The sequence below is a fragment of the Hahella chejuensis KCTC 2396 genome (assembly GCF_000012985.1).
GTDB lineage: Bacteria > Pseudomonadota > Gammaproteobacteria > Pseudomonadales > Oleiphilaceae > Hahella > Hahella chejuensis.
Window position 1 is genome coordinate 5315393 of record NC_007645.1, and the last position, 115343, is coordinate 5430735.

Here is a 115343-nt window from a genome sequence, read left to right on the forward strand (position 1 = left end):
AAGGTTGGCATGATGGCGAGGGTCAGCGGCACTTTGATCACAATGCGCGAACCACGGCCCAACTCCGACTCAATATGGATGGTGCCGTTCAATTGAGTGATCTTGGTTTTGACCACATCCATCCCAACGCCGCGCCCGGACACATCGGATATTTCCGTTTTAGTGGAGAACCCCGGCGCGAATATCAGGTTATAAGCTTCGTTGTCGGTGAGACGCTCGGCGGCGTCCACATCGTAAATGCCTTTCTCCACCGCTTTCTGGCGCAGCACCACCGGGTCCATACCGGCGCCGTCGTCTTCGATGGAAAGCAGAATATGATCGCCTTCCTGCTCCGCCGCCAGCACCACACGCCCTACCCGCGGTTTGCCTTTTTGCTCGCGCGCTTCGGGAGATTCGATACCGTGGTCCACTGCGTTACGCACCAAGTGGACCAGAGGGTCGGACAGAGCTTCGACCAGGTTTTTATCCAGATCGGTGTCTTCCCCACGCAACACCAGATTGACTTCTTTGCGCAGGTTGCGCGCCAAGTCCCTCACTACGCGGGGGAAGCGGCCAAATACTTTCTTGATGGGCTGCATCCGCGTCTGCATGACGGCGGACTGCAAGTCGCTGGTGACCACGTCCAGATTGGACACGGCTTTACTCATGTTCTCGTCGGCGAACTCTTCGCCTAAACGTTTGAGACGGTTACGCACCAGCACCAGTTCGCCGACCATGTTCATAATGTCGTCGAGACGCTTGGTGTCCACACGCACCGTGGTTTCCGTCGCGATACTGGCCTGGGCGTCTTTTCCAGCGGCGGCGCTCGCCGCAGGCTGCCGCCGCTCTTCGTCCGGCTCGGCGCGGGCTGGCGCGGGCTTGACGGCTTTCGGCGGTTCTTTCTTGACCGGCTCCTTCTTGACGGGCTCTTTTTGCACAGCCGCCTTTTCCGCCGGTTTTGCCGCGGCCGGCTTGGCGCCTGCGGTAGGACTTGGCCCCTTGCCGGAGCCGTGCAATTCGTCCAGCAGTTTTTCGAATTCGTCGTCGGTAATCAGTTCAGAGTCGCTTGCGGCGGCGGCCTCTTTCTTCTCTACCTTTTTCTCTACTTTCTTTTCAGGCTCGGCTTTCGCCGCTGGCTTGCCTTTCTTCTCCGCGGCAGGGGCTTTCTTCTGCTCAGCCCCATCAGAGACGGCGCCGTCAAACTTGCCTTTGCCATGCAGCTCATCCAGCAAGGCTTCAAATTCATCATCGGTGATTTCATCGCTGTCGCCGGCGGACACGGCGCCAGCGACGTCTTCCTGCGGAACGGGAGCGGGTTCCGGGGCGGCCTTGGCGGATTTACTTTCCTTGACGCCGCTGAATTTGCCGGGACCATGCAGTTGATCCAGCAGTTTTTCGAATTCGTCTTCCGTGATTTCGTCGCCTTCGTCTTTCGATTCGCTCGCCTCCGCTTTCTCTCCGCCTTCTTCATCATCCAGGGCGTTAAGCAGATTCTCGAATTCGTCGTCGGTGATATCGCCTTCCGAGGACGCTACAGGGGCTTCAGCTTCCTCAGCGGCTTCTTCGCGCTCTTCAATGGGTTCTTCGGCGGGCTCTTCAGCCTCTTCCGCCACAGAGGCGGATTCGCCGCTGGCCAGCCGCTCCAGGGCGGCCATGAGTTCGGGAGCGGCGGGGGTCAACTCTTCCCGCATCTTCACTTGGGAAAACATTTCGTTGACCGCGTCCAGCGCCTGCAACACGACATCCATCAATTCGGAGTCGACGCTGAGCTGACCGTTACGCAACAGGTCGAAGACGTTTTCCGCCACGTGACAGCATTCCACCAAGGCGTCCAACTGAAGGAAACCGGCGCCGCCTTTGACGGTGTGAAACCCACGGAAAATGGCGTTCAGCAGATCGCGGTCGTCCGGGTTCTGCTCCAGTTCCACCAACTGCTCTGAGAGCTGTTCAAGAATTTCTCCCGCTTCGACTAGAAAGTCCTGCAGGATTTCTTCGTCCGCTTCAAACCCCATTCATGTGCTCCTCAGAAACCAAGGCTGGAAAGAAGGTCGTCCACGTCGTCCTGGCTGGCGACGACATCTGAGCGTCCTTCGGTCTGGATCTGCGGGCCGTGCCCTTTTGTAATCGATTCTTCTTCGGCTCTCAGCTCGTGCTGAATGCCTGTTATGCGGTCAACCTTGCCCGCCATGGCGACCAGTTTGACCAGATTCACCTCCACTTCCCTGACCAGACCGGTGACCTTGTTGATGACCTGTCCGGTAAGATCCTGAAAGTCCTGAGCCAATAGTATTTCCGACAGATTGGTGTACACCTTGTCGCTGTTAGCAGCCAGATCCACCAGAAACTTATCGATGCGCTTGTACAGCTCGCGGAATTCCGAAGGGTCCATTTCCCGCCGCCGCAACCGCGCCCAGGCTTCCTTGAGTTCATGGGCCTCCTGCTTCATTTCCACCGCCACAGGCATACTCGCTTCCACCATATCCATGGTTTTATTGGCGGCTTTGTTGGTCATATCGACCACATAGGAAAGACGATCGGAGGCGTCGGCGATCTTCGACATTTCCTCCTGCTGATTCATCTTCACGTTGCCCATGTCGATATTGAAATTGCGTATGGCTTCGTGCAACGAACGGGTCAACTTGCCCACTTCGTAGTACAGCGTGCGGTCCCGAGTGTCATTAAGGTCGGAAATTACCCGCAACGCTTCGCCAAAGTCCCCCTTGCTGACGTGTTCCATCAAGCTCGCCGCCTGCTCGCTCAAGCGCGCCTCGATGTCCTCTTGGGAGGAGGATGGTGGCTGCTGTTCATTGGTCATAGTAATTCCTGCGGTTTTATTAGGAGTCGATCCGCTCGAAGATTTTTTCTATCTTTTCCTTCAACACGGCCGCAGTAAACGGCTTCACCACATACCCGTTAACACCCGCCTGCGCCGCTGCGACAATCTGATCCCGTTTGGCTTCCGCCGTCACCATGAGCACCGGCAGGTTTTTCAGACTCTCATCGGCGCGAACAGCCTGGAGTAATTCGATTCCCGTCATTCCAGGCATATTCCAGTCCGTGACCAGAAAATCAAACTTCCCGGTTTTTAACATCGGCAGCGCGGTGGACCCGTCATCCGCTTCATCGGTATTGGTGAAGCCCAAATCCCGAAGCAGGTTTTTAATAATCCGCCTCATTGTTGAAAAGTCATCTACAACGAGGATTTTCATGTTCTTGTCCAATGTAACCTCCACAATGGCGACGCTGGAAACCCTTTGATTTCATTACTCTACTGAGTAAGTCTAGCTGGTCGCGCCGTACTATCCAGTTTTTTGATACAAGTTGTTTTAGAAAACATGACCGCAGGATGCTGATTTCGAAAAAACATTAACCTGCACCGGCAATGGCTTGATTTAGCTGTTTTTCCAGTCTGAGAGACGGGATCGCAGTCGCAAGGTCGCCTGAGAATGAATCTGACTGACCCGGGACTCGCTGACTGAGAGCACCTGGCCTATTTCCTTGAGGTTGAGTTCTTCGTCATAGTAGAGAGACAGCACCAGCTTCTCCCGTTCCGGCAAACCGTCTATCGCGGCGCTCAATTTTTCCAGAAAGGCGTTTTGTTCGATATCGCTGAGGGGGTTATCGGCGGTTAACGTTTCATCGTCAGAGCCGCCCTCCCCGTGAAAGCCCAACTCTTCCAGACTGAACAGCTTCCCCGAACTGGCGTCGCGCAGGCTGGCGTGGTATTGCTCCAGAGGTACGCCCAGCTCCGCCGCCACTTCCGCATCCGACGCGTCGCGACCGGTGCGGGCTTCAATAGTGTGTATCGCTTCCGCGATATTGCGGGCGTTGCGGTGCACAGAGCGCGGCACCCAATCGCCTTTACGGATTTCGTCCACCATGGCGCCGCGAATGCGGATGCCCGCATAGGTTTCAAATTTGGCGCCTTTGCCGGCGTCGTATTTCTGCGCGGCCTCCAGCAATCCGATCATGCCCGCCTGAATCAGATCCTCCACCTGCACGCTGGCGGGCAGACGGGCGATCAGGTGATGCGCGATGCGCTTGACCAGAGGCGCGTATTGCCTGACCAGAGTGTCGGCGCGCTCCGCCCGCGTCTCGCTATACATCATATAAGTATTCGCCAATGACATGAATTTGCGCGCAAGGCCTGCAATAAACCGGATGATTTCAACAAAAACGTTCTCATGGGTGTTTGAGGATATGTCCGGCGCAGCAACCATCACGCCTCATCGCAAGCGCCCGGGATATAGCCTCCGGGCGAGCCCTCACATTCAGTCCGGCGCATGTCTAACTGTGCACCAGACGCTCCACAAAGAATTCCAAATTACCTCTCGGCGCCGTCGGCAACGGCCAGTTATCCACTTTCTGCGCCAGTTGGCGGAACGCCAGGGACGCTTTGGCGCGTGGATAGGCTTCGTATACAGGACGCTGCCGTTGCACCGCTTTGCGTACGGCTTCGTCAAATGGAATGCTTCCTACATATTGTAGCGCAACTTCCAAAAAGCGTTCGGAGACCTTGGATAATTTGCCGAACAAATGCCGCCCTTCCTGCTCGGAGCGAACCATGTTGGCGAGCACCCTGAACCGGTACATATCGTGGTTCTTATTGAGCAGCTTGATGACCGCATAAGCGTCGGTAATCGAGGTGGGTTCGTCGCACACCACCACCAGGGCTTCCTGCGCCGCGCGCACGAATGAGAGCACTTGTTCGGAGATGCCCGCCGCCGTGTCGATCACCAGCACGTCCAGGTCGTCGCTGATGTCGCTGAAGGCGTTGATCAAGCCCGCATGTTCCAGAGGAGACAGATGAGTCAGATGCTGGGTGCCGGAGGACGCCGGAACGATTTTTATGCCCCCCGGCCCTTCGATCATCACTTCCCGCAGGGTGCAATCCCCCGCCAGCACATCCCCGATATTGCGCGAGGCGGTGACGCCGAGCAACACATCAATATTGGCCAGTCCGAGGTCCGCATCCAGCAATACCACGCGACGTCCCAAATCCGCTAACGCGAGAGACAGATTTATGGAAACATTGCTCTTGCCGACACCCCCCTTTCCTCCGGTGACTGCAATAACTTGAACCGGATGTACTTTGCTCATACCGGTAGAGATCTCCTGTTATCAGACGGCGCGGCATTGACCCCGCACTCAATAGTTTAGACCACCAGTTCCGCAGCGAAGCGAGTGGTATTATTAGTTTGTTCGGTCTCCCGCCGGGTCCGCCGCCACAGTGCGTCCGCGCGCGCCACCAGGGCATGCGCTTTCGCCGGATGAATGTCATCGGGTATTTTCTGTCCGTCGGTGACATAGGCGACCGGAAGCCGGTTCAGGATGGCCATGCTCAACACTTCACCCAGACTGAACGCTTCATCCAGTTTGGTCATGATACAGCCGGAAAGCTCCAACATCTTATAGTAATGGTAGGTGGATTTCATGACCTGCGGTTGGTTAACTGCCGACAATACAAGATAATTTCTGATGCGGTGACGGGTCACTTTCAAGTCTTTCTGTTGACGCTCCCAATTGGGGTCCTGAGGCGTCAACCCGGCGGTGTCGACCAGCACTAAACGCTTGTTGGCGAGCCGGTCGAGCAGATCGTCCAGGCTGTTCTCTTCATCCACCACATACACGGGCACGTTCAGCAGACGCCCAAAGGACTGCAATTGCTGCTGGCTGGCCACCCGAAAGCGATCCGTGGTGATCAGCGCCAGTTTTTCGGCGCCGTAGTGAACCACGAAACGCGCCGCCAGTTTGGCGAGGGTGGTGGTTTTTCCGGAGCCGGTCGGCCCCAGCAATGCGCATACCCCGCGCTGGTGAATCAATTCTTCATTTTCCGCCTTCAAACCATGCGCAAGCCGCGCCATCAGGTTGCGCCATTGTTCCTGCGCGCCTTTGCGAGGGTCCGTCTTGGCGGTGAGCGCGCTTTGCAGCTCGCGGAAGACGCCCATTTCCTGCAGGCGTTCGATCAGCTCGCGATGAGCGGGGTTTTCTTCCGGCCGCGCAGCGACCACAGGCTGACGCATGATGCTTTTGAGCTGCATGATCTCTTCGCGCATTTCCGCCAGCATACGAGAGGTTTCCTGTTCTCCGGCGCCGATTTGCCGGGAAGCCGTCGTCGCCTGCTCCACAGCGGCAAAAGCCGGCGTGGGGTCAGCCTTTGGCCTGGCGTTGTCTTTCAGCGTTTCCAGCCGCTCCCGCACCCGCAACATTTCATCCTCCAGGCGACGATGGCGGTCCGCCGTCTCCCTGGCCACCGCAGAGGGCGTGGGGCGTGCGCCTTCCTGTTCAGGCATGCTGCTGCGCTGATCGTCCTCGTTGTAATCCAGCGCGCAGATCACCTCCACGCCATCCCCGGTTTTGCTGGTGGACAGAATGACGGCGTCCGCGCCAAGATCTTCACGAATGTCCTTTAAAGCCTGTTGCATTGACGCTGCAAAAAAACGTTTCACTTTCATAATGTTAGTCTCCCGGCTCCACGAGCCCGCACGGGATTACCCACTGATTGTCGCCACGATGGTGATTTGTTTGTTGTCCGGCACTTCCTGATAAGCCAGGACATGCATGCGCTCCACGCTGAGTCTGATGAACCGCGCCAGAACCGGACGCAGGCTGTTGGACACCAGCAAGACCGCCGCTTTACCGAGCATTTCCTGACGCTGCGCCGCTTCCGCCAGTGAGCGTTGCAGTTTCTCCATCATGCTCGGTTCCAAAATCAGACCGATGTCGTCCATGCCGCCGGCCTGTTGCGCTTGTTGCATGGATTTAAGCAGTAATTGTTCCAACCCTGGGTCCAGCGTGATAACAGGCAGCTCAGGCTCCGCCCCGACTATGTTCTGGACGATCAGGCGACGCAGAGAAGCCCTTACCGCCGCTGTCAAAATACCGGCGTCCTGGGTCTTAGGCGTATAGTTGACGATGGCCTCCGCAATGCTGCGCATGTCCCGCACTGGCACATCTTCCTGCAACAGATTCTGCAGCACTTTCAACAGCGTGCTGAGAGAAACGGTGTTGGGAACCAGCTCTTCCGCCAGCTTCGCCGCCTTCTTACCCAGTTGCTCCAGCCACTGCTGTACTTCTTCATGGCCGATCAGTTCATAAGCGTGACGGCTGAGCACCTGATTCAAGTGCGTAGCCACTACGGTGCTGGAATCCACCACGGTGTAACCCAGCGTCTGCGCCTGCTCTTTTTGGGATGGATCAATCCATACCGCCTCCAGGCCGAAGGCGGGATCTTTGGTCTGAATGCCATCCAACTTACCGAAGACCTGGCCAGGATTGATGGCCATTTCCCGATCTGGATGGATTTCCGCTTCAGCGATGGTCACGCCCATCAGGGTGATGCGATAGAAATTCGGCATTAAATCCAGATTGTCGCGGATATGTACAGAAGGCATCAGAAAGCCCAATTCCTGAGACAGCTTTTTACGTACGCCTTTGATGCGGGCCAGCAGCTGTCCGCCTTGTGACTTGTCCACCAGCGGAATCAACCGGTAACCCACTTCCAGGCCGACGATATCGACGCTGGCCACATCGTCCCAGCCCAACTCTTTGGTTTCCGGTCCACGCACCGCCGGCGCGCTTTCACCCGGCGCCAGCGCTGGTCCGCCGCCGGGCTGAGTCGGCGCGCCGGGACGTCTGGGGCCAGGCGTCACGCCTTCGTCCACCACTTCCGACTGCTGCCGGCGCTTCCACATGAAATACGCGATGGCTCCAAACACCGCCGCCAGCCCCAGAAACGCCATGTGCGGCATGCCCGGAATCACCCCCATGATGAACAGAACCACGGCGACAATGGCCAGCGCCCGAGGGGAGCCAAACATCTGGTTGATAACCTGGCTGGACATATCCTGTTGAGTGCTGACGCGCGTCACCATGATGGCCGCCGCGGTGCTGAGCAGCAGCGAAGGAATCTGCGCCACCAAGCCGTCGCCGATTGTCAGCAGCGCATACTTTTGAACGGCGTCATTGAACTCCAGATCGTGCTGTATGATGCCGATGGAGAGACCGCCAATCAGGTTGATGGCCAGGATCAACAGTCCCGCAATCGCATCGCCCCGCACGAATTTGCTGGCGCCGTCCATGGAGCCGTAGAAGTCAGCCTCTTGCGACACTTCCGCCCGGCGCGCCTTGGCTTCTTCCTGATTGATAATACCGGCGTTCAGGTCCGCATCGATGGCCATTTGCTTACCGGGCATGGCGTCCAGAGTGAAGCGTGCGCTCACTTCAGACACCCGTCCCGCGCCTTTGGTGACCACCACAAAGTTGATGATCATGAGAATGGCGAACACCACCAGGCCGACGGCGTAGTTGCCGCCGATCAGCACTTCACCGAACGACTGGATAACCTTACCCGCCGCGTCGCCGCCTTCGTGTCCTTCCAATAGCACCACGCGGGTGGAAGCGACGTTCAGGGCCAGACGCAACAACGTGGCCACCAGCAGCACAGTCGGGAAAATGGCGAATTCCATGGGGCGCATGGCGTACACGCACACCAGTAGAATCACCAGGGACAACGCGATATTGAAGGTAAAAGAAACGTCGAGCAGGAACGGCGGCACCGGCAACGTCATCATGCCCAGCAACACCATCAGAAGCACCGGGATGCCCAGGTTGCCGTGGGTCAGGGCCTTCAGGTTGTTGATCGCGGCAGCTCGTTCCATAACACTCCAAACGACAAAAGGTTGACGGAAAAAACCGTTTCCCCAGAGTGTTTGCAGGAACTGTGCCGGTACGCAAAAAAGTGAATAGAGGACAGAGACTAGCTCAACTTACTGATCCCTGCGCAGATGAGAGGGTATCGTGAAGTCCGGCGTCCCTTGCGGCTTCTTGCCGTAGCCGCCGCGATAGCGACGCAATTGAAAGACATACGCCAGCACCTGCGCCACCGCCAGATACAGGCCTGAGGGAATCTCTTCGCCGACTTCCGTGTGATGATAGATGGAGCGGGTCAATGGCGGCGCCGACACCAGCTCTATCTTGTGTGCATTGGCGATTTCTCGGATTTTCATCGCCATGTGATCTGCGCCCTTGGCCAGCACAATCGGCGCCGCCATTTTCTTGGCGTCGTATTTCAGCGCTACAGAGTAGTGAGTCGGGTTGGTGATGACCACATCCGCCTTGGGCACGTCCTGCAGCATGCGGCGACGGCTCATCTCGTACTGCACCTCCCGCACCCGTCGCTTCACTTCCGGCTTGCCTTCCGTGTCCTTGTATTCGTCTTTGATCTCTTGCATGGTCATGCGCAGGTTCTTCTGGTTGTCGTAGATTTGAAAAGGTACGTCCACCAGCGCGATCAGAATCATGGAACTGGCCAGGAACAGGAAACTCCAGGCCAACAGCGAGCAGGCATGGGCCATGCTCACCATCGTATCCTCACTCCCCATCGCCAACAGATCCGGAATGGAATAATTGAGAATAATCAGCGCCACCCCGCCCACCACCAGCGTCTTGGCGACGCCCTTGAACAGCTCCATCAGCGACTTCAACGAGAACATCCGCTTTAAGCCTTCCAGCGGATTGATGCGACTGAACTTCGGCGCCGCCGCTTTGGCGCTCATCATCCAGCCGCCCAACGCGATAGGCCCCAACAAAGACGCCACCAGCAGCACCAGCATGAAAGGCACGAGAGAGATAGCCATATCCAACGCCGCCATGCCGAGATGAATCATCGGCTGATGGGCGTCAAACACTTCTTCCCGGGTTAACGTAAAGCTGGCGCGAAAGACGCCTTCCAGCGCTTTGCCGATAGTCGTTCCAAACACCAGAAGACCTACCGCGCCCGCCAGCAATACCGCCGTGGTGTTGAGTTCACGGGAACGGGGAATCTGCCCTTCCTCCCGCGCCTTTTCGATCTTTCGGGGGGTGGGTTCCTCGGTTTTTTCCTGGCTGGTGTCGTTTTCGGCCATCGCCTGTTACGCTCGTCTTAACTTCGGTTTACGCATCCAACACACATCTGGCGCCGCATCCATGGCGTACGTTCTCCCCTCCGGTTTATGGCGGAGGGGGTTGCAGCATGACCTGCATGAAATCAAAGGTGTTCTCACTCAATACCGTGAACTGCGGCAATATGCCGCCAATACTGATCCAGAACACCACCAGTCCGAACAACACGGTCATCGGAAAGCCGATGGAGAAAATATTCATCTGCGGCGCCGCGCGAGTCATTACGCCAAAAGAAATATTCACAATCAGCAGCGCCGTCACCGCGGGCAAGGCGATCATCAGCGCGCTGGCGAACATCCAACTGATGCGTGAAGCCAGATACCACCAGGACCAGACATCAACTTCTTGCGCTGAAATCGGTAGAAAGCGGAAGCTTTCCACTACCGCCTCGAACATCACCAGATGGCCGCCCATGGACAGAAACAGCAAGGTCACCAACATCAGATAGAACTGGCTCAACGCGGTCACAGTGATGCCGTTGGTAGGGTCCACCATGGAGGCGAAGCCCAGCCCCATATTCATCGCCACGATTTGCCCGGTCACCACGAATAACTGAAACAGCAGCAGGACGGCGAACCCCATGGCCAAACCGATCAGCACTTGCTGAATAATGATCGCCACCGAGTTGACGGATAGCGGGTCCACTTCCGGAACCGGCGGCAACGAGGGAACGATCAGAATCGTCATCAACAGCGACAGCGCCAACCGCACGCGCGCGGGCACAATCTGGGTTCCAAGAATCGGCGTGGTCATCATAAAGCTGGAGATGCGAAACAAAGGCCACAGGTGCATGCCCACCCAGGCGCCGATCTGTTCCTCTGTCCACTCGAACACCGCCCGGCTCCCTATCCGATGACGTCAGGAATGCTGGTGATGAGCATATCGGTGTACTCCATCAACTGGGTCAGCATCCAGGGCCCGGCGATGATGATTACGATCAGCGTCACCAGCAAACGGGGCAAGAAGCTCAGGGTCTGTTCGTTGATCTGCGTCGCAGCCTGAAAAATACTGACAATCAGGCCCACCACCAGGCTCGGCGCCACGATCAGCGTCACCAGGGTGACGATCAACCACAGGGCTTCTCGAAAAATATCCAGCACCACTTCAGGCGTCATAAGCGTTCTCCTCGGTTGACCGCGCTAAACCCCAAAACTGGCGGCCAGGGTGCCCATGATCAGGGCCCAGCCATCCACCAGCACGAACAGCATGATTTTGAACGGCAGCGAAATAATGATCGGGGATAGCATCATCATCCCCATGGCCATCAGAACGCTGGCCACCACCATGTCGATAATCAGGAATGGAATAAATATCAGAAAGCCGATCTGAAAAGCGGTTTTCAGCTCGCTGGTGACGAACGCCGGCATCAAGATCGTAAACGGTACTTCTTCCGGGTTGGCGTATTTGTTCTCATCCCCCGCCAGACGAATAAACAATCCCAGATCGCTTTCGCGGGTCTGGCGCAGCATGAATTCGCGGAAGGGTTCGCTGGCTTTGGCCACCGCTTCCTGCGCCGTCAGTTGTTCAGCGAGGTAAGGCTGCAGCGCAACCTCGTTGGCCTGCTTGAATGTGGGTCCCATGATGAAGAAGGTCAGGAACAGCGCGATGCCCACCAGAATCTGATTGGACGGCGCCTGCTGTAAGCCGAGCGCCTGACGCAGAATGGAAAACACGATGATGATGCGGGTGAAAGACGTCATCATCATCAGGAAAGCGGGGATAAAGGTCAGCGCCGTCATCAGCGCGAGAATTTGCAGGGTGACGGAGTATTCCTGCGTGCCGTCTGGATTGGTCACCAGTTTGACCGCCGGCAGGATGGCGTCCTGAGCCGACCAGGCGACTCCAGGAAGCATCAAAAACAAGATCAGGTAAGTTAACCGCAGGACCCTATTGCGCGCCATTCGCTTCGCCTTTTGCTTCGTTTTCAGTACGACGCAAAAGGCTCTGCAACTTCCGTGCAAACTCGCCGCTATGCGGCGACAGTTCTAGCGGCTCGTCCAATGTGAGCAGGTTGGTGATTTGATGTTGAGTAATGCCGACGATTATTTGACGATCGCCGATCTGTAATAAAGCAATGCGCTCCCGCGTTCCCACAGGCAGCACCGCCAGCATTTTCAGATGTTGCTGTTGCTGCGGCGCCAAGCCAGTAAAGCGACGCATCATCCAGGCGGCTCCGCCGATCAGCGCCAGCACCAGCACCAAGGCGCCGCCGACTTGCAGCAATTGCCCCGCCTCCACGCCGGCCACAGGCTTCTTGGCGGCGGCTTCTTCCGCCGCCCGCGCCAGGCCCGGCGCCCAGAGCCACAGGCTCGTGGTCATGGCGACGCATAGCGCAGTTAAGTTAAGTCCGGTACGTTTCAACCCTACCCCCGCAGCTTCTTGATGCGTTCGGAAGGACTGATGACGTCCGTCAAACGAATGCCGAACTTTTCGTTGACCATCACCACCTCGCCATGGGCGATCAACGTGCCGTTAACCAACACGTCCAAAGGCTCCCCAGCCAGACGGTCCAACTCAATGACCGACCCCTGGTTGAGCTGCAGCAGGTTGCGAATGGCGATCTGGGTGTTGCCGACCTCCATGGAAATGGTGACCGGGATATCCAGAATCACGTCCAGATCAGGCGCCCCTGGCGCGCTGGTCGGCATCGTCTCGTCAAAAGTTTCGAAAGACGCGGCGCGGATGTCGTCATCAGCGCCTTTTCCCTTGGCCTCCGCACTCTCCGCCTCCGCCATAGCAGCGGCCCATTCATCCTCTCTACCGCCATCAGCGTCGGTCGCTTCCTGTTCACCCAGCGCAGCAGCCCATTCGTCCGCCAGCGCCTCATCGTCAGACTTCGTATCGTCTAGATCGTTTTCTTTATTGTCGTCGTCTTCAGCCATTGCGCCTCCTTCGTCGGCGTCGCCGCCGACCGCTTAATCTTATCTACAATCTTGAGCGCCAGATTACCGTTGCACTGCCCTACCTTGGCGATGAAAATCGGCACGCCGTTCGCTGTCACCGTAATGGTTTCCGGCAGTTCAACCGGAATCACGTCTCCGGGCTTCAGTCTCGACAGAGAGCGCAAAGAAATCTTTTGTCTGACCACGGCGGCGTTAAGCGGCACCCTGGCTTCCAGAATGTCCTGCTGTAAAGCGCTGATCCAACGTTCGTCCACATCGTCAACGTCGCTCTGCACGCCGGCGTCGAGCACTTCGCGGATGGGTTCGATCATGGAGTACGGCATGGCCACATGCATGTCTCCGCCACCGCCGTCCAGTTCAATGTGGAAGGTGCTCACCACCACCACTTCACTGGGGCTGACAATGTTCGCCATGGCCGGATTAACTTCTGAGTTGACGTACTCGAAGTCCACCTTCATCACCGCATTCCAGGCTTCCTTCATGTCATGGAACACCTGCTCCAGCACCATCTGCACGATGCGGATTTCCGTCGGCGTGAATTCCCGTCCCTCGATCTTGGCGTGACGGCCGTCGCCGCCGAAAAAGTTGTCCACCAGTTTGAACACCAGTTTGGCGTCCAGGATAAACAGGCCGGTCCCACGCAGGGGGCGAATCTTCACCAGATTAAGGCTGGTGGGCACGTAAAGCGTGTGAATATATTCCCCAAACTTCAGAATCTGCACGCCGCCGGAGGCGACGTCGGCATTGCGGCGCAAGAGGTTGAAAAGGCTGATACGGGTATAGCGGGCGAAGCGTTCGTTGATCATCTCCAGAGTCGGCATGCGCCCACGGACGATACGGTCCTGGCTGGTCAGGTCGTAACTGCGCACCCCCGCCGCATCGACATCCTCCTCGGTGTCGACGTCGCCATCGTCCACGCCATGTAAGAGCGCATCAATTTCGTCTTGGGATAATAGATCTTGCACAGCCCTACACCTTGACCCAGGGTCTAACAGGAAATGTTATGCGTCTAGTTCTATCACCTGAGACGGGCCTATAACAAGCCCCGCCTGCAGCGATGACAGCGTTTCAGCGCGGCGATTCGATACACTGCGCCCACGGTTACTGCAACACGAAATTGGTAAACAGCACCTGCTCAATTTCTCCATCCACGCCCTGCTCCTTCAGAGCAGTGTTGATTGCTTCCAGCGACTCAGACAGCAGCGCCAGCCGACCTTCATCCGTCTGCACGTTTTCAAAATCTTTGCCGCTATACAAATTTATCAATCGGTTACGGATGACGGGCATATGCAGATCTACCCCGTCCAGCACGCCCTGATTCCGAGTCAGCAAACTGATGCTCGCTTGCAAAAAACGCTGCTTGCCTTTGTAATCGAAAGTGACCACCAGTGGCGGCCGCATATCGTAATAGATAGCTTCCGCTTTCACCGGCGCAGCCTGCTCGCCGCCTTCCGCCGACGTATCCGAGCCGTCATCCGGGGAAGACTTTAGCAACATCATGGTCACTCCCACACTGGCTCCCACAGCAATCAGCAAAACCAGCGAGACAATAATAATCATCTTTTTGCTTAAGCCGCCAGACTTACCAGACTCCTCTCCGCCTTCTCCACTGTTATCTTTCGCCATATCTCTGCTTCCACTATCGACAGATAATCCGATTACTGTGGAGGTCACCGCCTCCTTGTCGATAAGTGTAGTTCATTCCTTTGATTTTTCAGTGAAAAATCATCAGACGTAATAATCCACCATGCGATCCGTGGCCAGCGCTTGCTCAACGCCCAGCGCCGCGGCGCCCTCTTCGTCCCCTTCTCCAGCAACCAGGCCGCCATCGGCGCCGCCGGATTCCTGACCACTACCGGCGCCCGTCTGTTGCTGCTGACTGGAGACATCGAACTGGGATAATTGCAAACCTTGCTCCGCCAGCAGTTCCCGCAATCGATGCGCCGTTCCTTCCGCCATATCGCGGACGATGGCGTGAGGGCTTTGAATCTGAACATGGGCCTGATCTTTCTGCACATGAATTTTCATTTCGATGGGGCCCAGCTCCGGCGGATTCAGATGCACGCTGGCGGATTGAATCTTCTGTCCCACGAACCAGACCACCTTCTGCGCCATGCCCTCGCCCCAGTCATCTCCCTGCACCGGTTGCTGCAGCGTGGTGACGTAAGGCGGCGCAGCGGCGTCAACCTTGAATTCCGCTCGGATGTTGGCGGCGACTCCTTGCAAGGCGCCGGGTTTGGCCGCGCTCTGCGACTCCGCCAGCTTCAGCAGCGCTGCGTCCAGGGCTTCCCCATCGGCGCCGGCTTCCCGCCCTCCGCTATTGCCGTTTGCGGCAAGCGCCTGGGTCAACTTGATCTGCTCACCGCCCTTTTTATCCCCCACCACCGTCTCCGCATCGCCCTCAACCTCCTCAACGGCGTCATGCACCGCCCGCGCCAGCGGCGTCAACGCGTTTTGCCCGGTTGGATCTGCGCCCTCTTCTTTATCCACTGACAATTCAGCCAGGGCCATCCCCTCGATTGAGATTTCGTCGCCTTCCGTGATGGTTTGCTCCCCCGACGGCAAATTCACTCCGCTCTGCGACGCGGTCTGATCCATGTCCGCCAGCGCTGCTTGCGCAACCGTCGCCGCGTCCTCTGACGCTTCAGCGTCAACAGGCGCTTTTCTCTCATCGCCTTTTTCTGCTTTGACGTCTTTCTTGTCCACTTTGTCGGTCTTATCCGCAACTTCCCGATCCAGCACCTCAGAGAAGCGATCTTCCTTATCATTCATAGCGTTAGCCTCACCCCTCTGATTGCCTGACGGCTTTGGAGACGATTTCGGCGCGACTTTGGGTACATCAATAAATGCCACTGAGCTGTCCATTTACTGTCCTCAAATCCAAGTTACAACTTATCTGCGGATGCAACGGGCTTCACGGCCTCCGCGCGGCAAATCGCTGTCGCGAAAGCGGCAAAACCATCGTTTTATGGGATAAATGCACAGATCAGGCCAGGTTACGCCTGAACGGGGTCAAAGCCTGAGAGGGAGGTAAAGAGGAAAAAAATAAAGGCAGGATTTTTCAGCGAATACAACCGGCTCATACTGCCGGCAGGGATGATGCAGCGCCCGCTACACCTGTTCCCGTAATAAGGACTGCACCACTTCAAATTCCTGCTCGATGGAGTCAAACACTTCCCGCGCTTTCTCCATCTGCTTGAACTTGCCAATCAATTCGCCCTGCCGACAAAGTTCGGACAACGCAGGCAACCCCAGATTGGTGGCGCTGCCTTTGACGCTGTGGCAGCCGCGACTGAATGCGTCCGGGTCATTGCTATCCAGCGTCGCGCGAATGGCGCGCATACGTTCGACCGTATCTCCGATAAAGGTCTCCACCAATATCTGAAAGTCGTCTTCCATTACTTCCCGCAATTCCGCCAGTGCGCCCATATCAAGGTGAGACAGATCGTTCGAACTCATATTCAAGCTTGCCACTCATAATCCACTTCAACGATATTACCCTGCCCGAAGTACTCCACGCGGCTGCACATGGAGAGCAGCAGGGCCGTGCCACGACCACTATAACAGGTCGGACCCGGTAATTTACCGTCGAGCTTCTGATAATCAAAGCCTTTTCCGCTGTCTTCCACTCGAATCGTCAGCACGCCACCGGCGACCGCGCCTTTGTGGCGAACGTCCACCTTCACAAAATGCCCGTCCAGTCGCCGGATGCGCTCTTCGCGCAGACGATAATATTCCGCAAATCCATCCGGACTGCCTTTGAGCTTGGAGTGCAGGCCCAGCACGCCATGCTCCAGGGCATTGGTGTAGAGTTCGCTGAGAATGGTGAACATCTCGCCGTTACGCGTGCGCAGTCCGGGCACTTCCATGGCGATCTGCAACAACAGGGGCACCGGATCAAACACCGCCAGGGAGTCGCTGCACAGCTCATACGCCATGCGCCAGTGCTGCGGGCCTTTGAGACCGGTGTTGGTGAGATAGTTGTTCTCTATCCCCAGCTCCTTCACCGGCATCATGGTCAGCTCCACCAGCGTCAGGTCATCGCTGGGACCGCCCTCGCCCATGAAGTCGACCACGGAGCGGCGGATTTTTTCAAACAGGTTGAGCTCCCGCAGATTGGCGTTGAAGACCTGTTGCAAGCGCTGCTCGCCAAACATTTCGCCTTTGGCGTTGGTCGCTTCGACAATGCCGTCCGACCACAAATACACCCGGTCGCCGTGTTTCATTTCAAAGCGATAGGTGCGCGCGTCGAAGGCTTCGCCTTTGAGGATGCCAAGAGGCAGGCGGTTGGAGGCGACCTTAATCAACTGATCGCCCTGCACCAGATAGCAATCCGGCAATCCGCCGATCCAGATCTCGATTTCTTCCTGCTCGAAGTTCAATTCCGCCATACAGGCGCAGCAGAAAAAGCCCACTGGCAGAATTTTACGCAGCTTCTGATTCACTTCCCGGAGAATATCTCCCAGCGCATAACCTTTGCTGGTCATGCCATAAAAAATCTCCGCCAGGGGCATGGCGCCGATCGCTGCGGGCAGGCCATGGCCAGTGAAATCCCCCAGCAGCACATGCATGCCGCCGGACGGTTTCTGACAGGCCAACAACACGTCGCCGTTAAAAACCGCCAGAGGCGAAAGCAGATGCTTGATATTGTTGGCGCCGAGGCAGCCCACATGGGCCACGTTGTCGAACACCGTTTTGGCGACCTGCTGCTCACGCACCATATGGTCATTGTGCTCGGCGATCTGGTCCCGTTGCCGCAACAGGGTCTTATGCATTATCCGCATGCGGTTGAAAGCGTTGATCTTGGCTTGCAGGATAATGCGGTTGTAGGGTTTGGAAAGAAAGTCGTCGCCGCCCGCCTCAAGGCATTTGGCGAGAGATTCCGCGTCGCTGAGAGAGGTGAGAAAAATAATGGGAATCAAGTCTTCGCCGGCCAGCAACTTGATTTTACGCGCCGCCTCGAAGCCGTCCATGCGAGGCATCAGGGCGTCCAGAAGGACAATGTCCGGCCGGAACTCGGAGAATTTCTCGATGGCGTCGACGCCATCCACCGCTGTCGCCGTATCATGCCCCTGCTTTTTGACGATATTCTGCAGGATCATACGATCGGACTGGTTGTCGTCGGCGATGAGAATTTTTAACGTTTTCTGGGACCCAAGAACGGACGAGGCCATTTCTGAGTCCAGGGATTGTTTCATAGCAATACCCGATAGGCGCATAAATGGCGGAAAGTCCGTTTCAGACGCCCGAAGTCTGCGGGCGCTTTATTGAATAACAAACAATTGTTCAAAATTGGAAATCGTCAATATCTTCCTGACATCATTATTGCAATTGGTGATGCAGATTTTAGCGTTGTCGCCGCCTGCATAATCCCGCAATAACAACAACATCCCCAAGGCGGAGCTGTCCAGATACGTCGTCTCCGTCATATCGATCTTATACTGCTCGAACGGTCCCTCAGGGTTTTCGTACGCATCCCTGAATTCCTGGTGGGAACTGAAATCAAATCGCCCTTTAATGCGAATGGTCAGTTCGGCATTATCGTCAGAGCGGCTTGTCGTTATAGACATATTGCCTCCTTCTGTTGGCGCTCCCCTAATCAAACCATCTGGATCGGTTAGATCCATTATGTGTTCTTTTTATTTGAAATTCAGGATATTACGAATAGTATGCAGTGAATTTCAATACTCATATTCTTACTAATTCATCAATAGCTGATTTTTACTAAATTTCCAGTTTTCATTCTCCTGGCTGCTGTTTATTCGCAACCAAAAACTGACTTTCAGGCACATTTTCCGCCTGTTCCAGCTAACTCGCTAAAACCAAAAAGCTTTTTCTACAGTGTCTTAATGTCTGTTGTGATAGGCGCGTCGACCGACAGCATCATCCAAGTTGCGCTGTTGCTTCTTGTCCTCGTAATAGGCTTCCTCTTTTTTGCAACGATCAATAAAGTCCTGCATGTTATTTTTTTTCTGGTACGCCGCCCGCCACACGTCCGTCTGTTGCGACAACTGCTGTTTCAACAGCAATAACTGCTGTTGCTGCTGCTCGATGGCCGAGCCCAGCCTGCTGATGAAGACATGATAGGTTTGAATATGACGCACTGAACGTACGCCGTTTTGAGTACCCCTTAATTCATCCTGATAATCACGGTGATAGGCGACCAGCTGCTCCAGCTTGCCTTCCGCCTGTTCCACTCTGCGCCGGATTTCGCCCATTTTCTTGCGCTCGTCTTCCTCGTCCCGCTCCGCCAGATCAAGCACTAACGACAACCTTTGCGACTTCTTTTTCTCCGCCACGTTAAAGCACCTGAACTAAAGTGGAGTCACCCCTGGGGTTTCGCCGGGGCTCTGGGCGCGGCGCCTTGCGCCGGAGCCGGGGTGAACAATTGATTCAACCCTTGTGCGCTATCATTCAGCGTAGCGCGTTCCCGCAGACTTTGCTGTAAAAATTTGCGCATGTGGGGAAATCTTTCAATCGCGTAATCGGTTTCCTTGTCGGAACCGGGCGCGTAAGCGCCGACGCTGATCAAGTCCCGCGTCTGCTGGTAGCGGGCGTACAACTGCTTGAAACGCTGCGCCCTCTGCAAATAGTCCGGCGTGGTAACTTGCGGCATGACCCGGCTGATGGAGGCCTCGACATCAATGGCGGGATAATGCCCTTCCTCCGCCAGGCGTCTGTTAAGGACAATATGGCCGTCGAGGATCGCCCTTGCGGCGTCGGCGATGGGGTCCTGCTGATCGTCCCCTTCCGTCAGCACAGTATAGAACGCCGTAATGGAGCCGCCGCCGGGTTTGCCGTTGCCCGCCCTCTCCACCAGTTGCGGCAGTTTGGCGAATACCGAAGGGGGATAGCCTTTGGTCGCCGGCGGTTCGCCCACCGCCAGGGCGATTTCCCGTTGCGCCTGGGCGTAGCGCGTCAGGCTGTCCATCAACAACAGTACGTTTTTGCCCAAATCACGAAAGTACTCGGCGATGCGCGTGGTCAGGACCGCTGCGCGCAAGCGCATCAACGGTGAGTCGTCGGCGGGAGACGCCACCACCACAGCGCGGCGCAAACCTTCTTCGCCGAGAATGTCCTCAATGAATTCTTTCACCTCGCGACCGCGCTCCCCTACCAGACCGACCACAATGATGTCCGCGGTGGTGAAGCGGGTCATCATGCCGAGCAGCATACTCTTGCCCACGCCGCTGCCGGCGAACAATCCCAGACGCTGGCCGATGCCCACCGTTAACAATGAGTTGATGGCGCGAATGCCGACATCGAGTTTTTCCCGAATGGGCGCGCGGTGCAAAGGATTGATCGGCGCGCCGAACAGTTCAACGTGATGCTCCGCCTGCAATGGACCGCGACCGTCTAATGGCTCGCCGGCGCCATCCAATACGCGTCCCAGCAGACAGGCGCCCACGCCAATGCGTCCTACTCCGGACATCGGCTTCACTTTGGCGCCGGGTTGCAGGCCTTCCACCGCCGCCAGCGGCATCAGGTAAACTCTCTCATCGGAGAAGCCGACTACTTCCGCCTCGACCATACGGCCGCCGCGGACTTCGATCAGGCAACGCTCTCCCAGAGTCATGGGACACCCAACCGCCTCCAGGGTGAGCCCCACAACGCGCGTCAGACGACCATTCAGCTCAGGACGCGCCTGAGCCGGCACAAAGCGCTCGTAATTGCGTAGCCGCTCAACCAGACTCATCATCGCCCTCCGGCGTTTCCTGAGTCTCAGACGGCGCTTGTTTCAGCTTATCCGCCCCACTCGCCTCGATGTCGGGTTGCTCAGCAGGCGTTTCGGAAACGGAATACGCCGCCTCCGCGTTTTTCTCCAACAAGTCCCGGTGCAGATCGCTCATTTCTCCCATTTGATCGGTGAAATCTTTGGTTTCCTGCAAAGAGACATCATCACTGTGACGGGACAGCATTTGCTGTACGGTGGTCTGGAATCGTTTCTCAACAGTGAAGTCCAGCAACGTATGACGGGTCTCGACGCGACACCCGCCCTCCATCAGGGCGGCGTCCGCCTGATACCGGCTTCCTCTTTCTGGAGGTAAGTGTTCTTTGGCGAACGCCAGGTCCTGTGGATTCAGATAGATTGTGACCAATTCTTCTGTATTGGGCAGCGCCGCCAGGGCTTCCTGCAGCACTCGCAGAATTTGCGAGCGATCCACTTTCAATTCGCGGAACACCACCGCCCGTGAAATCGCCAGCACAAGATTGAGCAGCGCCTCCTCCACTTCGTCCTGGTGTTTGCGGATCGGCGTTTCCAGCTCGGCCGCCAGCTCTTCGAAGTGCGTCAGGGCTTTGTCGATGGCCGCGCTTTTGGTCTTCACCGCCTCGCTTTCGCCGCTCTTACGCCCCTGCTCCAGGCCTTGCTGCTCGCCTTTGCGTTTGCCTTCGGCATGTCCTTGTTCAAAGCCTTTCTGAAAGCCTTCTTCCTTGCCTTGTTCAAGCCCCTCCTGATAAGCGCTCTCGCGGATGCTCTCCAGCTCCGCCGCCGTAGGCGGTTTGATCTTGGGAGTTTTCTGCTGCTCCCCCATAACCGGCAGCTCCCAGCGCTCGTAGGCCGTCAGTTTTTCCTTGGGGATGGTTTCGGGTTGATCTTTCATCGGCTGGCTCTGTTAGTGTGGCGTTGCACAGGCGGCGCGCTTACAGCATTTCTTCGCCGCCGCCGCCCAGCATGATTTCGCCGGCTTCGGCCATGCGCCGCGCGATGGTGAGTATTTCCTTCTGCGCCGCTTCCACTTCACTGACGCGTACGGGACCGCGCGCCTCCAGATCGTCGCGCAACAGCTCCGCCGCACGCTTCGACATATTGCGGAAGATCTTTTCCTGCAAATCCTCTTCTGCGCCTTTCAAAGCCAGAATCAGGTTGTCGGACGACACTTCCCGCAACAGGGATTGAATGCCTCGGTCGTCCACATCCTTGAGGTTGTCGAACACGAACATGAGGTCTTCGATCTGACTGCCCAGGTCGGCGTCCACATCCTTGATGGATTCCATCAACGGCGCTTCCAGGCTGGAGTCCATAAAGTTCATGATATCCGCCGCGCGTTTGACGCCGCCGATCCTGCTGGTTTGCGCAGAGGTGCCGCCGGAGAACTGTTTCTCCAGAATGTTGTTGAGTTCCTGCAACGCCTGGGGCTGAATGGTCTCCAGCGCCGCTACGCGCATGATGATGTCCAGACGCACTTTTTCATCGAAATTGGATAGCACTTCCGCGGACTGGTCAGGGTCAAGATAGGAGATGACGATAGCTTGGATCTGGGGGTGTTCGTAGCGAATGATGTCTGATACCGCCCGCGCTTCCATCCATTTCAGCGTATCCAGTCCCGTCGTGTTGCCGCCCAGAAGAATACGGTCGATCAGGCTGGCTGCCTTGTCCTCACCCAGTGCCTGGGTGAGCATAGTGCGAATATAGTCGTCGGCGCCGATGCCCAGACCGGTCTGACCGCCGACGGCTTCAAGAAATTCAGTAGTGACGTGCTCCACAACATCCTGGGTCACGTTCTGCAATTGCGCCATTTGCGCGCCCACACGCTGCACTTCCTTGGGCCCCATGTGTTTTAGAATCTGGGCGGCGTCCGCTTCGCCGAGAGACATGAGCAAAATCGCCGCCGACTCCACGCGGGAGACTTTGCGTACCGGTTTTTTCTCACCTTTCTCGTCACTCATCAGCCATTACCCATTGGCGAACAACCTGGGCCACTCGGCCCGGATCTTCAGCAATCAGTCCTTTGAGCGCGTTAATCTTTTTCTCATATCCCTCAGAGGAGCCGGGCAGTAAAAAATCGCCCGCTGCGTTTAAGCCTACACTTTCTCCCTCACCTACGCCAGAGCCAAGACTTTCCAGTTCAGCCAACCCGTCTTCATCGCCGGCCAACGCCAGATTCTTGGCGTCAGCGCCTCCGCTGGACAGGTTCTTGAAGGTCGGTCGAATGACCCCGAACACCAGAATCAATACGATCAGGAAGGCCACGCCCCATTTGATCAGCTCCCGTATCCAGGGCTGCTCCCACAGCGGCGCTTCATAGTCGCTAATCTCCACTTCCTCCGCCATGAAAGGCGTGTTGATGACATTGACGCTGTCGCCACGGGCGGCGGAATAGCCTACGGCGTCCCGCACCAAAACCGTCAAACGCTGCAACTCCGCCTCCGGCCAGGCCTCGGTAGTGACCGCCCCGTCCGCGCCGACCCGGCGCAAGTCGTCCACGACCACCGCCACGGTGAGGCGCTGAACTTTACCCTGATGCTGTTTAGTGTAGCTGACGGTGCGGTCCACCTCGTAGTTACGCACGGTTTGTTTGCGGATATCCGTAGCCTGACTATTGGCGGTTGCATTGGCTGCGGCGCCGGCGACGCCCGCCTGTTCAGGCACGGCGGCCACACCCGGAGGCTGATTGGACAGAGCTCCGGGAACCCCCTGATTGCTGCCGGCGATACGCTGCTCGCCAATCTCCTGCTCGCTGCGTACCGCCTGAGGGTCAGGATTGAAGGTTTCCTGCGCCTGCTCCACGGCAGTGAAATCCACGTCCGCAGACACTTCCGCGCGAAACCGCCCCGGTCCCAGGATTGGCTCCAGAATACTGTTCACCCGACCGGTCAATACTTCCTCCATGCGGCGGGCGTACTGGAACTCGCGGGAGGTTCTTAAGTCGTCTTCGGTCAAATTGTTCTGTGACAACAGGTTGCCCCGCTGATCCACCACGGTGACGTCGCGGTGATCCATCTCCGGCACGCTGCCGGCCACCAGATTAACGATGGCTTCCACCTGATCCTGATGCAGACTGCGCGAGCCGGTCAGCTCCACCAGTACGGAAGCGGACGGTCTGCGTTTGTCGCGCACGAACACACTTTGCTTGGGAATCGCCAAGTGCACCCGCGCGTTTTTCACGTTGCGCAGGCTGGAGATAGTACGCGCCAACTCACCTTCCAGGCCGCGGCGGTAGCGGGTGGATTCCATGAACTGGCTGGAGCCGAGCCCCTGATCTTTATCCAGCAGCTCGTAGCCTATGGTTCTGTCCTGGGTCACGCCTGCGGCGGCCAGACGCATTCTGGCGGCGCTGACATCTTCCGCCGCCACCAGCAAGGCGCCGGACTTGGGCTCTACTTTAAAGTGAATATTGTTCTGACTGAGAATGTCCGATACTTCCGTACTGTCGTACACGCTCATGTCCGGGTACAGCGGCTGGTAGGCGGGTTCATTCGCCCACAAAATGATGGCCGCCCCCATAGCGATACTGGCGGCGACGCCCACCATTAAAACCAATTGGCGCAACAGTGATAAACGGTTGAACCCCAGCATCATGTCGCTGCGGTTTTCCACCAGATCCACGTCATTATTCTGTCCCCCCTGGGCGTCGACCTGTGCGGGAACGCTAGCCATTGTCCACCTCGATGCTTGTTTACTGCTTTATTAGAATGACTGAGCCGATCAGATAGGCATCTTCATGATGTCTTCGTAGGCCTGGACCACCTTGTTGCGCACCTGGGTCAGCGCCTGAAACGCCACCGACGATTTCTGCGAGGCGATCATTACCTTGGTCAGATCCGCCTGCGGGTCGCCCTGCTCATAGGCGGTTCTGAGTTCCGACGAGGTTTTCTGCAGGTCGTTGACGTTGTCCACCGCTTGTTTGAGCATCTGGCTGAACTCGGGAACTTCTTCAGGCTTGCGGGTGGGCTTCAACTGCTCAGCGGACAGTTCCTGCTCGACGCGCGCCGACTGCCGCATCTGCGCGCGCAGGTTGCGAATATCCGCCAGCACATTGTTGATATCGACCCGATTTGTCATAACCGCCTCCACATTCCCAAGCTATCGAAACGCCTTGTCAAAATGTCGTCGAAAGCCGTTTCGTTTACACTAGTTCTGCAGAAAACATACCAGTTTCAGCGCATTCGCCATGGTGATCAGGGCCTCAGCAGGCCCGCGCCATTTGTTCGTCGATGTCGATGCCGAACTCACGCATACGGGCGATTTTGTAGCGCAGCGTACGCGGTGAAATGCCCAGCTTCTCCGCTACTTTGTTGCGGCGTCCGCCCTCGCTTTTCAGGGTGTCGAGAATGATCTGAAATTCACGCATGCGCATTTCCTGGCCAAGCCCGCTGACATCGTCCATCTCTTCCATTTCATCCATCGGCTCCGACATTGTCATCCCCGACGCCATTGGCGCCGTCAGGCTGTCCAGGCTGACGCCTTCCAGACACACATCCGCGGCGGTGATCTGACCGTTTTGCTGCAGAATCAAAGCGCGTTGAATGGCGTTATCCAGTTCACGCACGTTGCCTGGCCAGTCATGGTTGTAGAGCGCCTGACGCGCACTGTCGTCGAAACGCACGAAAGACAGTTTCATTTTCTGCGCATGATTCGCCAGCAAGTGTTCCGCCAAAGGCACGATATCGGCGCGTCGCTCACGCAGCGGCCGCCAGTGGATCGGGAACACGGACAAGCGATAGTAGAGGTCTTCCCGGAAACGGCCTTCCTGCACATAGGTTTTCAGGTCCCGGTTGGTGGTCGCCAGTACGCGCACGTCAAGGCGAATGCTCTTGCGTCCGCCAATGCGCTCCACTTCCCGCTCCTGTAATACCCGCAGCAGTTTCGCTTGCAAACCCAGGTCCATTTCGGAAATTTCGTCCAGCAGAATGGTGCCGCCGTCCGCCTGTTCAAATTTGCCCGGCATGCTGGCGTAAGCGCCGGTAAACGCGCCTTTCTCATGTCCGAATAAAATCGCTTCCAGCATGTTTTCTGGAATGGCCGCGCAGTTGATCGCCACGAAAGGCGCGTTTTTGCGAGCGGATTTCCGATGGATATAACGCGCCAGCACCTCTTTCCCGGTGCCGCTCTCTCCAGAGATGAGCACTGTAGAGTCCGTCATCGCCACACGTTGCGCCAACTGGAATATGCGCTTGCTGGCGCCATCCACCGCCACCGGCTCGTCAGCGTTGGAATCGCCGCCGGCGCCTCCCATGTATTTTTCAATCGTGTCCAGCAGCGTCTGCGGCTCAAAGGGTTTGACCAGATAGTCCGCAGCGCCGCTTTGCATGGCCGCCACCGCCTGGCTGATCTGCCCGTACGCCGTCATCAGCACCACCGGGACGCCGGGATATTGACGCCGCACTTCCAGCATCAACTCAAAGCCGTTCATGCCCGGCATGTTGACGTCGCTGATGATCATATCCACGGCGCGCTGCTCGAGAACGCTCAAGGCTTCTCTGGCGGAATCGACGCCGATATAGTCATACCCGTTCATTTCCAGCGTAGTGGTAAGCGCATCCAGTAACTCCAGATCGTCTTCCACTATCAGCAGGGTCGGTTTATTCATGGCATGTCTCCTTCAAAGCTTCGTGAGTCAGGCGGAATGGCGCGCCGGCAAGGTCAGAATGGCCCGGGCGCCCAGACCCGGACCGCCGGATGTAATGAAAAAGCGACCGTGATGCGCCTGCGCCACGCCCTGCGCCACCGCCAGCCCAAGGCCTGTGCCGTGGGATTTGGTGGTATAGAACGCCTCCAGCAGACGGGGACCGTCTTCAGGTTCGAAACCTACGCCGTTATCGCGCACCTCAAGACAGATAAAACCCTGTCCCGGAGCGCTCAGGATTACTTCCACTTGAGGCTGATCCGCGCCTTTAACCGCTTCCAGAGCGTTATTGAAGAGGTTCAATACCGCGCCGACTAAAGCGTCTTTATTGCACAGGATTTCCCGTTCGCCGCAGTCGATGCTCCATTGCACAGGAACCTGTTTGCGCTGGGCTTCGGGTTCCGCAGCAGCCTGAATTTCGGTGAACAGCTCCGCACAGGCGATGCGTTGCGCCAAGGGCGCGTCGCCTTTGGCGAATATCAACATGTCGCGTACTTGCTGTTCCAAATGAGTGAGACGGGACATCAGTTTCTGCGCGCATTTCACACGCAGCGAACCATCCAGCTCAGGTTGGGACAGGTGGCCCGCATACAGCATAGCGGCGGACAGCGGCGTGCGAATCTGATGCGCCAAAGACGCCACCATTCTGCCCATGGAAGACAGACGCTCACTACGGGATAAGCGGGATTGCAGCTCACGGGTTTCGGTCAGGTCCGATAACACAATCAACTGGCCTGGCGCGTTTTCCAGCGAACAGGTTTGAATACTCAGGCGACGACCGTCTTTCAATGACACCTCGTGCCCATCATCCGCCTTGGGCGCAAAACAGCGCTGGATAATCTCCACCCAACGCTCCCCATGCAGCGGCTCGCCAAGCAGGTCCACCGCAGCCGGATTGCACTCCTGTACAGAACCGCGCGCGTCCAGTACAACGATACCTACCGGCAACGCCTGCAACAGCGTTTTCAACCGGTTGGCGATACGCGCTTTGTCTTCGTGCTCTCTTTGTCGATTCAGGCTGACGGAGTCCAGCTCATTGGCCAGACGATTCACCCGTCCACTGAGATCCTGATAGGTTTGAGAAATCTGATCAGCGATCGCGCCGAACATACTCATCGCCCGGTCCAAACCTGGATCTGCGGACGCCGCATGCGCCGCGTCGTCAAACCCGGCATGCTTGGGGGCCAGATGGTGGATCACCGCTACCGGCTGCTCTTGATCCGCCGCCGACAAAATTTTCGGTACGCTCATATTGCCTCTCCGATCACTTGTCCGTATCGCTGGAACATTGACGAAAAACCTGTCTGAAACGTAATTAATCATTTTCTGTGCCAGCCCTGACTAACGCCCCAGTTTCATAGAGTTAGGCAAAACGGACTAAGCGCCACGCCGAAAAATTGACGAGACAATGACTCCCGCGCCAAGGTTTGGCGTGAGTCATCAAGCCCGTATGCAGGCGGGTTTCCGGGTGCAAATAAAGGCGGAGAGTTAATCGAGTAGGAGGGGGAGTTACCTCCCCCGTCCTCTCACACCACCGGGCATACGGTTCCGTACCACGGCGGTTCATGATTGGCGCTGAAGCCGGTTCATCGTATCCAGCAAGCTTACCAGAGACAGGCGGTCGAACATCCTCTTGGGAAGCGCCGCGTTCATATGGGACGCGCCACTATTCCACCAAGGTCCCCGACCATTGCTTGCGCTACTCCAAGCCCTCTGCTCGGACAGTCCTAGTCGCATTAGATTACGGGCTCGGGTGTAAGTCCGTTTCCACTGTCGCCAGAGCAACAGGCGCAACCGCCGTCGCACCCACCCATCGAGTCCTTCCACTGGGCGCTTCGAGGTCGTCAGGCGATAGTAGTTCGCCCAGCCCCGGAGTGCCGGATTCAGTCGCGCAATGGTGGTCTGCAGCGGTCGCCCTCGTGATTGTCTGAGCAACTGACGCAGTTTGGCCTGGTAGCGCTTCAGGCTCTTCGGCGCGATCCTCAGCCGTACCTGCTTGCGCCAGCTCACGCTGTAACCCAGATAGCTCCGGCGCCATGGTCGATCCACAGCACTTTTCTCCGCGTTCACTTTCAGGCGAAGGTGCATTTTCAGGTAATGGGTAATGCTAGTCATGACCCGGTGACCGGCCCGCTCGCTTCGGACGTAGATATTGCAGTCGTCCGCGTAGCGGCAGAACCGGTGGCCCCGGCGCTCCAGCTCCCGGTCCAGTTCGGTCAGGAGCACATTAGAGAGCAGAGGTGACAGGGGGCCGCCTTGCGGCGCGCCTTCCCGCCTTGGGCTGACCAGCCCACCGTCCAGCATACCGGCTTGCAGGTATCGGCGGATCAGGGTGAGCATCCGTCGGTCGGCGATGCGGCGGGCCAGCAGGCCCATCAGCACATCGTGGTTGACCCGGTCAAAGAACTGCTCCAGATCCAGATCGACCACCCAGCGGTGACCGTCGTTGATGTGCCGTTGCATCGCCCTAACCGCCTGATGGGCGCTTCGCCCGGGGCGGAACCCGTAACTGTGGTCCGAGAAGATCGGCTCCAGCATCGGGCTCAGCACTTGGTGCAGGGCTTGTTGGATCAGGCGATCCTGTACCGTTGGGATGCCCAGTATCCGTTCTCCGCCTTGCGGTTTGGGGATACTGACCCGGCGTACTGGTTGAGGATGGTAGTCTCCGGCCAACAGCCGCTCTCGCAGCGTTGGCCAATGCTGTTGCAGGTGGCCTTTCAGGGCCGCCACCGGCATCTGATCGACACCGGCGGCGCCCTTGTTGGACATCACCCGCTGATACGCATGCATCAGGTTCGGGCGCTCAAGCACCTGTTCCATCAGCGTATTCGGCTCCGCGTTCGTCCACGAGTGAGCCCCCGTGTCTGCCTCAACACGGGCTTCAGTCTCTGCCGGATACCGTCCGACGTCTCCCTGAATACCCTGACCCATCCGGATCGCTTCTGTCTTCATAAGCACATCACGAGAACTCACCGCCTACTGGCGGTCAACCATGTTCAGTCCTTCAGTACGCGGTAACGCACCTACTATGACCTCGGCTGAGTTCTGGCGCTCCATCCCCACCCCTCACGAGGTGAGTAGCACAACGGCAGAGAACCAGACTTCCCAGGGTAAGACGCGTGACCTTCACACTTATGCCCGCCGCATCTACGTCCACACCTTCCGTGCAAGTACGGGCTTTGACGGTATTTGCCGCCTTACCCAGTGTGGCCGCCTCGTATGCGATTCCTGTTCGTCAGGCCAGTGCTTTGCCTACGGCTTCCTTCAGATTCCACCTCACGATGGACACCCTTGCCGTTCGGCTAGTGGTTCCCCTTGCCGGGCCCACAGGGGACTTGCACCCCCAAGTCATCCGGCCAGCACCACCTGAACCGGAACAGCGCCCGTCAAGGCACTACGCGCCATGCCTGGCGCACAAACGACAGAGCCCGGACAACGCCGGGCTCAACAGAAAAAAATCAGAGGTTATTCAGGGGCTAGCCTGCATTATTCATCTGCATTCAAATTGTATTTACGCACTTTCTCCACCAAGGTGGTGCGACGAATATGCAAACGTTCGGCCGCGCGCGCGACCACGCCCCCGGAATCATCCAAAGCCTGCTTGATCAGGCTCTTCTCCAGGTTGGCGAGATACTCTTTCAAGTCCAGTCCATTAACGGGCAACACCGCCGGAGAATTAAGCCCAACCAGACCAGGCTCCCCAGTGTAGCCTTCCTCCAGATCTTCCATGCCCTGCTCTATATCTTCCACATGACGGAATTTCAGCGGCAGTTCCTGCACGCCGATTACACCGTAAGGATGCATGATGGCCAAACGCTCGACCAGGTTCGCCAGCTCTCTAACATTGCCAGGCCATTCATGTCGACACAGGCTTAGAATCGCCGCCGAGTTAAAGCGGATAGAGCCGCGTTTTTCTTTCTCCATGCGCGAGATCAGCTCATTGATCAACAACGGCACGTCTTCCGCCCTTTCTCGCAATGGCGGCATTTCTATCGGAAAAACATTGAGGCGGTAGTACAGATCCTCCCGGAAGTCGCCCCGTTCGATCATACCCTCAAGATGTTTATGGGTAGCGGCGATGATGCGGACATCGGCCTCCAGCGTTTTACTGCTGCCGACCCGTTCATAGGTGCGTTCTTGCAGCACTCTTAAAATCTTGACCTGCATATGCAACGGCATATCGCCGATTTCATCCAGAAACAAAGTGCCGCCCTGGGCCAGCTCAAAACGGCCGACCCGTGATGTAATGGCGCCGGTGAAAGCCCCTTTTTCATGACCGAACAGTTCGCTTTCCAGAAGCTCTGCAGGGATGGCTCCACAGTTGACGGGCACAAAAGGCTGATTGCGGCGATGGGAGTTGTAATGCAGATTACGCGCGACCACCTCTTTACCGGTGCCGGATTCGCCGGTGATCAGCACGCTGACTTCTTTATCCGCCACCTGGGACATTAATTCACGCACTTTTTGCACGCTGCGGCTGGTGCCGACCAGACTGCGGAATAACAGAATTTCACGCTGCTTGCCGCGACCGCTCTTGGCCGCGTACTGCTCACGATAGACTTGCGCGCGATACAGACTATCCATGAACTTGTTGTAGTGAGGCAGCTCTTCAAGCTGGACAATGACCTTACGGCGCAGGTCTTCGTCGATTTCAGACAGATCACGCTCCCCCAGCATCAACACGGGCAACCCTGGGTCCCACTCCTCCAGCCTGGCCAGAAAGTCTTCCACATTCGTTACACTGGCGTCCATCAACGCCACAGCCATATCCGCAGCGCTCAATGAGGCGTCCTTACACGCTTTTACCCAGTTGTCCGCATCCGTGGCCAGAGCAGGCTCGCCCAGAAACGCCAGTATCACTTCTATGGCCTGTCTGCGTGCGTCGTCATCGCAGACCAAGAGGACAGTGCTGTCTTTGCTTGTCATGTAACCTCAGTACTACATTTGTTGAAATGTCCTGAGCCTCCATCTCGGTCACCCGGTTCCATATTGCGAGGAGTAACCTTTTCTTTCCCAAGAATTAAAGTACGCTTTCCGGGAGTGGTCAAATAAATGACGCAAATAGTCGAGTTTCGTTATCTGAATAAAAAACGTTCAAAAAATTGTCGCCATCGCGATTGAAAATAGACAGCCGCTAAAGAGGATGGTTAAAACTTAGAGGTGTTTAGATAGGATTGCGCCGCTTTCAAGCTACGACGAACGCTGGTAAGTTCCTGAACGGATTCGGAGCGGTTGGACCCGGCGTGTTGAACTGCCTCTGCATAAACACGGCGTAATCGCGTCAGCGTGGCGATAAGTTGAGGTTTGTCGTCCTCGCTGGTCTGCGTTACGGTCGACTGCACCACGTCGCGTAGCGCGGGTTCAAGCGCTATAAGCTCATCCCATTTGCGTTGTGACGCCAACTGCTCGACTTGTTCCGCTAACTTTTCCAACTCGGACATTTAAGCTTCGACCCATGCTGGATGGAGATACGTCATCTCGGGCTAGTGTAGCATTGCGGCAAGAGATTTTCCGGCGCGCTTGTTATTTTTATTCGCTGCGCCGGAAACTCGGAGAAGCAGGATCAGCTCAAGAACTTGATCATGACGCCCGCCGCTACCGCCGATCCAATAACGCCGGCCACATTCGGCCCCATCGCATGCATCAGCAGGAAGTTTTGCGGGTTCGCCTCCAGGCCAACCTTATTGGACACCCGCGCCGCCATCGGCACGGCGGAAACCCCAGCGGAACCGATCAACGGGTTGACCTTTGAGCCCGGAAGCTTGTTCATCAGTTTCGCCATCAGTACGCCGGATGCGGTGCCTACGCAGAACGCCACCATACCCAGCACCAGAATGCCAAGGGTCTGCACGTCCAGGAACTTGTCCGCAGAAAGCTTACTTCCCACAGAAAGCCCCAGAATGATCGTGACGATGTTGATCAGGGCGTTTTGCGCCGTATCACTCAAACGGTCCACCACGCCACACTCACGCATCAGATTGCCGAAGCAGAACATACCCAGCAGCGGCGCTGCGTCAGGCAGGAACATAGCAACCATGACCAGCAGGATAATCGGGAACACGATTTTCTCTGCTTTGGACACATGACGGAGCTGCTCCATCTTGATTTTGCGCTCTTCCTCATTGGTCAGCGCCTTCATGATAGGCGGCTGAATCAATGGCACCAACGCCATATAGGAGTACGCCGCAACAGCGATTGCTCCCAATAGATGGGGGGCCAGCAAGGTGGAGACATAAATCGACGTCGGGCCATCCGCTCCCCCGATGATGCCGATTGCAGCCGCTTCCTTGATAGAGAATGGAATCAGGCCGCTGGCGTCCAGAGCCGCCGCACCGAGGACGGTTCCAAAGATACCGAACTGCGCCGCCGCGCCAAGCATCAGCGTTCTCGGATTAGCCAGTAAAGGACCAAAGTCAGTCATCGCGCCAACGCCCATAAAAATGAGCAAAGGAGCAACGCCGCTCATGATGGCGACATCAAAGAACAGATACAGCATGCCGTTGCTGAAACCCATATCCTGAGCCGCAAACCCAACCGCCTGATGCATAGCCGCATTAGAGCTCTTGTAAGCCACTATAAACTCATGCCGGATTTCAGGCGTTATAGCTTGCGTGACGTCATAAGGAATATTCAGCGCAGCCGCCAGATTGACCAACTGTTCTGGAGAACCGAGATGTATCGCGTTCTCAACCGCAGACATAGCCAGTCCGGCTTCTGGAATATTCGCCAACAAACCGCCGAAACCAATCGGCAGGAGAAGCAAAGGCTCAAAGCCTTTGCGAATCGCCAGGAATAACAAACCGAGGCAGATGGCCATCATGACCGCCTGCCCCCATTCCAGGTTATACAGGCCGCTGCCGTATACCAGTTGGGACAATCCGTTCATACAACGCTACCTCTTAAGCCAGCTTCAACAGAGACTGGCCGACGGAGACTGCATCGCCCACTTTGACATCGATGCTGGCGACATGTCCGGCTTTCGGCGCACGGATTTCCGTCTCCATCTTCATCGCTTCCAAGTACAGCAGCACGTCGCCTTCCTGAACGGTTTGTCCCGCTTGAACGACAAGACGCAGAATCGTTCCACCCAGAGGCGCAGGAACTGGCGCGCCACCACCGGCTGGCGCAGGCGCGGCAGCTGGAGCGGGCGCCGCAGGAGCAGGAGCTGCACCGACAGGGGCCACCTGAGTGATATCGCCACCCTCGGAAACTTGCGCTACGTAGGTTTGCCCGTTAACGACGATCGTGTAAACCTCAGGGCCGCCTGCCGGCGCTGCCGTCTTCGCTGGCTGCGCCGCGGGCTTGACGTCATCGGCGCTGGGAACCGGCTCAAACGCTGCGGGGTTGCCGCGATTCTCCAGGAATTTCAATCCGACCTGCGGGAACAACGCATAAGTCAGGACATCGTCAACCGGTTCCGCCGCCAGCTTGACGCCTTTTTCAGATGCAAGCTTTTTCAGCTCATCCGTCAGCTTATCCATTTCCGGTTCTAACACGTCAGCGGGGCGACAAGTGATAGGTTGAGCGCCTTCCAGCACCTTGGCTTGCAACTCTGCGTTGAAAGGCGCAGGCGCTGCGCCATACTCGCCTTTCAAGACGCCAGCCGTTTCTTTGGATATCGACTTGTAGCGCTCGCCAGTCAGCACGTTCAGTACTGCCTGAGTGCCAACGATTTGCGAAGTGGGCGTCACCAAAGGAATGAAACCAAGATCTTCACGCACGCGCGGAATCTCATCCAGCACTGCATCGAACTTGTCGATGGCGCCCTGCTCACGCAGCTGGTTTTCCATATTCGTCAACATGCCGCCAGGCACCTGCGCCACCAGGATACGAGAATCCACGCCTCTCAGGCTGCCTTCAAACTTGGCGTATTTCTTACGTACTTCGCGGAAGTAACCGGCAATTTCTTCCAGAAGGTGAATATTCAGTCCTGTATCGCGGTCTGTCTCTTCCAGAATAGCGACTAACGCCTCCGTGGGAGAATGGCCATAGGTCATGCTCATGGAGGAAATCGCAGTATCTACGTTATCGATGCCGGCTTCAGCCGCTTTAAGCGCCGTAGCCGTAGACATGCCGGTAGTGGCGTGACACTGCATGTGAATGGGGACGGAACATTCCTTCTTCAGACGGCTGACTAACTCAAACGCCACGTAGGGCTTCAACAGGCCCGCCATGTCTTTGATGGCGATAGAGTTCGCGCCCATGCTTTCAATTTTCTTGGCCAGGTCCACCCACATATCAATGGTATGTACGGGACTGACGGTATAGGACAAAGTACCCTGCGCGTGTTTGCCGACTTTCAGCACGGCTTTGATCGCGGTTTCAAGGTTGCGGGGGTCGTTCATCGCGTCGAAGACGCGGAATACGTCAACGCCATTGGCCGCTGCACGATCTACAAATCGCTCGACGACGTCGTCAGCGTAATGTCTGTAGCCCAGCAGGTTTTGTCCGCGCAACAGCATTTGCTGTGGCGTATTCGGCATCGCTTTTTTCAATTCGCGAATGCGTTCCCATGGATCTTCCCCCAGATAGCGGATACAGGAGTCGAAAGTGGCGCCGCCCCAGGACTCAATTGACCAGTAGCCAACTTTATCAAGCTTCTCAGCGATGGGGAGCATGTCGTCTAAACGCATGCGCGTGGCCAGCAGCGACTGATGCGCATCACGCAATATTACATCCGTAATACCTAGTGGTTTTTTCGTTGTTGTCATGGGTTATTAGCCTTTCGTTTACTCTCGCGAATGTCCTTGCGTTCACTTCTTATGGCGTGAACGGTGTTTAGCGATTGCGGCTGCGATAACAGCCATCGTGTCATTATTGTTATTCGGAGGCGGCATAGGATTGCCAGCGGTGGGAGGGGGGACTACCTGAATTTCCGGCGCAATGCGATTGACGACTTTCGACATCAGATTGGTTGCGCCGACCAGTATAGCCAGGAATACGAATACGAATCCCATTCCCGCTACCATCAGGGCGACCGCCTGCTGAAAAAGCTCATTCATATGATCGATACCTGTCTTTGATATACCAGCATGAAGCCTCAAACAAAGGCGCGCTTCATGTGCTTAAAGAACAAACGCAGGGCCGCTTCTCGGCGGCAAATCTTGCGTAAGATACCGATAAAACCAGGGGTTCGCAACCGTAAAACTTCGGTTTTCCCCTATTGACGAAAAATCCTAAAAAAACTGAGAACTCAACACCATAGAGAGGGGAAAGACGATGGGCCGGTGAAGAAAAACGGCATTGAAAGAAGGAACAAGAACTATGTGAGAAAACGAAAAAACTGATCCGTAGATATCAAACTTTAGAGCTATTTTTAGCTTCTTAACATCTACTGTTTTTAGATACTGCAAAAACAGTTAGGAGATGGCGCGCTCGGGAGGATTCGAACCTCCGACCGCCTGGTTCGTAGCCAGGTACTCTATCCAGCTGAGCTACGAGCGCGCAACAAATTTGGCAACTTCTAAGATTTAAATGGCGCGCTCGGGAGGATTCGAACCTCCGACCGCCTGGTTCGTAGCCAGGTACTCTATCCAGCTGAGCTACGAGCGCGCATCAAAACTTAAAGTGGCGGAGAGAGAGGGATTCGAACCCTCGATGAGGTTTCCCCCATACGCCCTTAGCAGGGGCGCGCCTTCAGCCTCTCGGCCATCTCTCCGCAAAAGCGGGGCGTATAGTACCACAAAATTTCAAGAATGATAGTCCTTATTCAAAAAAAGTTTGTGGTACCGTCAATTAATCGTCCTGATGGTCCGACTCGCCAGCCTGAGCAGACTTCTCACGCTGGATACGCTGATAAATTTCTTCGCGGTGTACAGCTACTTCCTTCGGCGCATTGACGCCGATACGCACCTGATTACCTTTCACCCCCAGAACGGTAACGGTTACATCATCACCAACCATCAGAGTTTCGCCTACACGGCGGGTTAAGATTAGCATCTTATTCTCCTTAAAGAACGACCTATTCCAAAAAATGACCTAATTGTCGATTACTTGTAGATGTACTGCGCTCTACAAGCCCTTCGTCAACCTACTGCACTTTTTTATTATTATCGAGAATCCGATTTTTAAAAGGACGGTTAATGCCCGTCGTTAAGAAATTGCGGATTCCGGTTGATCTTTTTCTATATTTACGTGCGACCTGCATCACACAGGTCGCCTATTTTAGTTATTTCCAGGCAAAAGCCAATGTTTTATCCAAAATTACGCCGGTTTTTCGCTCAATTCGAAAGCGCCGTGCAGGCTTCTCACCGCCAATTCCAGATATTTTTCATCGATTACGACAGAAATTTTGATTTCCGAAGTGGAGATCATTTGGATGTTGATGCCTTCTTTGGAGAGCGCCTCAAACATCGTAGTGGCGACGCCTGCGTGAGAGCGCATGCCAACGCCGACGATGGAGACTTTGGCGATCTTGCTGTCCCCCTTCACCTCTCTGGCTTCAAGCTCCTTACAGAGCTTCTCAAGGATTGCCTTGGCCTTGTTAAAGTCATTGCGGTGAACAGTGAAAGTGAAGTCGGTGTGATTATCCTCACCCACGTTCTGCACGATCATATCCACCTCAATGTTAGCGTCGCTGATCGGCTTAAGGATCTTGGACGCCACGCCAGGGATATCCGGCACGCCGGATACGGTCAGTTTGGCTTCATCGCGGTTGAAAGCTATGCCCGATACTATGGGTTGCTCCATATTCTCATCATCCTCTGTTGTTATCAGCGTGCCCGGGCCGTCTTCAAACGAGGACAGGACACGTAAGGGAACGTTATATTTGCCGGCGAATTCCACCGAGCGTATTTGCAAAACTTTGGAGCCCAGGCTCGCCATTTCCAGCATTTCCTCGAAGGTAATGCTGTCGAGTCTGCGCGCACTGTCCACGACGCGTGGGTCAGTGGTGTAAACGCCATCCACGTCGGTATAGATCTGGCACTCATCCGCCTTCAACGCCGCCGCCAGAGCAACGCCAGTGGTGTCTGAACCACCGCGACCGAGCGTGGTGATATTGCCGCTTTCATCTTCTCCCTGAAAACCAGCGACGACAACCACACGTCCGGCATCCAGATCTGCGCGAATATTGTTTTCGTCAATTTCAAGAATGCGGGCCTTAGTGTGGGCGTTATCCGTAAGGATGCGAACCTGTCCGCCAGTGTAAGAGCGGGCTTCGCAGCCGCGCTTGTGCAGCGCCATACAGAGCAGCGCTATGGTCACTTGTTCGCCGGTGGAGACCAGAACGTCCAACTCTCTTGGAGTCGGCTCATCCATTATGTCCTTGGCTAACCCGATCAACCGGTTGGTTTCGCCGGACATCGCCGACACCACCACCACCAGATCATGACCTTCATCTCTAAATTTTTTTACTTTGTCCGCGACCTTCTCGATACGCTCCACGCTACCGACAGAAGTGCCTCCGAACTTTTGAACCAGTAGGGCCATAATGTTTCTATCTTTCCGTCTTAGTAATTACATTTTTTCGTCACACACTTCCCTTTGTTCGGGGCGCGCTCACAGCGCGCCCGCTTGTTCTCCCTGTCTCTGTCTTTCGGATGCGCGGGGTTAACCCAGCTGTCCTTCCACCCACGCATTGACAGAGGCCAGCGCCGCATCAAGCTTGCCCAGCTCCACGCCGCCGCCCTGAGCCATATCCGGACGTCCGCCACCTTTGCCACCCAGCTGTTCTGCGACCATCTTCACCAGATCTCCGGCTTTTACTTTCGCCGATTCCGCTTTCGTGACGCCAGCCACTATAGACGCTTTACCATCTTCAACAGACGCCAGCAGCACCACAGCCTGGCCCAGCTTGTTTTTCAGCTGGTCGACGGTATCCATCAGCGCTTTGCGATCAACGCCATCCAACTTGGCGGCAAGCACTTTGAGACCTTTTACGTCTACCGCAGAAGCCGCCAGATCGCTGCCCGCCGAACTGGCCAGCTTGGCTTTGACCTGGTCCACTTCCTTCTCTAACTGACGGGAACGTTCGATCAGAGCGCGAACTTTATCCGCCGCCGTTTCGCGATTACCCTTCACTAGTACGGCGATATCCCTCAGCAAGGCGTCACTGGACTGCACCCAATTCTCCGCAGGCTGCCCCGTCAACGCTTCAATACGGCGCACGCCAGCCGCTGTGCCCGCTTCGCTGGCGATCACAAACATGCCGATATCGCCGGTGCGCTCAACATGAGTGCCGCCGCACAGTTCGATGGAGAAATCACTTTCGCCCATCGCCAGAACACGCACGGTATCGCCATACTTTTCACCGAACAGCGCCATGGCGCCACGCTCCCGCGCAGCGTCCATTCCCATAACCTCCGTAGAAACCGACGTATTGGCGCGAATCTGCGCATTTACGATGGATTCCACCTGACGAATCTGCTCCTGCGTCATCGGCTCAAAGTGCGCAAAGTCAAAACGCAAACGCTCTGGATCTACCAAAGAGCCTTTCTGGGCGACATGATCTCCCAATACTTTACGTAAAGCGGCGTGTAACAAGTGCGTAGCAGAGTGATTAAGCGCCGTGGCTTTACGCTTGTGACGATCCACTTCCGCCGTCACAGTTTGACCCACTTTGATCTCGCCTTCAGACACAGCGCCGATATGCACAATCGCCGCGCCTTCTTTTTTGGTGTCTTTAACGACAAAAACGCCAGTATCCGTTTTCAGTACGCCGGTATCGCCAACCTGGCCGCCTGACTCTGCGTAAAACGGCGTCTTGTCCAGCACGACAAGGCCTTGCTGACCAACAGTCAGAGCGTCAGCCTTGTCTGATCCGGCGAACAAAGCCAGCGCCTTGTAGCTGCCAGCAAGTTCGGTATAGCCCGTGAATTCAGAGGACACATCTATGTTCAGGCCGGCGTTGTAGTCCACTCCAAAAGATCCTGCTTCGCGCGCGCGCTTACGTTGGGCCTCCATTTCTACTTCGTAGCCATCCATATCCATCGCCAGGCTTCTTTCTCTTGCGATGTCGTTGGTCAGCTCCACCGGAAATCCATAGGTATCGTAGAGAGTAAAAATCGTTTTCCCTGGAATGGTCATTCCCTTGAGCTGCTCCAGTTCGTGTTCCAACAACTTCAAGCCTTTATCCAGCGTCTTGGCGAATTGCTCCTCTTCCAACAACAGCGTTTTTTCGATCTTGTTCTGGGAAGCTTTCAGCTCTGGATAAGCGTCTCCCATCAACTCCACCAGCTTACCAACCAATTTATGCAAGAAAGGCTCAGTCGCGCCCACTTTGTTGCCGTAGCGGGCGGCGCGACGAATAATACGGCGCAATACGGAGCCGCGTCCGATATTTTCAGGCAGCACGCCATCAGCAATCAGGAACGAGCTGGAACGAATATGGTCAGCGATAACCCGCAGCGCAGGTTCTTCTATAGAGGCGCCGCCAAGCACCTTGGAAGCTTCAGCCAACAACTCTTGGAAAAGATCAATCTCATAATTGGAGTGCACGCCTTGCATCAAGGCTGAGATGCGCTCCAGGCCCATCCCGGTATCCACAGACGGCTTGGGAAGCGGATGCATCTCACCATCAGCGGTGCGATTGAACTGCATGAAAACCACATTCCAGATTTCAATGAAGCGGTCGCCATCTTCATCCGGGCTGCCAGGAGGCCCGCCCGCAATGTGTGGTCCGTGGTCGTAGAAAATTTCGGTACAAGGGCCACAAGGGCCGGTATCGCCCATCTGCCAGAAGTTGTCCGACGCATAGGGCGCGCCCTTGTTATCGCCGATACGAATAATACGCTCTTCAGGCACGCCTATTTCATTGGCCCAGATATCGAAGGATTCATCATCAGAGGCGTAAACCGTGACAGTCAATTTGCTCTTGTCGATATTGAGCCAGTCCGATGAAGTCAAGAATTCCCAAGCGTAATTGATCGCTTCACGCTTAAAGTAATCGCCAAAGCTGAAGTTACCCAGCATTTCGAAGAACGTGTGGTGACGAGCGGTATACCCGACATTCTCCAGATCGTTGTGCTTGCCGCCTGCGCGCACGCACTTTTGCGAAGTGGTCGCCCGGTCATAATTACGCTTGTCCTTACCCAGAAACACGTCTTTAAACTGATTCATACCCGCATTGGTGAACAGTAACGTAGGATCATCCGCCGGAACCAGCGAACTACTGGCGACAACTTCGTGCCCGTTACGCTGAAAATACTTTAAAAAGGCGCTGCGTATTTCTGAACTCTTCATACCTGTTCCGTTCTGGGTGATTTCGATAGTGAGACCCGCGCGATGACTGAATTGCGCGCAAAAGGCTGAGCTGCGTACTCTACCATAGAACCTGCGGGGTAAAAAACGGCCCTGTAGATTATGGAATGCGCAATTTTACATATAGGGATGAATAGCGAGGAGGCTTAAAACGCAAACGGCGCAGCTTGGTTAAACTGCGCCGAAGTAAAAGGCGAATTTCGCTTAGGCGGACATACGCTCCAGCAACTCTTTCGCGAAGTCCACGTATTGTGCCTGATAGGCGGGAGCTTCGTCCTGACGGGTTTGCAGCATCTGGCTCAGGAACTCATGCACCAGTCGAGCCGGATCAGCAAACATAGACGCTTTATTCAGAGAATCCGCCAACATATCGCGATGCTTCGCCAAAGACTGGAAGGCGTCGCCAGCGCCCTCTGTGCGACGGTAAGCGGCGTCTACACGCTCATACTGCAGGCTGCGCATATTAATGGCGTAGTTAGCGATTTCACTACTATCGACATTCATCTCCATCGCCGCCGAAAAAGCCGCATCCATATCGCCGCCAAAGAAGGAAGCTGCAATCCCCTCTACCTGTTGCAACATATCCGCCAGCGCATTTAGCTCGTCCTCGTCCAACTCGCCTTCAACGGAGAACTCAAAAGAGCCGACTCTGAAGCTGTTACTGGAGAACTGCATGGCCTCGCCATTATCGCCACGACGATAGCTCAGCGCTGATTGCGAGCCAGAGGCTTCCGCCATACGAATACGCACGTTATCGCCATCTTGAGTCTGCACGTTTATGCCCACATTCGCGGCATAAAGAGATGAACGACTGACGGACAACGCTTCTGCAATGCCGCCGAGACGTGATGGTGCATCGCCGCCATTCTGGGGCGCGTCAGAATCTGAGTTTGAGCCCTGGGAACCGTTGTATCCATCTGGAACGTAGATGACATCTGGCTCTCCATACCCTTCAGGCACATAGATAACATCAGGCTCGCCGTATCCTGGCGGCACATAGACCACATCAGGTTCCTGAGGTTGAGGCTGAGGGTCAGTAGGATTGTCAGAGGGCAGGTAACGTTCACGCAGCCCCGCCAAGCCATCCTGAATCAGTTGATATCCCGCGTCGATATCTTCTTGCAGCTCATCCGTAATCAAGCCGCGGGCATCCAATTCCTCCAGCGCTTCCGCGTATCCGCGGTCAACGCCTTCAGCGGCTTGAGCAAACAGGCTTTCCAGGTCTTCCGGCGAGGCGCCGTTACGGGCGGCGTTTTCAATTCTCTTTTCTACAAAGCCCAGAACTTTGTTAGCAACATCTTGGGGAGTGGGAACCTGTGGCTGATACGCATCATTGGCGGGTTTCACTCCAAAGCTGGCGAGACGCCCCGACATTCTGGCTTCAAAAACTCGAACGGAAAAATCCCGACCGCCGCCACTTTGGCTGTAAGAAACTTCTGTGCTGGAATAGCTGAAATCATACGCGACGATATTGCCGCCCGCGCCCTTGCCATGACGCATCTTTTCAGATGCTTCAGAACCAGAGCCATGATTGGAACCAGAAAGCAGGTTATTTATCGCCGGCATTGCAAAGTGCATGTAAACGCCCTCCCCCAAACCTATTTACGCCCTCCCGTAGAGCCATTTTCGACGAGGGCAATATAGTTAGCGTCAGATACCGCGTTTTCTTTAGCGACTTTGCATTATTAAAAGTTAACTTTTAGGAATTTTTGATTATGCTTGCGGGTAACCATTTGATTATCCGACGGCTATGACAGCAGCAGCCCCCCAAACCACGAATAAATACAGATTCGCCTCAGCATTACGGCCATTCTCCCTGATCATCGCTATCGCTTGCTGTAGCATCGCTTTCGCCCCTACGGTCCCTGACGCGGACTTTTCAGCACTACTCGCCACACTGACGTTTATTGCTACGTTATTGGCGCAATGCGGAGTCAACCTTATCAATGACTGGAGCGACCAAAGCCAGCCCGAATTGCGCCTGAGCCCCGATCAAATTCACGCCATTCGTCGCAACTTCGCCCTGGGGATGGCGTGCTTCGCCATCGCAGCAATACTGGGAAGCGTCATTATGTCAATAAGAGGACCGGTCATCGCCTTATTGGCCATGGCCGGCTTTGCAGGATGTCTGGCGTATACCATTGAGCCCTTTAACCTGAAACGCCGCGGCCTGGGGTTAATCTTGGTGTTCGTATTGATGGGACCGCTTCTAATTACCGGCGCGGGATTCAGCGCCACAGGAAATTGGTCGCAAACGCTGCTTTTGGACTCAATCGCCTTCGGCCCCCTCATCTCCCTGGTATTAATGGCGAATGAAATCCGGGACATAGAAAAAGATCTGCGTCATGGCGACCGCACGCTTTCATCTATATTAGGACTGCCCCGAGCCAAAGCAGCGTTTCTGGCTCTCCTGGGGCTAACCGCCTTTGGATATATCGCCTTGATTGCATTGGACCGACTGAGTTCTCCTGTGTGGATGTCAGGCTCATGCATTTTCGCCCTATTCCTCGCGCGCCAGCTCCTGCAAATGCACAGCATTACGTCCCGCCACAACCTTCCGCAATTGGCGGGCAGGCTGACCGGGGTCACGGCGCTGTGCCACGTACTTTCCATTTGATCGCGCCGGGACAGAAAATATCACCTGTGATATAGTCCCGCCGCAGTTTTCAGTCGCTTTGAGAGTCCTCACTTTTATGCTATCGAACCGCTTTCCGGAAGACCCCGCGCAACTTCAGCCCGCACCTTTATGGCGTCGCCTCGCAGCGATGTTTTATGACTCCATTTTGCTGATTGCGGTATGGATGGTGACCACGATGATTTATATGCTTCTTCGCGGGATGGTGATTGGATCGGAAGCGATGCAGATAGAGGCGGACGCAGGTAAAAATATCGGCGACCCGCTGCTTTCCAGCAGCTTGTTTCTAGCTACGTTCTTCTTTTTCGCCTACTTCTGGCGACGCATAGGACAGACCCTGGGCATGCAGGTCTGGCGTATCCGCATTCAAAACCCGGACGGCTTCAAAGTGAACTGGAGTCAGTGCCTGCTCCGTTTCTTTGGCGCCGCGGTCTCCGCCGTTTGCCTGGGACTGGGATACCTCTGGGTGCTTTGGGACAAAGAAAAGCTGAGCTGGCATGATCGCTTTTCCTTGAGCAGGGTTGTTTATGTTCCGGCGCCCCCCTCCGAAAAGAAAAAAAAGAAGTAGCATTTCCTACTTCGCCGCTTTTTCCGCCTATTCAGCCTTTTCAACAATCCCCCATTTGTCCGATTACACCGTCGAAACGCCAATTTAACGAAAATATTCGGGCGCTCGACGGCGCTTCAAAATCTCCGTTAAAAACAAAAACATAAAAAAATCAATGGACTCCGAAAGCAAAGTGATTTAAAAATTTAACGACAGATCTATAGGTAATTTCCGCAACCAGAGCTTGGTTGACATTAAAATTCTTTTCGGATGGAATACGGAGGAACCGCTAGTTCAAAAAGCGTGATTTGTGATAATAACAACAGACAGAACAACAAGACTCAGTTCTAAAAACAAGAAAGTATCCTGTGCACGAGCAAGCACTATGGATCAAATAGAAGTTAAAGCGGTCTGGCTCATATGATGGTTACAGAACATTCCCAACACATTTGCGTACGCTTCTGCAGCTCGCTACTTATTGGGATCTGTATGTCCTACCTCGATGATTTCCTCGCCACTCGCCTATCCCTCAGCGAAGTTCTAGATGAGTAGCTTCTAAGAGACTACCCTGGCATGAAAGGCTCAAATGCCACATTCTATTCTCACAACAAGCAAAGAATAGGTGGTCGCCGGAGCTAACTACTATTATTAAGTCGATTTGTCGGCATCGCCCACTCTCAACCGGAGGTTTACATGGCTGAAAAAGCCCCCCTGGTAGTCACAGACGTACATAAGAAGTTTAATGACCTGGAAGTCTTGAAAGGGGTTTCGCTTAGGGCCGTAAAAGGTGACGTAATCTCAATGATAGGTTCGTCAGGTTCAGGCAAAAGTACTTTTTTAAGATGCATCAATCTGCTTGAAATCCCCACCTCAGGTGAAATAGAAGTTCACGGCGAACAAATCACCTTCGCCACCAGTCGAAACGGAGAACGCAAGCCTGCCGACATCAAGCAGGTGGAGCGCATGCGCTCCCGACTATCCATGGTGTTTCAAAGTTTCAACCTCTGGTCGCACATGACCGTTCTGGAAAACATTATTGAAGCGCCCGTTCATGTGCTCGGCGTCCCTAAAAAAGAAGCGTTGGAAAGCGCAGAGCGCTACCTTCAGAAAGTCGGTATCTGGGAGCGTCGTAACTACTATCCCGCACAAATGTCCGGCGGACAGCAACAACGCGCAGCCATCGCCAGAGCGCTGGCTATGGAGCCTGACGTCATGCTGTTTGACGAACCCACCTCCGCGCTTGACCCAGAGTTGGTCGGCGAGGTGCTGAAAGTCATGCGCTCGCTTGCGGAAGAAGGCCGCACCATGATCGTGGTGACCCACGAAATGGCCTTCGCCCGCGACGTTTCCAGCCAGGTGGTGTTTCTTCACCAAGGCAAAATCGAAGAGCAGGGCTCTCCTGATAAAGTATTCAACAACCCGGATTCCGAGCGGGTTCGACAGTTTTTGGCTCCGAAGTATTAATCCTATACAGGGCCAATTAAACCGTGCGCGACGTCCTTCGGTTCATCGCTGCACTTTCGCAGAAAATGGGGTTTAGAAAACGGTGGCCAAGCCATCAGTCTGATAATAAATGTTGAGGAAATTTCATGAAAAAGTTACTCATTACCTTGGTGTCCGTACTGGCTTTTTCGTCAGCCCAAGCTAAAGACTGGAAAGAAATCCGCATCGGCGTTGACGCAACCTATCCTCCCTTCGCCTCCAAAAACGCCGCAGGCGAACTGGAAGGCTTCGATATCGAAATCGGAAACGCGCTGTGCGCGGAGATGAAAGCGAAATGTGAATGGGTAGTGCAAGACTGGGACGGCATCATCCCTGCGCTGCTGGCCCGCAAGTACGACGCAATCCTGTCATCCATGTCCATCACTGAAGAGCGTCGCGAAAAAGTTCTCTTCTCCGACAAGTACTACAACACGCCATCCGGCTGGGTAGCCAAGAAAGGCGCAGGCATTGATCCTTCCGACATGAATCAGCTGAAAGGCAAATCCGTTGGCGTTCAGCGCGGCACCATTCAGGACACCTATGTCAGTGAAGAGCTGAAAGACATCGTCAACATCAAGCGTTACGCTGGTCAGGATGAAGCCTACCTGGACATGAAAGCTGGCCGTCTGGACCTGCTGTTCGTTGACGCACTGGCCGCCGACGGTGGTTTCCTGAAGAAAGAAGCCGGTCAGGACTTCGAATTCGCCGGCCCCATGATCACTGAACCCGTCCGCATCTTCGGCGAAGGCGCAGGCATCGCTGTTCGTAAGCGTGACACCGACCTGGCCAACAAATTCAACGCCGCCATCAAGAAAATCCGCGGCAACGGCGTGTACAAGAAAATCAACGACAAGTACTTCGAAATCGACGTTTACGGCAAGTAAGCATCTGAAGGGAGGTTTCGGCCTCCCCTTACCATCAATCGATCAGGCGATTTTATGTTAGATCTGAAAGGTTACGGCCCCACTATCCTCAAAGGATCACTGGTTACCATCGAAGTAGCCATACTTTCTCTATTGCTCGCCTTGCTGTTGGGATTGTTGGGCGCAACCGCAAAACTATCCAGAAACCCGATTTCCAAAGCAGTAGGCACCGCGTACACCACCGTGATCAGGGGCGTGCCCGATCTGGTTCTGATGCTGCTGATTTTTTACGGCGGCCAGATTCTGATGAACAGCCTTTCGGACTGGCTATACGACCAGTTTGAAATCGACACCTATATCAATATCAACGCCTTTGTCGCAGGCGTACTGACCATTGGCTTTATTTTCGGCGCTTATATGTCAGAAACTTTTCGCGGCGCTTTCCTCGCCGTCGAGCGCGGCCAAATTGAAGCCGGCCTGGCGTACGGCATGAATCGCTGGCAGATTTTCAAACGCATTATGTTTCCACAGATGATGCGTCACGCCCTTCCCGGACTGGGCAACAACTGGCTGGTCATGCTGAAAACCACCGCACTGGTCTCCGTCATTGGCATGGAGGATATGGTGCGCGCCGCCCACCAGGCCTCTGCTGCGCTACAGGCCCCATTCATGTTCTTTATTCCGGTGCTTTTGATATTCCTGGCGCTGACTTCCATTTCCGAGTTTTTATTCAAAAAGCTGGAAACTCACTATCATGTTGATTCCAGGAGAACTTCCCAGTGATCGAGACGCTTACCACCTGGCTCAACCAGAATAAAATTTTCAATGTCGGCACTCTGGAGTACTACTGGGACGGCTTGACGGTCACCGTTCAAATGGTTTTCCTGTCACTGCTGATCGGCTTGGTTATCGCCATTCCACTGGGCATATTACGCACCAGCAAGAACCCCTGGATAAACAAGCCAATCTGGCTCTATACCTATATGTTTCGCGGCACGCCACTATTGATCCAGCTTTACTTGATCTATTACGGCTTGCCCGCGGTGCCCGGAGTAAAGGACTCTTTCATCTGGCCCCTACTGGCTAACGCGTTTTACCCGGCTATGCTCGCCTTCATTCTGAATACCGCAGCCTACACTACCGAAATTATTCGCGGAGCCATTCAACAAACGCCCCAAGGGGAAATTGAAGCCGCTAAAGCTTACGGAATGTCCTGGTGGTTAAGCATGCGACGCATCATTCTACCCAACGCCTTCCGCCGGGCCCTGCCAGCGTATAGCAACGAAGTTATCTTCATGTTGCACGCCAGCGCCATCGCCAGCGTGGTGACGATTATCGACCTGACCGGCGCAGCCCGTTACATCTATTCCAAGTACTATGCGCCTTTTGAGGCCTTCACCTTTGTCGCCCTGATCTACTTGTGCCTGACCTTCACCATCATTTATATCTTCAAGCGTCTGGAACACAATCTCATGGCCCACTTGAGACCCGTAGGAAGCTGATTTGTCTATGAGCGCCTTATTCGCCCCTCACAAGGACTTCTTATCCGCCACGCTGGCTGACATCCCTGAGGGGCGGGAAGCTGCGCAAGAGAGGGAAGTCGTTGAAAATAACGGTGTGGTATTCCGCTTCACCGGTCATGGCGCACTGATGTGCGCGCCTTCATCTCCAGTCACCCCCAGGCTGATTATCTCCGCAGGCGTACATGGCAATGAGACAGCCCCAATAGAAATCGTGAACGAAATCGTTTCCGAGCTCTTGGAAGGGCTTCATCCTGTCCGTAGAGAGTGCCTTTTTCTTCTCGGAAACCCTCCTGCCATGAAAGCGCAGGAGCGCTTTATTGATATAAACCTCAATCGTCTTTTCAAAGAAAGCGCCACCGCAGGTCCAGGGTATGAACCTAACCGGGCGGCGGAGCTTATCGCACAAGCACAGGACTTTGTGCCGCCTGGAGAGACGTGCTGGCACTATGACCTGCACACAGCGATTCGAGGCTCGCAGATTGAAAAGTTCGCGGTCTATCCCTTTCTGCCAGCTCGGCAGTGTCCCACTTTACAACTTAAGCTGTTAGCAGCCAGTGGAGTGGAAGCTGTATTGCTGCAAAACAAACCCGCCGCGACATTTTCAGGCTGGAGCGCAGCAGAATACGCCGCAGAAAGTTTCACGGTGGAGCTGGGCAAAGTGTATCCATTTGGCGAAAACGATCTGGCGGGACTCGCCAACCTGAAAAGTCAGCTTCTGGCACTGATTGCAGGCGATGACGCCGCCATCAAATCCTATAGCGGAAAACTGCCTGAGCAGTTTCAAGTCGTTGAGGAAATCATTAATACAGGCAAAAACTTTCAGCTGAACATTGCAGAGGACACGCCAAACTTTACTGAGTTGGATGTGGGCTACTCTGTATGGAGGGATGATGAAGCGGAGTATGTCGTTTCGGACAGCCCCGTGCGCATCGTCTTCCCTAACTCCAAGGTAGGGCCAGGTCAACGCGCAGGGCTGTTGGTCAGGCCACTGCCTGGAATATTACTGAGCTGATTCAGCGGGTTGATCCCGCTTGCCTACAGGCTTATTACGCACCGGCAGCGTGAAATAAAAAGTGCTGCCGCCACTTTCTCCCGGTCTGAAACCAATCTCGCCGCCATGGGAATGAATAATGGACTGACATAACGTCAGACCTATTCCCATCCCCGACTTTTTCGTGGTGAAGAACGGACTGAACAAATTGTTCTGATGCTCTTCCGCAACGCCGGGTCCTTCGTCCGTCACTTCGAATAAAATGCCTTTACCGTTGGCCTGAGCCACCTTGAACTTAACGGAGCCGCGCATATTCGCGTGCCCCATCGCCTCCATGCCATTGCGCAACAGATTCAAAGCCACCTGCTGCACCTGTACCGGCTCGATATAAAGCTCTGGCAACAAAGGCTCGATATTCGCGCGCAACTCAATGCCGTGCTCCTTGGCTTCAATTTCCGCCAACTCCAGAATGTCTTTGGCGAGGGTATTAGCGGATAAAATCTCCTTACCCTGTAACGGCTTCTTAACGAAGTCGCGAATATGCTGAATCACCTGACTGGCGCGCAAACACTGGCTTTCTATCTTCTTAAGCGTTTCATCCATCAGCGCCTTATCCAGTTGCTCCGCCTTAGCGATGCGGTTGGCGACGCGGATGTAATTGACGATGGCGGTAAGAGGCTGATTCACCTCATGCGCGATCCCCGCCGCCATCTCCCCCATCATGCTCAAGCGGGAGATATGCGCGAGTTGGGAACGCTGCGCTTCCGCGCTTTGCCTGGCCGCTTCCAACTCTTCAGCCTGCCTGATCTCTTCCGTCGTGTCATGAAATACAACGACGGCATGGGTCGCGTGATCGTCTCTCGCCGTTGGCGTGACCGTAAAGGTGACCGGATAGACAGAGCCGTCCGGACGGGTGAACAAGGCGTTACCAATGCGCAGCGCCTCATTCTTGCTTAACACACGCTGCAGGCGCTCGGTCATACGATCCAAGTCGAAGGCATTCTCCCCTTCGGGATTTTCGGCCTGATTGAAATGCAATTGCACAAAGGAGCGCCCGAGAAGGCTGCCTTCGTCGCATGCGTTCATGCGTCCCGCCGCAGAGTTGGCGAAAATGATTTCGCCACGGCGACTTAATCCATATATCCCCTCGCTCATGGCGGACAGGATGCTCGCCTTATCTATCTGCAGCTCACGGTTACGGGCTTCCAGTTGCTGTTCCAAGCGATGAATCTTCAGGTGGGTCTCCACCCTGGCGATCACTTCTTTAACCTGGAACGGTTTGGAAATATAGTCCACGCCGCCGGCGTCGAAGCCCATCACTTTGGAGTCCGTATCATCCAGCGCGGAAAGGAAAATAATAGAAGAAGACGCAGTGGCCGGGTCCTGCTTCAAGGTGCGGCACACCTCAAAGCCGTCCATACCGGGCATCATCACGTCAAGAAGAATCAAGTCAGGGTGGGATTTACGAACGATACTAAGCGCTTTTTCGCCGCTATCCGCCACTAACAGCTTATAGCCGCGACCATCCAACGTTTCGTAAAGGATTTTCAGGTTAGCCGGATTATCATCCACCAGCAGAATCTGGTCCTGTCTGGATAGCTTGGATACTGCTTTGTTATCTACCGTCGCCATGCTCCACCGAGAAAAATGCCGGAACTTGCGACTATAGACAGCCGTATCATCCCGTTTAATACGCGATAACCCTTACAGACTTGGGGGCGACTCTCACCCTCTGGAAAGCTGCGGCGAGCGCCGCAGAAATTAGCTTCTTGCGGCCAGCACCATCTGCACCAACTGCGCCAGCGAATGCGTCCCCATCTTCTGCATGACGCGGGAGCGATGGATCTCCACAGTTCTCTGGCTGATGTTCAATTCAATGGCGATCACTTTATTGGCGTTACCCTCAATCATCATTTCCATGATTTCCAGCTCACGCGGCGTCAAAGACTCTATTTTTTGACGCAGTTTCTCTTTGTGCCGCAGTGCTTCCTTCTGTTCGGCGTCCATCGCCAAAGCGCCTTTCACCTTCTCCAGCAGATCTTCTTCCCGGTAGGGTTTCTGCACAAAGTCCACAGCGCCAAGCTTCATCGCTTCAACCGCCATAGCCACATCGCCATGTCCGGTTACGAAGATAACAGGCAGCGCACACCCCATTTCAAGTAGCTTCTTGTGCAGCTCCATGCCCGTCATTCCAGGCATACGGATATCCAGAACCAGACAGCCATTCAGATCGGCGACTTCCTCTTCCAGGAAGCTTTGGGCGCTGGAGTATCCCTTGGTACTGTAACCTTCCGCCCGCAACAGGAGCAGCAGAGAGTCGCGAACAGCTTCGTCGTCCTCGACTACATAGACTATCTGGTTCATTACATTCATCTTGGCTATTTACCTATTTTTCTTGCAGGTTCTTTTTGCTCATCATTTTAGGTTCCGACGCCAGCAACAACGCCGGATCGAGCCTGGTCTGAAACCAGTTTATACGCCAGTCCAGATGCGGCCCTGTGGCGCGGCCGGTAGAACCGACTTTAGCGATTTCCTGTCCCTGTTCCACTTTGTCCCCCACCTTCACCAGAATCTTATCCAGATGAATAAAGGTGGAAGACACGCCATATCCGTGATCAATTACCAGGGTTCCCCCTGAAAAAAACATATCAGGGTGCGTCAGCGTCACTTCTCCTGAGGCCGGCGCAACCACGGGAGCGCCTCTCGGCGCTGCGATATCCAGACCGTAGTGCGGACGCCGCGGCTCCCCATTGAAATAACGCTGGCTGCCATACACTCCAGTAATCGGCCCTTTTGCGGGAGAAATAAACCCCTGTAAAAAATAGTTTAGTCGGGAATCACGTCCCCGCGCACGGGCAACTTGAGCGTTTTCCTCTCGAATTCGCTTAAGATCGTTCGGGTCGGGCTCCATCATCTTCTTGGGAATGCCCTCGATATACTGGATGTCGTAGTCTCTGGCGGAAATAGTGATGGGCTGAGACCACTCTTGTCCATCCGCCAAACGGACTTTCAGGGTATGCGACAAACCATCGTCGCGCTCGAAACCGAAGACAAAATGCCCATCCTTCGTCAGCTCAAGCTTATGGTCGTCATACCAGACCTGAGCGTCAGCGGCAGTTTGCCCGATCACAAGACCGCCTTGAGTTAAGTCGCCCTTGAGTTCAATAGGAGACGCCGCCCACACACGAGCGCAGAGAGTAAGAGAAAGAAGAAGCATCCAGTGCGGAAGGCTTCGCAGAAGTCTGATTAACATCATTTTTAACGATTAGACCGCGCGCAAAACAAATGGCGAACCACTTTGTGGTATTCTCATTATCATAGCCGTTAGTGGAAGCGGGTAAAACCGTTTATCCGCCCGATAGCTGACAAATGTAAGCGGAGGCAGGCGTTTCTAACCTGATTTTAATGATGGCCCAACTCCAACCGCCCCAAAGTTATCCTACTCGCTATTGGCATCAGCTGGATGATGGCCGTATTCAGTGCGATATCTGCCCTCGCGCCTGCAAACTGCATGAAGGACAGCAAGGCTTATGCTTTGTGAGAGCGCGAGAGCATGACGCGATTGTTTTGACCAGCTACGGTCGATCCAGTGGATTTTGCATTGATCCAATAGAGAAGAAGCCCTTGAACCACTTCCTGCCAGGCACGCCAGTACTGTCTTTTGGCACTGCCGGCTGCAATCTCGCCTGCAAATTCTGCCAAAACTGGGATATGAGCAAATCCAGAGAAATGGATACTCTCGCCGCCACCGCCATGCCGCAACAGCTGGCTGAGGCCGCCCGACATTACGGCTGCCGCAGTATCGCTTTCACTTATAACGACCCCGTGATTTTTCACGAATACGCAATTGATGTGGCCCAAGCCTGTCATGAGGTCGGCGTAAAGTCAGTCGCTGTGACGGCCGGCTTTATGTGCCCGGAGCCCCGCCAGGAGTTTTATCGCTACATGGACGCCGCCAACGTTGATCTGAAAGCCTTTACGGAACGCTTCTACCATAAGATTTGCGGCGCGCACTTGGCGGAGGTGCTGGACACCCTGGTCTACCTGAAGCAAGAGACATCGGTTTGGTTCGAAATCACCACACTATTGATTCCAGGTGAAAATGACTCCTCCCAAGAGTTGGAAGACATGTCTAAATGGGTGGTTGAACACCTTGGCCCAGACGTTCCTATGCATTTCTCCGCCTTTCACCCAGACTGGAAAATGAGGGATACCCCCCACACGCCGCCGGAAACACTCACCCGCGCCAGGAACATCGCCATGAAGAACGGCGTACGCTACGCATACACCGGCAACGTTCACGACAGCCAAGGCGGCAGCACATGGTGCGCCAGCTGTGGAGAGTTGCTGATAGAGCGAGACTGGTATCGCCTCGGCAGATGGGGCTTGAATGAACACGGAGAGTGCCGCCATTGCGGAGCCGCCTTACCGGGCGTATTTGAGTCGCGTCCAGGCAACTGGGGCCCTCGTCGCCAACCCGTAAGGATTAGCTAAAACGCATGCAGTTACGCCAACATCCAGATCTACAGATTGAGCCCATTACAATAGCCAACGGTGCGCTCACCCTCATCCACCCGCTACTGGCGGACGCTGACGCCGCATTTGTTCTAGAAGACTTAACCCAGCATTTGGATTGGCGTCAGGACAGCCTGCGCATACAAGGTCGTACTATTCCTATCCCGCGCCTGCAAGCATGGTATGGCGAACCGCACTGTCATTATGCTTACTCCGGCCTGCGCCTTAACCCCACTCCATTCTCCCCGTTGTTACAACAGTTGCGTCATATCGCCTCTGAACACGCCGCAGCCAAGTTCAACTGCGCTCTGTGTAACCTGTATCGAAACGGACAGGACAGCGTTTCATGGCACGCTGATGATGAGCCAGAACTGGGGCCCGCCCCCATTATTGCTTCTTTTTCTTTTGGCGCGACGCGCACGTTTCAGATTAAGCCCAAACGGGGAGGCCAAACCCTGGCGATAGAGCTGTTGCATAACTCGCTGCTGATCATGTCTGGAGACATGCAGCGCCACTGGCGCCACCAACTACCTAAAACGAAGGCGCCCGTGGGTCCGCGAGTAAACCTGACTTATCGATATATTCCCGCCGCCTGATTGCTCTCCACTCAGTCTTGATATCTATCGCCGCACACCAGTAAACGGTTGCGCATCCTCAATGATGAATTAGAATCTGCGGCGTGGTTATCCGTTAAACCGGTTTCGAGAAAAACATGTCTATTAACGACAAGCTGCGTAGGCAGCTTTACATCATTATTTTTCACGCTGACACCCCTGCCGGCAAAGCCTTTGACATAGCGCTGATCGGCGGCATTCTCATAAGCGTTATCACCGTTATGCTGGACAGCGTCAGTGATTTCCGGCTGAAGTATGGCGACTGGTTCGTGGCTATTGAGTGGTTCTTCACAATATTGTTCACAATTGAGTATCTGTTGCGAATTTACTGTGTGGACAAGCCCGTTCGCTATATTTTCAGTTTTTACGGCATTGTCGACCTGCTCTCCATCATCCCAACCTATCTGAGTTTGTTCGTGGGCGGCGCGCACTATCTTCTGGTTATCAGGGTGCTCCGAGTTCTGAGGGTATTTCGTATCTTAAGGCTGGCGAAGTATGTCTCTCAGGCCAATCTGCTATTGCACGCAATTCGCCAAAGCCGGCAAAAAGTGACGGTGTTTCTGTTTTCCATCCTGGTGCTGGTCACTTTGTTTGGCTGCATGATGTATCTAATAGAGGGGCCCGCTAATGGTTACACCAGTATTCCACGCAGCATCTACTGGGCAATCGTCACACTCACAACAGTGGGATATGGGGACATCGCCCCGAAGACTGATTTTGGCCAAGGCATGGCGGCGATGGTCATGGTGATGGGCTACGCCATCATCGCTGTGCCAACCGGTATTTTTACCGCCGAACTTTCCAATGTCCTGCGCAACAACTACCTAAGCCTGGCCTGTCGTTCCTGCGAGAAAGATTTACACGAAGCGGAAGCCCGTTTCTGCAGCCATTGCGGCGCAAGGCTCCCTTTGGGGACAGTAGTTAAACCAGTTAAAGCCCATAGTTAGGCATGCGGCTAGAGGCGCCGCACGCCTTATCTAACGAGAAGAGACGTTCTAGTGACGTCTCTCCGCCATTTTCAACTGCTTCAGTTTTTGCTGAACCATGCCAAACAGCGTATTACGACTATAAGTTCCTTTTTCGTTTGGCTGTCCGACTCGCAAGCCCGTCAAAATCTCCAGCGCTTCTCCCACATTCCTGACGGAATAGATAAAGAATTTCTTCTCCTTGCAGGCATCCAGCACACGCTTGTTCAGCATCAGGTTGTGTTCGTTGGAAGCGGGAATTATCACGCCCTGCTCTCCACTTAAGCCTTTGATGCAACAGGTTTCAAAAAAGCCTTCAATCTTTTCGTTGACTCCGCCGACCGGCTGAGAGTCGCCAAACTGGTTCATTGAGCCGGTAATCGCAATATTCTGTTTGATAGGCGCATCGGAAATAGAAGAAATGATTGCGCAAAACTCCGCCATGGAAGCGCTGTCGCCATCGACTTCACTATACGACTGCTCAAAGGCGATACTGGCGGAAATCCTGATTGGGCCATTTTTGCCGAAAATTGAAGCCAGATAGGCGGACAGAATCATCATGCCCTTGGAGTGAATAGCGCCAGCTAATTTAACGTCACGCTCGATATCGATCACTTCGCCATCGCCATAATGCGTGGTTGCAGTCACCCGGCTCGGCACGCCAAACTCATGATCGCCCGTACTTAGCACAGACAACGCATTGATTTGTCCCACTTTCTCTCCGATAGTGGATATCAGCGTGGTGCCGTCGCGGATGCTGTCGAACACCTGATCACGAATTCGACTCGAGCGATATTCAGCGCTACGCAAAGCCTTGTCTACATGCTCTGAATGGATCATTTTAGCCTTGGCTTCATTGGCCCAATAGTTACTCTCGCGCAAGAGATTGGCGATATCCGCCGCGTGCAAAGACAGTCTGTTCTGATCTTCAGCGACGCGAGCGCTATGCTCAAGAATTCTCATCACTGCATAGCGATCACAAGGCATCAGTCCCTTTTCGCGCACCAGGCTGGTAATAAAGCGAGCGTAGTGCATTTGCGTTTCAGGGGTGCGCGAAATCTCGCTTTCAAAGTCCGCTGTGACCTTAAACAGTTCGCCGAAGTCCGGGTCATACTGCTGCAGCAACAAGTAAGTATCCCTGTCGCCAAACAGGACGATCTTCACTTCCAGCGGCATTGGCTCCGGCTCCAGAGAAATCGTACCGGACAGCGTTATCTCTTTCTCCAGCGCGTTCATAGTCACATTGCCTGAGCGCAGCGTACGCTTGATCGCATCCCATACAAAAGGCTGCTCAAGCACTTTGACGGCGTCCATAAGGAGATAACCGCCATTGGCGCGATGAAGAGCGCCGGGCCGGATTAATGTAAAGTCGGTAAACACGGTGCCTTTATAGGTGACATTTTCCACCGCCCCAAACAGGTTGAAGTAGTTGGGGTTATCTTCCACGACGATCGGCGCATTGCCATTGGCGTCATGATGGACCATCACGTTCACCTGATAGCGTCTGGGCAGCTTGTTATCCATAGTGGCCGCCGCCAGAGCCGCCTGTTCTTCGCCGTCGTCCAGAAAAATCTCAACGTTCTTCAGCAAGTCCGCCTGAATGTGTTCCAGGTGCTCGACGACTTCCAAATGCTCACGATACTTTTTCTTCAGGTTGTCGATCAGGTGCTGGGAAACCGCCAGCGCTATCTCTTCATTCAGCGCTTGCTGCTTGTCCGCATACTCCTGTTCCCACTGGCTGAGTCGACGCAACACTGTGCGGAGTTTTTTCTCCAGCTTGTTGATGGCGTCTTCAAATTCTTGTTGGCGCGCTTCGGGCAACTCCGCAAAAGTCTCCGCGCTATATGGTTTTTCACCGTCCGTGGCCACCAGACGATAGCCGCCCGGGGTCGTCACCGTCAGGCTGATTTGCTGCTTTTTGGCGGCGTTGGCGATACGGCTAAGCGATTTTTCCTGCTTCTGGCTCAGTTCGTTTTTAATCTGCTCTGCGCGCTCGTAATATGACTCGTTATCAAACGCCTGCGGAATGCCTTTCTGCAAGCGCACCAAAAGCTGCTCCAGATCTTTCTTTAACGGCATTCCCAGACCGGCTGGCAGGCGCAGTACTTTAGGCGAGCGCACGTCATCAAAGTTGTTGACGTAGCACCAATCGCTGGCGACCGCCTCAGAGCGCTTTTTCTCCAGGAAGCGCATGATCATCGTCCGCTTACCCAGACCGTTGCGGCCGATGGCGTATATGTTATAGCCGGCGTCCGCCATGGATATGGCGAACTGCACTGCCTCTTGAGCGCGGTTTTGCCCAAGAATGCCTTCCAGCGGCTCCAGAGCACGGGTGCTGCTGAATTTGAAATCTTTTGTGAGACAGGGTTTGTAGAGCGATTGGATTGGTAGGGGCTTTTTCTTACTCATAGACTCCGCCCGATGCTAAACCGGGGCGTCAAAATGCGTGTATAGATCGCTGCTCGCCACGCCGGCTCACCTGCGACTTCCCAAAAAAGGGTCAAGTTTAACCAAATCAGCTTTAGCGCAAAACCGCTTTTACACAATTATCCGTCATGCTCCCCGTCACCACGCCCAGCGACACTAGCAGCCAGTAAAAGCACAGCATCTTGAATAGTCGGATTAAAGTTTTTTCTATATCCGCCGTTATAAGTTTAGCGTAACTCCGGTTACGGCGACGCCGACCGAAAACAGGGCCACACGCGACAATTCAAGGCGAGTTAATACAACAATAGGGAATGATTGAAAAAATGAAAGACAACCTGTTAGAGGAAATCCAACCATGTACATTAATGACGCCAGAAACAGGCCTTCCCCCCCTAGCGCAGCTTCCTTGAAGCAGTCCGCACAGGTCGAGTCAACGCCGGCGCAGGCTCCCCTGACAGAGGGCGAGTTGCATGACCGTCGCATGCGTCCGGATCGCCGGCGCAGTGAGGGAAACGACTACGAGGGCCAGGAGCGCCGCAAAAGAAGGGACCGGCGCACCCCAAAACTGCTCGGAGCGCGAGACGGGCAGCCGGAAGAGCTGGAGAGTAGAACAGGAAGGCTGGTGAATACGGCTGTTTGACCTGTCGCCCCCCCCCCCAGGTTGCGCCAGCTCACAAAACGCAAATCTGAGCATTTATTATCCAAATCCAACTAATAAAATAAGAAGCCCGGTAAAGGGAATCCATCGGGCCTAACGCTATTACCAAAAAGATATAGACTCAGCACAAGATCATGCAGGAAGTGACTTTTCCCACCCAATCAGAACGTCGCATCAAAATACGGCATACCACGTCAGCCCTGACAGCAGTGGTTTGTTTGTCAGGCCTGTTCAGCCGCTCCAAGACTCGCATCGTTGTTAACTGCATAGACTTTAATCGCTATGGCATGGCGTTTCATAGCAGTCAGAAATTTCGTCTCGGCGAGAAGATTGAACTTTGTTTCCGTGGCCGCTACATTGCTGAAAACGGCATTCAGGCGCAAATACTTAACTGCAGCGAACATGAGTATGGCTTCAGATACGGCATCCAATTCGCCTATTGCGCTTCCAGCAGAGATTACTCCAGAGAAGTTGATAATGCTTTGTCCCGTATTGAAGGTTTATTCAGCAAAACGCAGGAAACCTGTCGCTCAAGAGCCTCATGACTAGACCATCGACCCTGTTGGATTGCGACGGGCTGATACTCGCGGGCGGCAAAGGTCAGCGTGCGGGCGGCAATGACAAAGGACTCCTTTCCTGGCGCGGTCAGCCTCTCGCCCAACATATCCAATCCACATTCGCCAAAACCTGCGAACGGGTATTAATCAGCTGTAACCGCAATGCAGCCCAATATCAACGCATGACGCCTTTTGTCTTTCCAGATGCCTGGGGAGAATTTGCCGGCCCTCTGGCGGGAATCTACTCCGCACAGCCGCATATGAGTAAAGAGTGGCTGTTGATCAGCCCCTGCGATACGCCCCTTCTAACACCTGAATACGCGCTTCGAATGTTTGCCGGCAGGCGGGATAATCTGATAAGCATCGCCTGGGATGGAGAGCGGCTGCAATATCTGCACTGCCTGCTTCCCGCCAGCAGTTTTGAAGATATTCTTCGCTATCTGCAAAGCGATGGACGCAGCGTCAAACGCTGGCTTGACTCACGCCCATTACAAAGAATCGACTTCAGCGATCGTCCAGAAATGTTTTATAACATCAATACGCTGGATGAACTGGCGCATCTGGACAGCTCTCAAGGACAATAACAAAAATACTCGCGCCACTAGGTTCGCGCCAAGTCACTACTGCTACTCCGGTTCGGAACTCCACTCTCCCGCCCTGACCTGATCGCTTTCTTTGGCCTCCACCCAATGCTCCCCTTCCGCCGTCAGTTCTTTCTTCCAGAATGGGGCCTGCACCTTTAAATAATCCATGATGAACTCGCAAGCGGCGAAAGCGTCACCACGGTGGGCGCTTGCGGTCACCACCAGCACAATCTGATCTCCCGCCCAGAGTTCGCCAACACGATGGATGACTCTTACTCCATTCAAATCCCAGCGCTGAAAAGCTTCCTTTGCGATTTTAGTCAGCGATTTTTCTGTCATCGCAGGATAGTGCTCCAGATAAAGCCCCTTTACATCTGGCTTATCACTGAAATCCCGCACCAAACCGACAAAACTGCAAACCGCGCCAACAGCGGTATCGCCATCCGTCAATCGACGCGTTTCCTCTCCGAGATCAAAGTCGTCCGTTGTCACATCGATTCTTATGTTGTCACTCATCGTTCAGAAACCACCTGATAAAGGCTGCGCGCCGCGCGCAATAGATAAAGAAATGCTGACTAACACTTTAAGTTTTTAAGGAAAGAATTTCTAATAGGCGGCCGTCGTTCCAACAAACCTGAACAATAAAGATGCTGTGAAAGGAGCCAATCATGAGCTATATGCTGCTCAAACACATTCATATGACCTGCGTTGCGTTGACCTTCGCGTCCTTTACCTTACGCTTTATATGGATGATTCTGGGGAGTCCACTCTTACAGCACAAATTAAGCAAGGTTCTTCCGCACATTATCGACACATTGCTACTGTTGAGCGCCATAGGACTAGCGCTAAAACTTCAGCAATACCCTTTCCATAACGGATGGCTCACCGCAAAAGTGGTGGGATTAATCATTTACATCGCGTTAGGCGTTTTCGCGCTCAAGAGAGGTAAGACAAAGAGGACTCGCGTCCTGTTTGGACTTGGCGCCTATACAGCGTTCGCCTATATCGTCATGGTCGCCCTGACCAAAAGCAGTTGGCCATTACCGCTTTAAATCTTTCCGCCAAATTAGTATTGCGTGCCGCTTTTATCCTCGGGTTCTAGGTCACCCGGCTTAGGTGGCGTCACGTAATAGCGCTTTTGATCAAGCTCTTTGACTTCAGGATCGCTGACAGGATTTCGTTTCCTACTTCTTACCACCCAAATCACAACCGCAACCACTATAGCTAGCAATACGACCCACTTCATATTCGTTCTCCCTCTCCACAACAGCTCAAGTTACATTTTCGATTCCACAATGGCTGTCGCCAATTACAGACAATCTAACTATTTGAAAATTATAGAGATAATTTCAAACACCGGCGTTCTGGTAAGAAAAAGGCAACCCTTTTCACAATAGTCTAAAAGCAGAAAGAGATAAACAGAAAGCTTAACTCTTTGTTTTTTATAAATATTTCCAACATCCCGACATTATTGGCACGAATCCTGACTAAGAGCGCGGGGCGTTATCTGTTTATAGCGTCAACTTATAACTCTAACTCTACTAATAGGGGAATGATTTGAATCAAGTTAACTTTGAGGTCAAAGCCCTTTCATACTTAAAAAGTATTTTTCACCGCGCCAAATCAAATTCTAGATCCATCACTGCCATTTTGGGCTTCACTCTGGCAAGCGCCCTATTGACTGGGTGTGGCGGTGGAGGAACTGGAGGAGCGTCCTCTGGGATTGATGAGAATACGCCTCAAATCGCCGCTGCGAAGCAATCAACCAATTACGCCCGTAGCGCATTTATCTTTTGGGAGCCTCCATATACTCGGGAAGACGGCAGTGATATCGAGCTATATGAACTGGAAGGCTATCGCGTGTATCACCAACATGAGTCAGACAATGACTGGCAATACACCGAAGTTGGGGATCAGCAGTTTGAGTATGCGTTTTCCAACCTGGAAAAGGGCGTCCACTATTTCGCCGTCACCGTACTGGATATCAATGGAATGGAAAGCGAGCCTTCCAGGATTATGACTAAGAAAATCCTTTAACACGGGTCAACCAGCCATCCGACAAGGACAATACTCGATACGGAAAAGTAGAGAGAAGGAATATGGACAAGGAAACGCAATAAGGGCGGCTCAAGGGCCGCCCTTATTTTTAGTAGAAAGGTAATATATAGAAAAGCCCGGGTTATTCAGCCTCAACAGGAGCAACTGGCGCTTCTTTCTCTTTCACCGGCGTCTTCGGCATCAACTTCTCTCTGATGGCGGTTTCGATTTCTACCGCAATCTCAGGATGCTCTTCCAGATACCGAGAGGAATTGGCTTTACCTTGACCGATCTTGTCGCCTTTGTAGCTATACCAGGCGCCAGACTTATCAACAAAGCCTTCCTTCACGCCCAGATCGATAATCTCTCCGGTGCGGTAGATGCCACGACCATACATGATCTGGAAATCCGCTTGCTTAAAAGGCGGAGACACTTTGTTCTTCACCACTTTCACGCGAGTCTCGTTACCAACGACCTCCTCTCCTTCCTTCACAGAGCCGACGCGGCGAATATCAAGACGGACGGAAGCGTAGAACTTGAGTGCGTTACCACCAGTAGTGGTCTCTGGCGACCCGAACATTACACCGATTTTCATACGAATCTGGTTAATGAATATCATCAAACAATTCGCTTGTTTGACGCTACCAGTCAACTTTCTCAGCGCTTGCGACATCAAGCGAGCCTGCAGACCCACATGGGAGTCTCCCATTTCGCCCTCAATTTCCGCCTTGGGCGTCAACGCAGCGACGGAGTCGATAATGATGACGTCGACGGCGCCGGAGCGAACCAGCATATCGGCGATTTCCAGAGCCTGCTCGCCCGTGTCGGGCTGGGAAACCAGCAGTTGATCGATATTAACGCCAAGCTTCTCTGCGTAAATAGGGTCCAGCGCGTGCTCCGCATCAACGAAAGCGCATGTCTTACCCTGACGCTGCGCTTCCGCGATCACTTGCAGAGTCAAAGTGGTTTTACCGGAACTCTCCGGTCCATAGATCTCGACAATACGTCCGTATGGCAAGCCGCCGATGCCAAGAGCGATATCCAGTCCAAGCGAGCCAGTAGAAACGGAAGGAATAATTTCTCTGGGCTGCTCTCCCATCCGCATAACCGCGCCTTTACCGAACTGACGCTCAATTTGTGATAAAGCGGCCGTCAACGCCTTCTTACGATTGTCATCCATTCTTAAACACCCTTTATTTCATTTAACCGGTACGAGTTGTTATTCCAACCCAGAATTACTGTATAAATTGACAGCATTATTCCACAACCCAGCGGCCAAAGTCACGCTTAAATTTTCTACAAATTGCTTTCCATCATCTCTATCGCTCCCCGCAGCCCCTCCGCTATGGACTGCAGGCGCACTTGCTCCCTATCCCCGGAAAAATGAAAGCTTCGCGCTACGACTACCTCCCGAAACCTCCACGCGACCCAGACCAATCCTACTGGTTTTTCTGCGGTTCCGCCGCCAGGGCCCGCTATGCCACTCACGGCGATAGCAAGCTGCGCTTGCCCACATTGCAAAGCTCCCAGCGTCATCTCTTTTACAACTTCTTCGCTGACTGCGCCATGCTGCATCAGGGTCGTCGACGCCACTTGTAAGCGCGACTGCTTGGCTTCATTAGAATATGTGATCACTCCTTCTTCAAACCAGTTAGAGCTACCCGCAACAGAGGTAATCGCATAGGCGACTCCGCCGCCAGTGCATGACTCCGCTGTCGTCACTTTAAGGCCCCGCTTGTTCAGGACCGCCCCCAAGCGCGCCGCCAGGCTCTTGATCTCATCGTTCATTCCGTCACCATCAACCCCGATTCAGATACAGGAAGGCCGCGTAATAGGCGCCAGGACATGGCCAGCCTTCTTTATTATGGCTATGGCTTTCCCTTACAATCCCGCCTTCATTCATAAAATTACACAATCCTTTTGTTCTGTCATGTCCGCTATTGAATCCGCAATCAAACCCCAACACACGCCAATGATGCAACAGTATCTTGGCATAAAGGCGAAACATCCTCATCAGCTCGTATTTTATAGAATGGGCGACTTCTATGAGTTGTTTTACGAAGACGCCCGCCGCGCCGCTGAGCTGCTGGATATCACCCTGACCCAACGTGGCCAGTCAGGCGGACAGCCTATTCCCATGGCGGGCGTTCCCTTCCATGCAGCGGAAGGCTACATCGGGCGTTTGGTTCGCCTCGGCGAATCCGTCGTAATCTGCGAACAGGTTGGCGACCCCGCCGCCAGCAAAGGGCCGGTAGAGCGAAAAGTCGTCAGGGTGGTCACGCCGGGCACGCTCAGCGATGAGGCCTTTCTGGAAGAGAAGTCGGACAACTTACTTTTAGCGATAAGCGCCTATAAAGACCTATTTGGTCTGGCGACGCTGGATATCGCCGGCGGGCGCTTTCTGATCCAGGAAGTGCGCGGAGTCGAAGCGTTAGCCAGTGAACTGCAACGCCTGCGACCTGCCGAGATTCTAGTCAGCGAGCAGTTCCCTTTTCTGACGCTATTGGAAAATTACACCGGCGTTCAAAAACAGCCACCCTGGTATTTTGAGCAGGAAACGGCCCAGCGCCTGTTATGCCAGCAGTTTCGCACCAAAGACCTGGCTGGATTCGACTGTGAAGGTATGAGCGCCGCCATTGAAGCCGCCGGCTGCCTGTTTCAGTATGCCCAGGAGACGCAGCGCTCCCAGCTGCCCCATATCCGCACCATGATCCGCGAACGTCGAGAAGACTCCATCATTCTTGACGCGGCCAGTCGCAGAAATCTTGAAATTGACGTCAACTTAGCGGGAGATTATAGACACACACTGGCCTGGGTCATGGACAAGTCAGCCACCGCTATGGGCAGCCGTATGCTGCGCCGCTGGCTGAACCGTCCATTGCGCAGTCAGGAGGAGGTGCGCCAGCGTCAAAACGCAATCAAAGAGCTGCTGGAAGACTATCAGTTCGAAGCATTGCATGAGACGCTCAAACAGATTGGCGATAGCGAACGCATCCTGTCTCGGGTCGCGTTACGTTCCGCACGCCCTCGCGACTTGGCGCGCTTGCGGGATACGCTGACGCTCCTGCCCGATTTGCAAAAGCAGATGGAGGAACTGAACGATACTCACTTGCGCCGTCTGGCCAAGCAAGTCAGTGAATTTCCAGACATCGCAGACCTTCTCTCCCGCGCCATAGAAGAAAATCCTCCTGTCGTCATTCGCGATGGCGGCGTGCTTCGTCAGGGCTTCGATGAGGAGTTGGACGAATTGCGCAGCATCAGCGAGAACGCAGGCGACTATCTGCTGGAAATTGAGAAACGTGAGAAAGAGCGCACGCAGCTATCCTCACTAAAAGTAGGCTATAACCGCGTTCACGGCTATTTCATCGAGCTGAGCCGCACACAGTCAGACCAGGCGCCCGCAGATTACATTCGACGCCAGACACTAAAGAACGCCGAACGTTTTATCACACCCGAGTTAAAAACTTTTGAAGACAAAGCCCTGAGCGCCAAGAGCCGCGCATTGAGCCGGGAAAAGATGCTCTACGACCAGATTCTGGAAACCATCGTTGAACAGCTTGCCCCTCTTCAAGACAGCGCTCGCGCACTATCAGAGTTGGATGTGTTGTCCAACTTTGCTGAAAGAGCGCTGACCTTGAATCTGGTCTGTCCCGACCTCACTGATGAACACATGCTGCATATTGAAGGCGGTCGTCATCCAGTCGTTGAACAAGTCAGCCAGGACCCGTTTGTTCCCAATGACCTGAATCTGCAGGACAAGCATCGCATGCTTATCATTACCGGTCCGAACATGGGCGGTAAGTCCACCTACATGCGTCAGACCGCCTGTATTGTCATCCTGGCTTATTGCGGTAGCTTTGTGCCTGCGGCTAAAGTCGTTATCGGGCCTATAGACCGGGTATTTACCCGCATGGGCTCCTCGGACGATATTGCCGGCGGACGCTCCACGTTCATGGTGGAGATGACTGAAACCGCCAACATCCTGCATTACGCGACCCGTCAGAGCCTGGTGTTAATGGATGAAGTCGGTCGCGGCACCAGCACTTTTGACGGACTATCACTGGCCTGGGCCTGTGCGGAGCATTTAGCGCGGGAAATTCAGGCCTTTACCTTGTTCGCCACTCACTACTTCGAACTCACTGCGCTACCCAAGACGCACGCAAATGTCGCCAATGTGCACCTGACCGCCACCGAGCACAATGACAGCATTGTCTTCCTTCATACCGTGCATGAAGGTCCTGCGAGCAAGAGCTACGGTATACAGGTGGCGCAGCTGGCGGGCGTCCCCCCTCAGGTTATCAATCAAGCGCAAAAGCAATTGAAACAGTTGGAAAGCGGCGCTTCCAAGCCCGCTCTGACGGCGCCTGCGCCATCACTTCAGGACGATTTGTTCGCCCGAGTCGAGCCTAGCGAGGTGGAAACCCGCCTGCAAAAGCTTGATGTGGATTCGCTTTCTCCGCGAGAAGCGTTAAATATGCTGTATGAGCTGAAAACGATGAGTGAGAACAGCTGACAACGCAGATATCCCGGGCGTTGCAAGGGCGCCCCGGGTTGCTTGCGCCGAAAGGGTTTTCTACAATACTAAATCGCGCGGCCCAACGGTCACTGAGCAATCGCGCAGAGTTTCATAATAAGGGATCAGACCATGACTTTTGTTGTTACCGAAAATTGCATCAAGTGCAAATACACCGATTGCGTCGAAGTGTGCCCGGTGGACTGCTTTTACGAGGGTCCTAATTTCCTCGTCATCGATCCGGACGAATGCATCGACTGTGCTTTATGTGAGCCAGAGTGCCCTGCCGAAGCTATTTTTTCCGAGGATGAATTGCCGGAAGATCAAAAGGAATTTATCGCGCTTAATGAAGAGCTGTGCCGCGTCTGGCCGAACATCACGGAGAAGAAAGACGCTCCTGCTGATGCGGATGACTGGAAAGGCGTAAAAGGCAAACTTAAAGATCTGGCGCGCTGATTTGAATTAGCGCCAGGCTTCAGACATAAAAAAAGAGGGCTTCAAGTCCTCTTTTTCTTTACGACGAATGTTATGGAGCGCACTTTTCTTGATACAACGCCTGCAGCTTACTGCGCCGCTGGGCGATTTCTTCGTCAGAAACATACTCAGGCGTACCGTCATCTTGAATGCGGGCGAAGGCGTATCCCTGATCAATCTGATTAATATCCTTTCTAAGCTCCGCACAGTAATTATCTAACTTGGCTTTTTGAGCCGCGCGTTCTTTTTCATGAGCGACTCGCGCTGCTTCTTCAACTTTATACTGTTCATAGATCCGCTGATAACGCTGACCGACCTGCTCCGCATCCCGCTTTTGCGCATCAGTGACATTAGGCTGCACTTTAATGACTTTGGCGTCCTTATGCTGGCGCGTATCACTGAAATGAACCTCTCCGTGCTCGTCCACCCACTTATAGATTTCCGCATGCGCAGACGCGCCAACGCAGAATAGCAGCGCGGCGACCATGGCGCTGATGGGATGATTACTAACGATATGCTTAACCACTTTAATCACCTTGCAACAACTGCTGCACCGGCTTATAACTGCGCCGGTGAATATCCGTCACCCCCAGCTCCCTCAAAGCGGATAAGTGCTGAGCCGTCGGGTACCCTTTATGACCCGCCAACCCGTACCCGGGGAATATTACGTCCAATCTATCCAGTTCTTCGTCACGCTCTACTTTAGCTAGTATAGAAGCCGCCGCAATGGCCGCCACTTTGCTATCGCCTTTAACAATCGCTTCAGCGGGCATATCCAATTTGGGGATTTTATTACCGTCTATCAGCGCCAGATCTGGTGCAACCTGTAAGCCCGCAACTGCGCGCTGCATCGCCAGCAATGAGGCCTGCAGGATATTAATTTGATCAATTTCTTCGACAGTCGCCCACCCCGTCGCCCACGCCAACGCCTTTTCTCTGATTTCCTGCGAAAGCGCAACCCGCTGGCGATGACTTAGTTTCTTAGAGTCATTCAGCCCCTCGATAGGCTTCTCAGGATTGAGTATGACCGCCGCCGCCACGACAGGACCAGCCAGTGGCCCTCTGCCAACCTCATCAACACCTGCAACAAGCTGACCGGTCTCATGATCAAACAGGCTGATCTGAGAGGTTAATTTCTTCATGTTAATGCCCTTCTCTGGCGTCGTGAGTCGCGACACGCCCTTTCTCAATTAACTCAGCTACAGCCTGCGCCGCCGCCACACTGGCGTTTTGCCGTATGAGCTTATGCAGTCCTTCAAACTCGTCTTCAAGACTCCGCCGCCGCTCCACATTTAACTCCTTAAGTAAAGCCTCTCCCAACTTGGCTGGCGTGGCGTCATTCTGAATCAGTTCAGGAACAAGCGCTTTATCAGCCAGCAAATTTGGTAAAGAGATATACTTTGCTTTCAATAACCGTCGCATAATCCAATAACTAAGCGTCGCAAGTTTATAAGCAACGACCATGGGACGCTTCACCAACATAGCTTCAAGCGTCGCTGTGCCAGAAGCCAGCAATATAGCGTCCGCAGCCATCATACATTCACGTGAGTGCTGATCGATCAGAGTAACAGGTAATCGGCCGCCATGAGATTGCAGCTGCTGTTCTATCTGCGTTTTTCGCGCTTGGTTAGCGGCGGGAATCACAAACCGGACATCGGGTCGTCGCTGATGCAACCAAGCAATGGTTTCAATGAAAGTTGGCCCCAGGCGAGAAACTTCACCGCCTCTGGAACCTGGCAACACGGCGATAACTTCACCCGATGCATCAATACCGAGTTCATGACGCATTGCAACTTTATCAGGGTGAAGCGGAATAATTTCCGCCAAAGGATGACCAACAAATTTTACCGGCACATTATGTTCACGGTAAAAGCGGGCCTCGAAAGGCAGCAACGTCAGCATGAGGTCAACCGCCTTGGCGATCTTAAACACCCGATTCTGTCGCCAGGCCCACACAGACGGACTAACATAGTGAGCGGTTTTAATTCCCGCCTGACGCAACTTCAACTCGATGCCAATAGTAAAATCTGGAGAGTCGATACCAAGAAAAAGATCAGGAGGGGTCGCTGTGAAGTGATCAACTATGCGGCGGCGCATAGCCAATAATTCCGGCAGTCTGCCAAGCACCTCAACCAGCCCCATGATTGAAAGGCGCTCCATTTGAAAGAAGGTGTTAAACCCTTCTTTCAGCATCCGTTCACCGCCAATGCCCTCAAAAGTCGCCTGAGGATATAGCGCCTTTATCTCTTGCATCAGCCCCGCCCCTAACAAGTCGCCGGAAGCCTCTCCGGCGACAATGCCGATGCGAATCGGTCGTTCAGATATGGGCGTCATCTTAGGGGATTATCTAACGATGCCTCTGGCCGAGGACTGTACACTGCATAGAAAGGTATCCACTTCCGCAAATTCAGCAGCCGGAGCCTTAAGCTTCTCTATAGCCTGCTCAAGCGTGAGACCTTGCCGGTACAGAGTCTTATAAGCGCGACGCAGCTCCAATATTATCTCACTGGAAAATCCGCGGCGCTTCAGCCCCTCGACATTCAGACCATGAGCCTTAGCGGATTGTCCTCCGGCCATAATATAAGCGGGGATATCCTTCAACACGATACTGCCGCCAGCGCACATGCTGTGCTCACCAATCTTGCAAAATTGGTGCACCATGGTGCCGCCGCCAAGAATCGCCCAGTCGCCAATATGCACATGTCCCGCAAGGGTAGTCATATTGGCCAGAATACAATTATTCCCAACCACACAGTCATGAGCGACATGAACGTACGCCATAAACAGATTATTACTACCAATTCTGGTAGCGCCGAGGTCTTGAACCGTCCCTCGATGAATCGTGCAACTCTCGCGGATAACGTTATTGTCGCCGATCTCTAGAACGGTAGGTTCGCCATTGTATTTTTTGTCCTGGCATTCCTCTCCCACGCTGGCGAACTGGAAGATACGATTATTCTTTCCTATCTTTGTGGGGCCTTTGATCACTACGTGAGAATTAACCACTGTCCCAGAACCGATTTCGACATCGGCGCCGATATAACTCCATGGCCCAATCTCCGCATCTGCGGCTATTTTGGCTCCCTGTTCAACAATCGCCTGAGGGTGAATGGACATTAAAGCCTTCTCTCAGCAGTTAAAATTTCCGCGCTGCAAACGACATTTCCGTCGACCAAAGCTCGGCAGGCGAATTTCCATATGCCGCGCTTGTCAGTCACAATTTCCGCTTCCAGACGCAACTGATCTCCCGGTACGACTGGCTTTTTGAAGCGCACTTTATCCGTCCCGGCCAAATAGTAGGTATAACCGTCCGCAGGCTTCTTGCCAGTCGTGACAAACCCAAGAATTCCAGCCACTTGGGCCATTGCCTCAATAATCAGCACGCCCGGCATAATAGGATGATCAGGGAAGTGCCCCGTAAATTGCGGTTCGTTGTAGGTAATGTTCTTCACACCAGCAATAAACTCGCCCGGCTTAATCTCCAGCACCCGGTCCACTAACAGGAACGGGTATCTGTGAGGTAAGTATTCTTTAATTTCATTAATTTCCATATTTGGAAAGCCTCAACAACATGATTGCACAATGCCGGATAAGTTTATAAATATCGATTATACAAAGCCGTTGGCCCTGTCTCTCAATTCTTTACAGTTCGCTTTCAATCCGCATCGGACTTTCGGCGGCCGCCCTGCTCCAGCACCCTGACCCTACGCGCCAACTGATCCAACTGTCGGAAACGGGCCACATTTTTTCGCCACGAAGCATTGGGCTCCACCGCAGTGCCGGAGGAATAAACTCCTGGCTCCTTGATATTATGAGTCACCAATGTCATTCCCGTAATTTGCACTTGATCCGTTATTTCCAAGTGGCCGGCAATGCCTACCCCGCCACCGATCATGCAATGCTTGCCTATCGACGAGCTTCCCGATACGCCTACACAGGCGGCAATAACAGTATATGCGCCAACTTTGACGTTATGGGCGATTTGTATCTGGTTGTCCAACTTCGCGCCAGTTTCAATGACAGTGTCATCCAAAGCACCGCGATCAATGGTTGTATTGGCGCCTATTTCAACATCATCGCCAATAACTACACCACCAAGCTGAGCGATCTTGGCCCAATCCCCCTTGTTGGGAGCAAAACCAAAACCATCGGAGCCAATAACAGCGCCACTATGGATAAGTGCTCTCGCGCCGATGTTCACGCCATGATAAACAGTAACATTCGGACGCAACTGAGTTTTCGCTCCTATTATAGAGCCCGCGCCAATATAACAGCCGGGACCAATAACAGCTCCTTCGCCAATCTCAGCATCTTCTTCGATAACTACGTTAGCCCCAATGGTTACGCCAGCACCCAGCTTGGCGCTTTCTGAAATGGCGGCTGAGGGCGATATTCCACTCATACTCCACCACTGGGGGGAAAACAACTGACTGCAGAGAGCATATCCGAAGTAAGAGTTTTCCATCACCAGTACATTGGTCGAACACTGATCAGCGAAACTGGATGGAATTATGACAGCGGACGCGCAGGTATCTTTCAAGTGTTTCAGATAGTTCTTGTTGGCCAAAAAACTGATCTGCCCGGCCTGAGCCTTTTGCAACGTCGCCAAACCTTTCACCTCTACAGAGCCATCGCCCCGCAGCTCAGCGCCAATCCGAAAAGCAATATCCGCCAGTGTATATGAAAGGTCTGTCTTGCCCATGAATCCAGCCTCAGAAACTTATTTGGCGCTATTAAGCGCTTCGATCAACTTCGCAGTCAGATCCAGTGAGGGATTAGCATACACGGCCAACTTGCTGGGCAAGATGACATCCACTTTCTCTTTTTCCGCTATTTTCTTCAGCGCTTCGTCAACCTTAGGTTTGGACTCCTGCAAAAACAGCTCTTCCCGTTTGGAGATGGCAGACTGATATTTGTTTTTCAAAAAGTTAAATTCTTGCGCTTTTTCTTCCAACTCTGCATTAAGCTTAGTGCGCTCTGTTTCACTCATGATAGCGGAGTCTTTTTTCAAGCGCTCTTGCATCTTTTGGGCCTGCTCGCCAACTTCTCTTAATCTGGCCTCTTCATCGGCAAAATCTTTCTTAAGATTCTCGCCAAACTTCTTGGCTGCTTGAGAAGAAAGCAGCGCCGTACGTAAATCTACCACCGCCACTTTCTGAGCCGCACTCACCATTCCAGCGTATCCCGTGCTTACTAACGCCAGCGCCAAAGCGGCAATTCGAATCAATTTCATGTTGGGCTCCTTACACTTAAACATTTATCTCTATCGGCTGACTGGAAGCCGCCAGCAAGGACGCAGAGTTTATCGGGTTCTACATAACTTGGCTAACACCAAGCCCCTGCTTTGGCTATATGCCGCGAAGACAGTGTGAACACCTAAACGCGCCTTAGATGGCGCGCCAGGATATGTCATCTCATTCTTTAGAACGTCTGCCCCAGCAAGAACTGGAAGAACTGAGTCTTATCACCTTCTTTGTCATTCAGCGCTTTACCAAGGCTGAAAGATAAAGGACCAATCGGCGTCACCCATGTCATCGCAACGCCAGCAGAAAAACGAAGCTCGTCGACCGAAGGGTCATATCCCCTTGCCGTATCGAATACATTCCCCCCATCCAAGAACACCACACTACGAATCTGTGAACGGTCTTTCACAAAAATGAAAGGCACAATCAACTCCAGACTGGATTCAATTTGCACATTACCGCCAAATGGGTCCTTATCATCGTCTGGATTATCAGGGTGCGGCGTACTCCTCGGTCCCAGCGTATTCGCTTTAAATCCTCGAATTGAGCCAAAGCCGCCAGCATAATAATGCTCAAAGAACGGCAAGCGGTCGTTATCGCCGTATCCGTCCCCATAAGCCAAATCAGCCCTTAGCTTCAGCGCCCATTCCTGATTTTCGGACAAAGGATAATACTGAGTATTGTTGTAGTTAAGCTTATAAAAGTTGTAATCGCTCAACTCAGGAAGCGTCACCTTCATAGAGAGAGACTGCGAGTTGCCTGAAGTCGGGAATAACCCTTTGTTTAGAGTGGAACGGCTCCACCCCGCGGACAGATCAAAGAAATTGTAGTTTGAGCCAAACTCATTAGTGAAGTCAGTGATTTCCTGAACAGGATATTTGGGCAGCTTGATGCGTGTATGAGTATAGCCTGTGCTGAAGGTCAGCCTTGAGAATCTGTCTATTGGGTAACCAAAGTTAACTGAGCCCCCCATACTGTCTTTCAGATATGCAGCGACATCGTTGTCATCATCATCATAGTCTGTTTCCTTGTAAAACAGACTAAAGCCTCGGCTAACCCCATCAACGGTATAGTATGGGTTGGTGTAGGAGAAGTTTGCGCTCTGGACGCTTTTACTTTTGTTAACGCCAAATGACACTCGACGGCCCGTTCCCAGAAAGTTTTTCTCCGCCACACTCGCGCCAACGGTAGCGCCGCCATCCTGTGAATAGCCCAAACTTGCGGAAAGACTGCCAGTAGGCTGCTCTTCAACAGAGTAATTCACGTCTATCTGATCGTTGGTTCCAGGAACCAGCGGCGTCTCTACGGTAACGGTCTTGAAAAACCCTAAACGCTCCAGTCTTGACTTGGATGCTTCAATTAAATCTGTTGAAGCTGCCGCAGATTCCATTTGCACCATTTCCTGACGCAGCACTTCATCGCTGGTTGATGTGTTGCCGCTAAAGTTGACGCGGCGCACATATGTCCGGCGACCAGGCTCAACGTAGAAAGTGACTGAAGCGGTATTATCGTCATGAGGCTCAGGAATCGCATTCACACTGGCGAAAGTATAACCATCGTTACCCAGGCGCTTGGAGATAATGTCCGACGTTACTGTAAGAAGCTGACGGGAGAATGTATCGCCCGGCTTCACTACAATCAGTTTGCGTAGCTCTTCTTCTTCGACTTTTAAGTCGCCCTTTAAAGCGATGTCGCGAATTTTATACTGAGGCCCTTCATTCACGTTAACCGTGATGAACACCTGTTCTTTATCAGGAGAAACAGAAACCTGCGTGGATTCGATACTGGACTTGATATACCCATTATCCAGATAGTGGGAGCGAATACGCTCCAAGTCGCCGTTCAACTTCTGCTTGGAGTATTTATCGCTACTAAATATAGAAGCCCAAAATCCGGTCAGCTTAAGCTGCATGAGATCGCGCAAGTCGTCATCTGAAAAGGCGTTATTGCCAACAAAATTAATATGCTGGATAGCTGAAACAGGGCCTTCCTTGATTTTGATATTCAACTGCACCCGATTACGCGGCAGCTCCTCCACTTCCGCTTTCACAGAAGCATTGTAACGCCCCTGCGCGACATAGCTACGCAGGATCTCCAGCTCTATACGCTCCAAAGTCGAGCGCTGGAACACTTCCCCTTCTGAGAGCTTGGCTGATTTGAGGCCTTCCATTAAATCTTCAGTGGGAAGATTTTTATTTCCTTCTACTTCAATTTTGCTGATCGATGGACGCTCAGTCACGCTGATGATCAACACCTCGCCTTCCCGACTCAGCTTGATGTCAGTGAACAGCCCCGTCTTAAAGAGCGAGCGAGTGGCGTCCGCGAGCTTCTTTGAGTCGACGCTCTCTCCCACATTGACAGGGAACGCGGTAAAAACGCTTCCTGCGGACACCCTTTGCAAACCATCCACTCGAATATCGGATACGTCGAATTGATAATCTGTAGCGTAAGAAAAAGAGGCCGTCAGCCAAACAAAGATAAAAAGCAATACTCTCATGTAATCAACACACGTGATGGGAGCCGAAGGTTCAGCATTATTTACTACAATTTGGAGAGGTCGTTATAGAACGCTAACAACATTACGAAAGCAATGAGGGCCATCCCGACTTTTATCCCAAGCTGTTGTTTTTCTTCAGATAAGGGTTTGCCCCGAATAAGTTCGACAAAATAATACAATAAATGTCCGCCATCCAATACCGGAATTGGCAACAAATTCAGGATACCCAGACTAATACTTAAATAAGCAAGAAAACCAAGAAAAGCCTCCAATCCGGATTTAGCAGAAATTCCGGCGGCCGAGGCAATAGTGATAGGCCCCCCAAGGTTTTCGACCGAAATTCGTCCGGTAACGATTTTTTTCAGCGCAGTCAGCGTCAGCAGAGTCATATCCCAAGTCTCTTCCAGCGCCTTACCAACAGCGACCAATGGTGAATACTGTACGTCACGCAACATGCCAGGCGGCCATTCCGTTGCTTTCGCTTCCGCGCCGATCACGCCGTAGGTTTCACCATTTCGCTCCCTAGCCTCGGGACGAATGCTGACATCCAATGACCGTCCAGCTCTTTCCAGCGACAACGTTATTTGCTTTTCAGGGGAGGCTTTTATTTCACGAACAAAGTCAGACCAGTTAGTGACGGGGCGTCCTTCAACCGCCACAACTCTATCGCCAGGCTCAACCCCTCCTTGTTGAGCGCGCCCCCCCGGAGTCACTCCATGAACCACCGCAGGCGCGTCAGGAATCAAGCTTCTCATCCCCAGTTCCAAAACCGGGTTAGGCTCCACTTTTCCTATGAGCCAATCATTAATCGGCACCGATGCTTCATGAGGGAGACTTTCGTCAGGCAGTTTATATCCAAATTCGATAACGCCGGAGTCGCCAAGACGTCCAACGAGCTGCATGTTAACGTCGCCCCAGCTGTATACCGGAGAGCCGTCGACGCTGGTCAGTTCTGCGCCCACTACAATCCCTGCTTGCTGCGCAGGTGAATTGTCGGAGATACTTCCTACAACCGGCGCTAGCGCCTGTATGCCCAGCACAAACATACACCAGTATGCGAAAACAGCGAAAATAAAGTTCGCAATGGGCCCCGCCGCTGCAATAGCGATACGCTTGCCCACTGTCTGCTGATTGAAAGTCAGATGCCTTTCTTCAACAGGGACATCGCCTTCTCTCTCATCCAGCATTTTTACGTAGCCGCCCAAAGGCAAGGCTGCGATCACAAACTCAGTGCCTTGCTTATCCTTCCATGACAGCAAAGCAGATCCAAATCCAACGGAAAATCGTAAAATTTTGACGCCACAACGCCGCGCCACCCAAAAGTGACCGAATTCATGGATGGTGACCAGCACCCCCAAGGTAACTATAAACGCCAGGGCTTTTTGAAAAAATTCCATGCTCTCTATTGCAAATATATCTGAGCGACCTTCTAGTAAGGCTTACGGAACAACAACTCCGCCAGCCAACTCATTAATGGCTTCCGAGGCATATTGACGGGCTACTCTGTCAGCTTCAATTACAGTTTCGACAGAATCAGCATCCACAATAGAACCTTTCAGCAAACTCTTTTCAATAACTACGGGAATATCGACAAAACGAATATCGCCCTGGAGAAACGCTTCTACCGCCACCTCATTAGCAGCGTTAACCACTGCTGGCGCAGTCCCACCAAGCGAAAAAGCTTCCTCAGCCAGCCTAAGACAGGGAAAGCGTTCTTTATCAGGCATTTCGAAATGCAGCTTACCAATAGAAAACAGATCTAGCGGCTGAACGCCTGCATCTATTCTTTCCGGCCAAGCCAACCCATAAGCGATAGGCGTACGCATGTCAGGATTGCCCATCTGCGCCAGAATAGAGCCATCCACATACTCAACCATGGAGTGAATAATCGACTCAGGATGTAAGTGAACCTGAACTGAGCCTGGAGTCAAATCGAATAACCAACATGCTTCGATTAACTCCAGCCCCTTATTCATCAAGCTCGCGGAATCAACAGAGATTTTACGCCCCATCGACCAATTCGGGTGCCTACATGCCTGCTCTGGCGTTACTTGTTGTAATTGCTGCTGCGAAAAATGCCGAAATGGCCCACCAGACGCCGTCAAGAGGACGCGAGTAACGCCATATGCGGCAAGCGATGTCATGTCACTTAAATGTTGTCCAGCCTCCGGCAAACACTGATAAATCGCATTATGCTCACTATCAATGGGAAGGAGTTCAGCGCCATGTCGTCGCACCGCATCCATGAACAGCCTGCCAGTCATGACTAATGCTTCTTTGTTGGCGAGCAGTATACGCTTCCCCGAGTTCACCGCAGCCAGTGTGGGGACCAATCCAGCCGCCCCGACTATAGCAGCGACGACAACATCAACATCGCTGGCGGAAGACGCCTCGCACATGGCTTCAACGCCCACTCTAACTTCAGTGGACACACCAGCGTCCCGCAAGCGCTTTTTAAAGCCCGCTAAACCAGCATCAGTCGCCAATATGGCGTACCGTGGGCGGTGCTTAATGCAGATAGAGAAAAGCTCATTCAAGTTACTATGGGCTGTCGCAGCATAAAGCTCATATCGATCCGGGTGACGGGCCATAACATCCAGGGTGCTGCGCCCTATAGAGCCTGTCGCCCCTAATACCGTAACTCGCCTCATGCTTTTACCCCTGCACCCAACCTGAAAATATCGCTAATGCCAAAAACACAGGAGCGGCTGCTGTAACGCTGTCAATGCGATCAAAGATACCGCCATGTCCAGGAAGAATCTGACTGCTGTCTTTCAAGCCGACGAAGCGCTTGCCCAAACTTTCTATCAAGTCTCCCACGACGGAAAAAACTGCAGCTGATAAAGTCATCATCCACAGCACAACAAGCTGAGGCAGGGTAAGAGCCAAAAACGAATTCATGGCAAAGGGCAAAATCGATACCGCCAGCATCCCGCCCACGGCGCCTTCCCAAGACTTTCCAGGGCTGACATGCGGGGCAAGCTTATTCTTACCGAAAGTCTTGCCTGCAAAATAAGCGCCAATATCAGCAAACCATACGATAAGAAATATGTAGAGGATAACCCATTTGGTATCGAAACCCGGCTCAAGCACAAACACTCCGCCGCGGATCGCCACCAGCGCCTTCCAGGCCGGGACCAGGATCAACAACCCAGCGACAACCCTGGTCATGGGCGGCGTCCAAAAGGCTTGAGACGCAGGATAAGTCAACACTATCACCAGCGCGCCTATCCACCAAATCAATGCAATGGAAAGAACTAGAATGGCGGGCAAGTGAGAACAGGCGAGCAATACCACAGCAGCCATGGCGGCGTAACTTGCTCGAGACGCCTGGGAGGTTAAGCCGCATATTTGCGCCCACTCCCATGCAGCCAAAGTGACTATCGCCCCAATAAAAAGAGAAAAACCGAACACATCGGTCAGCGCCACTCCCGCCAGAAATAAAGGCAGGAGAATTAATGCAGTGATTATTCTTTGTTTTAGCACAATTAACGCTTTGCAGCTGGGTTAGTGGCGAATTCGAAAGAGGAAGGATGCCCTGCTTGAGTCCCGCCGTCTTCCGCCAGGCGACGATCAACTTGGTCGTCAGTTTGCCCAAACCGTCTTTTGCGGTGGCTATAAGCCGCCAACGCCAATTCCATCTGCTCTGTGCGGAAGTCAGGCCAAAATACCTCCGCGAAATACAGCTCTGTATAGGCAAGCTGCCATAAGAGGAAATTACTGATTCTCTGCTCACCAGCAGTGCGGATACACAGATCGGGAGGAGGTAGATCACCTAACTCAACATATTGCTGGATCAGATGATCGTCAATATCAGCGGCGCGAAGCTCGCCCCGCTCCACTTTTTCGGCGATGTGACGCGCCGCCTGGGTAATATCCCAGTGTCCACCGTAGTTGGCCGCTATTGCTAGCGTCATTCCAGTATTACCAGCGGTTAACCCCTCCGCATCCTGCATATGCTGCTGCAGAGTAGAATTAAACTTAGAACGGTCGCCTATGATTCGCAGCCGGATATTGTTGCGATTAAGTTTACGAACCTCACGTTGCAGCGCGACAAGAAACAGGCGCATCAGAGCACCCACTTCTTCTTCGGGTCGACGCCAGTTTTCGCTACTGAAGGCGAACAGCGTCAGCACTTCCACACCGTGTCGGGCGCAGGTTTCAACGACAGCCCGCACAGAATCAACCCCAGCTTTGTGGCCCGCAACCCCAGGGAGTCGACGCTGCTTCGCCCAACGATTATTACCATCCATGATGATCGCCACATGGCGAGGTTTGCTGGTTCCAACCAAAGGAATATCAGCCGTCGACATTTAACCCTCCAACATCCAGCCGCCCGTCATGACCTATACAGCCATCAGGTCTTTTTCTTTTTCTGCAAGAACGCGATCGACCTCAGCAATATACTTATCGGTCAGCTTCTGGATATCATCCAGTCCACGCTTCTCTTCGTCTTCGGAAATTTCTTTGTCTTTCAGCAGTGTTTTAATGTCTGCGTTCGCATCACGACGCAGATTGCGAATCGCTACTCTGGTGTTTTCCGCCTCGCCACGCGCCGTCTTCACCAGCTCCTTGCGAGTCTCTTCCGTCAATGCGGGCATTGGCACCCGGATAACTGTGCCAGCGGTAGATGGGTTAAGCCCCAAGTCAGACTTCAGGATGGCCTTCTCAATTTGTGGCACCATGTTCTTTTCCCATGGCGTTACGCTCAGAGTTCTCGCGTCTTCTACCACTACATTGGCGATCTGAGTCAACGGCGTGTCAGTACCGTAGTATGAAACCATGACCGATTCAAGAATCGCAGGGTTAGCCCGACCAGTCCGAATCTTAGCGAAGGCATGACCAAGCGCCTCCATGGACTTTTTCATTTTTTGTTCAGATTGTTTCTTAATATCATTAATCACGGCTTTACCCTCGCTCTATCAATGTACCTTCTTCCATACCCACCACAATATTAATCAGTGCGCTGGCCTTATTCATATCAAATACCCGCACAGGCATACCGTGGTCGCGACACAAACAAATCGCAGTTAGATCCATGACTCCAAGCTTACGCTCGAGCACTTCATCATAGGTGAGTCGATCATATTTTACCGCATCCGCTACTTTCATAGGATCATCGGAGTATACGCCATCCACTTTGGTAGCCTTCAACACTACATCTGCGTCAATCTCAATGCCGCGCAGACAAGCAGCGGAATCGGTTGTGAAAAACGGGTTACCGGTACCGGCGCAAAAAATCACCACATCGCCTTCTTTCAGGTCGCGAATCGCACGGCGACGGTCATAATGCTCAACAACGCCGCTCATAGGTATGGCGGACATAACGCGAGTTGCGATATTAGAGCGCTCAAGCGCGTCCCTCATCGCCAGCGCATTCATCACAGTCGCCAGCATCCCCATATGGTCGCCGGTCACTCTGTCCATACCTGCATCCTGCAACGCTTTACCGCGGAAAAGATTTCCTCCTCCGATAACTAGACCAACTTGCACCCCTATACCAATCAACTGACCAATTTCCAACGCCATGCGATTGAGCACTTTCGGGTCTATTCCGAAATTCTCTTCTCCCATGAGCGCCTCACCTGAGAGTTTTAGCAGTACACGCTTATATTTGGGTTGAGTTTGAGCAGACGGGGGCATATGTAGTTTCACCTGTGTTGCACGCTTGCTTGGCAAGTTGAAGAGATGCTGAGAGGCTGTTTGCAACCTCCGGATACTAATGTGGCGAGAGCAGAGTATACCGCTCTCGCCACAAATTCATACAAAAAGAAGTAATTAGCCTTTCAGCTGCGCAGCAACTTCTGCAGCGAAATCCACTTCTTCTTTTTCAATACCTTCACCAACTTCGTAGCGCACCATAGCTACTACTTGAGCGCCCGCTTTCTTCACCAGATCGCCAACTTTAACGTCAGGATCTTTAACGAAAGCCTGCTCCAGCAAGCTGATTTCCGCCAGGAATTTGTTGATGCGACCATCAACCATTTTGTCGACGATCTCTGCAGGCTTACCGCTTTGATCAGCTTGCGCCTTATAAATTTCACGCTCTTTAGCGATCACTTCATCACTAACATCATCGCGAGAAACGAACTGAGGATTAACCGCTGCAATGTGCATTGCGATGTCTTTCGCCAGCTCTGCGTTGCCGCCATTCAAAGCAACCAAAACGGCAATACGATTGTTGCCGTGAACATAAGCGCCAACCACATCGGAAGACAACATAGAAGCACGACGAACATTGATGTTCTCACCAATTTTCTGAACCAGAGCTTGGCGCTTTTCTTCCAGACCAGATTCCATCAGAGCCGCTACGTCAGCGGACTTTTTGTCAAAGGCCGCGCCAACGACGTCGCCAACAAAGCCCAGGAAATTCTCGTCGCGAGCAACGAAATCAGTTTCGCTATTCACTTCAACAACTACTGCGTAGCTGTTGTCATCACTGACTTTAACTGCAACAACGCCATCCGCAGATACGCGACCCGCTTTCTTGGCCGCCTTCATGCCGCTGCTCTTACGAAGATCTTCAATCGCTTTTTCGATATCGCCTTCCGCCTCAACAAGCGCCTTCTTGCACTCCATCATGCCCAGACCGGTGCGCTCGCGCAGTTCTTTTACCATGGATGCTGAAATAGCCGCCATTTTTTAATCCTCACTTGTCAGGTTCAGAAAAATTGAAAAAAAAGGGGAGATCGTCCCCTTTTTGATCATTCTATATGCCTAAGATTACTCTGACTTTTCGGCAGCTTCTTCGGCGGAAGCAGCTGCTTCGTTAACTTCTACAAACTCATCGCCATTACCCGCCGCAGAGGACAGACCGTGCAGGCAAGAGTCGGCGACAGCCTTGGCGTACACTTGGATAGCGCGGATAGCGTCATCATTGCCAGGAATAACATAGTCAACGCCATCTGGATCGCTATTGGTGTCAACCACGCCAATAACAGGAATACCCAGCTTGTTGGCTTCTTTGATAGCGATACGCTCATGATCAACATCAATTACGAACAGCGCGTCAGGCAGACCGCCCATATCTTTGATGCCGCCAATGCTTCTCTCAAGCTTGTCCATCTCACGATTCAGCATCAACACTTCTTTTTTGGTCAGCTTGTCGAAAGTTCCGTCCTGGCTTTGAGTTTCCAGGTCACGGTAGCGACGGATAGATTGACGGATAGTCTTGTAGTTAGTCAGCATACCGCCCAACCAGCGATGGTTGACATATGGCATGTTTGCGCGATCAGCTTCCTCTTTGATGATTTTGCCAGCCGCACGCTTGGTGCCTACGAAAAGAATTTTGTTTTTCTTTTCAGCCAGATTGGAAACAAATCGCAGGGCATCATTCAGAGCAGGTACAGTGTGCTCCAAGTTGATGATATGAATCTTGTTGCGCGCACCGAAGATGTACTTGCGCATTTTGGGGTTCCAGAAACGAGTCTGGTGACCGAAGTGAACGCCTGCCTTCAGCAGGTCTCTCATTGAAACTTCTGACATAACTTATACTCTTTAATGTGTTTGGGTTTAACCTCCATGCATCCCATGCTCCAACCGCATTTGAGCGGCACCCGAAACATGTGTCGACGCATGTGTGTTTTTTATGGTTTCAATGCCCCTGAATTCGGGATGCATTTCAATCCGGCGCGCTTTATACCACAAACACCCATTTTTTTAAAGACCAAAATCACGCTACGCCGCTGCAATATGAAGCGCCAAACGACTCAATTACGCACAAAAGCGATAGCCTAGCAAAGAACTCGGATTTTTAATCACCCCATGAACCAGTTACAATACGGCAGCGTTTACAATCAACAGAATCACACTTTGCCCTTGCAGGCAGCTGGAACCCTCAGAAGCGAGCATGAAAGTTACCATCAAAACCCCTGAAGAAATCGAAAAAATGCGCGTCGCCGGCCGCCTCGCGGCTGAAGTGCTTGAAATGATTGAAGAGCATGTGAAGCCTGGAGTCACTACTGGCGAGCTGGATGAAATTTGTCATAAATACATTACCGAAGTTCAACAGGCCATACCTGCTCCACTGAACTACAAGGGGTTTCCCAAATCCATCTGCACCTCAGTCAATCATGTTATTTGCCACGGAATCCCCAGTGACAAGAAAGTACTGAAAAGCGGCGACACCGTTAATATAGATATCACCGTAATTAAAGATGGTTATCATGGCGACACCAGCAAAATGTTTTTTGTCGGCAAGCCCACTATTGCCGCAGAGAGACTGGTCCGCGTCACCCAAGAGTGTCTTTACAAGGGCATCGAGCTGGTCAAGCCTGGCGTTCGTCTTGGCGACATCGGCCATGTAATCCAGCAATATGCAGAAAGCCAGCACTATTCCGTCGTGAGAGAATACTGCGGCCATGGCATCGGCGCCGTGTTTCACGAGGAGCCGCAGGTTATGCACTACGGAACGCCTGGAACAGGCATGATCATCAAAGAAGGTATGACCTTCACCATCGAACCAATGATCAACCAGGGCAAACGCCACTGTAAACTGCTTCCCGACGGCTGGACAGTCGTCACCAAGGACCATAAGCTTTCCGCTCAGTGGGAGCACACCATCCTGGTGACCGCAGATGGATACGAAGTACTTACCAAGCGTAGCGAAGAGTCTTTCTAGTCAATAAATCCGGTTTATGACTGAACAAAGCGACCAGGCATTAACGGAAGCGCCGTCAATCAGGCTTGATCAGCGTCTTATATTTGACGCCAACGCCTACGCCACGCTTCTAAAGGAAGGAAAGCCCGCCCTGGGCTTTCTGAAGCAATCACTACAGTGCGCCACCGAGCGACTGCACGAACAGTTCAAGTCCGGGGCCCCGATCAGAGAATTGGTTGCCGGCCGGGCCGCTTACATTGACCAAGTGCTCAAAGCCTTATGGCTGGGGGCAAACTGGTCTGATCCACATAAAATATGCCTTCTTGCAGTAGGCGGCTACGGGCGCAATGAACTCCTGCCCCATTCAGACATTGATTTACTGATTCTCCTTGATGACGACGCCGACATCGCCGAATTCGGCCCGGCGATTGAGGGGTTCATTACCCTTCTGTGGGATCTCAACCTCGACATTGGCCATAGCGTTCGTACAGTCTCAGAGTCGATAGCCAAAGCGGCCACGGATATCACTATCGCCACCAACCTGCTGGAAACCCGCACTCTTGCGGGCGCGCCAGAGCTTCGCAACCAGCTCAGTCGTCGCGCCTACTCAGACGAGTCCTGGACAGACCAACGCTTTTTCAGCGCCAAACGTGACGAACAGCTGGAAAGGCATCAGAAGTATGGCGACACCGAATACAATCTTGAACCCAACATCAAGACCTCTCCAGGCACTCTGCGCGACATTCAGACCATTGGCTGGATCACCAAACGCCATTTCTGCAATGAAAACAGTGACAGCGAAACGGCTTACGATTTCCTGACCGCTGATGAATACAATACTTTGCGCGAAGGCGAGGCCTACCTGTGGCGCCTAAGATACGGCCTGCAAATGCTGGCGGGACGCAACGAGAACAGATTGCTTTTCGACCACCAACGCTCACTGGCCAATCTACTGGGCTATGTCGACCGTGAAGAAGGTCTCGGCGTCGAGCAGATGATGCAGGAGTATTACCGCTACGCCATGGCGCTAGGCGAGCTTAACGACGTGGTATTGCAATACTTTGACGAAATTATCCTGCATGCGGACGATGAAGAGGTCATCGTGCCGCTCAACAGGCGCTTCCATATCCGCAACGACTATATTGAAGCCATTAACAACCAGACGTTCGCGTACCAGCCTTTCGCACTGGTGGAAGTTTTTCTGCTGATGGCGCAAAGCCCCCAGGTCAGAGGTATTCGCGCCAACACCATACGGGCAATCAGAGCGCACCGACACCTTATAGACGATAAATTCCGCAGCGATTTGGCCAACACTTCTCTATTTATGGAGATTCTAAAAACGCCTCACGCCCTGCACCGCACCCTCTCATCCATGAAACGCTATGGCGTACTAGGCAAATATCTTCCAGAATTTGGCCGCATTGTCGGCAAGATGCAGCACGACTTATTTCATATTTACACCGTGGATGCGCACACCATTCATGTTATTCGCAACATGATCCGCCTGCGCAATCCTGAGAGCGTCAAAGATTATCCATTGGCGACCCGGTTGGTGTATCGACTCCCCAAACTTGAGCTTTTATATATCGCCGGCATCTATCACGACATAGCCAAGGGACGTGGCGGCGACCACTCGGAACTGGGCGCAGAGGACGTCGAAGCCTTCTGTAAGAGACACCATCTCAGCCAGCGGGATACCAGTTTGGTAGCCTGGCTGGTGCGCAACCACTTACTGATGTCGATGACAGCGCAGCGTAAAGATCCATCAGACCCCGAAGTGATTCATGAGTTCGCCAGCAAGATAGACTCGCAAATCCATTTGGATTATCTCTACACCCTTACTGTATGCGATATCAGCGCCACCAACCCCAAACTATGGAACACTTGGCGCGCAGCGCTCTTACGACAGCTCTACAGCGAAACCAAACGGGCAATCCGCCGCGGCCTGGATACTCCGCCCGACCGTAGTCAGTGGGTTGCGGATACTCAGGCTGAGGCGCGTGAAATACTACACTCGCAGGATTTTAGCGACGACAAAATCGACGCCATCTGGAGCGCCCTGGAAGAAGAATACTTTCTGCAGGACTCCACAGGCGAAATTGCATGGCAGACCGCAGCCATCATCCGTCACGGCGACTCCATTGAGCCGCTAGTATTAATTCGCGACGCCAAAGGCGGCGAAGCGGAAGGCTTCATGCAAGTCATGGTGTATCAGCGCGCCCGCGACGACTTATTCGCCGCCACGACAGCCACGCTGGAGCAACTGCGCTTAAACATTGCCGAGGCCCGCATCAACTGCGCCACCGACAGATTCAGTCTTGGCTCATTTGTTGTCAGCAGCGCCGACGCGGAGATGAGCGGAACCGTCAGCAAAAAGCAGATCTCTCAGCGCTTAGAGAGAGAACTAAGCAATCCGGAACACTACCCTAATGTCATCAAGCGGCGCACTCCCAGGCAGTTGAAGCATTTTTACTTTCCAACCGAAGTCACCTTCAGCAATGACACCGTCAACCAACGCACAGTTATGGAAATTATCACTCCAGACCGTCCAGGCCTGCTCGCCCGCATTGGCAGCATCCTGCTGGAGCATGAGGTGGAGCTGGTCACAGCCCGCATTGCAACGCTTGGTGAACGGGTAGAAGACGTTTTCGTTCTGACAGATGTTGATGGGGCCCCCTTGAGCGACCCCGAGCTATGCCGGACATTGCGCGACGATATCTGCGGACAATTAGATCAACAGAACAGCAAAGAACTATAGTCGCCAGACCACCATCGGCGACAGGCTCTGGAGTAACGACAAAGATATGAACCCTAACCTATCTCGTCTACAGCCGTATCCTTTTGAAAAACTGGCGCAGCTGAAACAGTCCGCTCATCCGCCAGAACATCTGCCTCACATAGCGCTTTCCATCGGCGAACCCAAGCATGCGCCACCAGAGTTCGCCCTGGAAGTGCTGCGGAATAATATGAGCGCGCTTTCACGCTATCCCACGACCAAGGGAGAGCCTGAGCTTCGTCAGGCCATCGTCAGATGGCTGGAGAAGCGCTTCAATCTGGCGGGAGGGGTAGACCCGGAATCTCAAGTCTTGCCGGTCAATGGCACCCGAGAAGCCCTGTTCGCCTTTGCGCAGGCGGTTATCGCTCCCACTCAGGACGCCCTTGTCGTCAGCCCGAATCCCTTCTACCAGATATATGAAGGCGCCGCTTACTTGGCGGGAGCTGAGCCTTATTTTTTGCCTTGCGACGCTGGCAATGGCTTCATCCCTGATTTTGACTCCGTCCCAAACTCCATTTGGCGACGCTGTCAGCTTCTGTTTCTTTGCACCCCGGGCAACCCAACGGGTCGCGTCATCCCCGCCGAGATACTAAAGAAACTGATCGCTCTGGCTGATGAGCACAGTTTCATTATTGCTTCGGACGAATGTTATTCGGAGATATATTTCGATGAGTCCGCAGCCCCCATTGGGTTACTGGAAGCCTGCGCCGAGTTGGGCCGACATGACTATCGCCGCTGTGTTGTATTTCACAGTCTGTCAAAACGCTCAAACGTTCCGGGTTTAAGATCAGGTTTCGTGGCAGGCGATGCGAACATACTGCGAGAGTTTCTTCGCTATCGCACTTACCATGGCTGCTCAATGCCCATCCCGACGCAACTCGCCTCCATCGCACTCTGGGGAGATGAAGAACATGTGCGACAAAATCGCGCCCAGTATGTGAGGAAGTTTCGCAGCTTTAAGGAGATACTTGCTCCCTGCTGGCCTCTTGAGGCGCCCGACGCCGCATTTTATTTCTGGGCTCAAACGCCAATCCCTGACGACGCGTTTGCACAACGCCTTTACGCAGAGAAAAACCTCACCGTTTTGCCCGGACGTTTCTTAGGGCGAGAACAGCAGGACGTCAATCCCGGGGCGGGACGCGTCCGTATGGCGCTGGTCGCCTCAGTAGAGGAGTGCATTGAGGCCGCCCATCGCATCAAATCATTTATAGAGTCACTGTGAACAGCTCATTACGAGCGCGTAACTTCATACCGGAACAACTGTAAAGCAACAGGTAAAATAAACCAATGAGTTTGAAAGTGTACGGAATCAGCAACTGCGACACCGTAAAAAAAGCCCGAAAGTGGTTGGAAGCCAATAATATTGAATATACTTTTCACGACTTTAAAAAATCTGGCGTCCCCCAGAGCAATCTGGAAGCCTGGCTTAACGCACTAGGCGTGGAAACGTTAGTCAATAAAAGGGGAACAACCTGGCGCAAACTCTCGGACTCAGATAAGGCTGATATAGAATCAGGGGCCAAGACACAAGAATTACTATCGGAACACAGCTCCGTTATCAAGCGCCCGGTGATCGAGACGCCGTCAGGAGAAGTCATCACAGGTTTTACTCCATCTCAGCTGGAGAAATACGCCTGAACGAATCGCAGTCTCCCGACACCGGAGCGACAGACATTCCAAGACATTAAACACTAAGCAAAGAAGGTACTATCATGTTGGCATTTGGCATTGGCGTAGGCGCCAAGAACAGCAAAGGAGACTGGCTTGAAACCTATTTCGCCGCCCCTTTGTGGAACCCCGCAGCAGAAGTAAAAGAGCTGTTGAAGGATTCATTGGGCTACGCCGGCGGCAACCAGACACTGGAGCTTGACGCTCAAAAGCTGGAGGCTCTGGCCATCGCGTTCGAGAAAGCGAGCCTGCCCGCACAAGCGCAAACAGCCAAGGCATTACGTGACTCAAAACGCCCAACGGTGGCCGTCATTATTGAAGCAGACGATAAAGCCTCTTCCACACCCGAAGTTTACTTAAAGTTGCAGCTGATATCCCATCGCTTTGTGAAACCTCACGGGATTAATCTGGAAGGCATTTTCGCACTACTTCCCAATGTTGCCTGGACATCACAAGGCGCCATAGACATTGATGAACTCTCATCACGTCAACTGACCGCTCGCGCCAATGGCGAAACCCTGCGCATATTTTCCGTGGACAAATTCCCGCAGATGACTGATTACGTAGTCCCCAAAGGCGTGCGCATCGCCGATACAGCCCGAGTCAGGCTCGGCGCTTATGTCGGTGAAGGCACCACTATCATGCACGAAGGCTTCGTCAACTTTAACGCTGGCACCGAAGGCGCATCCATGATTGAAGGCCGCATTTCCGCAGGCGTGATGATCGGAGAAGGCTCAGATCTTGGCGGCGGCTGCTCCACCATGGGCACACTGTCCGGCGGCGGAGCTATTATCATCTCCGTCGGCAAGAACTCGCTGATTGGCGCCAATGCGGGTATAGGCATCCCCTTGGGCGACCGCTGCAAAGTTGAAGCAGGCCTGTACATCACCGCCGGCTCCAAAGTGGCGGTAATGGACGACAAAGGCGAAGTGGCAAAAGTCGTCAAGGCCCGTGAGCTGGCCGGCCAGAACGACCTCTTGTTCCGCCGTAACTCTGAAACGGGCAGAATTGAAGTCGTCACCAACAAAACGGCGATCCAGTTGAACGAAGCGTTGCACGCCAATAACTGATGTCAATGCACCAGGGGCGCTACCCGTCCCTTGTATGATATAGAATGCAGCAAGGCGGACAGACTCCCAGTCGTCCGCCTTATTTTCAATCGCAACCCATTACTCGTTGAGCGCATCATGACCGATTCCCTATCTCCTACCCTGGAACTGGCGGTGGAACTAATCAAGCGCCCTTCCGTCACCCCTCACGACGCAGGCTGCCAGGAACTATTAAGTCAAAGGTTGCAAACCATAGGATTTGAGATAACAGATCTACCGTTCGGAGAGGTGCAAAACTTTTGGGCCAGGCGCGGATCGCAAGCCCCACTGGTCGTTTTCGCCGGCCACACCGATGTTGTCCCGACAGGACCAGAAGAAAAGTGGGAGCACCCTCCCTTCGCCGCTGAGGTGAAAGACGGCGTGCTACACGGCAGAGGCGCCGCAGATATGAAGGGAAGCCTGGCGGCCTTCATGACGGCCTGCGAACGTTTCGTTAAAAAACACCCCAACCATCGTGGCTCTATCGGCTGGCTGATTACCAGCGACGAAGAAGGTCACGCAGTGAACGGCACCGTCAAAGTTGTGGAATACCTGGTTGACAAAGGCGAGGTCATTGATTGGTGCATCGTCGGCGAACCATCCAGCACCCATACTGTAGGCGATGTCATCAAGAACGGACGCCGCGGCTCTATAGGCGCCACACTGATAGTTAAAGGCGTTCAAGGACATGTCGCCTACCCCCATCTGGCCGACAACCCGATTCACAAAGCTGCGCCTGCGCTTGCGGAACTAGCAAATGAGAAGTGGGACGAGGGCAATGCTTTCTTTCCCGCCACCAGCCTGCAAATCTCTAACATTAACGGTGGAACTGGCGCCACCAATGTGATTCCAGGCGAACTTAACATCATGTTTAATTTGCGCTTTTCCACCGAGCTAAACGCAGACGTCATCAAGCAAAGAAGTGAAGCAATTCTTCAAAAGCATGGCTTGGACTACGATATAGAATGGCGCTTATATGGCGAGCCCTTTCTGACCAGTAAAGGACCATTAATCGAGGCCACCCAGAAAGCAATCAAGCATGTTCGCGGATCTGACACAACTCTTTCCACCAGCGGAGGAACGTCAGACGGTCGCTTTATCGCCCCAACCGGCGCGCAGGTAGTAGAATTAGGCCCCTGCAATGCAACCATACATCGAATTAATGAACAGGTTCTGGTTAGCGAGATTGACCAACTTAGCAGTATTTATGAACATATCCTGGAAGAATTACTCGTAGTCGGGTCTGAGTAGACTCGATAATTAGCAGGCCGGAGCCGAGCCTATGCCTCCGTCATACCCCAGCTTCATGAAGCGACTAATGCAGCTATTGCGAAAGCGGGATTACGATCAGGCGCGCGCATTTCAGTGTTTTCTGTGTGGAGGCGTCACGGCAATCAGCGCCATGGCGACGCTTGTGATATCCAATGCGACGCACTCCGCCACACTGGCTCAGGACCTGCTCAACCTGATCGCGCTTGCGCTCCTTATTATTGGCCTGGTAATGGCGGCGTATGGCTATATTCGCTTACTTATTATACGTTTATCCAATTTCGCCAATGACAATGGCAACCGGAAAGAGTCCTGATATATGCAAAATCCCCCCCGCTATCCCGATATCGAAATCTATATCCTGGACACCAATATTCCAGATATATGCGAATGGCTGAAAAAACACCTTACGATTGAGGGAGCCCCCCTGGTGGAGGGAAACACACACAAGATCCACACCAACTATAACGGCGCCCACATTCCTGTCATCATTGTTGAAAAAGCTTCCGGCAAACGCTTCACAAGCGTTTGGTTCGACTCATCCGCTACGCCCTGGGAAACTGACCTGGATTGCGCCCGCAGCGCGTTCTCCGCCCTCAACAAAGAGGTGCGCTGTTCTGCAAGCGGCTGGATTGAAGAAGAGGAAGAGGATGCGCCGGATCTATGGTGGAAAATCAATCAGAACGGCGAGAAACAATGTAACTGGAAAGATTAAAGGGCGGTTAAACCGCCCTTTTCAAACCAGCCGGTTAAGCGACTATCAGCGAACGGGAGAGACATCCTCCGCCTGCAGGCCTTTGTCTCCTTCCACTGTCCGGAATCTCACTTTCTGCCCTTGACGCAAAGAGCGATGCCCTCTACCACGAATGGAACGGAAGTGAACAAATATGTCATCACCGCCTTCACGAGTAATGAACCCAAACCCCTTATTTGGATTAAACCACTTAACAATACCTGACTCGCGCTCATCATTGGCGTTATCTTCCTCGTAAGACTCTTCCGAGCTTCCGGACAATATCGCCGGCAAAAAACCAGCCAGAATAAATAGCGCAGCGGTGATCAAATAAACGCCAATTCCTGCGCCAGAAGTTAAGAGACTCGTTAATCCACTGCCGTCCGCCATGAAGGAAAATGTGGGCTGCATACCGAAAAGACTCAGCGCAACGCCAAGCACGATAGGAAGAATAAGACCGGCAATCACTGCAATCATCATTTTTACTGAATTATTATCTTTCATTTATTAACTCTACAAATAATTATTTTGAAACAAAAAACACCCCAATGGCTGAGGTGACGGGACTTACGAGTGTGTTTCATATCATTCCGAATACGGCATGGATGATATCGGAAGCCCCTCCACCAAGCCTGAACATCAGAGCGCCGGTTCGGTCAGCATATAGACCCGGGCGGAAATCTTTAGAAAACCAGCTAGACTAAAAAGCGACCGACAAAATTAAAAAAGGCTTCTCCGAACGCTCTGTTCCCGATGATTTAGAATCGAAATCATCTAAGAAGTCCTTATAATAGCAAATCGAGACATATATTACGTAGTACGCGGGTACAACTTTATGACTTATGGCCTATATTTTTTGGCCGCCCGCTGCTATTTGACGTTCGACTAAGGCTAAGGGCTAACGAATGGAACAACGAGTCACCGATCTGGAAACCAAGATTGCTTTCCTGGACGACCTGATCACATCGCTCAACGACACAATCTACCAGCAAGACAGGCGGATTGAAAAACTGCAGAGCCAGCTGGACAACCTGCGTGAACAGCTTGAGAGCGTGAGAGAACTGTTGCCAGAGGATGGGGAAGAGGGGCCGCCTCCGCATTATTGAAATGTCTTTAACCAAATCTCAACTATATCTCTGCACTGACTCACTTACATACCCCATTCACATCTTGTTACTTCAGTGCATACACACCACCATTTATAATGCTAAGCAAGCTTTGTGACTTTTCTGCGAGTAAAAAGGTACGGACTTGGACATAGTAAAGCGTAATATCCCCCAAACTAAAAAGACTATTGCCGTGATTCCTGCTAGAGGGGGCTCGAAAGGCATTCCCAGAAAGAACCTTCGACCATTAGCGGGGATGCCGCTTATCTATTACGCAATTAATAGCTGTTTAAACTCCTCCCTACTTAGCTATGTTGTTGTTAGTACAGACGATGACGAAATAGCTTTACTCGCAGAAAAGTTTGGCGCCAGAGTCCATCACAGACCTACAACGCTGGGCGGAGATAAAGTCACTCTTGATCCGGTAATAATTGAAGCGGTCAATCATATTGAAAGAGAAGATAATTTACGTTTCAATCTCGTTGTAACAGTTCAGCCAACTTCTCCATTGACTCGCTCTTTAGATATTGACAAAGTTATAGAAAGATTATATGACAGTGACTATGATACAATACTTAGTGCAACAGATGATCGCCACCTTTGCTGGACGAAGGAAAACTGTGACTATGTACCTGAATACTCAGAGAGAGTAAACAGGCAACAACTCCCCCCCAGGTACAGAGAAACAGGTGCAATAATAGCATGTAGAAGAGATATAATAGAGAGCGGTACTAGAATTGGGAAAAAGGTCTCTCTTTATATAACCCCTCCGAATATCAGCTTCGACATTGATACAGTAACTGATCTATTTTTATGCGAGAGCATATTAAAAAGGAAAAAAATTACTTTTGTCGTCACTGGAAACAAAAACACCGGCACAGGACATATATACAGAAGCTTAATGCTTGCCAATGAGCTTGTGCAGCATGAAATCTCCTTTATCATCACTAATGATGACATCATTGCCAAGCGACTTATAAAGGAAAACAATTACCCTCTATACTCCGTCTCAAAAGACAGACTCACATCAGCAGTTATTGATCACAATCCAGATATAGTAATTAACGACATCCTTGATACATCTCTCGAGTATATAAAAAAGATAAAAGAAAGAAGCATTAAAGTAGTTAACTTCGAGGATTTGGGGCCAGGGTCGAAAGCTGCAAACCTCGTATTCAACGCGCTGTATCCTGCCAAGGAAAGCTCTCCAAACATATTATCCGGGCCTACTTACTTCTGCCTGAGAGATGAGTTTATTTACACGCCTCCTAGAGAAAAAACAGGGATAATAAAGTCAATATTACTAACTTTTGGAGGAGTTGATGAAAACAATATCACTCTACGGGCACTAAAAATACTTGAAGGCATCCTTTCTCTAAATTTAGGAATCCATATAACAATCATTACTGGATCAGGTTATGGACATAGTGATGAGCTTCACAGCCATCTAAAAACCAGCAAAGAATACATGAATATAAAACTGGTAAAACACACAAAAAGAATTTCTCATTACATGAACAGTTCTGACCTAGCTATCACATCTGGAGGAAGAACTGTTCTTGAACTTGCCTCTTTAAAAGTCCCTACTATTACTATCTGCCAAAATACTAGAGAAGTCAGTCACTTTTTACTTGGAAAAAATCGCGGCATAATCAACATGGGCTTAAACTCAGTAGTAACTGATGCAGAACTAGAAAACACAATCAGCGACCTGATAGCCAACTCCGATAGAGTTAAATCAATGATTCAATCATTAGAAGAGATTGATTTAACCAAAGGAAAATCCCTCGTTATTAAAAGAATACTTAATCTATTAAACAGTGAGGACAAAAATGAGCAAAGAATTTAGTATAGGCAGTTTTATCCCGACATTTCTATCCCCTTATATCATTGCTGAAATTGGTGTAAACCACGAGGGCTCTTTAGAAAAAGCCAAGAATTTAATACTGGATGCAAAAGAGGCCGGAGCCCATGCAGCAAAATTTCAGACCTATAAGGCGGAAAAGCTCTCAGCCAAACATAGCCCAGCTTATTGGGATACAAGCAAAGAGAAGACTCAGAGCCAATATAAACTTTTTCAAAAGTATGATAGCTTCGGAAAAGAAGAGTATATAGAACTTTCACTCTTCTGTAATAAAATAGGTATAGACTTTCTCTCCACTCCTTTCGACCTAGAGTCTGTAGACTTTCTATCAAGCCTGATGCCTGCTTTTAAGTTAGCTTCAGCAGACATTACAAACTTGCCGTTACTTCGTAAAATCGGAGCCTGCAGAAAACCAGTTATTGTTTCAACTGGGGCTGCATCGATACCTGAAATCGCATTTGCGGTTGAGGAACTTGAACGGTCAGGTGCAATACAAGTCGCTCTTTTACATTGTGTACTGAACTATCCAACAGCAGTAGAGCATGCACAGCTGTCTATGATTCCTTACCTTTCCAGAATATTTCAACACCACTGCATAGGATATTCAGACCATGTCACTCCCTTTAAAGGCATGCCAGCTCTTGAGGTTGCAGCCATGTCTGGTGCGTTAATTATAGAGAAACACTTTACCTATGACAAAAGCCTACCAGGCAACGACCACTACCATGCAATGGATAAAACTGACCTGAAGAACTTCGTTTCAAATCTGATCGTTTATCGCAACTTATATGGCAATGGAGTAAAAGATCTGACTCTAGAACAGTCAGCCAGAGCAAATGCTCGTAGATCTATCTATGCCTCAAGAGATATTAACGCAGGTGAAACCATTACAGAGAACGATATTATTGCAAAACGACCCGGTCTTGGTATAAGCCCCATCTTCTGGGATCAAGTTATTGGAAAAAAAATGCGGACGAGCATAAATAACGACGAACCACTTACTTGGCCTCATTTCGAATAGCGCTCATGAGTAATATAAAAAACAACTATGTCGTACTCACCGGCGACAAAAACAATTCAGGCGATTATCTGATAAAAAAGGCAGGTCTTTACCTTCTCAATAAATATAGACCAGACCGAGTCCTTACCCCCATTCCGGCATGGGAACCATTAAACAAAGAACGTTTGCGTTTAGTCAACGAGTCCTGCGCGTTAATTCTTCTGGGCGGCCCAGCCTTGCAACCTCAAATGTATCCATGCATATACCCATTAACTAGAAATCTTAATGACATAAAGGCGCCAATCATTACAATGGGAATAGGCGCCAAGCCTAAATCCACTTATCCAGAAGCGCCCCATCATTATCCCCTCACAGATCAAACTCATGAACTATTAACAAGAATTAACAGAGAAAGCTATCAAAGCAGCCTGAGAGATTATTATTCAGGACTTATCATGCAAGCTTACGGATATAATAACTTTATCACCACTGGCTGCCCTGCGTTTTACTTAAACGAAGACCAATCACAAACAGAAAATTCATCACCCAACAGCATAGTCTTTTCAGTAGGCGTCAACTTTGCGAAAGAAACAGATATGCTACACCAGACAAAAGACATCATATATCAAATGATTACAGAGCTTGATCAGCCCGTAAGAGTAGCTTTTCACCACTCTACTACCCCCAAGTTCTTAAATACGCACCGCCCTAATGTTCGTTTATACGATCAGCAACACAAACTTATAGAGTGGCTAAAAGAACATAAAATAGAGTATATAGACATATCAGGCTCAGCCGAGCAAATGCTATCACTTTATAGTAGCTGCTCACTTCATATTGGCTATAGAGTTCACGCCCATATACTCACGTCAAGCCTTGGAAAACCATCGCTGCTCTTAGCAGAAGACGGTAGAGCTATTAACATGAAAGATGTTATGGGGGGGATGATTTTAAACGCCTACGAAGAAGAAGGAAAAGGACTTATACCTAAGGTCCTCAAAGCATCAGGCCTAAGTCACCGAGCCAAACCAGAACTGTGGCGTGAGATTCAGGCTAATCTAGCATATGAGAAAAAAGCTAAAAATCAACGAACATTGCAAGTTGCCAACAACCTTCGTATGCATTTTTATTTTATGAAGAGCTTCTTAGATCAATTACCATGACTTTCTGGTCACTTAACAAGAGTAGCTCTCCTTTGCTTAGAAATACTGTCTTTTATTTAGCCGCCAATATAATTAACAAGGCGATTCCATTTCTACTAATCCCCTATTTTACCCAGCACTTAACAACTGCTCAGTATGGGGCCCTGGCTATTTTTCAAGTTTTTGTATCATTCAGTACGCCAATAGTTGGGCTTAACCTGCCCACCCATATAACACGAAACTTCTACACCTTAGATCATGAAGCACTAGCAAAGCTAATAACTTGTGTGCTAGCCCTCCTGATTACGTCAACAACGATATTCACTATCATATATTACTGTATTTCACTAACCAATTTAGCCATATGGGAGCCTATTGGCTCTAAGTGGTTAGCAGCAACACCAATTATTTGCGGATTACTAGCTATAAACCAAATTAATCTTTCAGTTTATAGAAACCAGGAAAAAGCATTAAAATATGGTCTCTCAGAAATTACCAGGACTGCCATTAATGCCAGCATATCCATAATACTTATATCAATATACTCCCAAGGATGGGAAGGAATAGCTATCGCAAACCTACTATCCACTGCCGCTCTATCCACTGTTGGAATTATTAGCCTATACAATTCAAAACTACTGCGACTTTCTTTGTCTTCGTTTCAGAAATCAAAAGTTAAAGATGCTCTTTATATTGGTGCAACATTAATACCCCACTCTATTTCAAGCTCAATTATTACGTACAGCGATCGCCTGATAATAAGCCACTATCTAGGCGAGTCCGATGTAGGCATATACTCACTAGGTTATCAAGTAGCATCCATTGCAAACATTATTATTGACTCAATAATACTAGCATGGTCACCATACTTTTATAGAAACATCGATTCCAAAAAACTATCAATCACGAAATACATTTACGCTTTGAGCATCATTTTTCTAGCAGTATCACTATTCACATATATATCAGGAACATTCTTTATACACAACTTCATTAATAACAACTACATAGACGCTAACACTGTACTACTTCCTATTTCACTCTCCTTTTTTTCATATGGTCTTTATAAGTTACTATTCCCCTTCTTAGTACACAAAGGAAAAACGGCTACTTTGTCACTCATCTCCGCTTCATCCGGCGCCATAAACATCATATTAAATGTAATCTTAATCCCTAAAATTGGAACTTTAGGAGCTGCTTATTCCACACTCATTTCATATATAGTCGTCACTGCAATGTTATTCATTTTTGTCAACAAATCCGTACCTATGCCATGGACACTAAAAAGAAAATAAACTCCGTTGAGTCTCTTTGCCAAGCCATATGGAGTGCAGAAAAAAAGCTTCAATTAATTGACCTCAATACAGAAGATGTCTATTACTGGGCCGCAGCAAGAATGAAGATATACTATTCATTATGCCAACGGTTTGACATACTCGAAGACCCCAGCACTCGCCTGAAAGAAGAGTCAGCGAGAGATCGACTGTGGTCTCTTTTAAAATACATCTTTGAAACACTAAGGAACACCAGAGTATCAATAGCTAGATCCGATATCTGTATATTTGAGCATCCGCGACACAAAGATATCAACGGTCAAAAAGTAGATATTTATACATATTATCTATCTACAGAACAACTAAAAAGAAGAAGCGCCACACTACTGAGCACTTCTTATAACAATAAGTTTGAAAAAGAACACGATGAAAGGCGACTGTATGTAGACTGGGTGTACCTGATTTCAGGACTAGCCTCTAAGCTTCCTGCCATATTACTGTCAAAACGGAGGTCTCTCAATACAATTAAAAGAACAGCAAAATCACTCCAAGAGCAATTTCAGATCAACCACAACTTCAGAGAGATTTTAATATCAAGCTTTATAAAGTTTAAAGTAGAGCGTTTTCTATTCTCGCTTATATTAAGAAGAGTGTCTCCAAAAAAACTCTATCTTGTAGTTGCTTATGACTATGCACCTCTTATTTCTGCAGCCAAATCTTTAAACATAGACTCAGTAGAGCTTCAGCACGGCACTATAAGCGAGTATCACTTAGGTTACAGCTACCCTAAGTCTACTGGAGCTCCGCCCTACTACCCAAATGAAATATACACATGGAATAAATTCTGGAAGAATAGAATAGAATACCCTATAGAAAAATGTAAAGTAAAACCCTATGGATTTCCATATTTCGATAGGATCAAACAAAAATACAGCCCCTTGGAGAAGACTGCCGGGAAAGTAACAGTTTTATCACAAGGCGCCCTGACTAGCTCTATAGCAAAATGTATTTTATACAACATAGACCTCCTTAAAAGTTATCAGCTACACTACAAGCTGCATCCATCAGAGTATAATAGATGGAAATATCAACCAGAACTTCTAAAGCTATACAATAATCATGGAGTGGTATTTCACACCGACTGTGACTTATACGAACTATTGGCCACTTCAGAGTATCATATAGGAGTCTTTTCAACGGCAATTTTCGAAGGAATAGACTTAGGCTCAAAGCCTGTTATTATAGACCTTCCTGGCTGCGAGTATATGAGGCAGCTACTTTCGACAGGTAGAGCAATCACACTAGATAGCTTCCTAGACTCAAAGAACTTAGACTAACATCCGCTTCATATGCCACCAAAAGTTTGTATCGTCATTACAACAAAAAATAGACTAGAGCTTTTAAAGAGAGCCCTAAGATCGGCTATAAATCAAACCTATCCATCGATAGAAGTCATTATAGTGGATGACGGCTCTAGCGACGAAACTCCTTACTACCTTAAACAACTTGAGAGAGAAGGAAAGCTAGTTGCAGTAATAAACCAGAAATCTCTTGGCGCCTGCAAATCAAGGAACCATGCAACTAAAATTTCAAATGCAAAATTAATTACTTATCTTGACGACGATGACTTCTTCACCGCAGATAGAATTGAGAAACTAGTGACTGCGTATAATGAGACTTACAGTTTCGTATGTGATAGCCACGGAATTTACTCTAAGGGAAAAATAAGAATCTACTCGTCACCTTCTAAACTAATAACTCTTCAAGATATAAAAATACAAAACTATTCCGGCATACAAGTTTTTACTGAAAGAGAAAAAATCATAAAGATAGGCGGCTTTGATGAATCTCTAGATGCCTGGCAGGATTATGACTTAAAGTTGCGCTTAATAGAGACTTTTGGGCCAGGCTTTAGACTGGAAGGTTGCTCTTATATTGTTGATCAGGAGAGCGAACTCACACGAATATCTACATCAAGCAAAGCTTATCAAGGCTATTTGCAGTTCATGAAGAAGCATCATAACTCTCTTTCGTATTACGAAGCAAACTGCCAATCAATAAACGATTTATATAACAGAAAAGTAAAAATTGGTATTATTAAAGTAATACAGCACACTAAATCCATTAGCAACTTAAAAAGACTGGCAAGCCTATATTTACTCTCCCGTTTTCCTAACTTCTACAACAAGACAGTAAGCTTATTAGTAAAAGTCCATGAACGCCAGTATAAACATTGATATAGTAATACCCGTATTCAACGGTGAAGCCCATATTTTAGAATGCCTAAAATCAATAGATAGCCAGAAGCTTTATCAGACATATAAGATCAACATTATTGCTGTAGATGATAGCTCTACAGATAAATCTTATGAATACCTTAAATCACATACAGGAAACACTCGCCTTAAAATTATACAGCATTCAGAGAATAAAGGTCGAAGCTCAACCATTAATACAGGTGTGAAAGCAGGAAGCGCGCCATTCATAATCATACTGGACTGTGACTGTCAATGGCAAACACCCCACGCCCTGCATGACTTAATTAATCCGCTGCTTCAATATGGGAAAATTGCTTGCTTCGGCCTTACCACATCGTCTTACCATGACTCTGGCTTCTGGGCAAGGTACTTGAAAGATGTATGCCATGAAAGGAAATCAGGTAAAATAAGAAACCAGACCACAGCCAATTTCTCCATAACAAGGACGGCCTTAGTAAAAATTGGATACTTCTCTAATCATTACCATTCATATGGTTTTGAAGATAGAGATCTAATTTCCAGGCTGGTAAGCGAGTATGGCGACCAAAATATGATAGTGGCTTCAGACTGCATCGCAACACACACAACTAACGGCTTAACCGTGAAGAGCATGGGCGAAAAATTTTACGCCGCGGGGAAAGAGTCAAGTGTAATTTTTTTTAAGCAACACCCTGAAGCCTATAGAGAGGCCGTTTACGCCAAATTTGACGCGGAATTTATATCCAACGTCTCTCGATCACTACTGAAACTAACTATCCCCTTATCCTCCGCTTTTATATTTTTCTTAGATTTTACAATTTCAAACTCACTACTCCCATACTTAATAACAAAGTATTTAGTCAAGTCAGCCTTGGCAATTAGTTACTTCAAGGGAACATTAGATAGAAAATCGAATATATTCAAAGAACATGATTAAAATTTTAGTACTTACTTCGACATTCCCAAGATTCGAGCATGACTCAGTACCGCGATTTATCCTCGACCTTACTAAGGAACTAGAAAATAACGCAATTCATTCAACTGTATTAGCACCACATCATATGGGAGCCAGATTGGAAGAATATATGAATGGGGTAGAAGTAGTCCGCTATAGGTATGCCCCACAAAAGCTGGAAAGACTAGCTTATGGAGCAGGTATTTTACCTAATATTAAGGCAAATCCACTACTTTCATTTTTAATCCCTTTATTCGTACTAGCTCAAATATTCAGCATTATTAAGCTAGCTCACACTAAAAAATTCAGCATCATTCATGCGCATTGGTTAATCCCCCAGGGAGTTAGTTTATGGGCTTGTTCTTGGGCGTTACCTAAGAAGACAAAGCTCATTTTGACAATCCACGGTACCGACCAAATAGTTAGTAGCTCCCACTTTTTATCCAGCTTCAAAAGAGTAATTCTGCGCAAGTTTGACATAATTACAACTGTGAGCACTCCGATAACAAAAGAAATTCAGCAGTTATTAAATCGAGCTGAAAAGAATAACGTAATAACAGCCCCGATGGGGATAGATGATTTCTTTCTACACTCTCCTCCCAATAAACAAAGCCCTGTAACTTCCATTATATGTGTAGGTAGACTGGTAGAAGAAAAAAACCCATTGCTTGTACTTAAAGCTTTTTCACTAATAGCAGAGAAGGACAAGGTTCGACTTCACTTCGCAGGATTAGGACCAGAGATGGAAAAGTTGATAAGTGAAATAGAAAGATTAAAGCTAACTAATTACGTTACCATGCACGGCCACCTCAGCCACTCGGAACTCTGCAGTCTCCTTCAAAGTACCCATATTATTGTCCAAGCATCTGATCATGAGGGGTTAGGGCTGGCAGTCTTGGAAGGTATGGCTTGCGGTAATGTCCCCATCCTCGCCGACTATCCGGCAGCAACAGACTTGGTTGAGAGTGGCGAAAATGGATTTATATTTTCAAGGGGCTCGGAGTCTGAGCTAAGAAAACATATAGAGGTCCTGCTACAAACTCCTTCGCTAAGATCAGATATGGCCAATCGCGCAAGAGAAAAAGCTGCATCCTTCTCTTGGAAAAATACAGCAATGCTATACAAAAAAATTTACTCAGAGTTATTACTTTTTTCAGACTCGCCTACTGAATATTGAAGCCCCGATATCTGTTCAGAAACCAACCCTATCAGGAACACAATGACACTGGTTACTAAAAGCAAAGCACTCATATTAGTAAATTGATGGAAGTTATAATATGTATAGCTGTAATAACCAAGTCCTGTAAATAAGAAAAAAAGACTAATAGGGACAAAAAACTTTAATGGCGAATACAGCGTCCCAATCTTAAAAATAATTAAAAGAAAGCGAAACCCGTCGTGAAGAGGTCTTATATGGCTTTTCCCTTCCCTCTGTCCAACATTTACTTTCTGGTATCCTACTGAGTACCCCATTCGAAAGAATGCCATAGTTATTGTTGATGGATAAGAAAAGCCATTAGGCAGCAAATGAAGGAACTGCTTAAATTTGCCGGCCCGAACAACTCGGAACCCCGAAGTTAAGTCTTCAACTCTCTGATCAACCATAAGAGAGGCCAACTTGTTATAGAGAGAGTTAGCAAGATAACGACCTAAGCTTGCTTGAGAAGCGCGAGATCTTGCCGCAACCACCATATCATAGCCCTCATCAAGCTTATTCAGAAGTATTTGAATATCAGCTGGAGAGTGTTGTCCATCTGCATCCATAAATACAAGTGTATCGCCTGCAGCCGCCCTTGCTCCCGCCTTGATAGCCGCACCGTTGCCTTTGCTGTACTTATGGGCGATCACTTTTATCCCGAGCCCAATACAATAACTTCCTGTTCCATCTGATGAGCCATCATCTACAACAATAATTTCAGCATCAGGATGAGAGGCCAATAGTTTAGGGAGCAGCACTTTTAGATTAACCAGCTCATTCTTAGCAGGTATTACTACACTTATCATAATAAAGCCTTATCTTTTTCTCTCATTTTTTTCAATAGCTGGTGCAAATAAGCAATATCTTTAGAGTTACTATTGCAGCTCAACACCAAGCCGGAGCAGTGCCTCTCAATATCCTCAATTAGTTTTCCAGCGCTATCCACTTTCCCTAGAAAAAGATACTTCTCCGCCAAGCTTAGTGCAATATCCAACCTCCAATGGATAGAAATTGCTTTCTCTAAGCTCTTTGTCGCCTCCGGCATATCATTTATATATTGACTCAATCGAGACTTATAAACATAAATGGATCTATATCTACGCTTATAGCTAGGATTAATCAAAAAGGCATCTGCAATTAAATCAAGATCATCTACAGTAACATTATTACAATGACCTTGCTCCTTTAGATCTAACAAGGCATTCAGTAGCACAATAGTTTGATTATAGAATTTAGCTTTACGAGCCTTATTCAAAAACTCTTCCATATCTGGCACAGGCAAACTGCTATCAACACAAACTAGCTCATACCATAGCAATTCTTTTGTCGGGTCATCGGGAAAGTCTTGGTGGGTTTCCTTATAAAAGTTAGCCCCTTCTTTGTAAAGCCCAAACCGAAAAAGCGTTGACCCGAGGTGAGAATAGGCTCTCTGGGACAACGGCGCTTGTTGGTACCACCTCAGAGCTTGTTGCACAGGCTTGGACCACAGCGAAACTTCGCTTTTTGCAATTAGAACTATTAAGACAAAATAAGCAATCGAAGACGCGGCAGCAATAGCTTTTACTTTACCATTAACAGCCTTATTTTTGATGAAACATACAATCGCATATGAAATAAGAAGCGATAAGCTAAATGTGGGAACATAATTTCTATGCTCAAAATACAGTTCTAGCGAAAGGACTGTTGACTCCATAGAGTGAGCGCCAAGAAAAAATAAAACTGCAAACGACAAGTAAGGAAATTTACGCCTAGCAAACCAGGCGCCAGCAATTGCCCCCGTCCACACTATACAGCAGAAAAGTGTACTAATTGGGCTCAATAGTCCTCTAGAAATCACTACCTCTTCATTAATAACACCAAACTGAAAAGAGCTTGGAAAAATAAACTTCAGCACATACTCTACAAGAATACGACTTTCTGTCAGCACACGTTCATATACGTTGAAGTCACGCCCAGAGAAGCCTCTTACAAAATATTTATCTGTATTAAGCAAAATATGCAGTGTAAAGATAGCAAGGCCAGCATAAACAACGAGAAATGCCCATGTCTGATAAACTCTACTTTTGGGCGCCTTATGATAAATAGTCAGATCTAGCACTAGGACCAAAAGAATTGTCAAGAAACCATTCTCTTTGCTCAATGTCGCCAAAGCAGTAAGCCCTCCGACACCAAGAAACAGAGCCCCTGCTTGCTTAACATCTCCTTGGGCCTCTCTGAAATATGTCCAAAGGATTAGAGCCGAAAATGTGAAGAACGCCGATAGCTCGGCCATTCTTTGAGTAACGTAAAGCACCGTTGACACTTGAATAGGGGCAAATGACCAGAGAATATAGCACCCAATAGCAACTACATTGGCAGTATTAGGCAGAAGCTTTATCAGCATCAACCTTCGTGCAAGCCAAAATACCAACAGCCCATTAAGCGCATGAAGTACAATGTTGAACAGCTTAAAAGGGAGCAATCCCTGTTCTAGCGAGCCACGCTGAAGATAGATAGACAAGTAGGAAACAGGGCGTTTTAAGTCTCCAACATCTCCAGAGATATAGCGAAGAAAGCCATCAAGCCATGACATTCCTTCTGAGCCAGCCAGTCTCTGCAGCACATGCTGGTCGTCTAATATAGGAATGCCGCCTTTCGCCCCTATATAAAACAAAAGGAGCAGCCCGACACTCAGAGCCATGAGAATAACGAAACACAGCCTATTATTTATCATTCAGTATCAACTATTCACAATCAGGGAGGAGGATAAAGCCAATGTAAAAGTAGAAAGTTTACGGGCCAAAAGCAGGATAGCAGTTAATACCGCTATTTACAGGATGCTGGTAAGTAGTGCTCGCTTACAGACGTATGAGCGCTAGACACAGGCGACAATACGCCACAGTTCCAACTATGCCCATTATCCTCAGTCACTATAGCGAACGTCTTTCCGCTGACATTCGGACTTACGCCTGAGGTTTGCATAGTGGCCATTATTACAATTCGATCAATGGCAGGGCTGAAGACCGTAACAGTGGACACATATTTTCCACCTGAGCTACCCACCACCTCAGACGTCGAAGGTGGGCGACCATTATTCTGGACAAACTCTACAACTTTAACTTTTAGCCCCTCAGTCAAAGTAATTGCTTCAGATACTTGCCCTTTAGCCACGTAATCGGTATAGCCCGGAATAGCAACGGCAGCAATGACTCCAATAATAGCCACAACAACAATAAGCTCAACCAGGGTAAACCCTTTTTCACGATTAGCCAATGCAGTCCCTCCAACTAAAAAGCCTCCCGGAGGGAGGCTTAAAGTAAAAGCTACTTACAGCTTACTTACAAGAACTCGGCAGATACTGATTGTTAACAGTCGTATTATCTGATGCGCCAGTGAAAGCTGTAGCGCCATCGTTTTCAACCGCTACAGAACCGCAAGTCCAGTGCTGACCACCGTCATAGGTAGCTGTTGCAAAGGTGGCGCCTGCAATATTTGCATTAACACCAGCAGTTTTCATCGTCGCCACAACCGCCCAACGGTTAGTTGTGATTTCCACTACAGTCATGCCTGCGACGTACTTACCTGAAGTAACTGCGCCAACTTCACCCAGTCCTGGTCTTACAGCGGTATTTTGAAACGCTTCAGCCATTGACCCTTTTACCGCAGAGGTGAGGCTAACAGCTTCACTAACCTGGGAGCGAGCAATGTAATCCTGGTAGGCGGGAATAGCTACTGCAGCCAAAATACCAATGATCGCAACAACGATCATCAACTCAATCAGGGTAAAACCTTTTTGTATGCTTTTCATCAACTCTTCTCCTCAATCGTCTTTCGACTATTTAAACGTTTGGGGGGCCACTGCCGACACCTTGCACAAAGTGAACGCAGACAGCGTGCCAACTCCCTCCATTTCACACACTTTCTTTTATTTCAAGCAGATAGCAGAATGCCACTGTGCACCCAAAACTCTTTTTCAGTCTAGACAAAAAGTAAGTGCTGACCATTATCGCCAGTTGCTGACAATTTTTGTCACTCTGCACAAAACCTATAATGCAACTTTCCAACTCACCCAATTAAATCTAAACTTTTGAAAGGATGTTTATTTTTTTAGTCGATCCCTTAGTATGAATACTCAAATGACCACTCCCCTTACAGGATTAGCGCGCCGCTTTGTCCAAGACGGAATTATCGAGGAAAATACTGCGCGCGAAGCGCAGAATAATGCAGGCAAAGCAAAACTCCCTTTTGTGAGCTATCTAGTGCAACAGGGACTGGCCAAAGCCACCCAGTTAGCTTACGCCGCCTCAGCAGAATTTGGTGTGCCTTTAGTTGACCTGAACTCTGTTGCTTTAGACCAAATACCCGAGAAAATTGTAGATGAAAAGCTGATTAGAAAGCATCACGCCTTGCCTCTGTTTAAAAGAGGTAACCGGTTGTTCCTGGCCCTAGCTGACCCAACAAACCTTCAGGCGCTTGACGAAATAAAGTTCCATACAGGGCTTAGCACGGATGCAGTTCTCGTTGAGGACGATAAGCTTTCTACCGCTATCGATAGATATCTCGAAGCCCAAGAGCAGCCTCTGGGCGATATAGATGGCGGGGATTTAGATGATATCGATATAGAGACCGGCGACGATAGCGACAAGGACGACGATTCAGGAGCCGAACAAGATGACGCCCCTATCGTCAAATACATCAACAAGATGCTACTTGACGCAATCAAAGGGGGGGCTTCAGACATACACTTTGAGCCTTACGAAAAAACCTATCGCGTCAGATTTAGGACAGATGGCATATTGCATGAGGTATCAAAGCCATCTATAAAACTCGCAGCCAAGCTGTCGGCGCGTTTGAAAGTAATGTCACAGCTGGACATTTCCGAGAGACGGGTCCCTCAGGATGGCCGTATCAAGATGAAGCTATCCAAAACCAAAGCCATAGATTTTCGAGTGAACACTCTCCCCACGCTCTGGGGAGAAAAAATCGTTTTACGGATATTAGACCCAAGTAGCGCGAAACTCGGTATAGACGCCCTTGGGTACGAAGAAGATCAGAAGAAAATGTATCTGGACGCTCTTGCGCAACCACAAGGCATGATACTGGTTACCGGGCCTACCGGAAGCGGTAAAACCGTCTCGCTTTATACAGGCCTTAATATTCTGAACACTACAGAAAGAAACATATCTACTGCAGAAGACCCGGTGGAAATCAACTTGGAAGGCATTAACCAAGTTAACGTAAACACCAAAGTCGGTTTAGACTTTTCTTCGGCTTTGCGAGCATTTCTTCGCCAAGACCCAGACGTTGTTATGGTGGGAGAGATACGGGATTTGGATACTGCGTCTATCGCGATTAAAGCGGCTCAAACAGGGCACTTAGTGTTATCAACGCTTCATACGAATAGCGCCGCAGAAACCTTGACGCGCCTACGTAATATGGGAGTGCCTGCCTTCAATATTGCAACCTCGGTCAGCCTAATCATTGCACAGCGTCTTGCGAGAAGGCTCTGCGCGGAGTGTAAAGAGGTGATTACCGTCCCCAAAGAAGTTTTAAAGGAGGAAGGATTCACAGATGCACAAATTGAAACGGGCTTTAAATTGTACAGCCCTAAAGGTTGTGATAAATGCAAAGGCGGGTATAAAGGCCGAGTAGGCATATACGAAGTAGTGAGAGTCACGCCCCCTATGCAAGAACTCATTATGAATGAAGCAAGTTCGTTGGAACTTGCCAAGCAAGCTCAGAAAGAACGGTTTCGCAATCTCAGACAGTCGGCGCTGAGGAAAGTTATTGAGGGCGTAACCAGCCTAGAAGACGCAAATCGGGTAACGAAGGATTAAAATATGGCCCAAGCAGCACAAAAACATTCAACCTTTGTCTGGGAAGGCACTGACCGAAAGGGGAACAAGACCAAGGGAGAAACGAGCGGGTCAAATGTCGCCCTTGTGAAAGCACAGCTGAGAAAGCAAGGAATCAATCCCACCAGAGTCAAAAAGAAAGCAGAAAGTATTTTAGGAAAAAGAACCAAGAAGATAACCCCGTTTGACATTGCAGTATTTACTCGTCAAATGGCGACGATGATGAAAGCCGGAGTTCCTTTGGTACAATCGTTCGATATCGTCGCAGATGGGCTGGAGCACCCCTCTCTAAAAGAGCTGGTTTTAGATATTAAAAACGAGGTTGCAGCAGGGAATAGCTTTGCTGGAGCCCTGAAAAAGCATCCCAAGTATTTTGATGACCTGTTTTGTAACCTAATCGATTCCGGCGAGAAATCGGGGGCTCTCGAAACAATGCTGGCTCGAGTCGCAACGTATCTCGAAAAAACAGAGATTCTGAAGAAAAAAGTCAAAAAAGCAATGACATATCCTATTGCAGTACTTGTTGTCGCAGTAATTGTAACAGGTATATTGCTGGTTAAAGTCGTGCCTCAGTTTCAAGACCTGTTTCAAGGTTTCGGCGCGGACTTACCCGCATTCACCCAAATGATTATTAATATTTCAGAATACCTACAGGCATCTTGGTACATTATTCTCGGCGTTATTATTGCCGCGATATTCAGCTTCAGTGAAGCTAGACGAAGATCACCAGCATTTTCCGATGCAGTCGACAAATATATATTAAAGTTTCCCATCATGGGCGACATCTTGCATAAGTCAGCGGTCGCTCGCTTCGCCAGAGTTCTATCAACAACTTTTGCCGCTGGCGTGCCGCTTGTTGACGCATTGGAATCAGTAGCCGGCGCCACTGGAAACGCGGTGTTCAGAAAAGCTGTAATTAAGATACGCGACGACGTATCCTCGGGAACACAATTGCAATACAGCATGAAAACTACAGGCGTATTTCCTGTTATGGCAATACAGCTAACTTCAATCGGCGAAGAGTCAGGCGCTCTTGATGACATGTTGGAGAAAGTCGCCGATCACTATGAGGCTGAAGTAGACGATGCTGTAGACAACCTTACTGCTCTTATGGAGCCAATGATTATGGCTGTTTTAGGTGTTTTAGTTGGCGGTCTAATTATAGGTATGTACCTCCCCATTTTCCAATTGGGCTCCGTGGTCTAATCAAACACATATCCCTTAAAGACCTCGCTCCTGCGAGGTCTTTTTTTAACTGTACTCATATAACCGATGTTAGATATCTTTAATCAGTTCAATCACAATCCTGCGCTGCTTTATATAACGGTCGTTGTTTTCGGCTTGATTGTCGGCAGTTTTTTGAATGTCGTTATTCTGCGGAAGCCAAAAATGCTGGAGCAGGAGTGGCGCGCTCAATGCGCCGAAATTCCAGGCTGCGACTGCCCCAAAACAGACGAGCCCCTGATAACGCTTTCTAAACCCGATTCAACCTGCCCAAAGTGCGGACATAAAATCAGGGCTTGGGAAAATATTCCGGTAATCAGTTATTTGTTTCTTGGCGGCAAGTGCTCCTCGTGCAAAACAGGCATTTCCATACGCTATCCTCTAGTGGAAATCGCCACCGCTTTATTAGCGGTCATTGTCGTCTGCTATTTCAAGATGAGTTGGGCGGGACTGGCGGCCATTGGCTTAAGCTGGACATTGCTTACTTTGTCATTAATAGACTTCGACACTCAGTTACTGCCTGATGACCTGACGTTACCTTTACTTTGGGCGGGATTACTAATCAATATCCAGGGTATTTTCGCCCCCCTATCAGAAGCTGTGATTGGCGCAGTAGTCGGCTACTTGGCTTTGTGGTCGGTCTACCACTTATTCCGCCTTTTGACTGGCAAGGAAGGCATGGGCTTTGGCGATTTCAAGCTGCTCGCCGCTCTGGGCGCCTGGTTGGGGTGGAAAATGCTGCCCCTTATTATTCTGCTTTCCTCACTGGTTGGAGCCGTTATTGGGATAGCAATGATCATTATCCTGGGTAGAGATAAGAATATCCCTATCCCCTTTGGTCCTTATCTGGCCATCGCAGGCTGGATAGCTATGATCTGGGGAAATGATATCGTATCCGCCTATTTGGGAATGTACCCTGCGCCTTAGGCGCAGTATCTTTCCTTGTATGAATCAAATCCCCCAACATAAGTCATTAGTCATCGGACTTACCGGCGGCATCGCCAGCGGTAAGTCCGCCGCGGCGGCCAAGTTTGTTGAATTGGACATTCCCTGCATCGACGCCGATCAAGTAGCACGTGACGTTGTCGAGCCCGGCGAGCCTGCTCTGCAGCATATTGCGGAGCATTTCGGTTCCGCCCTGATCACGCCGAACGGAGTTCTGGATCGCGCAGCGCTTCGCAAGCTGGTGTTCAATGATCCTGAGCAGAAGAAATGGCTTGAGAGTCTGCTACATCCACTGATCAACCAGCGCATCCGCGATTGGCTGGGCGCATGCAAGACGCCTTACTGTATTCTCGCCTCTCCCTTACTACTGGAAACTCGGCAACGCGAACTGGTAGACCGCATACTGGTTATAGACGTTCCTGAGTCAGTGCAAATCGCCAGAGCGATGGCGAGAGATCAAAATAGCGAGGATTTAGTCCGCCGGATTATTGCCACTCAAAGCGGCAGAGAGTATAAACGCCAACATGCGGATGATATCATCCTCAACGATAAGGACTTGGCCCACCTGTACCACGAGGTCGCCAAGTTGCATGAATACTATTTAGAACTGGCGCAGCATGATCGATAAATCTTCTACCTCTTCAGCCACTCGCACCGCCCTGGAAGTGGACTGCCCGACCTGTGGGAAGAAAGTCCCATGGACCCAGGAAAATGAGTTTCGGCCTTTCTGCAGCAAGCGCTGTCAAATGATCGACCTGGGCGCCTGGGCGTCCGAAGAGTATCGAATTGCAGAGGCCGAAGAGAAAGACAAATGGTCTGAAACCGAGGACGAGCGACCAAAGGATTCCCATTGATTCCCTATCGCCGCAGCCTTTCCCTTCCACTTACCAGGATGCATTAGCCGGTGTCGTTCGCGTACAGATATCTTTGTGCGGCCCTTGCCGTCGTCTCATTTCAGTTCATATCTCCTTCCCTTTCTCACGGAAAAGAAACAGAAGAAGCAATTGAAACTAAGGCCGCAGTTCCTGCCGAGGAGAACGGCCCTACGACGGAGGAAGATGCAGAACAAGAGACCATGACTGAGCGCTCCTTCAGCTGGATCGTAGACCAACGCAATGCCTGGTCAAATAGACTCGGCTCTCTGGGACGCAATATAGACGGTTTTTTTGGGGGCAAAGAAGCTGAGTTGAGCGCCAACGGCAGCTTCTTAAAAGTAGGTTTATTTGGCGTTTGGCGAAAAGAAGAAGGGATTGACCCGGAGCCGCGCTTCAAGTTCCGCTTGGACCTTCCTTATACCCAAGACCGATTCAAATTAGTGATCGAAAACGACCCGGATGAAACCAAGACATTGGCGGAAAAGAACCGGAATCGGGTATTAAAGGAAGATGAAACCACCAACACTACCAGTACAGGCTTCTTCCGCTTAATTGCCGCGCTAAAAGATTGGAAACTCAAAGGCGATCTGGGTGTGAAACTGGAAATTCCTTTAGACCCATTCGCCAGAGCCAAAGCGGAAAAGGAGTGGGAGCTCACCGATACTTGGGCCTTCCGTGTTGATGAGTCTATTTATTATTACCATTCAGAAAGCTGGGGCCACACAAGCGCCTTTTACTTTGAAAACGCCATATCAGACCACTGGTTCTTCCGCTCAAAATCAGAAGCGCAGTGGGTAGATAGCCGGGATGGCTGGGAATTTGCCGAAGTTCTTTCTCTTTCTCAGAAAATTGATGAAAAGCGGGCAATGAACCATCAGTTGGGATGGTTAGGAGAAAGCCGCCCCAACCCACGCACCAGCGCCTATTTTATTAACACCACTTACCGCCAACGGCTTTATAGTGACTGGCTTTTCCTTGAAAGTACGCCGGAGCTGCTGTTTCCCAGAGACGATAATTTCAAGCCCAACCCGTCGTTGACATTGGGAATTGAGATGATCTTTTCCGAGTAAATCATAGTGATGGAAGAGCTAGTCTATCGCCCTATCGGTCATATTCGCTCCTGCTATCCAGAAAAATTCGGGGCGCCGCGTCAACCCGGGCTAGTTAAGCACGCCATCACGGAAATCGTGCTCTCACAAGCGTTTTCATCAGAAGAGGCGGTGTCAGGACTGACAGCATTCAGCCATATATGGGTTCTGTTTCATTTCCACAAAACCGCAGCAGCTGGCTGGAAACCGAAAGTGCGCCCTCCAAGACTGGGAGGCAATAAGTCAGTCGGCGTATTCGCCTCCCGTTCCCCATTTCGCCCCAATCCTATCGGACTCTCCGCCGTGCGCCTGTTGTCCGTTCAGGAGCGTGACGGCTTACAGATACTCAGCGTAGAAGGGGGCGACTTCGTAGACGGCGCGCCCGTATTGGACATCAAGCCCTATATTCCCTATGTCGATGCGATAGACGCAGCAGAAGGCGGCTATGCCGCGGAAAAGCCTGAACCCTGTCTGGAAGTACGCTTTACAGAAGAGGCCGAACAAAACTTGCGCCAGTACAGCCTGCAATATCCCAACCTTCGAGAGCTGATTATTGAGACCATTGGACTGGACCCGCGGCCCAGCTATAAAAAAAGCCAAGCTGACACGAAAGTCTATGGCTTGGCTTTATATGACCTTAATATTTCCTGGCGTGTTCATGAGAACTACGCGCTTATCAGCGCAGTCGCGCCTCTATCAGTTAATGAGTAATCACTTCCGGGCCTGAGTCAAACTCGGGAAAGTCCGGCGCGTGCTTTTCAATCCATTCTCGCGCCGCTTCTTCCCCTGATATGCGGCGGCCTTCTGTCGCCAACACTTCCCGCTTGTAATGCTCAATATGGCATACCTGCTCCACCATCCGGGCGGCGAATGCGTCTTTCTCGCTCATGAAACGCAGCCCTATTTCAAAGCCGTTCTCCACCTCGTTACACCAGATAACCTGAGCAGGCGTTCTGAAGGTCGGACGCACAAAAGAGATAACCACCATCACCTTCTCTCCCACTTCATAGGGCGTTGGCGACATACAGCACACTCCGCCACAACTTATGTTTTGCATACAGTGTGAGGACGCGGCGGGACAGCAACTGACGCCCACGGTGGCGGGGCTCTTATGGATTATTGTGTCAGTACAGACACCAGATTGAGAGTATAAGTCTTCTTTGGAGGGACGTTTCTTTTCAAGCAGAATAGGGATATCTGTAGGATGACGTATAAACTGACGCATCGCTGTATCTCCAGTCACAAACATGTTCATAAGCACATCGCCTATTCAATGTCAGCGTTAAGTCGACCTTCGTACAGCTCATCCACTGGCGTTTGTGTTCAGTATAAAATTCCGCGCATTCTCCTTTGCCGTACCGCTCCCACTTCTTGACGCTTGAAGCTGAAGGCCTGTAGAACACAACTTCTGACGCGTCACAACCTTCCTTAATCTAAGATTTAGGGGAAAAAGGCTGCTTTTTCAACCATGGCCAGGGGTTAACAGGGGCTTTTTTCGTTAATTTTTCAAAATTTAACGGCATTGCCCGAAACCTGTCACCAAAAGGGACATATCAAGCTTGTTCCAGAACTTTTTCTTCAAAGTGACGAACAATGGCGCTTAGCTCTTCGAAACGGATCGGTTTGGTCAGGAAGTCATCCATCCCGCACTGCATGCATTTCTCTTTTTCGCCGGGAAATGCGTTCGCTGTAAGCGCCACGATGGGGATATGGGAAAAGCTTTGACCGCTCTCACGAATACGCCTGGTCGTCTCGTAACCGTCCATGACCGGCATCCAGCAGTCCATAAATATCAGATCAAAATGGGTTGAACCCATCTGTTGAATGGCTATTTCGCCATTTTCAGCAAAATCTACTCGGCAACCGCACTTCTCCAACATCTTACGCGCGAGGTTGCGATTGACGGTGTTGTCTTCAACCAGCAGAACACGTAACCCGGAACGTTTTGAATCCCTGCGATCCTCGAACGTCATCAGACTGGGAGAAAGGATAATCGAGGTTTCATTCGGCTCTTCTACCATAACCGTGTACAAGGCGTCACGTAAGTGTGACTCTCTGTCCAGTTTACTGAGATAGCCGGATACTCCCGCGCCCTTCAGCTCAGACACATGCTCTCTTTGCGGATGTGAGGACAGCGTCAAGATCGGCGCGTTTTTCTGCAAGTCCAGGGATTTGATGAATTTGATCAGATCAATAAACTCATCGCCCGGTAGCGACTCGTCCAGAATCATCGCGTTGTACGGGGCTTTGGAGTCCACCGCCTGATTCACCAGCGCCTTGACCTCTTCGGCAGTTTTAGCGATATCACAATGCAGCAGAGATTCTTCCGAGAAGATATCCAGAGTCGCTTTGAGGCTGAGTTCGTTGGCGTCGGCCACCAGGATTCGGCTTTCTCTGAAAATATTCTCTTCATTGAGAATCTGCGGACTGTAACTTTGCACACGTTGACAGGACAGTTGCGCCCAATACGTCGTGCCTTTGCCTTCTTCACTTTCGATGCCGAAAGAGCCGCCCATCAACTCGACGAACTGCTTACACAACGCCAGTCTCAGCCCTGTCCCAACTTCATTCAGACCTTGCGAAACCGGCGCCTCAAAGGTATTGGACAGCAATGTGTCAATTTCATTGGGGCTGATGCCCGGACTGCTGTCTTCCACAGTAAAACGAATGCGCACCCGGTCTTCGTCAAACGCCACCGGATGCACATGCAGCACCACCTGTCCCTTGACCGTAACCGTAATGGCAACGGACAGCAGGCTTTCCAGCACGCGCAACAATATATTGCGATCCGTCAGCACCCGGGTCGGCAGTCCCGCATCCACAAAGGTTTCAACGTTAAGGCCTTTCGCTTCCGACACCGTCGAAACACGCGCCACCGCCGCCTGTAACAAAGCCCGCAACTCGGTCGGCGCCAAATCCACTTGCGTCGTGCCGGCTTCCAGTTTGGAGAGATCCAGCATGTCGTTAAACAGGGTCAGTAAAGACTCAGAACTCTGTTGCACCGCCAGCAAATACTCGCGCTGCTCCTGTGAGACGGGGGTATCCAACAACAAACCGGTATAGCCAAGAATATTATTCATTGGCGTACGCAGCTCGTGGCTGATATTGGCGATAAACACGCTCTTGCTTTGATTCGCCTTTACCGCTTGCGAACGCTCGACTTGAGAGCGTTGCTCGGACTGCCGCAGGATACGCGTCTGCTCCAGCATACGGATGCGCAGGTTATTGATCGCTGTGACTACCTGGCTTAGCTCGTCCGATGAGGACGGCGGCTTGCGGTCAAGGGTTAATGTCGCCGTCGGATTATCAATCTCAAGCCTGCGGCAATATTGCGACATTTTTTCCAGATGTCGACTGACCAAAAGCCAGAATATCAATAGAAAGAAAATAGCGACGACAAAGGTTTTGACGCTCTGGGTAATCAGAATAATAAGCAGTCGATCCCAAATTTTGTGCTGAATCGGCTCCAAAGTGGCGATGAGCGTCAGATCTCCGAGCCAGTAATTGTCCATGCCCGGCTGATAGATGGGGTATACCTTACTGAAGGAAGGCTCGCCGGATGGGGGCGTACCAGCGGTAAACACATCCTGGTAGTTGGTGACCAGAGAGACATTGTAAATTTCCGGCAGGCGCAGCAATCCCCGCAATAACACATCCAGGTTATCGTGATTGATGCTCCACAGACTGTTCGCCAGTCCTGGTTCGAAAGTGCTGGCGACATCATCCAGCCTGGTGTTGAGCGCCGCCACTTCCGCGCGGTAATCCAGCCACAGCTGTACGCCGGTGGAGACCAGGGCGACGGCTGTGCTGAACAGCAGAACGCTCGCCACGACCTTCGACCCTAAAGGATACTTTCGCAGCCGTTTACTAAATTTACCCCACAAACCCCTAAACTCCCTGTTTGCCTACTACCATTGAGAGCGCTATCGATATTGTAGCAAAACCTTACTTTGACGCTTCTGACGTCCAGTCGCCTATTCACCGCCGGTCCTGGAACAGCGACAACTCTATATATGTTCCCGTCAATAATCCATCCCGCCTACGTATTCAACAGCGATCAGGAGCAGGAGGCGGCGCGTTGCGCAAACCACTGCCGCATCGGCTTTAAGCTGGCCACACCAGGGATCAACTGCTATCTTTAGCGGAAAAACTGACTGCTAAACCTCAACTCTTCCGGTTCGGAGCTTCCCTTTTGAACGAACATGTCGTCGTAGCCCTCGCCGCCATCCTGTTTTTCGGCGTCGCATCTCAGTATATAGCCTGGAAACTGAAACTGCCTTCAATACTATTATTATTGCTGAGCGGTATTGTGCTGGGCCCAACGACCGGCGTGCTGAACCCTGACGAAATATTCGGCGACTTCCTGTTTCCAGCTATTTCTTTCGCCGTCGCCATCATCCTGTTCGAAGGCGGCCTCAGCCTTAAACTGGCGGAGCTCAAAACCAGCTCAACCGCTGTCCGCAGTCTCGTCAGCGTGGGGATACTGATCACTTGGTTTCTCGCCTTTATTCTGTCCTGGATCACGCTCGACGTTCCCTGGATTCTCGCCCTGCTGATCGGCGCCATTCTTACCGTGACGGGCCCCACCGTCGTACTGCCGTTGTTGATGTTGATTCGCCCCAAAGGTCAGGTTAACTCCATTCTGAAATGGGAAGGCATACTCAATGATCCCATTGGCGCGCTCCTCACCGTATTAGTCTATGAGGCTGTAGTCTCCACCAGCGTGGGCAAAGCCACCACCCTGTTTTTATCCGGTTTTTTGTTGACCGTCGTGGTAGGCGGTTTGATGGGCTTGATTGCCGGCATGTTGGTGGCTACCGCCTTGCGTCACCACTGGATACCCGAGTTTCTGGGCAACACCTTCACCCTGGCGATGGTGATGTGTCTGTTTACTGCTTCCAACCTGATACAGCACGAAAGCGGCCTGTTCAGCGTCACCATCATGGGGATATACCTGGGCAACCAGCGCCT

At 51.5% G+C, this 115343-nt stretch carries 110 protein-coding genes and 3 tRNA genes (2 of these 113 running past the window's edge); 42 read left to right on the forward strand and 71 right to left on the reverse strand.

Annotated features, from left to right (window positions below; all coding sequences use genetic code 11):
• From HCH_RS23190 to HCH_RS23385, 40 genes are all read right to left on the reverse strand, one after another.
• Positions 1–1991, reverse strand: the 5' portion of a protein-coding gene (locus HCH_RS23190; RefSeq protein WP_011398911.1) for a chemotaxis protein CheA. The gene continues 484 nt to the left of window position 1, outside the view; the window shows 1991 of its 2475 coding nt (coding positions 1–1991); it begins with the start codon at positions 1989–1991; its stop codon lies beyond the left edge, outside the window.
• A gap of 11 nt (positions 1992–2002) precedes the next feature.
• Positions 2003–2794 (reverse strand): protein phosphatase CheZ, encoded by a 792-nt coding sequence (locus tag HCH_RS23195; RefSeq protein WP_011398912.1) that lies wholly within the window; start codon positions 2792–2794, stop codon positions 2003–2005.
• A gap of 19 nt (positions 2795–2813) precedes the next feature.
• A complete protein-coding gene (cheY, locus tag HCH_RS23200; RefSeq protein ID WP_011398913.1) occupies positions 2814–3200 on the reverse strand; it encodes a chemotaxis response regulator CheY in 387 nt (128 codons plus the stop codon).
• A gap of 171 nt (positions 3201–3371) precedes the next feature.
• Positions 3372–4109, reverse strand: coding sequence for an RNA polymerase sigma factor FliA (locus HCH_RS23205; protein WP_041599877.1), 738 nt, complete (start codon positions 4107–4109; stop codon positions 3372–3374).
• 157 nt (positions 4110–4266) lie between these two features.
• On the reverse strand, positions 4267–5079 hold the full coding sequence (locus HCH_RS23210) for a MinD/ParA family protein (RefSeq protein WP_011398915.1): 813 nt from the start codon (positions 5077–5079) through the stop codon (positions 4267–4269).
• 56 nt (positions 5080–5135) lie between these two features.
• The gene (gene flhF / locus HCH_RS23215) at positions 5136–6434 is read right to left on the reverse strand and encodes a flagellar biosynthesis protein FlhF (protein WP_011398916.1); all 1299 of its coding nucleotides are present in this window, start codon (positions 6432–6434) and stop codon (positions 5136–5138) included.
• Between the two features lie 36 nt (positions 6435–6470).
• A complete protein-coding gene (gene flhA, locus HCH_RS23220; RefSeq protein WP_011398917.1) occupies positions 6471–8639 on the reverse strand; it encodes a flagellar biosynthesis protein FlhA in 2169 nt (722 codons plus the stop codon).
• A gap of 108 nt (positions 8640–8747) precedes the next feature.
• Positions 8748–9884 carry a flagellar biosynthesis protein FlhB gene (gene flhB, locus HCH_RS23225; protein ID WP_011398918.1) on the reverse strand — a complete coding sequence of 379 codons (1137 nt, stop codon included), beginning with the start codon at positions 9882–9884 and terminating at the stop codon, positions 8748–8750.
• Between the two features lie 85 nt (positions 9885–9969).
• Entirely contained in the window at positions 9970–10755 is a 786-nt protein-coding gene (gene fliR / locus HCH_RS23230) for a flagellar biosynthetic protein FliR (RefSeq protein WP_011398919.1), read from the reverse strand.
• Between the two features lie 11 nt (positions 10756–10766).
• The gene (gene fliQ / locus HCH_RS23235) at positions 10767–11036 is read right to left on the reverse strand and encodes a flagellar biosynthesis protein FliQ (RefSeq protein WP_011398920.1); all 270 of its coding nucleotides are present in this window, start codon (positions 11034–11036) and stop codon (positions 10767–10769) included.
• A gap of 24 nt (positions 11037–11060) precedes the next feature.
• Positions 11061–11822: a flagellar type III secretion system pore protein FliP gene (gene fliP / locus HCH_RS23240; RefSeq protein WP_011398921.1), complete on the reverse strand. Its 762-nt coding sequence runs from the start codon at positions 11820–11822 to the stop codon at positions 11061–11063.
• On the reverse strand, positions 11809–12240 hold the full coding sequence (gene fliO / locus HCH_RS23245; protein ID WP_148212649.1) for a flagellar biosynthetic protein FliO: 432 nt from the start codon (positions 12238–12240) through the stop codon (positions 11809–11811). Before fliO ends, fliP begins: the two co-directional genes overlap by 14 nt.
• A gap of 44 nt (positions 12241–12284) precedes the next feature.
• Positions 12285–12803, reverse strand: a complete 519-nt coding sequence (fliN, locus tag HCH_RS23250) for a flagellar motor switch protein FliN (RefSeq protein ID WP_011398923.1) — start codon at positions 12801–12803, stop codon at positions 12285–12287.
• Complete coding sequence (gene fliM / locus HCH_RS23255; protein WP_011398924.1) at positions 12767–13789, reverse strand: flagellar motor switch protein FliM; 1023 nt, start codon at positions 13787–13789, stop codon at positions 12767–12769. The genes fliN and fliM overlap by 37 nt, the downstream gene beginning before the upstream one ends.
• 136 nt (positions 13790–13925) lie before the next feature.
• Complete coding sequence (locus tag HCH_RS23260) at positions 13926–14450, reverse strand: flagellar basal body-associated FliL family protein (protein ID WP_011398925.1); 525 nt, start codon at positions 14448–14450, stop codon at positions 13926–13928.
• 102 nt (positions 14451–14552) lie between these two features.
• On the reverse strand, positions 14553–15596 hold the full coding sequence (locus tag HCH_RS32690) for a flagellar hook-length control protein FliK (RefSeq protein WP_049781062.1): 1044 nt from the start codon (positions 15594–15596) through the stop codon (positions 14553–14555).
• A gap of 339 nt (positions 15597–15935) precedes the next feature.
• Positions 15936–16283, reverse strand: a complete 348-nt coding sequence (locus tag HCH_RS23270; RefSeq protein WP_011398927.1) for an Hpt domain-containing protein — start codon at positions 16281–16283, stop codon at positions 15936–15938.
• A 2-nt stretch (positions 16284–16285) separates the two neighbouring features.
• A complete protein-coding gene (locus HCH_RS23275; RefSeq protein ID WP_011398928.1) occupies positions 16286–18022 on the reverse strand; it encodes an ATP-binding SpoIIE family protein phosphatase in 1737 nt (578 codons plus the stop codon).
• A gap of 66 nt (positions 18023–18088) precedes the next feature.
• Positions 18089–18394 carry an STAS domain-containing protein gene (locus HCH_RS23280; protein WP_011398930.1) on the reverse strand — a complete coding sequence of 102 codons (306 nt, stop codon included), beginning with the start codon at positions 18392–18394 and terminating at the stop codon, positions 18089–18091.
• Positions 18395–18670: 276 nt separating this feature from the next.
• On the reverse strand, positions 18671–19123 hold the full coding sequence (gene fliJ / locus HCH_RS23285) for a flagellar export protein FliJ (RefSeq protein WP_011398932.1): 453 nt from the start codon (positions 19121–19123) through the stop codon (positions 18671–18673).
• 26 nt (positions 19124–19149) lie between these two features.
• Positions 19150–20523: a flagellar protein export ATPase FliI gene (fliI, locus tag HCH_RS23290; RefSeq protein ID WP_049781063.1), complete on the reverse strand. Its 1374-nt coding sequence runs from the start codon at positions 20521–20523 to the stop codon at positions 19150–19152.
• A complete protein-coding gene (locus tag HCH_RS23295) occupies positions 20507–21427 on the reverse strand; it encodes a flagellar assembly protein FliH (RefSeq protein WP_011398934.1) in 921 nt (306 codons plus the stop codon). The genes fliI and HCH_RS23295 overlap by 17 nt, the downstream gene beginning before the upstream one ends.
• Positions 21428–21467: 40 nt before the next feature.
• A complete protein-coding gene (gene fliG / locus HCH_RS23300) occupies positions 21468–22493 on the reverse strand; it encodes a flagellar motor switch protein FliG (protein WP_011398935.1) in 1026 nt (341 codons plus the stop codon).
• Positions 22486–24204: a flagellar basal-body MS-ring/collar protein FliF gene (fliF, locus tag HCH_RS23305; protein WP_011398936.1), complete on the reverse strand. Its 1719-nt coding sequence runs from the start codon at positions 24202–24204 to the stop codon at positions 22486–22488. Before fliF ends, fliG begins: the two co-directional genes overlap by 8 nt.
• Positions 24205–24252: 48 nt before the next feature.
• Positions 24253–24609 (reverse strand): flagellar hook-basal body complex protein FliE, encoded by a 357-nt coding sequence (gene fliE / locus HCH_RS23310; RefSeq protein WP_011398937.1) that lies wholly within the window; start codon positions 24607–24609, stop codon positions 24253–24255.
• Positions 24610–24733: 124 nt separating this feature from the next.
• Positions 24734–26137 (reverse strand): sigma-54-dependent transcriptional regulator, encoded by a 1404-nt coding sequence (locus tag HCH_RS23315; protein WP_011398938.1) that lies wholly within the window; start codon positions 26135–26137, stop codon positions 24734–24736.
• A 27-nt stretch (positions 26138–26164) separates the two neighbouring features.
• Positions 26165–27424 (reverse strand): sensor histidine kinase, encoded by a 1260-nt coding sequence (locus HCH_RS23320; protein ID WP_041598877.1) that lies wholly within the window; start codon positions 27422–27424, stop codon positions 26165–26167.
• A gap of 312 nt (positions 27425–27736) precedes the next feature.
• Complete coding sequence (ltrA, locus tag HCH_RS23325; protein ID WP_011395787.1) at positions 27737–29125, reverse strand: group II intron reverse transcriptase/maturase; 1389 nt, start codon at positions 29123–29125, stop codon at positions 27737–27739.
• Positions 29126–29659: 534 nt separating this feature from the next.
• On the reverse strand, positions 29660–31099 hold the full coding sequence (locus tag HCH_RS23330; protein ID WP_011398940.1) for a sigma-54 dependent transcriptional regulator: 1440 nt from the start codon (positions 31097–31099) through the stop codon (positions 29660–29662).
• A gap of 221 nt (positions 31100–31320) precedes the next feature.
• A complete protein-coding gene (locus HCH_RS23335) occupies positions 31321–31614 on the reverse strand; it encodes a flagellar protein FliT (protein WP_011398941.1) in 294 nt (97 codons plus the stop codon).
• 122 nt (positions 31615–31736) lie between these two features.
• Positions 31737–33059, reverse strand: coding sequence for a sodium ion-translocating decarboxylase subunit beta (locus tag HCH_RS23340; protein ID WP_011398942.1), 1323 nt, complete (start codon positions 33057–33059; stop codon positions 31737–31739).
• Positions 33060–33072: 13 nt separating this feature from the next.
• Complete coding sequence (gene oadA, locus HCH_RS23345; protein ID WP_011398943.1) at positions 33073–34884, reverse strand: sodium-extruding oxaloacetate decarboxylase subunit alpha; 1812 nt, start codon at positions 34882–34884, stop codon at positions 33073–33075.
• A gap of 42 nt (positions 34885–34926) precedes the next feature.
• Positions 34927–35175 carry an OadG family protein gene (locus tag HCH_RS23350; protein ID WP_041598878.1) on the reverse strand — a complete coding sequence of 83 codons (249 nt, stop codon included), beginning with the start codon at positions 35173–35175 and terminating at the stop codon, positions 34927–34929.
• 365 nt (positions 35176–35540) lie between these two features.
• Positions 35541–35617, reverse strand: a tRNA-Arg gene (locus HCH_RS23355).
• 31 nt (positions 35618–35648) lie between these two features.
• Positions 35649–35725: transfer RNA gene (locus HCH_RS23360), tRNA-Arg, on the reverse strand.
• Between the two features lie 16 nt (positions 35726–35741).
• A tRNA-Ser gene (locus HCH_RS23365) sits at positions 35742–35831 on the reverse strand.
• 77 nt (positions 35832–35908) lie between these two features.
• Positions 35909–36112, reverse strand: coding sequence for a carbon storage regulator CsrA (gene csrA, locus HCH_RS23370; RefSeq protein ID WP_011398946.1), 204 nt, complete (start codon positions 36110–36112; stop codon positions 35909–35911).
• A gap of 264 nt (positions 36113–36376) precedes the next feature.
• Positions 36377–37603: an aspartate kinase gene (locus HCH_RS23375; RefSeq protein WP_011398948.1), complete on the reverse strand. Its 1227-nt coding sequence runs from the start codon at positions 37601–37603 to the stop codon at positions 36377–36379.
• Between the two features lie 120 nt (positions 37604–37723).
• Positions 37724–40354, reverse strand: a complete 2631-nt coding sequence (gene alaS, locus HCH_RS23380) for an alanine--tRNA ligase (RefSeq protein ID WP_011398949.1) — start codon at positions 40352–40354, stop codon at positions 37724–37726.
• Between the two features lie 222 nt (positions 40355–40576).
• Positions 40577–41950: a DUF5610 domain-containing protein gene (locus HCH_RS23385; protein ID WP_011398950.1), complete on the reverse strand. Its 1374-nt coding sequence runs from the start codon at positions 41948–41950 to the stop codon at positions 40577–40579.
• Between the two features lie 172 nt (positions 41951–42122).
• Between HCH_RS23385 and HCH_RS23390 the strand changes: the two genes are divergently transcribed.
• The 7 genes from HCH_RS23390 to astE all read left to right on the forward strand — a co-directional run bounded on the left by HCH_RS23390 (position 42123) and on the right by astE (position 48434).
• Positions 42123–42989: a prenyltransferase gene (locus HCH_RS23390; RefSeq protein WP_011398951.1), complete on the forward strand. Its 867-nt coding sequence runs from the start codon at positions 42123–42125 to the stop codon at positions 42987–42989.
• Between the two features lie 76 nt (positions 42990–43065).
• A complete protein-coding gene (locus HCH_RS23395) occupies positions 43066–43575 on the forward strand; it encodes an RDD family protein (protein ID WP_041598881.1) in 510 nt (169 codons plus the stop codon).
• A 672-nt stretch (positions 43576–44247) separates the two neighbouring features.
• Positions 44248–45018, forward strand: a complete 771-nt coding sequence (locus HCH_RS23400) for an ABC transporter ATP-binding protein (protein ID WP_011398953.1) — start codon at positions 44248–44250, stop codon at positions 45016–45018.
• 125 nt (positions 45019–45143) lie between these two features.
• On the forward strand, positions 45144–45920 hold the full coding sequence (locus HCH_RS23405; protein WP_011398954.1) for an ABC transporter substrate-binding protein: 777 nt from the start codon (positions 45144–45146) through the stop codon (positions 45918–45920).
• A 54-nt stretch (positions 45921–45974) separates the two neighbouring features.
• On the forward strand, positions 45975–46682 hold the full coding sequence (locus tag HCH_RS23410; RefSeq protein ID WP_011398955.1) for an ABC transporter permease: 708 nt from the start codon (positions 45975–45977) through the stop codon (positions 46680–46682).
• On the forward strand, positions 46682–47401 hold the full coding sequence (locus tag HCH_RS23415; protein ID WP_420794879.1) for an ABC transporter permease: 720 nt from the start codon (positions 46682–46684) through the stop codon (positions 47399–47401). The genes HCH_RS23410 and HCH_RS23415 overlap by 1 nt, the downstream gene beginning before the upstream one ends.
• 7 nt (positions 47402–47408) lie before the next feature.
• Positions 47409–48434: a succinylglutamate desuccinylase gene (gene astE / locus HCH_RS23420; protein ID WP_011398957.1), complete on the forward strand. Its 1026-nt coding sequence runs from the start codon at positions 47409–47411 to the stop codon at positions 48432–48434.
• Here the strand turns inward: astE and HCH_RS23425 are convergent.
• From HCH_RS23425 to HCH_RS23435, 3 genes are all read right to left on the reverse strand, one after another.
• On the reverse strand, positions 48423–50045 hold the full coding sequence (locus HCH_RS23425) for an ATP-binding response regulator (protein ID WP_011398958.1): 1623 nt from the start codon (positions 50043–50045) through the stop codon (positions 48423–48425). The genes astE and HCH_RS23425 overlap by 12 nt on opposite strands.
• A 129-nt stretch (positions 50046–50174) precedes the next feature.
• Complete coding sequence (locus HCH_RS23430; RefSeq protein WP_238384924.1) at positions 50175–50777, reverse strand: response regulator transcription factor; 603 nt, start codon at positions 50775–50777, stop codon at positions 50175–50177.
• A gap of 22 nt (positions 50778–50799) precedes the next feature.
• Complete coding sequence (locus HCH_RS23435; RefSeq protein ID WP_238384925.1) at positions 50800–51543, reverse strand: M23 family metallopeptidase; 744 nt, start codon at positions 51541–51543, stop codon at positions 50800–50802.
• Between the two features lie 275 nt (positions 51544–51818).
• On the opposite strand from HCH_RS23435, the gene amrS reads away from it, so the two are divergent.
• The 3 genes from amrS (at position 51819) to HCH_RS23450 (ending at position 54489) form a co-directional block, all read left to right on the forward strand.
• Complete coding sequence (gene amrS, locus HCH_RS23440) at positions 51819–52907, forward strand: AmmeMemoRadiSam system radical SAM enzyme (protein WP_011398961.1); 1089 nt, start codon at positions 51819–51821, stop codon at positions 52905–52907.
• A gap of 5 nt (positions 52908–52912) precedes the next feature.
• Entirely contained in the window at positions 52913–53524 is a 612-nt protein-coding gene (locus HCH_RS23445) for an alpha-ketoglutarate-dependent dioxygenase AlkB family protein (protein WP_011398962.1), read from the forward strand.
• 116 nt (positions 53525–53640) lie between these two features.
• Positions 53641–54489, forward strand: a complete 849-nt coding sequence (locus HCH_RS23450) for an ion transporter (protein ID WP_011398964.1) — start codon at positions 53641–53643, stop codon at positions 54487–54489.
• A gap of 48 nt (positions 54490–54537) precedes the next feature.
• Here the strand turns inward: HCH_RS23450 and HCH_RS23455 are convergent, their stop codons facing one another.
• Positions 54538–56916, reverse strand: a complete 2379-nt coding sequence (locus HCH_RS23455; protein WP_011398965.1) for a Lon protease family protein — start codon at positions 56914–56916, stop codon at positions 54538–54540.
• A gap of 373 nt (positions 56917–57289) precedes the next feature.
• Between HCH_RS23455 and HCH_RS23460 the strand changes: the two genes are divergently transcribed.
• From HCH_RS23460 to mobA, 3 genes are all read left to right on the forward strand, one after another.
• The gene (locus tag HCH_RS23460) at positions 57290–57574 is read left to right on the forward strand and encodes a hypothetical protein (RefSeq protein ID WP_041598883.1); all 285 of its coding nucleotides are present in this window, start codon (positions 57290–57292) and stop codon (positions 57572–57574) included.
• Between the two features lie 152 nt (positions 57575–57726).
• Positions 57727–58137: a PilZ domain-containing protein gene (locus HCH_RS23465; RefSeq protein WP_011398966.1), complete on the forward strand. Its 411-nt coding sequence runs from the start codon at positions 57727–57729 to the stop codon at positions 58135–58137.
• A complete protein-coding gene (gene mobA, locus HCH_RS23470; RefSeq protein WP_011398967.1) occupies positions 58134–58733 on the forward strand; it encodes a molybdenum cofactor guanylyltransferase MobA in 600 nt (199 codons plus the stop codon). The genes HCH_RS23465 and mobA overlap by 4 nt, the downstream gene beginning before the upstream one ends.
• Positions 58734–58775: 42 nt before the next feature.
• Here the strand turns inward: mobA and moaE are convergent, their stop codons facing one another.
• Positions 58776–59249: a molybdopterin synthase catalytic subunit MoaE gene (gene moaE, locus HCH_RS23475; protein ID WP_011398968.1), complete on the reverse strand. Its 474-nt coding sequence runs from the start codon at positions 59247–59249 to the stop codon at positions 58776–58778.
• A 152-nt stretch (positions 59250–59401) separates the two neighbouring features.
• Between moaE and HCH_RS23480 the strand changes: the two genes are divergently transcribed.
• The gene (locus tag HCH_RS23480) at positions 59402–59785 is read left to right on the forward strand and encodes a SirB2 family protein (RefSeq protein WP_011398969.1); all 384 of its coding nucleotides are present in this window, start codon (positions 59402–59404) and stop codon (positions 59783–59785) included.
• A gap of 14 nt (positions 59786–59799) precedes the next feature.
• Here the strand turns inward: HCH_RS23480 and HCH_RS23485 are convergent, their stop codons facing one another.
• Complete coding sequence (locus HCH_RS23485; RefSeq protein ID WP_041598884.1) at positions 59800–59979, reverse strand: hypothetical protein; 180 nt, start codon at positions 59977–59979, stop codon at positions 59800–59802.
• Between the two features lie 311 nt (positions 59980–60290).
• On the opposite strand from HCH_RS23485, the gene HCH_RS23490 reads away from it, so the two are divergent.
• Complete coding sequence (locus HCH_RS23490) at positions 60291–60770, forward strand: fibronectin type III domain-containing protein (protein WP_011398970.1); 480 nt, start codon at positions 60291–60293, stop codon at positions 60768–60770.
• 142 nt (positions 60771–60912) lie between these two features.
• Here HCH_RS23490 and recA read toward each other — a convergent pair whose 3' ends face one another.
• A complete protein-coding gene (gene recA, locus HCH_RS23495; RefSeq protein WP_011398971.1) occupies positions 60913–61950 on the reverse strand; it encodes a recombinase RecA in 1038 nt (345 codons plus the stop codon).
• A gap of 116 nt (positions 61951–62066) precedes the next feature.
• Positions 62067–62558, reverse strand: a complete 492-nt coding sequence (locus HCH_RS23500; RefSeq protein ID WP_011398972.1) for a CinA family protein — start codon at positions 62556–62558, stop codon at positions 62067–62069.
• A 142-nt stretch (positions 62559–62700) separates the two neighbouring features.
• Here HCH_RS23500 and mutS point away from each other — a divergent pair, with 142 nt between their 5' ends.
• Both mutS and fdxA read left to right on the forward strand, forming a co-directional pair.
• Complete coding sequence (mutS, locus tag HCH_RS23505; RefSeq protein WP_041599883.1) at positions 62701–65283, forward strand: DNA mismatch repair protein MutS; 2583 nt, start codon at positions 62701–62703, stop codon at positions 65281–65283.
• 132 nt (positions 65284–65415) lie between these two features.
• On the forward strand, positions 65416–65739 hold the full coding sequence (gene fdxA, locus HCH_RS23510; RefSeq protein ID WP_011398974.1) for a ferredoxin FdxA: 324 nt from the start codon (positions 65416–65418) through the stop codon (positions 65737–65739).
• Between the two features lie 70 nt (positions 65740–65809).
• Here the strand turns inward: fdxA and HCH_RS32695 are convergent, their stop codons facing one another.
• The 16 genes from HCH_RS32695 to rpsB all read right to left on the reverse strand — a co-directional run bounded on the left by HCH_RS32695 (position 65810) and on the right by rpsB (position 80982).
• The gene (locus HCH_RS32695) at positions 65810–66283 is read right to left on the reverse strand and encodes a DUF4124 domain-containing protein (protein WP_011398975.1); all 474 of its coding nucleotides are present in this window, start codon (positions 66281–66283) and stop codon (positions 65810–65812) included.
• Between the two features lies 1 nt (position 66284).
• Entirely contained in the window at positions 66285–66899 is a 615-nt protein-coding gene (gene rnhB, locus HCH_RS23520; RefSeq protein ID WP_011398976.1) for a ribonuclease HII, read from the reverse strand.
• A 1-nt stretch (position 66900) separates the two neighbouring features.
• Entirely contained in the window at positions 66901–68091 is a 1191-nt protein-coding gene (lpxB, locus tag HCH_RS23525; RefSeq protein ID WP_011398977.1) for a lipid-A-disaccharide synthase, read from the reverse strand.
• A 9-nt stretch (positions 68092–68100) separates the two neighbouring features.
• Positions 68101–68874, reverse strand: coding sequence for an acyl-ACP--UDP-N-acetylglucosamine O-acyltransferase (gene lpxA / locus HCH_RS23530; RefSeq protein WP_011398978.1), 774 nt, complete (start codon positions 68872–68874; stop codon positions 68101–68103).
• On the reverse strand, positions 68874–69308 hold the full coding sequence (fabZ, locus tag HCH_RS23535) for a 3-hydroxyacyl-ACP dehydratase FabZ (RefSeq protein WP_011398979.1): 435 nt from the start codon (positions 69306–69308) through the stop codon (positions 68874–68876). The genes lpxA and fabZ overlap by 1 nt, the downstream gene beginning before the upstream one ends.
• A 104-nt stretch (positions 69309–69412) precedes the next feature.
• Positions 69413–70459, reverse strand: coding sequence for a UDP-3-O-(3-hydroxymyristoyl)glucosamine N-acyltransferase (gene lpxD, locus HCH_RS23540; RefSeq protein ID WP_011398980.1), 1047 nt, complete (start codon positions 70457–70459; stop codon positions 69413–69415).
• Positions 70460–70477: 18 nt separating this feature from the next.
• Positions 70478–70990 carry an OmpH family outer membrane protein gene (locus tag HCH_RS23545; RefSeq protein WP_011398981.1) on the reverse strand — a complete coding sequence of 171 codons (513 nt, stop codon included), beginning with the start codon at positions 70988–70990 and terminating at the stop codon, positions 70478–70480.
• A 188-nt stretch (positions 70991–71178) separates the two neighbouring features.
• Entirely contained in the window at positions 71179–73497 is a 2319-nt protein-coding gene (gene bamA / locus HCH_RS23550; protein ID WP_011398983.1) for an outer membrane protein assembly factor BamA, read from the reverse strand.
• A 44-nt stretch (positions 73498–73541) separates the two neighbouring features.
• Positions 73542–74894 (reverse strand): RIP metalloprotease RseP, encoded by a 1353-nt coding sequence (gene rseP / locus HCH_RS23555; protein WP_011398984.1) that lies wholly within the window; start codon positions 74892–74894, stop codon positions 73542–73544.
• 42 nt (positions 74895–74936) lie between these two features.
• Positions 74937–76148 (reverse strand): 1-deoxy-D-xylulose-5-phosphate reductoisomerase, encoded by a 1212-nt coding sequence (gene ispC / locus HCH_RS23560; RefSeq protein ID WP_011398985.1) that lies wholly within the window; start codon positions 76146–76148, stop codon positions 74937–74939.
• A gap of 4 nt (positions 76149–76152) precedes the next feature.
• Positions 76153–76983: a phosphatidate cytidylyltransferase gene (locus HCH_RS23565; RefSeq protein ID WP_011398986.1), complete on the reverse strand. Its 831-nt coding sequence runs from the start codon at positions 76981–76983 to the stop codon at positions 76153–76155.
• A 2-nt stretch (positions 76984–76985) separates the two neighbouring features.
• Positions 76986–77810 carry a polyprenyl diphosphate synthase gene (gene uppS, locus HCH_RS23570; protein ID WP_011398987.1) on the reverse strand — a complete coding sequence of 275 codons (825 nt, stop codon included), beginning with the start codon at positions 77808–77810 and terminating at the stop codon, positions 76986–76988.
• Positions 77811–77843: 33 nt separating this feature from the next.
• Positions 77844–78401: a ribosome recycling factor gene (gene frr, locus HCH_RS23575; RefSeq protein WP_011398988.1), complete on the reverse strand. Its 558-nt coding sequence runs from the start codon at positions 78399–78401 to the stop codon at positions 77844–77846.
• 4 nt (positions 78402–78405) lie between these two features.
• Positions 78406–79140 (reverse strand): UMP kinase, encoded by a 735-nt coding sequence (gene pyrH / locus HCH_RS23580; protein ID WP_011398989.1) that lies wholly within the window; start codon positions 79138–79140, stop codon positions 78406–78408.
• 135 nt (positions 79141–79275) lie between these two features.
• Positions 79276–80136: a translation elongation factor Ts gene (gene tsf / locus HCH_RS23585; RefSeq protein WP_011398990.1), complete on the reverse strand. Its 861-nt coding sequence runs from the start codon at positions 80134–80136 to the stop codon at positions 79276–79278.
• Positions 80137–80220: 84 nt separating this feature from the next.
• Positions 80221–80982 (reverse strand): 30S ribosomal protein S2, encoded by a 762-nt coding sequence (gene rpsB, locus HCH_RS23590; protein ID WP_011398991.1) that lies wholly within the window; start codon positions 80980–80982, stop codon positions 80221–80223.
• A 364-nt stretch (positions 80983–81346) separates the two neighbouring features.
• Between rpsB and map the strand changes: the two genes are divergently transcribed.
• From map to HCH_RS23630, 8 genes are all read left to right on the forward strand, one after another.
• Complete coding sequence (map, locus tag HCH_RS23595) at positions 81347–82117, forward strand: type I methionyl aminopeptidase (protein WP_011398992.1); 771 nt, start codon at positions 81347–81349, stop codon at positions 82115–82117.
• A 16-nt stretch (positions 82118–82133) separates the two neighbouring features.
• Positions 82134–84854 (forward strand): [protein-PII] uridylyltransferase, encoded by a 2721-nt coding sequence (locus HCH_RS23600; RefSeq protein ID WP_011398993.1) that lies wholly within the window; start codon positions 82134–82136, stop codon positions 84852–84854.
• Positions 84855–84900: 46 nt separating this feature from the next.
• The gene (gene dapC, locus HCH_RS23605; RefSeq protein WP_011398994.1) at positions 84901–86094 is read left to right on the forward strand and encodes a succinyldiaminopimelate transaminase; all 1194 of its coding nucleotides are present in this window, start codon (positions 84901–84903) and stop codon (positions 86092–86094) included.
• Positions 86095–86159: 65 nt separating this feature from the next.
• Positions 86160–86510 carry an ArsC family reductase gene (locus tag HCH_RS23610; protein WP_041598885.1) on the forward strand — a complete coding sequence of 117 codons (351 nt, stop codon included), beginning with the start codon at positions 86160–86162 and terminating at the stop codon, positions 86508–86510.
• A 74-nt stretch (positions 86511–86584) separates the two neighbouring features.
• The gene (gene dapD / locus HCH_RS23615) at positions 86585–87610 is read left to right on the forward strand and encodes a 2,3,4,5-tetrahydropyridine-2,6-dicarboxylate N-succinyltransferase (protein WP_011398997.1); all 1026 of its coding nucleotides are present in this window, start codon (positions 86585–86587) and stop codon (positions 87608–87610) included.
• 117 nt (positions 87611–87727) lie between these two features.
• Positions 87728–88879 carry a succinyl-diaminopimelate desuccinylase gene (gene dapE / locus HCH_RS23620; protein WP_011398998.1) on the forward strand — a complete coding sequence of 384 codons (1152 nt, stop codon included), beginning with the start codon at positions 87728–87730 and terminating at the stop codon, positions 88877–88879.
• Between the two features lie 67 nt (positions 88880–88946).
• The gene (locus HCH_RS23625) at positions 88947–89213 is read left to right on the forward strand and encodes a hypothetical protein (RefSeq protein ID WP_041598886.1); all 267 of its coding nucleotides are present in this window, start codon (positions 88947–88949) and stop codon (positions 89211–89213) included.
• A 3-nt stretch (positions 89214–89216) separates the two neighbouring features.
• The gene (locus HCH_RS23630) at positions 89217–89612 is read left to right on the forward strand and encodes a hypothetical protein (protein WP_011399000.1); all 396 of its coding nucleotides are present in this window, start codon (positions 89217–89219) and stop codon (positions 89610–89612) included.
• A gap of 45 nt (positions 89613–89657) precedes the next feature.
• On the opposite strand, the gene HCH_RS35060 is transcribed toward HCH_RS23630, so the two are convergent.
• Positions 89658–90134: a cold-shock protein gene (locus tag HCH_RS35060; RefSeq protein WP_011399001.1), complete on the reverse strand. Its 477-nt coding sequence runs from the start codon at positions 90132–90134 to the stop codon at positions 89658–89660.
• A 401-nt stretch (positions 90135–90535) separates the two neighbouring features.
• On the opposite strand from HCH_RS35060, the gene HCH_RS23640 reads away from it, so the two are divergent.
• The 9 genes from HCH_RS23640 (at position 90536) to HCH_RS23680 (ending at position 100385) form a co-directional block, all read left to right on the forward strand.
• Positions 90536–90736, forward strand: a complete 201-nt coding sequence (locus HCH_RS23640; protein WP_011399002.1) for a SlyX family protein — start codon at positions 90536–90538, stop codon at positions 90734–90736.
• Positions 90737–90881: 145 nt separating this feature from the next.
• Positions 90882–92585 (forward strand): cytidylyltransferase domain-containing protein, encoded by a 1704-nt coding sequence (locus tag HCH_RS23645; RefSeq protein ID WP_083769816.1) that lies wholly within the window; start codon positions 90882–90884, stop codon positions 92583–92585.
• A complete protein-coding gene (locus tag HCH_RS23650; RefSeq protein ID WP_011399004.1) occupies positions 92569–93621 on the forward strand; it encodes an N-acetylneuraminate synthase family protein in 1053 nt (350 codons plus the stop codon). Before HCH_RS23645 ends, HCH_RS23650 begins: the two co-directional genes overlap by 17 nt.
• 5 nt (positions 93622–93626) lie before the next feature.
• Positions 93627–94763 (forward strand): polysaccharide pyruvyl transferase family protein, encoded by a 1137-nt coding sequence (locus tag HCH_RS23655; RefSeq protein WP_041598887.1) that lies wholly within the window; start codon positions 93627–93629, stop codon positions 94761–94763.
• A gap of 32 nt (positions 94764–94795) precedes the next feature.
• Positions 94796–96037, forward strand: coding sequence for an oligosaccharide flippase family protein (locus HCH_RS23660; protein ID WP_011399007.1), 1242 nt, complete (start codon positions 94796–94798; stop codon positions 96035–96037).
• A complete protein-coding gene (locus HCH_RS23665; RefSeq protein WP_011399008.1) occupies positions 96016–97353 on the forward strand; it encodes a hypothetical protein in 1338 nt (445 codons plus the stop codon). The genes HCH_RS23660 and HCH_RS23665 overlap by 22 nt, the downstream gene beginning before the upstream one ends.
• Before the next feature lie 12 nt (positions 97354–97365).
• Complete coding sequence (locus tag HCH_RS23670; protein ID WP_011399009.1) at positions 97366–98253, forward strand: glycosyltransferase family 2 protein; 888 nt, start codon at positions 97366–97368, stop codon at positions 98251–98253.
• Positions 98231–99190: a glycosyltransferase family 2 protein gene (locus HCH_RS23675; protein WP_011399010.1), complete on the forward strand. Its 960-nt coding sequence runs from the start codon at positions 98231–98233 to the stop codon at positions 99188–99190. Before HCH_RS23670 ends, HCH_RS23675 begins: the two co-directional genes overlap by 23 nt.
• Entirely contained in the window at positions 99183–100385 is a 1203-nt protein-coding gene (locus HCH_RS23680) for a glycosyltransferase (protein WP_041598889.1), read from the forward strand. Before HCH_RS23675 ends, HCH_RS23680 begins: the two co-directional genes overlap by 8 nt.
• Here HCH_RS23680 and HCH_RS23685 read toward each other — a convergent pair.
• From HCH_RS23685 to HCH_RS23700, 4 genes are all read right to left on the reverse strand, one after another.
• Positions 100340–101212 (reverse strand): glycosyltransferase family 2 protein, encoded by an 873-nt coding sequence (locus HCH_RS23685; protein ID WP_011399012.1) that lies wholly within the window; start codon positions 101210–101212, stop codon positions 100340–100342. The genes HCH_RS23680 and HCH_RS23685 overlap by 46 nt on opposite strands.
• Positions 101209–103086, reverse strand: a complete 1878-nt coding sequence (locus HCH_RS23690) for a hypothetical protein (protein ID WP_041598890.1) — start codon at positions 103084–103086, stop codon at positions 101209–101211. Before HCH_RS23690 ends, HCH_RS23685 begins: the two co-directional genes overlap by 4 nt.
• 125 nt (positions 103087–103211) lie before the next feature.
• The gene (locus tag HCH_RS33255) at positions 103212–103658 is read right to left on the reverse strand and encodes a pilin (protein WP_011399014.1); all 447 of its coding nucleotides are present in this window, start codon (positions 103656–103658) and stop codon (positions 103212–103214) included.
• A gap of 61 nt (positions 103659–103719) precedes the next feature.
• On the reverse strand, positions 103720–104193 hold the full coding sequence (locus HCH_RS23700; protein ID WP_011399015.1) for a pilin: 474 nt from the start codon (positions 104191–104193) through the stop codon (positions 103720–103722).
• Between the two features lie 316 nt (positions 104194–104509).
• Between HCH_RS23700 and pilB the strand changes: the two genes are divergently transcribed.
• From pilB to tsaA, 7 genes are all read left to right on the forward strand, one after another.
• Positions 104510–106222: a type IV-A pilus assembly ATPase PilB gene (gene pilB, locus HCH_RS23705; RefSeq protein ID WP_011399016.1), complete on the forward strand. Its 1713-nt coding sequence runs from the start codon at positions 104510–104512 to the stop codon at positions 106220–106222.
• A gap of 3 nt (positions 106223–106225) precedes the next feature.
• On the forward strand, positions 106226–107446 hold the full coding sequence (locus HCH_RS23710; protein ID WP_011399017.1) for a type II secretion system F family protein: 1221 nt from the start codon (positions 106226–106228) through the stop codon (positions 107444–107446).
• 66 nt (positions 107447–107512) lie between these two features.
• Positions 107513–108391, forward strand: a complete 879-nt coding sequence (locus HCH_RS23715) for a prepilin peptidase (RefSeq protein ID WP_011399018.1) — start codon at positions 107513–107515, stop codon at positions 108389–108391.
• 19 nt (positions 108392–108410) lie between these two features.
• Positions 108411–109037 (forward strand): dephospho-CoA kinase, encoded by a 627-nt coding sequence (coaE, locus tag HCH_RS23720; RefSeq protein WP_011399019.1) that lies wholly within the window; start codon positions 108411–108413, stop codon positions 109035–109037.
• Positions 109027–109263, forward strand: a complete 237-nt coding sequence (yacG, locus tag HCH_RS23725; RefSeq protein WP_011399020.1) for a DNA gyrase inhibitor YacG — start codon at positions 109027–109029, stop codon at positions 109261–109263. Before coaE ends, yacG begins: the two co-directional genes overlap by 11 nt.
• A gap of 50 nt (positions 109264–109313) precedes the next feature.
• Entirely contained in the window at positions 109314–110354 is a 1041-nt protein-coding gene (locus HCH_RS23730) for a hypothetical protein (RefSeq protein WP_011399021.1), read from the forward strand.
• Positions 110355–110363: 9 nt separating this feature from the next.
• A complete protein-coding gene (gene tsaA / locus HCH_RS23735; protein ID WP_011399022.1) occupies positions 110364–111083 on the forward strand; it encodes a tRNA (N6-threonylcarbamoyladenosine(37)-N6)-methyltransferase TrmO in 720 nt (239 codons plus the stop codon).
• Here the strand turns inward: tsaA and HCH_RS35120 are convergent.
• Complete coding sequence (locus HCH_RS35120) at positions 111073–111627, reverse strand: PilZ domain-containing protein (protein ID WP_083769817.1); 555 nt, start codon at positions 111625–111627, stop codon at positions 111073–111075. The two genes, tsaA and HCH_RS35120, sit on opposite strands and share 11 nt — an antisense overlap.
• A gap of 298 nt (positions 111628–111925) precedes the next feature.
• Complete coding sequence (locus HCH_RS23745; protein ID WP_011399024.1) at positions 111926–114202, reverse strand: response regulator; 2277 nt, start codon at positions 114200–114202, stop codon at positions 111926–111928.
• A gap of 362 nt (positions 114203–114564) precedes the next feature.
• Between HCH_RS23745 and HCH_RS23750 the strand changes: the two genes are divergently transcribed.
• Positions 114565–115343, forward strand: the beginning of a protein-coding gene (locus tag HCH_RS23750; RefSeq protein WP_011399026.1) for a cation:proton antiporter. Its footprint extends 1009 nt past the window's final position; the window shows 779 of its 1788 coding nt (coding positions 1–779); its start codon is at positions 114565–114567; the stop codon falls past the right edge of the window.

Bases quoted from the DNA above. Each gene is read 5' to 3' on its own strand.
- HCH_RS23195 (WP_011398912.1), bottom strand. From the start codon at position 2,794: ATGACCAATGAACAGCAGCCACCATCCTCCTCCCAAGAGGACATCGAG.
- HCH_RS23205 (WP_041599877.1), bottom strand. From the start codon at position 4,109: ATGTCATTGGCGAATACTTATATGATGTATAGCGAGACGCGGGCGGAG.
- HCH_RS23210 (WP_011398915.1), bottom strand. From the start codon at position 5,079: ATGAGCAAAGTACATCCGGTTCAAGTTATTGCAGTCACCGGAGGAAAG.
- flhF (WP_011398916.1), bottom strand. From the start codon at position 6,434: ATGAAAGTGAAACGTTTTTTTGCAGCGTCAATGCAACAGGCTTTAAAG.
- flhA (WP_011398917.1), bottom strand. From the start codon at position 8,639: ATGGAACGAGCTGCCGCGATCAACAACCTGAAGGCCCTGACCCACGGC.
- flhB (WP_011398918.1), bottom strand. From the start codon at position 9,884: ATGGCCGAAAACGACACCAGCCAGGAAAAAACCGAGGAACCCACCCCC.
- fliQ (WP_011398920.1), bottom strand. From the start codon at position 11,036: ATGACGCCTGAAGTGGTGCTGGATATTTTTCGAGAAGCCCTGTGGTTG.
- fliP (WP_011398921.1), bottom strand. From the start codon at position 11,822: ATGGCGCGCAATAGGGTCCTGCGGTTAACTTACCTGATCTTGTTTTTG.
- fliO (WP_148212649.1), bottom strand. From the start codon at position 12,240: ATGACCACGAGCCTGTGGCTCTGGGCGCCGGGCCTGGCGCGGGCGGCG.
- fliN (WP_011398923.1), bottom strand. From the start codon at position 12,803: ATGGCTGAAGACGACGACAATAAAGAAAACGATCTAGACGATACGAAG.
- HCH_RS23260 (WP_011398925.1), bottom strand. From the start codon at position 14,450: ATGGCGAAAGATAACAGTGGAGAAGGCGGAGAGGAGTCTGGTAAGTCT.
- HCH_RS32690 (WP_049781062.1), bottom strand. From the start codon at position 15,596: ATGAATGATAAGGAAGATCGCTTCTCTGAGGTGCTGGATCGGGAAGTT.
- HCH_RS23270 (WP_011398927.1), bottom strand. From the start codon at position 16,283: ATGAGTTCGAACGATCTGTCTCACCTTGATATGGGCGCACTGGCGGAA.
- HCH_RS23275 (WP_011398928.1), bottom strand. From the start codon at position 18,022: ATGAAACAATCCCTGGACTCAGAAATGGCCTCGTCCGTTCTTGGGTCC.
- HCH_RS23280 (WP_011398930.1), bottom strand. From the start codon at position 18,394: ATGTCTATAACGACAAGCCGCTCTGACGATAATGCCGAACTGACCATT.
- fliI (WP_049781063.1), bottom strand. From the start codon at position 20,523: ATGATGAGTCTGGTTGAGCGGCTACGCAATTACGAGCGCTTTGTGCCG.
- HCH_RS23295 (WP_011398934.1), bottom strand. From the start codon at position 21,427: ATGAAAGATCAACCCGAAACCATCCCCAAGGAAAAACTGACGGCCTAC.
- fliG (WP_011398935.1), bottom strand. From the start codon at position 22,493: ATGAGTGACGAGAAAGGTGAGAAAAAACCGGTACGCAAAGTCTCCCGC.
- fliF (WP_011398936.1), bottom strand. From the start codon at position 24,204: ATGGCTAGCGTTCCCGCACAGGTCGACGCCCAGGGGGGACAGAATAAT.
- fliE (WP_011398937.1), bottom strand. From the start codon at position 24,609: ATGACAAATCGGGTCGATATCAACAATGTGCTGGCGGATATTCGCAAC.
- HCH_RS23315 (WP_011398938.1), bottom strand. From the start codon at position 26,137: ATGAATAAACCGACCCTGCTGATAGTGGAAGACGATCTGGAGTTACTG.
- HCH_RS23320 (WP_041598877.1), bottom strand. From the start codon at position 27,424: ATGAGCGTACCGAAAATTTTGTCGGCGGCGGATCAAGAGCAGCCGGTA.
- ltrA (WP_011395787.1), bottom strand. From the start codon at position 29,125: ATGAAGACAGAAGCGATCCGGATGGGTCAGGGTATTCAGGGAGACGTC.
- HCH_RS23330 (WP_011398940.1), bottom strand. From the start codon at position 31,099: ATGACAAGCAAAGACAGCACTGTCCTCTTGGTCTGCGATGACGACGCA.
- HCH_RS23335 (WP_011398941.1), bottom strand. From the start codon at position 31,614: ATGTCCGAGTTGGAAAAGTTAGCGGAACAAGTCGAGCAGTTGGCGTCA.
- HCH_RS23340 (WP_011398942.1), bottom strand. From the start codon at position 33,059: ATGAACGGATTGTCCCAACTGGTATACGGCAGCGGCCTGTATAACCTG.
- oadA (WP_011398943.1), bottom strand. From the start codon at position 34,884: ATGACAACAACGAAAAAACCACTAGGTATTACGGATGTAATATTGCGT.
- HCH_RS23350 (WP_041598878.1), bottom strand. From the start codon at position 35,175: ATGAATGAGCTTTTTCAGCAGGCGGTCGCCCTGATGGTAGCGGGAATG.
- csrA (WP_011398946.1), bottom strand. From the start codon at position 36,112: ATGCTAATCTTAACCCGCCGTGTAGGCGAAACTCTGATGGTTGGTGAT.
- HCH_RS23375 (WP_011398948.1), bottom strand. From the start codon at position 37,603: ATGGCCCTACTGGTTCAAAAGTTCGGAGGCACTTCTGTCGGTAGCGTG.
- alaS (WP_011398949.1), bottom strand. From the start codon at position 40,354: ATGAAGAGTTCAGAAATACGCAGCGCCTTTTTAAAGTATTTTCAGCGT.
- HCH_RS23385 (WP_011398950.1), bottom strand. From the start codon at position 41,950: ATGCACTTTGCAATGCCGGCGATAAATAACCTGCTTTCTGGTTCCAAT.
- HCH_RS23390 (WP_011398951.1), top strand. From the start codon at position 42,123: ATGACAGCAGCAGCCCCCCAAACCACGAATAAATACAGATTCGCCTCA.
- HCH_RS23395 (WP_041598881.1), top strand. From the start codon at position 43,066: ATGCTATCGAACCGCTTTCCGGAAGACCCCGCGCAACTTCAGCCCGCA.
- HCH_RS23400 (WP_011398953.1), top strand. From the start codon at position 44,248: ATGGCTGAAAAAGCCCCCCTGGTAGTCACAGACGTACATAAGAAGTTT.
- HCH_RS23405 (WP_011398954.1), top strand. From the start codon at position 45,144: ATGAAAAAGTTACTCATTACCTTGGTGTCCGTACTGGCTTTTTCGTCA.
- HCH_RS23410 (WP_011398955.1), top strand. From the start codon at position 45,975: ATGTTAGATCTGAAAGGTTACGGCCCCACTATCCTCAAAGGATCACTG.
- astE (WP_011398957.1), top strand. From the start codon at position 47,409: ATGAGCGCCTTATTCGCCCCTCACAAGGACTTCTTATCCGCCACGCTG.
- HCH_RS23425 (WP_011398958.1), bottom strand. From the start codon at position 50,045: ATGGCGACGGTAGATAACAAAGCAGTATCCAAGCTATCCAGACAGGAC.
- HCH_RS23430 (WP_238384924.1), bottom strand. From the start codon at position 50,777: ATGAACCAGATAGTCTATGTAGTCGAGGACGACGAAGCTGTTCGCGAC.
- amrS (WP_011398961.1), top strand. From the start codon at position 51,819: ATGATGGCCCAACTCCAACCGCCCCAAAGTTATCCTACTCGCTATTGG.
- HCH_RS23445 (WP_011398962.1), top strand. From the start codon at position 52,913: ATGCAGTTACGCCAACATCCAGATCTACAGATTGAGCCCATTACAATA.
- HCH_RS23450 (WP_011398964.1), top strand. From the start codon at position 53,641: ATGTCTATTAACGACAAGCTGCGTAGGCAGCTTTACATCATTATTTTT.
- HCH_RS23455 (WP_011398965.1), bottom strand. From the start codon at position 56,916: ATGAGTAAGAAAAAGCCCCTACCAATCCAATCGCTCTACAAACCCTGT.
- HCH_RS23460 (WP_041598883.1), top strand. From the start codon at position 57,290: ATGTACATTAATGACGCCAGAAACAGGCCTTCCCCCCCTAGCGCAGCT.
- HCH_RS23465 (WP_011398966.1), top strand. From the start codon at position 57,727: ATGCAGGAAGTGACTTTTCCCACCCAATCAGAACGTCGCATCAAAATA.
- mobA (WP_011398967.1), top strand. From the start codon at position 58,134: ATGACTAGACCATCGACCCTGTTGGATTGCGACGGGCTGATACTCGCG.
- moaE (WP_011398968.1), bottom strand. From the start codon at position 59,249: ATGAGTGACAACATAAGAATCGATGTGACAACGGACGACTTTGATCTC.
- HCH_RS23480 (WP_011398969.1), top strand. From the start codon at position 59,402: ATGAGCTATATGCTGCTCAAACACATTCATATGACCTGCGTTGCGTTG.
- HCH_RS23485 (WP_041598884.1), bottom strand. From the start codon at position 59,979: ATGAAGTGGGTCGTATTGCTAGCTATAGTGGTTGCGGTTGTGATTTGG.
- recA (WP_011398971.1), bottom strand. From the start codon at position 61,950: ATGGATGACAATCGTAAGAAGGCGTTGACGGCCGCTTTATCACAAATT.
- HCH_RS23500 (WP_011398972.1), bottom strand. From the start codon at position 62,558: ATGAACGATGAGATCAAGAGCCTGGCGGCGCGCTTGGGGGCGGTCCTG.
- mutS (WP_041599883.1), top strand. From the start codon at position 62,701: ATGTCCGCTATTGAATCCGCAATCAAACCCCAACACACGCCAATGATG.
- fdxA (WP_011398974.1), top strand. From the start codon at position 65,416: ATGACTTTTGTTGTTACCGAAAATTGCATCAAGTGCAAATACACCGAT.
- rnhB (WP_011398976.1), bottom strand. From the start codon at position 66,899: ATGAAGAAATTAACCTCTCAGATCAGCCTGTTTGATCATGAGACCGGT.
- lpxB (WP_011398977.1), bottom strand. From the start codon at position 68,091: ATGACGCCCATATCTGAACGACCGATTCGCATCGGCATTGTCGCCGGA.
- lpxA (WP_011398978.1), bottom strand. From the start codon at position 68,874: ATGTCCATTCACCCTCAGGCGATTGTTGAACAGGGAGCCAAAATAGCC.
- fabZ (WP_011398979.1), bottom strand. From the start codon at position 69,308: ATGGAAATTAATGAAATTAAAGAATACTTACCTCACAGATACCCGTTC.
- lpxD (WP_011398980.1), bottom strand. From the start codon at position 70,459: ATGGGCAAGACAGACCTTTCATATACACTGGCGGATATTGCTTTTCGG.
- HCH_RS23545 (WP_011398981.1), bottom strand. From the start codon at position 70,990: ATGAAATTGATTCGAATTGCCGCTTTGGCGCTGGCGTTAGTAAGCACG.
- bamA (WP_011398983.1), bottom strand. From the start codon at position 73,497: ATGAGAGTATTGCTTTTTATCTTTGTTTGGCTGACGGCCTCTTTTTCT.
- rseP (WP_011398984.1), bottom strand. From the start codon at position 74,894: ATGGAATTTTTTCAAAAAGCCCTGGCGTTTATAGTTACCTTGGGGGTG.
- ispC (WP_011398985.1), bottom strand. From the start codon at position 76,148: ATGAGGCGAGTTACGGTATTAGGGGCGACAGGCTCTATAGGGCGCAGC.
- uppS (WP_011398987.1), bottom strand. From the start codon at position 77,810: ATGTCGACGGCTGATATTCCTTTGGTTGGAACCAGCAAACCTCGCCAT.
- pyrH (WP_011398989.1), bottom strand. From the start codon at position 79,140: ATGCCCCCGTCTGCTCAAACTCAACCCAAATATAAGCGTGTACTGCTA.
- tsf (WP_011398990.1), bottom strand. From the start codon at position 80,136: ATGGCGGCTATTTCAGCATCCATGGTAAAAGAACTGCGCGAGCGCACC.
- rpsB (WP_011398991.1), bottom strand. From the start codon at position 80,982: ATGTCAGAAGTTTCAATGAGAGACCTGCTGAAGGCAGGCGTTCACTTC.
- map (WP_011398992.1), top strand. From the start codon at position 81,347: ATGAAAGTTACCATCAAAACCCCTGAAGAAATCGAAAAAATGCGCGTC.
- HCH_RS23600 (WP_011398993.1), top strand. From the start codon at position 82,134: ATGACTGAACAAAGCGACCAGGCATTAACGGAAGCGCCGTCAATCAGG.
- dapC (WP_011398994.1), top strand. From the start codon at position 84,901: ATGAACCCTAACCTATCTCGTCTACAGCCGTATCCTTTTGAAAAACTG.
- HCH_RS23610 (WP_041598885.1), top strand. From the start codon at position 86,160: ATGAGTTTGAAAGTGTACGGAATCAGCAACTGCGACACCGTAAAAAAA.
- dapD (WP_011398997.1), top strand. From the start codon at position 86,585: ATGTTGGCATTTGGCATTGGCGTAGGCGCCAAGAACAGCAAAGGAGAC.
- dapE (WP_011398998.1), top strand. From the start codon at position 87,728: ATGACCGATTCCCTATCTCCTACCCTGGAACTGGCGGTGGAACTAATC.
- HCH_RS23625 (WP_041598886.1), top strand. From the start codon at position 88,947: ATGCAGCTATTGCGAAAGCGGGATTACGATCAGGCGCGCGCATTTCAG.
- HCH_RS23630 (WP_011399000.1), top strand. From the start codon at position 89,217: ATGCAAAATCCCCCCCGCTATCCCGATATCGAAATCTATATCCTGGAC.
- HCH_RS35060 (WP_011399001.1), bottom strand. From the start codon at position 90,134: ATGAAAGATAATAATTCAGTAAAAATGATGATTGCAGTGATTGCCGGT.
- HCH_RS23640 (WP_011399002.1), top strand. From the start codon at position 90,536: ATGGAACAACGAGTCACCGATCTGGAAACCAAGATTGCTTTCCTGGAC.
- HCH_RS23650 (WP_011399004.1), top strand. From the start codon at position 92,569: ATGAGCAAAGAATTTAGTATAGGCAGTTTTATCCCGACATTTCTATCC.
- HCH_RS23655 (WP_041598887.1), top strand. From the start codon at position 93,627: ATGAGTAATATAAAAAACAACTATGTCGTACTCACCGGCGACAAAAAC.
- HCH_RS23665 (WP_011399008.1), top strand. From the start codon at position 96,016: ATGGACACTAAAAAGAAAATAAACTCCGTTGAGTCTCTTTGCCAAGCC.
- HCH_RS23670 (WP_011399009.1), top strand. From the start codon at position 97,366: ATGCCACCAAAAGTTTGTATCGTCATTACAACAAAAAATAGACTAGAG.
- HCH_RS23675 (WP_011399010.1), top strand. From the start codon at position 98,231: ATGAACGCCAGTATAAACATTGATATAGTAATACCCGTATTCAACGGT.
- HCH_RS23680 (WP_041598889.1), top strand. From the start codon at position 99,183: ATGATTAAAATTTTAGTACTTACTTCGACATTCCCAAGATTCGAGCAT.
- HCH_RS23685 (WP_011399012.1), bottom strand. From the start codon at position 101,212: ATGATAAGTGTAGTAATACCTGCTAAGAATGAGCTGGTTAATCTAAAA.
- HCH_RS23690 (WP_041598890.1), bottom strand. From the start codon at position 103,086: ATGGCTCTGAGTGTCGGGCTGCTCCTTTTGTTTTATATAGGGGCGAAA.
- HCH_RS23700 (WP_011399015.1), bottom strand. From the start codon at position 104,193: ATGAAAAGCATACAAAAAGGTTTTACCCTGATTGAGTTGATGATCGTT.
- pilB (WP_011399016.1), top strand. From the start codon at position 104,510: ATGAATACTCAAATGACCACTCCCCTTACAGGATTAGCGCGCCGCTTT.
- HCH_RS23710 (WP_011399017.1), top strand. From the start codon at position 106,226: ATGGCCCAAGCAGCACAAAAACATTCAACCTTTGTCTGGGAAGGCACT.
- HCH_RS23715 (WP_011399018.1), top strand. From the start codon at position 107,513: ATGTTAGATATCTTTAATCAGTTCAATCACAATCCTGCGCTGCTTTAT.
- coaE (WP_011399019.1), top strand. From the start codon at position 108,411: ATGAATCAAATCCCCCAACATAAGTCATTAGTCATCGGACTTACCGGC.
- yacG (WP_011399020.1), top strand. From the start codon at position 109,027: ATGATCGATAAATCTTCTACCTCTTCAGCCACTCGCACCGCCCTGGAA.
- tsaA (WP_011399022.1), top strand. From the start codon at position 110,364: ATGGAAGAGCTAGTCTATCGCCCTATCGGTCATATTCGCTCCTGCTAT.
- HCH_RS35120 (WP_083769817.1), bottom strand. From the start codon at position 111,627: ATGAACATGTTTGTGACTGGAGATACAGCGATGCGTCAGTTTATACGT.